At 57.9% G+C, this 112,886-nt stretch carries 114 protein-coding genes and 1 tRNA gene (2 of these 115 cut by a window edge); 50 read left to right on the plus strand and 65 right to left on the minus strand.

Features of this window, described 5'->3' with window-relative positions; genetic code table 11:
* On the minus strand, positions 1 to 356 hold the start of the coding sequence (locus ASF29_RS20245; RefSeq protein ID WP_062452479.1) for a glycosyltransferase family 2 protein. It extends 619 nt beyond the left edge of the window; 356 of the gene's 975 nt are visible here — the first part of the coding sequence; its start codon is at positions 354 to 356; its stop codon lies off the left edge, out of view.
* A 141-nt stretch (positions 357 to 497) separates the two neighbouring features.
* Between ASF29_RS20245 and ASF29_RS20250 the strand changes: the two genes are divergently transcribed.
* Positions 498 to 1,433: a lysylphosphatidylglycerol synthase domain-containing protein gene (locus ASF29_RS20250; protein ID WP_062452480.1), complete on the plus strand. Its 936-nt coding sequence runs from the start codon at positions 498 to 500 to the stop codon at positions 1,431 to 1,433.
* A 24-nt stretch (positions 1,434 to 1,457) separates the two neighbouring features.
* On the opposite strand, the gene amn is transcribed toward ASF29_RS20250, so the two are convergent.
* Positions 1,458 to 2,963, minus strand: coding sequence for an AMP nucleosidase (gene amn, locus ASF29_RS20255; RefSeq protein ID WP_062452481.1), 1,506 nt, complete (start codon positions 2,961 to 2,963; stop codon positions 1,458 to 1,460).
* Positions 2,964 to 3,136: 173 nt separating this feature from the next.
* Between amn and ASF29_RS20260 the strand changes: the two genes are divergently transcribed.
* Positions 3,137 to 3,514 carry a hypothetical protein gene (locus ASF29_RS20260; RefSeq protein WP_062452482.1) on the plus strand — a complete coding sequence of 126 codons (378 nt, stop codon included), beginning with the start codon at positions 3,137 to 3,139 and terminating at the stop codon, positions 3,512 to 3,514.
* Between the two features lie 50 nt (positions 3,515 to 3,564).
* On the opposite strand, the gene ASF29_RS20265 is transcribed toward ASF29_RS20260, so the two are convergent.
* The 3 genes from ASF29_RS20265 to ASF29_RS24535 all read right to left on the minus strand — a co-directional run bounded on the left by ASF29_RS20265 (position 3,565) and on the right by ASF29_RS24535 (position 4,347).
* The gene (locus ASF29_RS20265; RefSeq protein ID WP_062452483.1) at positions 3,565 to 3,915 is read right to left on the minus strand and encodes a hypothetical protein; all 351 of its coding nucleotides are present in this window, start codon (positions 3,913 to 3,915) and stop codon (positions 3,565 to 3,567) included.
* Positions 3,916 to 3,995: 80 nt separating this feature from the next.
* Positions 3,996 to 4,163, minus strand: a complete 168-nt coding sequence (locus ASF29_RS24750; protein WP_200925562.1) for a hypothetical protein — start codon at positions 4,161 to 4,163, stop codon at positions 3,996 to 3,998.
* 13 nt (positions 4,164 to 4,176) lie between these two features.
* Complete coding sequence (locus ASF29_RS24535) at positions 4,177 to 4,347, minus strand: hypothetical protein (protein ID WP_162237922.1); 171 nt, start codon at positions 4,345 to 4,347, stop codon at positions 4,177 to 4,179.
* 222 nt (positions 4,348 to 4,569) lie between these two features.
* On the opposite strand from ASF29_RS24535, the gene ASF29_RS20270 reads away from it, so the two are divergent.
* On the plus strand, positions 4,570 to 6,108 hold the full coding sequence (locus tag ASF29_RS20270; protein ID WP_082453642.1) for a DKNYY domain-containing protein: 1,539 nt from the start codon (positions 4,570 to 4,572) through the stop codon (positions 6,106 to 6,108).
* A gap of 106 nt (positions 6,109 to 6,214) precedes the next feature.
* Entirely contained in the window at positions 6,215 to 6,553 is a 339-nt protein-coding gene (locus ASF29_RS20275) for a hypothetical protein (protein ID WP_062452485.1), read from the plus strand.
* Positions 6,554 to 6,672: 119 nt separating this feature from the next.
* On the opposite strand, the gene ASF29_RS20280 is transcribed toward ASF29_RS20275, so the two are convergent.
* Positions 6,673 to 7,830 carry an esterase gene (locus tag ASF29_RS20280; protein WP_062452486.1) on the minus strand — a complete coding sequence of 386 codons (1,158 nt, stop codon included), beginning with the start codon at positions 7,828 to 7,830 and terminating at the stop codon, positions 6,673 to 6,675.
* Positions 7,831 to 8,075: 245 nt separating this feature from the next.
* On the opposite strand from ASF29_RS20280, the gene ASF29_RS20285 reads away from it, so the two are divergent.
* Positions 8,076 to 8,288: a hypothetical protein gene (locus tag ASF29_RS20285; protein WP_062452487.1), complete on the plus strand. Its 213-nt coding sequence runs from the start codon at positions 8,076 to 8,078 to the stop codon at positions 8,286 to 8,288.
* Between the two features lie 75 nt (positions 8,289 to 8,363).
* Here the strand turns inward: ASF29_RS20285 and ASF29_RS20290 are convergent, their stop codons facing one another.
* Positions 8,364 to 10,274 (minus strand): PhoX family phosphatase, encoded by a 1,911-nt coding sequence (locus ASF29_RS20290; protein WP_062452488.1) that lies wholly within the window; start codon positions 10,272 to 10,274, stop codon positions 8,364 to 8,366.
* A 193-nt stretch (positions 10,275 to 10,467) separates the two neighbouring features.
* On the opposite strand from ASF29_RS20290, the gene ASF29_RS20295 reads away from it, so the two are divergent.
* Positions 10,468 to 10,863: an ACT domain-containing protein gene (locus ASF29_RS20295; protein ID WP_062452489.1), complete on the plus strand. Its 396-nt coding sequence runs from the start codon at positions 10,468 to 10,470 to the stop codon at positions 10,861 to 10,863.
* Between the two features lie 69 nt (positions 10,864 to 10,932).
* Here the strand turns inward: ASF29_RS20295 and ASF29_RS20300 are convergent, their stop codons facing one another.
* Complete coding sequence (locus ASF29_RS20300) at positions 10,933 to 11,271, minus strand: DUF2147 domain-containing protein (protein WP_062452631.1); 339 nt, start codon at positions 11,269 to 11,271, stop codon at positions 10,933 to 10,935.
* A gap of 505 nt (positions 11,272 to 11,776) precedes the next feature.
* On the opposite strand from ASF29_RS20300, the gene ASF29_RS20305 reads away from it, so the two are divergent.
* Complete coding sequence (locus tag ASF29_RS20305) at positions 11,777 to 12,043, plus strand: sel1 repeat family protein (RefSeq protein ID WP_045231893.1); 267 nt, start codon at positions 11,777 to 11,779, stop codon at positions 12,041 to 12,043.
* A 213-nt stretch (positions 12,044 to 12,256) separates the two neighbouring features.
* Here the strand turns inward: ASF29_RS20305 and ASF29_RS20310 are convergent, their stop codons facing one another.
* Both ASF29_RS20310 and ASF29_RS20315 read right to left on the minus strand, forming a co-directional pair.
* Complete coding sequence (locus ASF29_RS20310) at positions 12,257 to 13,369, minus strand: pyridoxal phosphate-dependent aminotransferase (protein ID WP_062452490.1); 1,113 nt, start codon at positions 13,367 to 13,369, stop codon at positions 12,257 to 12,259.
* Positions 13,370 to 13,499: 130 nt separating this feature from the next.
* Positions 13,500 to 13,853, minus strand: a complete 354-nt coding sequence (locus ASF29_RS20315; RefSeq protein WP_062452491.1) for a hypothetical protein — start codon at positions 13,851 to 13,853, stop codon at positions 13,500 to 13,502.
* A gap of 281 nt (positions 13,854 to 14,134) precedes the next feature.
* Here ASF29_RS20315 and ASF29_RS20320 point away from each other — a divergent pair, with 281 nt between their 5' ends.
* A complete protein-coding gene (locus ASF29_RS20320; RefSeq protein WP_062452492.1) occupies positions 14,135 to 15,352 on the plus strand; it encodes an FAD-dependent oxidoreductase in 1,218 nt (405 codons plus the stop codon).
* Positions 15,353 to 15,363: 11 nt separating this feature from the next.
* Positions 15,364 to 16,158: an HpcH/HpaI aldolase/citrate lyase family protein gene (locus ASF29_RS20325; protein ID WP_062452493.1), complete on the plus strand. Its 795-nt coding sequence runs from the start codon at positions 15,364 to 15,366 to the stop codon at positions 16,156 to 16,158.
* Positions 16,159 to 16,164: 6 nt separating this feature from the next.
* Here ASF29_RS20325 and ASF29_RS24755 read toward each other — a convergent pair whose 3' ends face one another.
* Positions 16,165 to 16,341 carry a hypothetical protein gene (locus tag ASF29_RS24755; RefSeq protein ID WP_200925563.1) on the minus strand — a complete coding sequence of 59 codons (177 nt, stop codon included), beginning with the start codon at positions 16,339 to 16,341 and terminating at the stop codon, positions 16,165 to 16,167.
* A gap of 79 nt (positions 16,342 to 16,420) precedes the next feature.
* Complete coding sequence (locus ASF29_RS20330) at positions 16,421 to 16,771, minus strand: hypothetical protein (protein ID WP_062452494.1); 351 nt, start codon at positions 16,769 to 16,771, stop codon at positions 16,421 to 16,423.
* A 316-nt stretch (positions 16,772 to 17,087) separates the two neighbouring features.
* On the opposite strand from ASF29_RS20330, the gene ASF29_RS20335 reads away from it, so the two are divergent.
* The 6 genes from ASF29_RS20335 to ASF29_RS20360 all read left to right on the plus strand — a co-directional run bounded on the left by ASF29_RS20335 (position 17,088) and on the right by ASF29_RS20360 (position 24,199).
* Positions 17,088 to 18,878, plus strand: a complete 1,791-nt coding sequence (locus ASF29_RS20335; RefSeq protein WP_156462763.1) for an AIPR family protein — start codon at positions 17,088 to 17,090, stop codon at positions 18,876 to 18,878.
* A 240-nt stretch (positions 18,879 to 19,118) separates the two neighbouring features.
* Positions 19,119 to 20,846, plus strand: coding sequence for a hypothetical protein (locus ASF29_RS20340; RefSeq protein WP_244473614.1), 1,728 nt, complete (start codon positions 19,119 to 19,121; stop codon positions 20,844 to 20,846).
* Positions 20,847 to 21,083: 237 nt separating this feature from the next.
* Positions 21,084 to 21,356: a hypothetical protein gene (locus ASF29_RS20345; RefSeq protein WP_062452496.1), complete on the plus strand. Its 273-nt coding sequence runs from the start codon at positions 21,084 to 21,086 to the stop codon at positions 21,354 to 21,356.
* Between the two features lie 7 nt (positions 21,357 to 21,363).
* Positions 21,364 to 22,701, plus strand: a complete 1,338-nt coding sequence (locus ASF29_RS20350) for a hypothetical protein (RefSeq protein ID WP_062452497.1) — start codon at positions 21,364 to 21,366, stop codon at positions 22,699 to 22,701.
* 620 nt (positions 22,702 to 23,321) lie between these two features.
* Complete coding sequence (locus ASF29_RS20355) at positions 23,322 to 23,969, plus strand: hypothetical protein (protein ID WP_062452498.1); 648 nt, start codon at positions 23,322 to 23,324, stop codon at positions 23,967 to 23,969.
* Between the two features lie 11 nt (positions 23,970 to 23,980).
* On the plus strand, positions 23,981 to 24,199 hold the full coding sequence (locus ASF29_RS20360; protein WP_062452499.1) for a hypothetical protein: 219 nt from the start codon (positions 23,981 to 23,983) through the stop codon (positions 24,197 to 24,199).
* A gap of 444 nt (positions 24,200 to 24,643) precedes the next feature.
* On the opposite strand, the gene ASF29_RS20370 is transcribed toward ASF29_RS20360, so the two are convergent.
* The 3 genes from ASF29_RS20370 to ASF29_RS20380 form a co-directional block, all read right to left on the minus strand.
* Positions 24,644 to 24,877: a hypothetical protein gene (locus tag ASF29_RS20370; RefSeq protein ID WP_156462764.1), complete on the minus strand. Its 234-nt coding sequence runs from the start codon at positions 24,875 to 24,877 to the stop codon at positions 24,644 to 24,646.
* A gap of 381 nt (positions 24,878 to 25,258) precedes the next feature.
* On the minus strand, positions 25,259 to 26,884 hold the full coding sequence (locus tag ASF29_RS20375) for a site-specific integrase (RefSeq protein WP_062452502.1): 1,626 nt from the start codon (positions 26,882 to 26,884) through the stop codon (positions 25,259 to 25,261).
* A gap of 87 nt (positions 26,885 to 26,971) precedes the next feature.
* Positions 26,972 to 27,062 (minus strand) — tRNA-Ser (locus ASF29_RS20380).
* A 598-nt stretch (positions 27,063 to 27,660) separates the two neighbouring features.
* On the opposite strand from ASF29_RS20380, the gene ASF29_RS20385 reads away from it, so the two are divergent.
* Together ASF29_RS20385 and ASF29_RS20390 are read left to right on the plus strand one after the other, a co-directional pair.
* A complete protein-coding gene (locus ASF29_RS20385) occupies positions 27,661 to 28,695 on the plus strand; it encodes a porin (protein WP_062452503.1) in 1,035 nt (344 codons plus the stop codon).
* Positions 28,696 to 29,123: 428 nt separating this feature from the next.
* Positions 29,124 to 30,029 carry a porin gene (locus tag ASF29_RS20390; RefSeq protein WP_348271313.1) on the plus strand — a complete coding sequence of 302 codons (906 nt, stop codon included), beginning with the start codon at positions 29,124 to 29,126 and terminating at the stop codon, positions 30,027 to 30,029.
* 162 nt (positions 30,030 to 30,191) lie between these two features.
* Here ASF29_RS20390 and ASF29_RS20395 read toward each other — a convergent pair whose 3' ends face one another.
* On the minus strand, positions 30,192 to 32,267 hold the full coding sequence (locus ASF29_RS20395; protein WP_062452633.1) for a lytic transglycosylase domain-containing protein: 2,076 nt from the start codon (positions 32,265 to 32,267) through the stop codon (positions 30,192 to 30,194).
* 384 nt (positions 32,268 to 32,651) lie between these two features.
* On the opposite strand from ASF29_RS20395, the gene dapA reads away from it, so the two are divergent.
* Both dapA and smpB read left to right on the plus strand, forming a co-directional pair.
* Complete coding sequence (gene dapA, locus ASF29_RS20400; RefSeq protein WP_062452634.1) at positions 32,652 to 33,536, plus strand: 4-hydroxy-tetrahydrodipicolinate synthase; 885 nt, start codon at positions 32,652 to 32,654, stop codon at positions 33,534 to 33,536.
* Positions 33,537 to 33,645: 109 nt separating this feature from the next.
* Positions 33,646 to 34,128 carry an SsrA-binding protein SmpB gene (smpB, locus tag ASF29_RS20405; protein ID WP_062452504.1) on the plus strand — a complete coding sequence of 161 codons (483 nt, stop codon included), beginning with the start codon at positions 33,646 to 33,648 and terminating at the stop codon, positions 34,126 to 34,128.
* A 60-nt stretch (positions 34,129 to 34,188) separates the two neighbouring features.
* On the opposite strand, the gene ASF29_RS20410 is transcribed toward smpB, so the two are convergent.
* The 3 genes from ASF29_RS20410 to ASF29_RS20420 all read right to left on the minus strand — a co-directional run bounded on the left by ASF29_RS20410 (position 34,189) and on the right by ASF29_RS20420 (position 38,719).
* Positions 34,189 to 36,225, minus strand: a complete 2,037-nt coding sequence (locus ASF29_RS20410) for a GAF domain-containing protein (RefSeq protein WP_062452505.1) — start codon at positions 36,223 to 36,225, stop codon at positions 34,189 to 34,191.
* Positions 36,226 to 36,466: 241 nt separating this feature from the next.
* On the minus strand, positions 36,467 to 37,963 hold the full coding sequence (locus ASF29_RS20415; protein ID WP_062452506.1) for a globin-coupled sensor protein: 1,497 nt from the start codon (positions 37,961 to 37,963) through the stop codon (positions 36,467 to 36,469).
* Between the two features lie 183 nt (positions 37,964 to 38,146).
* Positions 38,147 to 38,719, minus strand: a complete 573-nt coding sequence (locus tag ASF29_RS20420) for an NYN domain-containing protein (protein WP_062452507.1) — start codon at positions 38,717 to 38,719, stop codon at positions 38,147 to 38,149.
* Positions 38,720 to 39,002: 283 nt separating this feature from the next.
* On the opposite strand from ASF29_RS20420, the gene rpoZ reads away from it, so the two are divergent.
* The 11 genes from rpoZ to recO all read left to right on the plus strand — a co-directional run bounded on the left by rpoZ (position 39,003) and on the right by recO (position 47,904).
* Positions 39,003 to 39,398, plus strand: a complete 396-nt coding sequence (gene rpoZ / locus ASF29_RS20425) for a DNA-directed RNA polymerase subunit omega (RefSeq protein ID WP_062452508.1) — start codon at positions 39,003 to 39,005, stop codon at positions 39,396 to 39,398.
* Between the two features lie 138 nt (positions 39,399 to 39,536).
* On the plus strand, positions 39,537 to 41,771 hold the full coding sequence (locus tag ASF29_RS20430) for a bifunctional (p)ppGpp synthetase/guanosine-3',5'-bis(diphosphate) 3'-pyrophosphohydrolase (RefSeq protein ID WP_062452635.1): 2,235 nt from the start codon (positions 39,537 to 39,539) through the stop codon (positions 41,769 to 41,771).
* A 190-nt stretch (positions 41,772 to 41,961) separates the two neighbouring features.
* Positions 41,962 to 42,108, plus strand: coding sequence for a DUF3563 domain-containing protein (locus ASF29_RS24190; RefSeq protein WP_077106133.1), 147 nt, complete (start codon positions 41,962 to 41,964; stop codon positions 42,106 to 42,108).
* Between the two features lie 186 nt (positions 42,109 to 42,294).
* Entirely contained in the window at positions 42,295 to 42,807 is a 513-nt protein-coding gene (locus tag ASF29_RS20435) for a DUF2062 domain-containing protein (protein WP_244473615.1), read from the plus strand.
* Positions 42,804 to 43,208 carry a holo-ACP synthase gene (gene acpS / locus ASF29_RS20440; RefSeq protein ID WP_062452510.1) on the plus strand — a complete coding sequence of 135 codons (405 nt, stop codon included), beginning with the start codon at positions 42,804 to 42,806 and terminating at the stop codon, positions 43,206 to 43,208. The genes ASF29_RS20435 and acpS overlap by 4 nt, the downstream gene beginning before the upstream one ends.
* Positions 43,209 to 43,330: 122 nt before the next feature.
* Positions 43,331 to 44,077, plus strand: coding sequence for a signal peptidase I (gene lepB / locus ASF29_RS20445; protein WP_062452511.1), 747 nt, complete (start codon positions 43,331 to 43,333; stop codon positions 44,075 to 44,077).
* Entirely contained in the window at positions 44,074 to 44,793 is a 720-nt protein-coding gene (gene rnc, locus ASF29_RS20450; protein ID WP_062452512.1) for a ribonuclease III, read from the plus strand. Before lepB ends, rnc begins: the two co-directional genes overlap by 4 nt.
* A 10-nt stretch (positions 44,794 to 44,803) precedes the next feature.
* Positions 44,804 to 45,763, plus strand: a complete 960-nt coding sequence (era, locus tag ASF29_RS20455) for a GTPase Era (RefSeq protein WP_062452513.1) — start codon at positions 44,804 to 44,806, stop codon at positions 45,761 to 45,763.
* A gap of 78 nt (positions 45,764 to 45,841) precedes the next feature.
* Entirely contained in the window at positions 45,842 to 46,594 is a 753-nt protein-coding gene (locus ASF29_RS20460; RefSeq protein ID WP_062452636.1) for a Crp/Fnr family transcriptional regulator, read from the plus strand.
* 146 nt (positions 46,595 to 46,740) lie between these two features.
* Positions 46,741 to 47,097: a response regulator gene (locus ASF29_RS20465; protein WP_062452514.1), complete on the plus strand. Its 357-nt coding sequence runs from the start codon at positions 46,741 to 46,743 to the stop codon at positions 47,095 to 47,097.
* A 66-nt stretch (positions 47,098 to 47,163) separates the two neighbouring features.
* Positions 47,164 to 47,904: a DNA repair protein RecO gene (recO, locus tag ASF29_RS20470; RefSeq protein ID WP_062452637.1), complete on the plus strand. Its 741-nt coding sequence runs from the start codon at positions 47,164 to 47,166 to the stop codon at positions 47,902 to 47,904.
* A 1-nt stretch (position 47,905) separates the two neighbouring features.
* On the opposite strand, the gene ASF29_RS20475 is transcribed toward recO, so the two are convergent.
* Positions 47,906 to 49,096: an MFS transporter gene (locus ASF29_RS20475; RefSeq protein WP_156462772.1), complete on the minus strand. Its 1,191-nt coding sequence runs from the start codon at positions 49,094 to 49,096 to the stop codon at positions 47,906 to 47,908.
* Between the two features lie 148 nt (positions 49,097 to 49,244).
* On the opposite strand from ASF29_RS20475, the gene ASF29_RS20480 reads away from it, so the two are divergent.
* Positions 49,245 to 49,979, plus strand: a complete 735-nt coding sequence (locus tag ASF29_RS20480) for a class I SAM-dependent methyltransferase (RefSeq protein WP_062452516.1) — start codon at positions 49,245 to 49,247, stop codon at positions 49,977 to 49,979.
* Here the strand turns inward: ASF29_RS20480 and ASF29_RS20485 are convergent, their stop codons facing one another.
* From ASF29_RS20485 to ASF29_RS20545, 13 genes are all read right to left on the minus strand, one after another.
* Positions 49,980 to 50,825 (minus strand): MOSC domain-containing protein, encoded by an 846-nt coding sequence (locus tag ASF29_RS20485; RefSeq protein ID WP_062452638.1) that lies wholly within the window; start codon positions 50,823 to 50,825, stop codon positions 49,980 to 49,982. It abuts the gene before it with no gap.
* Positions 50,826 to 50,833: 8 nt separating this feature from the next.
* Positions 50,834 to 51,475 carry an HD domain-containing protein gene (locus ASF29_RS20490; RefSeq protein WP_062452517.1) on the minus strand — a complete coding sequence of 214 codons (642 nt, stop codon included), beginning with the start codon at positions 51,473 to 51,475 and terminating at the stop codon, positions 50,834 to 50,836.
* A 56-nt stretch (positions 51,476 to 51,531) separates the two neighbouring features.
* The gene (locus ASF29_RS20495; RefSeq protein ID WP_062452518.1) at positions 51,532 to 54,309 is read right to left on the minus strand and encodes a DUF2339 domain-containing protein; all 2,778 of its coding nucleotides are present in this window, start codon (positions 54,307 to 54,309) and stop codon (positions 51,532 to 51,534) included.
* 45 nt (positions 54,310 to 54,354) lie between these two features.
* The gene (locus ASF29_RS20500) at positions 54,355 to 55,929 is read right to left on the minus strand and encodes a VOC family protein (protein WP_062452519.1); all 1,575 of its coding nucleotides are present in this window, start codon (positions 55,927 to 55,929) and stop codon (positions 54,355 to 54,357) included.
* Positions 55,930 to 56,062: 133 nt separating this feature from the next.
* Positions 56,063 to 56,893: a mechanosensitive ion channel domain-containing protein gene (locus ASF29_RS20505; protein ID WP_062452520.1), complete on the minus strand. Its 831-nt coding sequence runs from the start codon at positions 56,891 to 56,893 to the stop codon at positions 56,063 to 56,065.
* 186 nt (positions 56,894 to 57,079) lie between these two features.
* The gene (locus tag ASF29_RS20510; RefSeq protein WP_062452521.1) at positions 57,080 to 57,604 is read right to left on the minus strand and encodes a tyrosine phosphatase family protein; all 525 of its coding nucleotides are present in this window, start codon (positions 57,602 to 57,604) and stop codon (positions 57,080 to 57,082) included.
* Positions 57,601 to 58,176, minus strand: coding sequence for an HD family hydrolase (locus ASF29_RS20515; RefSeq protein ID WP_082453644.1), 576 nt, complete (start codon positions 58,174 to 58,176; stop codon positions 57,601 to 57,603). The genes ASF29_RS20510 and ASF29_RS20515 overlap by 4 nt, the downstream gene beginning before the upstream one ends.
* Before the next feature lie 38 nt (positions 58,177 to 58,214).
* Entirely contained in the window at positions 58,215 to 59,063 is an 849-nt protein-coding gene (locus ASF29_RS20520) for a folate-binding protein YgfZ (protein ID WP_062452523.1), read from the minus strand.
* Between the two features lie 89 nt (positions 59,064 to 59,152).
* Complete coding sequence (locus tag ASF29_RS20525) at positions 59,153 to 59,905, minus strand: hypothetical protein (protein ID WP_062452524.1); 753 nt, start codon at positions 59,903 to 59,905, stop codon at positions 59,153 to 59,155.
* 14 nt (positions 59,906 to 59,919) lie between these two features.
* Complete coding sequence (locus tag ASF29_RS20530; RefSeq protein WP_062452525.1) at positions 59,920 to 60,177, minus strand: hypothetical protein; 258 nt, start codon at positions 60,175 to 60,177, stop codon at positions 59,920 to 59,922.
* A gap of 104 nt (positions 60,178 to 60,281) precedes the next feature.
* Positions 60,282 to 60,710, minus strand: coding sequence for a TIGR02301 family protein (locus ASF29_RS20535; protein WP_062452639.1), 429 nt, complete (start codon positions 60,708 to 60,710; stop codon positions 60,282 to 60,284).
* A 58-nt stretch (positions 60,711 to 60,768) separates the two neighbouring features.
* Entirely contained in the window at positions 60,769 to 61,188 is a 420-nt protein-coding gene (locus tag ASF29_RS20540; protein ID WP_062452526.1) for an NUDIX domain-containing protein, read from the minus strand.
* Positions 61,189 to 61,226: 38 nt separating this feature from the next.
* Positions 61,227 to 61,907, minus strand: a complete 681-nt coding sequence (locus ASF29_RS20545; protein ID WP_062452527.1) for a glutathione S-transferase family protein — start codon at positions 61,905 to 61,907, stop codon at positions 61,227 to 61,229.
* A gap of 120 nt (positions 61,908 to 62,027) precedes the next feature.
* Here ASF29_RS20545 and ASF29_RS20550 point away from each other — a divergent pair, with 120 nt between their 5' ends.
* Both ASF29_RS20550 and ASF29_RS20555 read left to right on the plus strand, forming a co-directional pair.
* Complete coding sequence (locus ASF29_RS20550; protein WP_062452528.1) at positions 62,028 to 62,351, plus strand: YnfA family protein; 324 nt, start codon at positions 62,028 to 62,030, stop codon at positions 62,349 to 62,351.
* Positions 62,352 to 62,360: 9 nt separating this feature from the next.
* Positions 62,361 to 63,122: an SOS response-associated peptidase gene (locus ASF29_RS20555; RefSeq protein ID WP_062452529.1), complete on the plus strand. Its 762-nt coding sequence runs from the start codon at positions 62,361 to 62,363 to the stop codon at positions 63,120 to 63,122.
* A 72-nt stretch (positions 63,123 to 63,194) separates the two neighbouring features.
* Here ASF29_RS20555 and ASF29_RS25065 read toward each other — a convergent pair whose 3' ends face one another.
* The 5 genes from ASF29_RS25065 to ASF29_RS20575 all read right to left on the minus strand — a co-directional run bounded on the left by ASF29_RS25065 (position 63,195) and on the right by ASF29_RS20575 (position 69,405).
* Complete coding sequence (locus ASF29_RS25065; protein WP_280136433.1) at positions 63,195 to 63,329, minus strand: hypothetical protein; 135 nt, start codon at positions 63,327 to 63,329, stop codon at positions 63,195 to 63,197.
* A gap of 178 nt (positions 63,330 to 63,507) precedes the next feature.
* Positions 63,508 to 64,374, minus strand: a complete 867-nt coding sequence (locus ASF29_RS20560; RefSeq protein ID WP_062452530.1) for a phosphatidylcholine/phosphatidylserine synthase — start codon at positions 64,372 to 64,374, stop codon at positions 63,508 to 63,510.
* A gap of 22 nt (positions 64,375 to 64,396) precedes the next feature.
* Complete coding sequence (locus ASF29_RS20565) at positions 64,397 to 65,095, minus strand: phosphatidylserine decarboxylase (protein ID WP_062452531.1); 699 nt, start codon at positions 65,093 to 65,095, stop codon at positions 64,397 to 64,399.
* A 250-nt stretch (positions 65,096 to 65,345) separates the two neighbouring features.
* Positions 65,346 to 67,232, minus strand: a complete 1,887-nt coding sequence (locus ASF29_RS20570; protein WP_062452532.1) for an ABC transporter ATP-binding protein/permease — start codon at positions 67,230 to 67,232, stop codon at positions 65,346 to 65,348.
* A 118-nt stretch (positions 67,233 to 67,350) separates the two neighbouring features.
* The gene (locus tag ASF29_RS20575; RefSeq protein WP_062452533.1) at positions 67,351 to 69,405 is read right to left on the minus strand and encodes a LysM peptidoglycan-binding domain-containing protein; all 2,055 of its coding nucleotides are present in this window, start codon (positions 69,403 to 69,405) and stop codon (positions 67,351 to 67,353) included.
* A 154-nt stretch (positions 69,406 to 69,559) separates the two neighbouring features.
* On the opposite strand from ASF29_RS20575, the gene ASF29_RS20580 reads away from it, so the two are divergent.
* A complete protein-coding gene (locus ASF29_RS20580) occupies positions 69,560 to 70,180 on the plus strand; it encodes a TIGR00730 family Rossman fold protein (RefSeq protein ID WP_062452534.1) in 621 nt (206 codons plus the stop codon).
* 4 nt (positions 70,181 to 70,184) lie between these two features.
* Here ASF29_RS20580 and rarD read toward each other — a convergent pair whose 3' ends face one another.
* The 14 genes from rarD to alr all read right to left on the minus strand — a co-directional run bounded on the left by rarD (position 70,185) and on the right by alr (position 82,243).
* A complete protein-coding gene (gene rarD, locus ASF29_RS20585) occupies positions 70,185 to 71,099 on the minus strand; it encodes an EamA family transporter RarD (RefSeq protein WP_062452640.1) in 915 nt (304 codons plus the stop codon).
* 168 nt (positions 71,100 to 71,267) lie between these two features.
* Positions 71,268 to 72,224: a prolyl aminopeptidase gene (pip, locus tag ASF29_RS20590; RefSeq protein ID WP_062452535.1), complete on the minus strand. Its 957-nt coding sequence runs from the start codon at positions 72,222 to 72,224 to the stop codon at positions 71,268 to 71,270.
* A 1-nt stretch (position 72,225) separates the two neighbouring features.
* Positions 72,226 to 72,699: a GFA family protein gene (locus ASF29_RS20595; RefSeq protein ID WP_062452536.1), complete on the minus strand. Its 474-nt coding sequence runs from the start codon at positions 72,697 to 72,699 to the stop codon at positions 72,226 to 72,228.
* The gene (locus ASF29_RS20600; RefSeq protein ID WP_062452537.1) at positions 72,696 to 73,163 is read right to left on the minus strand and encodes a GFA family protein; all 468 of its coding nucleotides are present in this window, start codon (positions 73,161 to 73,163) and stop codon (positions 72,696 to 72,698) included. The genes ASF29_RS20595 and ASF29_RS20600 overlap by 4 nt, the downstream gene beginning before the upstream one ends.
* On the minus strand, positions 73,160 to 73,636 hold the full coding sequence (locus ASF29_RS20605; protein WP_062452538.1) for a GFA family protein: 477 nt from the start codon (positions 73,634 to 73,636) through the stop codon (positions 73,160 to 73,162). Before ASF29_RS20605 ends, ASF29_RS20600 begins: the two co-directional genes overlap by 4 nt.
* Entirely contained in the window at positions 73,633 to 74,001 is a 369-nt protein-coding gene (locus ASF29_RS20610) for a DUF559 domain-containing protein (protein WP_082453648.1), read from the minus strand. Before ASF29_RS20610 ends, ASF29_RS20605 begins: the two co-directional genes overlap by 4 nt.
* A gap of 299 nt (positions 74,002 to 74,300) precedes the next feature.
* Positions 74,301 to 75,686 (minus strand): cysteine--tRNA ligase, encoded by a 1,386-nt coding sequence (cysS, locus tag ASF29_RS20615; RefSeq protein ID WP_062452540.1) that lies wholly within the window; start codon positions 75,684 to 75,686, stop codon positions 74,301 to 74,303.
* Between the two features lie 199 nt (positions 75,687 to 75,885).
* Complete coding sequence (locus ASF29_RS20620; RefSeq protein WP_062452541.1) at positions 75,886 to 76,626, minus strand: SDR family NAD(P)-dependent oxidoreductase; 741 nt, start codon at positions 76,624 to 76,626, stop codon at positions 75,886 to 75,888.
* 74 nt (positions 76,627 to 76,700) lie between these two features.
* Positions 76,701 to 78,194, minus strand: a complete 1,494-nt coding sequence (gene purF / locus ASF29_RS20625) for an amidophosphoribosyltransferase (protein ID WP_062452542.1) — start codon at positions 78,192 to 78,194, stop codon at positions 76,701 to 76,703.
* Between the two features lie 137 nt (positions 78,195 to 78,331).
* Entirely contained in the window at positions 78,332 to 78,919 is a 588-nt protein-coding gene (locus ASF29_RS20630; protein ID WP_062452543.1) for a CvpA family protein, read from the minus strand.
* A gap of 95 nt (positions 78,920 to 79,014) precedes the next feature.
* Complete coding sequence (radA, locus tag ASF29_RS20635) at positions 79,015 to 80,415, minus strand: DNA repair protein RadA (RefSeq protein ID WP_062452544.1); 1,401 nt, start codon at positions 80,413 to 80,415, stop codon at positions 79,015 to 79,017.
* 5 nt (positions 80,416 to 80,420) lie between these two features.
* Entirely contained in the window at positions 80,421 to 80,732 is a 312-nt protein-coding gene (locus tag ASF29_RS20640) for a type II toxin-antitoxin system RelE/ParE family toxin (protein WP_062452545.1), read from the minus strand.
* A complete protein-coding gene (locus tag ASF29_RS20645) occupies positions 80,728 to 81,003 on the minus strand; it encodes a type II toxin-antitoxin system ParD family antitoxin (protein WP_062452641.1) in 276 nt (91 codons plus the stop codon). The genes ASF29_RS20640 and ASF29_RS20645 overlap by 5 nt, the downstream gene beginning before the upstream one ends.
* Positions 81,004 to 81,067: 64 nt before the next feature.
* Positions 81,068 to 82,243, minus strand: a complete 1,176-nt coding sequence (gene alr, locus ASF29_RS20650) for an alanine racemase (RefSeq protein ID WP_062452546.1) — start codon at positions 82,241 to 82,243, stop codon at positions 81,068 to 81,070.
* Between the two features lie 82 nt (positions 82,244 to 82,325).
* On the opposite strand from alr, the gene ASF29_RS20655 reads away from it, so the two are divergent.
* From ASF29_RS20655 to ASF29_RS20665, 3 genes are all read left to right on the plus strand, one after another.
* A complete protein-coding gene (locus ASF29_RS20655) occupies positions 82,326 to 83,183 on the plus strand; it encodes an AraC family transcriptional regulator (protein WP_062452547.1) in 858 nt (285 codons plus the stop codon).
* Between the two features lie 72 nt (positions 83,184 to 83,255).
* Complete coding sequence (locus ASF29_RS20660) at positions 83,256 to 83,966, plus strand: AzlC family ABC transporter permease (protein ID WP_062452548.1); 711 nt, start codon at positions 83,256 to 83,258, stop codon at positions 83,964 to 83,966.
* Positions 83,963 to 84,265 (plus strand): AzlD domain-containing protein, encoded by a 303-nt coding sequence (locus ASF29_RS20665; RefSeq protein WP_062452549.1) that lies wholly within the window; start codon positions 83,963 to 83,965, stop codon positions 84,263 to 84,265. The genes ASF29_RS20660 and ASF29_RS20665 overlap by 4 nt, the downstream gene beginning before the upstream one ends.
* A gap of 66 nt (positions 84,266 to 84,331) precedes the next feature.
* On the opposite strand, the gene ASF29_RS20670 is transcribed toward ASF29_RS20665, so the two are convergent.
* Complete coding sequence (locus ASF29_RS20670; protein WP_062452550.1) at positions 84,332 to 85,828, minus strand: replicative DNA helicase; 1,497 nt, start codon at positions 85,826 to 85,828, stop codon at positions 84,332 to 84,334.
* Positions 85,829 to 86,158: 330 nt separating this feature from the next.
* Between ASF29_RS20670 and ASF29_RS20675 the strand changes: the two genes are divergently transcribed.
* The 3 genes from ASF29_RS20675 to ASF29_RS20685 all read left to right on the plus strand — a co-directional run bounded on the left by ASF29_RS20675 (position 86,159) and on the right by ASF29_RS20685 (position 89,367).
* Positions 86,159 to 86,614, plus strand: coding sequence for a MarR family transcriptional regulator (locus ASF29_RS20675; RefSeq protein ID WP_062452551.1), 456 nt, complete (start codon positions 86,159 to 86,161; stop codon positions 86,612 to 86,614).
* Between the two features lie 152 nt (positions 86,615 to 86,766).
* Positions 86,767 to 88,281 carry an MFS transporter gene (locus tag ASF29_RS20680; protein WP_156462775.1) on the plus strand — a complete coding sequence of 505 codons (1,515 nt, stop codon included), beginning with the start codon at positions 86,767 to 86,769 and terminating at the stop codon, positions 88,279 to 88,281.
* Between the two features lie 18 nt (positions 88,282 to 88,299).
* The gene (locus ASF29_RS20685; protein ID WP_062452553.1) at positions 88,300 to 89,367 is read left to right on the plus strand and encodes an HlyD family secretion protein; all 1,068 of its coding nucleotides are present in this window, start codon (positions 88,300 to 88,302) and stop codon (positions 89,365 to 89,367) included.
* A gap of 40 nt (positions 89,368 to 89,407) precedes the next feature.
* On the opposite strand, the gene ASF29_RS20690 is transcribed toward ASF29_RS20685, so the two are convergent.
* Complete coding sequence (locus ASF29_RS20690) at positions 89,408 to 90,118, minus strand: helix-turn-helix transcriptional regulator (protein ID WP_200925564.1); 711 nt, start codon at positions 90,116 to 90,118, stop codon at positions 89,408 to 89,410.
* Between the two features lie 121 nt (positions 90,119 to 90,239).
* On the opposite strand from ASF29_RS20690, the gene ASF29_RS20695 reads away from it, so the two are divergent.
* Positions 90,240 to 91,151 carry an EamA family transporter gene (locus ASF29_RS20695; protein ID WP_062452554.1) on the plus strand — a complete coding sequence of 304 codons (912 nt, stop codon included), beginning with the start codon at positions 90,240 to 90,242 and terminating at the stop codon, positions 91,149 to 91,151.
* An 83-nt stretch (positions 91,152 to 91,234) separates the two neighbouring features.
* Here the strand turns inward: ASF29_RS20695 and rplI are convergent, their stop codons facing one another.
* The 4 genes from rplI to rpsF all read right to left on the minus strand — a co-directional run bounded on the left by rplI (position 91,235) and on the right by rpsF (position 93,721).
* A complete protein-coding gene (rplI, locus tag ASF29_RS20700) occupies positions 91,235 to 91,810 on the minus strand; it encodes a 50S ribosomal protein L9 (protein ID WP_062452555.1) in 576 nt (191 codons plus the stop codon).
* A 14-nt stretch (positions 91,811 to 91,824) separates the two neighbouring features.
* Positions 91,825 to 92,799 (minus strand): hypothetical protein, encoded by a 975-nt coding sequence (locus tag ASF29_RS20705; RefSeq protein ID WP_062452556.1) that lies wholly within the window; start codon positions 92,797 to 92,799, stop codon positions 91,825 to 91,827.
* Between the two features lie 190 nt (positions 92,800 to 92,989).
* Positions 92,990 to 93,238: a 30S ribosomal protein S18 gene (rpsR, locus tag ASF29_RS20710; RefSeq protein WP_042618600.1), complete on the minus strand. Its 249-nt coding sequence runs from the start codon at positions 93,236 to 93,238 to the stop codon at positions 92,990 to 92,992.
* A 12-nt stretch (positions 93,239 to 93,250) separates the two neighbouring features.
* Positions 93,251 to 93,721: a 30S ribosomal protein S6 gene (rpsF, locus tag ASF29_RS20715; protein WP_062452557.1), complete on the minus strand. Its 471-nt coding sequence runs from the start codon at positions 93,719 to 93,721 to the stop codon at positions 93,251 to 93,253.
* A gap of 796 nt (positions 93,722 to 94,517) precedes the next feature.
* Here rpsF and ASF29_RS20720 point away from each other — a divergent pair.
* Positions 94,518 to 95,645, plus strand: a complete 1,128-nt coding sequence (locus tag ASF29_RS20720; RefSeq protein ID WP_062452558.1) for a helix-turn-helix transcriptional regulator — start codon at positions 94,518 to 94,520, stop codon at positions 95,643 to 95,645.
* Positions 95,646 to 95,759: 114 nt separating this feature from the next.
* On the opposite strand, the gene ASF29_RS20725 is transcribed toward ASF29_RS20720, so the two are convergent.
* On the minus strand, positions 95,760 to 96,803 hold the full coding sequence (locus tag ASF29_RS20725; RefSeq protein ID WP_062452559.1) for an aldo/keto reductase: 1,044 nt from the start codon (positions 96,801 to 96,803) through the stop codon (positions 95,760 to 95,762).
* A 222-nt stretch (positions 96,804 to 97,025) separates the two neighbouring features.
* Between ASF29_RS20725 and fabD the strand changes: the two genes are divergently transcribed.
* The 7 genes from fabD (at position 97,026) to gmk (ending at position 103,851) form a co-directional block, all read left to right on the plus strand.
* The gene (gene fabD / locus ASF29_RS20730) at positions 97,026 to 97,970 is read left to right on the plus strand and encodes an ACP S-malonyltransferase (protein WP_062452560.1); all 945 of its coding nucleotides are present in this window, start codon (positions 97,026 to 97,028) and stop codon (positions 97,968 to 97,970) included.
* Between the two features lie 27 nt (positions 97,971 to 97,997).
* Positions 97,998 to 98,735, plus strand: a complete 738-nt coding sequence (gene fabG / locus ASF29_RS20735) for a 3-oxoacyl-[acyl-carrier-protein] reductase (protein WP_062452561.1) — start codon at positions 97,998 to 98,000, stop codon at positions 98,733 to 98,735.
* Positions 98,736 to 99,021: 286 nt separating this feature from the next.
* Entirely contained in the window at positions 99,022 to 99,258 is a 237-nt protein-coding gene (locus tag ASF29_RS20740) for an acyl carrier protein (RefSeq protein WP_006727438.1), read from the plus strand.
* Positions 99,259 to 99,496: 238 nt separating this feature from the next.
* On the plus strand, positions 99,497 to 100,759 hold the full coding sequence (gene fabF / locus ASF29_RS20750) for a beta-ketoacyl-ACP synthase II (protein ID WP_062452563.1): 1,263 nt from the start codon (positions 99,497 to 99,499) through the stop codon (positions 100,757 to 100,759).
* Positions 100,760 to 101,003: 244 nt separating this feature from the next.
* Positions 101,004 to 102,227 (plus strand): endolytic transglycosylase MltG, encoded by a 1,224-nt coding sequence (gene mltG, locus ASF29_RS20755; RefSeq protein ID WP_062452564.1) that lies wholly within the window; start codon positions 101,004 to 101,006, stop codon positions 102,225 to 102,227.
* A gap of 57 nt (positions 102,228 to 102,284) precedes the next feature.
* Positions 102,285 to 103,172: a YicC/YloC family endoribonuclease gene (locus ASF29_RS20760; RefSeq protein ID WP_062452565.1), complete on the plus strand. Its 888-nt coding sequence runs from the start codon at positions 102,285 to 102,287 to the stop codon at positions 103,170 to 103,172.
* A gap of 4 nt (positions 103,173 to 103,176) precedes the next feature.
* Complete coding sequence (gmk, locus tag ASF29_RS20765) at positions 103,177 to 103,851, plus strand: guanylate kinase (RefSeq protein WP_062452566.1); 675 nt, start codon at positions 103,177 to 103,179, stop codon at positions 103,849 to 103,851.
* A gap of 126 nt (positions 103,852 to 103,977) precedes the next feature.
* Here gmk and rsmA read toward each other — a convergent pair whose 3' ends face one another.
* From rsmA to lptF, 6 genes are all read right to left on the minus strand, one after another.
* Positions 103,978 to 104,823 carry a 16S rRNA (adenine(1518)-N(6)/adenine(1519)-N(6))-dimethyltransferase RsmA gene (gene rsmA, locus ASF29_RS20770; RefSeq protein ID WP_062452567.1) on the minus strand — a complete coding sequence of 282 codons (846 nt, stop codon included), beginning with the start codon at positions 104,821 to 104,823 and terminating at the stop codon, positions 103,978 to 103,980.
* The gene (gene pdxA, locus ASF29_RS20775; protein WP_062452568.1) at positions 104,823 to 105,842 is read right to left on the minus strand and encodes a 4-hydroxythreonine-4-phosphate dehydrogenase PdxA; all 1,020 of its coding nucleotides are present in this window, start codon (positions 105,840 to 105,842) and stop codon (positions 104,823 to 104,825) included. Before pdxA ends, rsmA begins: the two co-directional genes overlap by 1 nt.
* Before the next feature lie 11 nt (positions 105,843 to 105,853).
* Positions 105,854 to 106,798: a peptidylprolyl isomerase gene (locus ASF29_RS20780; protein ID WP_062452569.1), complete on the minus strand. Its 945-nt coding sequence runs from the start codon at positions 106,796 to 106,798 to the stop codon at positions 105,854 to 105,856.
* A 285-nt stretch (positions 106,799 to 107,083) separates the two neighbouring features.
* A complete protein-coding gene (locus ASF29_RS20785) occupies positions 107,084 to 109,456 on the minus strand; it encodes an LPS-assembly protein LptD (protein WP_062452570.1) in 2,373 nt (790 codons plus the stop codon).
* On the minus strand, positions 109,456 to 110,544 hold the full coding sequence (gene lptG, locus ASF29_RS20790) for an LPS export ABC transporter permease LptG (protein WP_062452571.1): 1,089 nt from the start codon (positions 110,542 to 110,544) through the stop codon (positions 109,456 to 109,458). The genes ASF29_RS20785 and lptG overlap by 1 nt, the downstream gene beginning before the upstream one ends.
* Positions 110,541 to 111,710, minus strand: coding sequence for an LPS export ABC transporter permease LptF (gene lptF / locus ASF29_RS20795; RefSeq protein ID WP_062452572.1), 1,170 nt, complete (start codon positions 111,708 to 111,710; stop codon positions 110,541 to 110,543). Before lptF ends, lptG begins: the two co-directional genes overlap by 4 nt.
* A gap of 274 nt (positions 111,711 to 111,984) precedes the next feature.
* Between lptF and ASF29_RS20800 the strand changes: the two genes are divergently transcribed.
* Positions 111,985 to 112,886, plus strand: the 5' portion of a protein-coding gene (locus tag ASF29_RS20800) for a leucyl aminopeptidase (RefSeq protein WP_062452643.1). Its footprint extends 589 nt past the window's final position; the window shows 902 of its 1,491 coding nt (coding positions 1-902); the start codon lies at positions 111,985 to 111,987; its stop codon lies beyond the right edge, outside the window.

The following is a 112,886-nucleotide window of genomic DNA, read 5'->3' on the forward strand; positions in this document are numbered from 1 at the left end:
AGTTCGCGACGCTCCAGTTCGGAGACGAGCATCGGAATGTCCTTGGGGTCGTTCTGCAGGTCGCCGTCAAGGGTCGCGATAAGCCGTCCGCGGGCGTTGTCGATACCCGCCTGCATGGCTGCGGTCTGGCCGAAGTTGCGCTGCAGGGCGACGATCTTCAGCGACAGACCCTCGCGGGACAGATAGGGTCGGGCATTGGCGATGGTCGCATCCGTGCTGCCGTCATCCACCAGAATGAGCTCCCAGCCCGCGCCATAGCCGGACATCGCCTCCACCACGCGCTCGATCAGCGGGCCAACGCTTTCTTGCTCGTTGAAAATCGGTACGACAAGCGATAGTTCGGGTATATCGTTCATCAGAACCTCGTTGCGAGGGGCAGTCGTTATCGGCACGGAGGCTCTCTCTCTTGAATGCATAGGAATATGCTATCAGCCGGATAGGACGCTAAAGGCATTTTGTCCAGATAAGGCCGCAGTTTGACAGGAAATCCAGGCACCATGAAACCGACGGCGTGGCTTGCCCGCAACGCGATGACCCTTGGCACCGTGCTGGTGATTGTCGCCTATGCCGTTTTCATCCAGTGGGTGTGGGGCTGGAATACGGTGCTGGAGCTCTGGCGCAATGCGGGATTGGGAGCCATGGCCTTTGCGCTGCTGCTGCTCGTCACCACCTATCTGCTGCGAACCTGGCGCATCTACGACTATTTCCCGGCAGAAACGAGCAGGCGTTTCGCGGCGCTGTTTCGTGTCGTGCAAATCCACAATCTTCTCAACATCATGCTTCCTTTTCGCTCGGGCGAGACCAGTTTTCCGCTGCTGATGAAGAAGGAATTCGGCGTGCGTCTCGTGCGTGGCACCTCGGCGCTGCTCGTCATGCGGCTTTTCGACCTTCACGCGCTTCTTGCAGCAGCCGGTGTCGGGCTTGCGATCGAGAAGGCGAGCGCGTGGATATGGCTGGGGTGGCTGGCGTTTCTGCTGTTGCCTGCGATTGCATTCTGGGCGCGGGCTATGCTTTTCGGCGCGGTGGGCCGGGTGTCTTCCCCAAAAATTTCAAAACTGGTGACGGACGTGCAAGAGGGATTGCCTGCCGACACCAGCGCTTTTCTAAGAGCCTGGGGCGTGACGCTCATCAACTGGTTCGTCAAGATCGCGGTGCTTGCCTGGGTGCTGATGCTGATGGGCAACATCGCGCTGCCGCCGAGCTTCGGCGGTGCGCTGGGCGGTGAACTCTCATCCGTCCTGCCCATCCACGCCCCGGGTGGCGTCGGTACCTATCCCGCAGGCATCACAGCAGGAGCGATCGGCTTCGGCGCGGCAAGCGGCGAGAGTGCGCTTTCGACATTGGCCCAAGCCGCCGTCAACGTCCACCTTCTGGTCATCATCTCATCCCTGATCGGCACGATGCTTGCGCTGTTCGTGCCGAAGCAGGGCTGATTGGAGGCTACAGACGGTGCAAGCCTACTGGAAGGCCGTCTCGTAAAAGCTGCGCAGCTTGCGGGAATGCAGGGTTTCCTTCTGCATGGCAGCCAGTTTCTGGACGGCGCGGATGCCGATCTGCAAATGCTGGGCGACCTGCGTGCGGTAGAACTCCGTGGCCATGCCGGGCAGTTTCAGCTCTCCATGCAACGGTTTGTCGGAGACGCACAGCAGCGTGCCGTAAGGTACGCGGAAGCGGAAACCGTTGGCGGCGATGGTGGCCGATTCCATGTCGAGTGCGATGGCACGCGATTGCGACAGGCGCTTGACCGGACCGGCCTGATCGCGAAGTTCCCAGTTGCGGTTATCGATGGTGGCGACGGTGCCGGTGCGCATGATGCGCTTCAGCTCGAAGCCTTCGTAACCGGTGACTTCGGCAACCGCACCTTCCAGCGCCATCTGCACTTCGGCCAGCGCCGGGATCGGCACCCAGACGGGTAGATCGTCGTCCAGAACGTGGTCTTCGCGCACATAGGCATGCGCCAGAACATAATCACCCAGACGCTGGCTGTTGCGAAGACCGGCGCAGTGGCCGACCATCAGCCAGGCATGCGGGCGAAGGACTGCGACGTGGTCGGTGATGGTTTTCGCATTCGACGGGCCGACGCCAATATTGATAAGCGTGATGCCCGCGTGCCCCTTCTTCTTCAGGTGGTAGGCAGGCATCTGCGGCAGTCGACCAAGCGCCATATCGGTGGTGGGCCGATCGGAACCCGCCGGGGTGACGATGTTGCCCGGCTCCACGAATTCCGTGTAGCCTTCGCCCCCGTCCGCCATCATCTTTTTCGCCCATGCGGAAAATTCGTCGATGTAGAACTGATAGTTGGTGAAGAGCACGAAGTTCTGGAAATGATTGGCGCTGGTGGCCGTGTAATGGCTAAGGCGGGCCAGCGAATAATCGATGCGCTGCGCGGTAAAGGGCGCCAGCGGCGCAGGCTCTCCCGGCACCTGATCATATTCGCCATTGGCAATCAGGTCATCGGTGTTGTTGAGATCCGGCGTGTCGAAGAGATCGCGCAGCGGTACATCCGACAGAGAGGAGGCCGCAGCCGCTTCCACATAAGCGCCTTCACCAAAAGCGAAGTGCAGCGGAATGGGCGTTGCCGACTCCGCCACGGTCACGTGGACACCATGGTTCCTGATCAGAAGGTCAAGCTGCTCCTTCAGGTAATGGCGGAACAATTGCGGCCTTGTGACCGTGGTCGTGTAGACGCCGGGCGAAGTGACGTGACCATAAGACAGGCGCGAATCGACATGGCCGAAGGTCGAGGTCTCGATGCTGACCTGCGGATAACACGCCCGGTACCGGCCCTCGATGGGCGCACCCTTCGCCAGATCGGTGAAGGATTTTATGAGGAAATTCGTGTTGCGTTCATAAAGCGCCGTCAACGCATCCACCGCCTCTTTCGGATCGGTAAATGTCTGCGGCGCAAAGGGCTCGGGCGTGATGAAGGAAAGGGGCGATACGGGGTGCTTTGCTATTGTCATGGCCTATTATAGAGAGCCAATTTCGACAGGCAAGCGACAGAAATATGAGCGATCGAAAAACTTGGCCTAACGCCCCTGTCACAGATGCGACGGCCTTTTCTTGCTTGGATCGAAGGAATGATCTTAAAATCATCTCCGGTTGTGAATGCGCGATAAGATAGAAGGATAAAAGATTGAAGCGTAAAGACCGTGTGAAGAAGATCACGATCTTGCAAGCGGCATTGAATCCCTATTATGCGGAAGCATTCGGGCTGATCTTCAAATTGTCCTATGCCCCGGAAGGCAAGAACACGCCGCGCCTTGAAGTCTTTGCGGACGGCGATCTGGCAAGAGAAAAAGACTGGAGAATTTACGGCGCAATTCCCGATCATGATCTGGATAACGTCGTGGAAATCAAGTTCCGGGCACCCGGCGAGAGTAAAGAGTTCAGTGTTGCCTCTCGCTTGTTTCGTGTGCAGTTCACTCGGGTCGACCGTCAAGAATTTACTTACGCCCATGGTTCGAACGAAGCCTTGCTTCTCTTCGAGTTCGAGGTGTCGAGTCTCGACTAGACGCGTGCGGTGAGGGGCTGTGGCTGGCTATTTACGATGTCCTCCAGTTGCTACAACTCAGCCCTTCGCCCCGCGCGCGCCGCGCGGAAAAGTTCGATGACGAGGAAAATCACCGCAAGAAGCGGCAGGAGGACAATCAAGATGGCGAATGCCAATATCGGGTGAATGAGGCCTCCACCATTGGCAATGGCTTCATAGATATTGAGGCCTTTGAGGATCGTAGGGCCGCATCCGATAATGAGGAGGAGTTCGGCACCAAACAACAGCAGCATACTACCATCATATTCCATGACGTAGATCGTGGTGGCGATGGCAAGGACGATACCGACCGCAATGCGCAGCGCCCTCAAGAGATGATGGCGGCGTGTGAGATGGCTGGCGGTATGCTTGGCGACTGTCATGGCCCACTATAGGCGGTCGATTTCGACAGGCAAGCGAGGGAAATATGAGCGATTGAAAAAGTCGCGGAAAACGCTGGAGCTTACCCGAGATTGCCGCGCTGAAGGCTCATCAACAGAACGAAGCCCGCACCATTCGATTGCTGCCGGGTCTCAGCCTTATAGATGGCCAACCCAGCAAACGGCCCCAGAAACATGGACGCCAAAATTGCCACGCGCAGGCCGGATAGGAGGGTGCTGGAAAAACGCATCGGCTTTGCTCGCTTACAAGGTCACGCGGCAGCCGAGAGAAAACTCATGCTGGCAGGTATAGGCGGCACCGACATTCACGCGCTGAAAACTGCGGTTGGGATTAACCACCAGCGCCGCAAACGACATTGCGAAAATCGCCATCAAAAGAACGATGATGCTGAAACGACGTATCAAGATTGCCATGTCCATTCCCCGCTGCATTGTCGTGTCCCTTACTCTGGACACGACAATGCCACGATTGGACTGAACCAACCCTGAGAGCCGGGTTCATGTAGGGTTCAGGGTGGTTAATGGGGGCGGGCGGGGCGCAATTCCCTGAATTTCCGGCTGATACGCATCGACTACAGACATTCGCCCGTAAAAGCTTACCCACGGCAATGTCGTCTTTTGGGCACTGCGGCGTTGATGATCGAAGCCATCTTTATTATAAATCCAGAGTTGCAACCAATCGCGCCTGACCCACGCAGTTTGTATTTTGCTGCCCAGAGACCGGAGAATGCCATGTCCTCAACCTTTGTCGTCCAGCAAGGGAAAGTCATGTTTATCGAGGAGGGCAGCGACGAGCCGGTGGAGGTTAAGGGTGGCGTCTGCGCCCAGGATTTTGCGGTGGTGAGCCTCTTTCGTCAGGGATATCTCTGGGGCGGATATCTGCGGGATCAAAAGGGCATCTGGTGGTATCATCAGCGCAACAAGAAAGCGAAGTTCGTTACGCCCGAGGCCGATGGGTTTCGTGTTCTGGATGATGACTATGGGCTCGGCAGCGCCCACGTGTATCTTGAAGATCGGGTTATTCCCGGTGCTGATCCGCGCAGTTTTTCACTCATGGAAAACACCAACTATTTCGCCAGGGATAAGCATCGCCTGTACGTCAAAACCGGCTCGCATTTTTTCCACGTCGATACACTCGATCCGACTACCCTGGTGGCAAACGGACCCTATGTCGGGGACAAGCACGATCTCTACCATCTGTACGATTCCCTGACGCTGAGTAATGGTTTGAAGCTTCATGAGACCGTGCGGAATTCGCTCTGCGAAGAGCACCATATGTTGTTGAAGGATTGGCTTGCCAAACACTACTCCGACATTGTCGGCTGGTGGCATCCCGCTTACCCGTTCAATGCAGATGGCGCAGAACAGATCGCGGATGATTGGTACAGGACCTCAAACGCCGTGTTCTTCAAAGAGACACTGACGACGATGCGGGCGTCCCAGGAGGTCTTCAATCTTGTGCGCGGCGCCGATCCGGCCAGTTTCGAGCCGCTGGATGCCTCTCATGCGCGCGACGCAAAAAACGTGTTCTGCCGGTCAAGGCGGATCGACAGTGTTGATCGAGAGTCTTTCCTGCCGATCGAGGGTCTTTTCGGGAAAGATAAAGCGGGTGTTTATTTCAACGGTTATCGTGTCGAGCATGCCGACCCGGCGAAGTTTCAGGTCCTCCGGTCAGTTGTTCCGCTGGCGAAGGATAACAAGCGGGTTTACGTCGCCGCCCATGCGCGCACGGCCTGGCCCTTCGGACACCCGGACGACATTCTCGTCACGCTGGATGAGGCCGATGCCGACAGTTTCCGGACATTCGGCGAGCGTGGCGTGTGGGCCGCGGACGCTGCCCGTGTCTATCTGCGCGGCGAGCATCAGAAGAAGCTGGATGCCGGCAGCTTCCGGTTTCTTTGTGAAACCAAGAGCAACTGCTGGGCGGCGGATGACAACGGACTTTACCGATCCAACGGTACGCTCACGGTTGCGGGCATCGATGGTCGTAGCTTCATCAAGCTGAACGACTTCTGGGGGAGTGACGGCAAGGCCGTGTTCTCCTTTGTTACCGGAGCCATCCAGAAGAGCATCGATGCTGAAAGCCTTGTCGTCACGGACGAGAATGGTGGAGCGAGGGATGCCGCGTTTCATTATAGGGTTGTTGACGGCAGAATTCGGAAAACCAAACTTTGAATAAATTTGCAGGCTATTGTGGTGTGCCATCATTGCTTGGATCAATGACCCATACGCCGCAAAACGGTGTCCCTGATTGCCAGTCGCTAATGCGAAAGGAGATAGGATGATCTGGAGTGGACAAGGTTATCTCGTTGCCGCAATTGTCTTCGGCGCGTCGTTAATGATGAATATGATTGTTGATGCACTGTATGGTGAAGGCGCATATTCCGCTCAACCGGTATGGTTTTCGATAGCCCTGCTGACCTCTGCACCGATCATCTGGTTACTGGGCACGGCCATCCAAAAGAGCCAGGATCGTGTCGTCATCGACAAGGAAACCGGCGAAGAACTAACGATCAATCAATCGAGCCACACTTTTCTATTCCTACCCATGAAATACTGGGCATTGATCGCCGCCGCAGCAGCCGTAGTGGTTCTCGCGAAAGCCGCACTCGGCCTTTGACACGTATGTGTAGACCAGATTTGCGTGGCTCTCACGAACCGACATCAGGGCGGTTGGTAAAGGTGATAAAATATCGCCGCCCTACCCAACGAGACAAGACGGCGATAGCGCTTTAGATTCTACTTCTTGAAAACCTTCTGCAAAAACGCCTCGAATGACGGACGCCAGACGTCCATCTCGTGGCCCAGGTCCTTGTATTCCACGTATTCGTGCTTGATCTTGTTGTCGTCGAGGATTTTCTTGAGGCCTGCGATGTCTTTGCCCGTTACCACGTCCTTGGTGCCGACGGTGACGGTGAAGTTGCGCAGCGCCTTGTTGATCTTGTCCGGCTCGTTCAGCGTGGCTTCCACGGTCTTGTTGGGGACGGTCGTGGTGGAGACGCCGCTGAAGTTGGCGATCCAGCCGAAAGTGTCGAGGTGGGTGAGGCCGGAGACGAGGGCCTGATAGCCGCCTTGCGACAGGCCTACGATGGCGCGGCTGTCTGCGTCGTCGCGCACGCGGTAATGCTGCTTCACGTAGGGGATGAGATCCTGCGTCAGTTCGCGGTCGATGGCATCGGCATTGATCGGGTAGAAGTTCTTGCGACGGTCGGCGCCGGGGAAGTTTTCAGCGATGGCTTCGGGAATATCGGCTTCGGTGTCGGGGATGACCACGATCATCGGCTCGATCTTCTTTTCAGCCAGCAGGTTGTCGAGAATCTCCGGCGCGCGTCCCTGGGCAACCCAGGAGGCAACCGTATCGCCAAAGCCATGGTAGAGATACATGACCGGCAGGGGCTCTGACGTGTCGCTGTAGCCCGGTGGCGTGTAGACATAGGTGGCGCGCTGGGATTTCAAGGCTTTGGACGGGATGGTGACGAGACGAAGTTCGCCGTGCGGGACATCACGCACATCCAGAATGCTGCCGGGCACGAGAATGAGGCTGGTGTTCACCTGTCGCTGCGGCTTGGGGTAATTGGTGCCGGTATCGATGCTGCGGAAGCCATCTATGTTGAAATAATATTCATAGAGATTGGGCTTTTGCACGTCGCTCTTGACGCTCCAGACGCCACTTTCTGCGCGCTTCATTTCCAGCGGCGCATTACTGCCGAGAGTGACGGATACGGCCTTGGCCGAGGGCGCGAAGAGGCGGAAGGTGATCGAGCCGTCTTTCTCGACCGCCGTGACGAATTCGTTCAGCGGCCTGTCTGCCGGTGGCGATGCGGGCGGTTCTGCAGCGAAAGCGGGTACGGTCATGATGCAACTGGCCAAAAGGATGCAAGGCAAAAGCATACGCATAAAAATATGTCCTCCAAATTACGTTACCCCCGGGCCGAAATTGACAGATGCCCCTTAGCTTTTCAACCGGGCATTGGCGCGGCGGGAATAAAGATGGGGCTGCTTGCTGAAACGGGCTTTCCCGGCTAGGACCGGGTCTGGCTCCTGCGACAGCGGCTCTCATGCGCATATATTGCGACAGAGCTGGCATGGGTCGACATTCATATGCGTAAGGAAATAGCGTGAAAATTATAAGAGTTCTGACGATGGTCGTGATCTTCGCCGTCGTGATCTTCGGTTACCGCTGGTATAGCTACGTCACCAACACCGAAAGCCCATACAATGAAGTCGGCATCGAGCTGAACAGCCGCATGCCAGCGCCGATTAGAGAATGGGGCTGTGACAAGCTGCACCAGACCTTCGCCAATGTCCTGCCGCCTTATGGCTGCCAGGCTGGTGACGGCACGCAGTGGCTCTGACGGGTCTTTAAAGTCCTGAAGCAGAATCAAAAAGGCGCCGCATGAACGGCGCCTTTCTTATGTCTGGCGTAGCAATCAGCCGATCATGGCGTTGTCGTCACGCTTGACGGCGACGAGGGCCGAGCGGGGCAGCTTGCCTTCGCCATCCGGGAAGGGGGCGTCAGGGTGCTGGATGCCGACGAAGTGGGTGCGCTTGTCCGCAGACCATGTCTGGCCTGTGACTTCCGCGCCCTTCGGTGCGGTCAGGAAGCGCTCGATGCGGCCTGTGACGGGGTCGCCTGCCAGCATCTGGTTGTTGCCCTGTCCGGCATACTGGCCGTCATTGCTGTCTTCACCGTCCGTCTGGATCCAGAGCAGACCGGTCGAATCGAACATCATGCCATCTGGCGAGTTGAACATGTTGCCGGAGTTGATGTTGGAGGAACCTGCATAGGCATCCTTGTGAACATCCGGGTTGCCAGCCATGCAGAACAGATCCCACTTGAACTTGGCATCCGCGTGGTCGTCGTTCTCAGGATACCAGCGGACGATCTGGCCGTATTCGTTCTTTTCGCGCGAGTTTGCGGCGTTTAGCGGCATGGCATCGCCACCGCCATTGGTGCGCAGCTTGCCGTCCTTCATTTCGCCACGGCGGCTGTTGTTGGTCAACGCGCAATAGGCTTCGATGGCAACGGGGTTGATGGCGACCCATTCCGGGCGGTCCATGGTGGTGGCGCCAACCTTGGAAGCGGCCTGACGGGTAAAGACGCAAATCTCGTCCATCTTCATGCCTGTCGATTCTGGCGTCAGCGCAACCCACTCGCCATTGCCGTCATCGGTGAACTTGGCAACGTAGAGCGTGCCTTCGTCCAGCAGCTTGGACGTATCGCCACCCGGCACGTAGATACCGTTGGAGATGTATTTGTAGAGGAACTCGCCACGCTCGTCGTCGCCCATATAGACGACCACGCGACCATCGCGCGCGATGACCACGGCGGCATTCTCATGCTTGATGCGGCCAAGCGCTGTGCGCTTGATCGGCGTGGAGGACGCGTTGGACGGGTCGATTTCCACGACATAACCGGCACGGCGCGGCTCGTTGGGGTGCTTGGACACATCGAAACGCTCATCGAACAGCTCGTAGCCGTAACGGGTTTCGGCAGCGATGCCATAGCGCTTGTAGTCGTCAGGCATCTTGAAGGCGGCATCGGTGGAGCCGAAATAGCCGTTGAAGTTCTCTTCGCAAGTGAGGTATGTGCCCCATGGCGTGCGGCCCGCGCCGCAATTGTTGAAGGTGCCGAGACAGTCGATACCGTTTGCATCGGTCTTGGTCTTGACCAGTTCGGAGCCAGCAGCAGGGCCGGACAGCTTCATCGGCGTGTTGTGGTGAATGCGGCGGTTGAACGGGCTGTCGACCACGATCTGCCAGCCATCCTTGCCTTCCGCAACTTCCATGACGGTCACGCCCTGCATGTGCTGGAGGATTTTGACCTCGTCCAGATTGGCAGGCATGCCCTTTTCACGGTGAGGCAGGTTGGTTTCGTTGTTCACATATTCATGGTTGACGGCAATCAGCTGATGGCTGCCGACAACGAAAAGCTCCATGCCATCGGTGTTTTCGCCGAAAACCTTGTCCGAGTTCTCAAGGCTGACACCCTTGACAGGATCAATGTCGGAAGCGGTCGAAAACAGTGGCTGGCCCCACTTGGCAACGGGCTTCCAGCTGTAACCTTCCGGCACGTGGATGGTGTTGTCGGTGGTGGCTGCAATAGGCTTGAAGGGGAAGCGCGATGCGGCTTCCTGCGCCTGTGCCGATGTGCTGGACGCGAGGTTGCCAAACGTGCCGAGCGCGGCAGCCGCAGAACCGAAGGCCAGAACACCACCGAGGAAACCGCGACGGGAAATGGCCGATTCCACTACGCGATCAAAATCAGTCACTGCTGGCGGCGGGTTCTGAAGTTCGTCCCACTCGTCCCAGCTCAGCTTGCTCGTGTCGACCTTGGTCATGGCTCTCTCCGTAAGTTCATAGATTGGAACAATTCCAGAAAGGGCAACTAAAGAGGGTTTATTACAGCGATGTGACGGAATAAATCTGCTAAAACAATCAATGCTTGTGCAGGTCGCGTCGGCGGCAAGTTTATTTTCTTATGTCGCTGATTTTGTTAGGCATGGTCCAACCGGGATTCGTGGAGCAGGGGCTATGGCCAAGTCGATCAAACTGAAAATTCTTCCGCAAGCCTATGCCGTTGCGCGTCTGGAACCTCAGGCAGCCATACCGGATTGGGCCGACGGCGCAGGCTTCGTCAGCATCAGCCGCACGGACGACGAACTGTCGATCGTCTGCCTCGAGGGCAGGGTGCCGCAGAGCGTTCGCAAGGATGCGGGCTGGACCTGCCTCAAACTTCTTGGCCCGTTCGAATTCGCAGAGACGGGTGTCATCCTGTCCGTCATCAGACCGCTATCGGAAAACGGTGTTGGGATCTTCGTCGTCTCGACCTTTGATGGAGATCATCTTCTGGTCAAAACCAGCGATCTGGAAAAGGCCGTAACGCTGCTCGTGCAAGCCGGGCACAGCCTGTCCGAGTCGGGCTGCTGAACCTTCAGGTCTGCAACTCATGTGGTGCGGTCGACCACATGAGGCTTTGTCGATGGAAAAGTCGGGTAATTAGAGACGTGTCCACGTCTGCGACTTGCACAGCACCTTCAGCACGCAGCCCTTCATGGCAAGCGAACTGCCGGATACGGTGCCGGTGCCTGCATAGGTCTTGTCATTTTCAGGATCGGTGATTTCGCCGGAATAGCTGTTACCTTTTCCGCTCAATTTGCCGATCTGCTTTCCAGCGTGTTTGCCTGTCTTCAGGGTCACGCAATAGGCCGAGCCACATTGGGTGATGGCCGCGGTCTCGCCGCTGGCGGTCTTCCAGTTGCCTTCGATGGCTTCCGCAGCAAAGACGCTGCTGCCCATCAAAAATGCGGCGGCCGCAAGTATCGTCATTCTCTTCATAGGGACCTCCCAATCCAGCTTCGCACGAACCTCGCAGACGCGTGAGGTTCGGCGCTCGCAACTCCTGATGCGATGGCGGTATTTATAGTTGACGTGAACGTAAAAGGAAATATGGCCCCAGCGAAATTTGCAGCTTTTCGGCGCGCTCGAGCGTCGAAAAAAGACGCGTGAAAAATTTGCAGTTTTCGACGTGGTTACGAAAGGGTTGAATTCCATCCGTAAACTTTTCGTAAAATTGCGCCGAAAGTCCTTAATTTCCGGGCCTTGCGATATTTAACAAAAACCCAACTTTACCAATCGTTTGGACTTTGTTTGTCCCCTATTAATCATGGATTTTAAGCGCCCGTTCAAGGCCGTTTGGCATAGTGGGGACATCGAAAGAGCAGGGAAAACCTGCCGACGGAAAAGGCCAGAACAAGCCGCAGAAGACGGTAAGGACTTGAAACCGGAAAGCTCCCGCAGAGGGGCGCAGACAAGACGCTAACGGGCAAACAGGATAGAGAAAATGGCACGCTTTGAAGTTCGCGATATCGAAATGGCCGTTGCAGGTGGACAGAGCCGGGCGGATGTATTTTGCAACCTCGGCCTGATCTATGCGACAGGCCGCGGCTGCCCGGTGAACCTCATTGCTGCTCACAAGTGGCTCAATATCGCCGCCATCAAGGGTTCGGAACGAGCCGTCTCATTGCGGGCCGATCTGGCTCGCAACATGAGCAAGGCAGACCTCGCAACGGCGCTCCGCGCCGCCCGCGACTGGATGACGTCGCACTAAGTCTACTTCGCGCTTCAAGATCAGATCAAAAAGACAGAGCGGTCACCAAGACCGCCAGCAATTCCAGCCGGTCTCTCCAGTCCCGGTTGACACAATAATAAGCCCAAATGGGCACCCGGCCAGATCCACGCCGACCTGATAAAACCGTGACCGGCAGAAACAAGGCCGGCACGGTTTTTTGTTTTGTCGGTATGAAGGGGGTGGGCTGACGCCTCAACCCAAACCCTTCAGCACCTTCGGCAACGCTTCGGCAAACAAATCCAACTTGTTGTCTGGCGCAGCACTCACCCGAATACAGCGGTTCAGCGGTTCGACGCCGGGCATACGGATGAAAACGCCGTGTTCCATCAGTCCATCGACGATGGCTTTTGCGTAGGCACCATCCCTGTGGCAATCGATGGTGACGAAGTTGGTGGCCGAGGCGAGTGGGGAAAGACCGTTCTGGCGCGCGATGGTGGAAATGCGTTCGCGGGCATTGGCAATGCGTTTCACCACATCACGCAGATAGGCTTGATCCTTGAGTGCGGCCAGCGCTGCCGCAATCGAGACACGCGGCATGCCGAAGTGATTGCGGATCTTGTCGAAGGCCTGCGCATTGCCAAGCGTTCCGATGGCATAACCCACGCGTGCGCCAGCCAGGGCATAAGCCTTGGAGAAGGTGCGCATGCGCAGCACATTCGGCATGCCGATCATGGCGCGGACGCTGGGAATGGCGCTTTCCGGCGCGGTTTCACAATAGGCTTCATCCAGCACCAGCAGACAGGTTTCCGGCAGGGCCTTTGCAAAGGTCAGCACTTCGCCTGCGTCCCACCAGCTACCCATGGGGTTGTCCGGGTTTGCAAAATAGACCAGCGGGGCATTCTCTTTCTTGACGATGTCGAGCAGGCCATCGAGATTCTCGTGATCATCCAGATAGGGCGTGGTTTCCAGACGACCGCCAAAGCCGTTCACATGATAGTTGAAGGTGGGGTAGCCACCAAACGACGTGACGACGGGCGTGCCGGGTTCTACCACCAGCCTGACGATTTCGCCCAGCAGACCATCCACCCCGTTGCCGATAGCGATATTATCGCGCGAAATGCCATGATGGATGGCAAGCGCCTCCCGCAGCTCATAGTTTTCCGGATCGGCATACATCCAGGTTTCCGTCGCAGCCTGTTTGATGGCTTCCAGAACCGAGGGTGCCGGGCCGAAGCCGCTTTCGTTGGCGCCGATCCGGGCTTTGACGGCGATCTTGCGATTGCGCTCTATCGCTTCGGGCCCGACAAAGGGAACGGAGGAAGGGAGCGAGGCGGCGAGCGACGTAAAGCGCGAAAATGCGGACATTTCAGAGACTTCCGTTATCCGTTGATCAAACGGCACCACCATAGAATCAAAATTGGCCCGCGCAAGGCAGGCCAATCGAAATGACGGCGTTTTGAGAGTTTTTCCCAAGCCGCGGGGAAACACGGTTACTTTATACTGCCGTCTCGAAACTCAGGCGACGAATATGGTGCAGGAACTCCGCGTCGATCAGCATGTTGAAGCCGACGGTTGCCTGCTCTCCTTCGCGCCGGATGAGCGTGCAGCCAATTTCATCCCGAATACCCAGAATCTCCAGATAGAAATTCGTTGGCATCTCCAGATGCGGGCTGACTTCCAGATCCGCGCCGTACAGCGATACATTACGGATGAGGCAGCGTATCGTGTTCTTCGCGCTCAGATGATGGCCGATGAAGGTGATCTTGCCGGGACGGTCGACCGGGTACTTCTCATAGAGTTCGTCGTGTGGAACGGCGTCGCTTGCGGTGATGTTTACGTTGAGCGCCATGACAACCTCCCGATTGCCTTTTGTTCTGTTTCAATCATAGGCCCGCTTCATTGCCAAATGCTGAACAAAAACGCTAAAAACAGAGCGTTTCTGGCACGTTATGCCACAGCGTCCGGGCATCCGCGAACCGGCTTCGGTCTGGAAACGTGTGTAGTCGAATTAGGTTGCGCAAAACTGTCCTGGCACCAGCCGCGGCATTTCGGCTGACGCGTGGGAAATGGTTGACGCGCTGCGTACGTGTCGTTACGCCTCTGGTATCTCATGGACTGATGGAGCAGCATATGGCAGGCACACTCGTCATCGTTGGTGCGGGCCAGGCCGCCTTTTCTCTGGCTGCGAAACTGCGCGCGCTGAAGGATGAAAGACCGATCACCATCATAGGCTCGGAAGATGTGCTGCCCTATCAGCGCCCGCCGCTTTCCAAAAAATACCTCATGGGAGACATGAGTTTCGATCGGCTGCTGTTTCGTGATTCGGACTGGTTTGCGGAAAACAATGTCGACATTCGCCTGTCCACCTGGGTGGAAGAGGTGGATCGGGCGGCCAAGACGGTGCGCATGCAGGATGGAAGCACGCTGGCCTATGACAAGCTGGCGCTTGCGACCGGCGCGTCCCCGCGAACCCTGCCGGCTGGCGTCGGGGGAGACCTCGAGGGCGTGCTGACCGTGCGCGACAAGCGCGATGCCGACCGCCTGATGCAGGACATGCAGCCGGGCCGCAGGTTGCTGGTGATCGGTGGCGGCTATATCGGTCTGGAAGCCGCTGCCGTTGCACGACATCTGGGGTTGACCGTGACGCTGATCGAAATGGCCGACCGGATATTGCAGCGGGTGGCCGCGCCCGAAACCGCCGCCATCATGCGCGACATCCATCGCGCCCATGGCGTGTCGATTCGCGAGAAGACGGGTCTCGTGCGCTTGATCGGCACGGACGGCCATGTGCGTGGTGCCGAGCTTTCGGACGGGACGGTGCTGGAGGTGGACTTCGTAATTGTCGGCATTGGCGTTTTGCCCAATGACCGGCTTGCGCGCGATTCGGGACTGGATATCGGCAACGGTATTCTGGTCGACGCGTTGACGCGCACGTCTGATCCGGACATTCATGCCGTGGGCGACTGTGCTCTTCTGCCGGTGGACGGCAAGCATGTGCGTCTTGAATCGGTACAAAACGCGGTCGATCAGGCAGAGGCTGCGGCGACCGTGCTTTGCGGCCAAGAGAAGCCGTATGAACCAAAGCCGTGGTTCTGGTCGGATCAATACGATGTGAAACTGCAGATCGCAGGCTTCAACCTCGGTTACGACGAAACGCTGCTGCGACCTGGCCAGCGCGAGGGCAGCCACTCCGTCTGGTATTTCCGCGAAGGCCGATTTATCGCCGTGGACGCGATCAATGATGCCAAGGCCTATGTCAGCGGCAAGAAGCTGCTGGATATGGGCCGACAGCCTGACCGCGCCGTTCTGGCCGACCATTCCGCCGATCTGAAACTGCTACTCGCCTGAAGGATTAACCGATGCGCGCCCAAGAAAACCGCTTCAAGACTGCCATTCGACAGGGCAAGCCGCAAATCGGCCTGTGGCTGGACATGGGTGAAGCCATCGCCGCCGAAATCGCCGTCACCGCCGGTTTCGACTGGCTGGTGATCGATGGAGAGCATGGTCCCAATGATCTGCGCAGCATCATAGAGCAGTTGCGCGCTCTGGCCACATCGCCCGCAGAGCCGGTGGTTCGCGTTCCCGTGGGCGAAAGCTGGATCATCAAACAGTTGCTGGATGCTGGGGCACGCACATTGCTGGTGCCCATGGTCGATTCGGCAGCGCAGGCCAAAGACCTTGTCGCGGCCATGCATTATCCACCACGGGGTATTCGCGGCATGGGCGCGGTCGTAGCCAGAGCGTCCGGCTTCAACTCCATCGAGGATTACAATCAGACGGCCTCTGATGGCGTTTGCCTGCTGGTTCAGGCCGAAACGCGCGCCGCCATTGCCGATCTCGACAATATTCTCGCGGTCGATGGTATCGATGGCGTCTTCATCGGGCCAGCGGATCTGGCAGCCGACATGGGTTATCTCGGGCGAATCGATGAGCCGGAAGTACAGGAAACAATCGAAGCTGCGATTCGCAAGATCGTGGCAGCCGGCAAGGCTGCGGGCATTCTCACCTTCAATGAGACCTATAATAAGCGGTATCTGGAACTCGGCGCATCTTTCGTGGCCGTTGGCGCAGATGTCACCGAATTTTCCACGGCCCTTCGCGCACTCAGTGCCCGATACAAAGGCGGCGCTGTAACCAAGGTATCGAGTTACTGACGACCGTCAGTCATCGTTGCTGGCGTTGAGCTTATCCGGGTGAATGCCTTCCTCGCCGGAAAACAGGAAGCCTTCCTTCACAAGCCACTCACGCAGAATGCGCTGGATGGCCTCGTCTCGACCGATGCTGGCCTCCTGCGCAAACGCTGCCAGAGCAGTTTCGATGTCCTCATTGAAATTCATTGCCGTTCTCTCCCTTTTGAATAGAAAAAAGGCAAGGAGACGCGTGCTCCTTGCCTTTTCATATCAAGATTACAGAGGCTTAGCGCCAGCGGTAGATGCTGCTGCTCTTCTGTTCTGCCGCTGCGTTGGCGACGCAGTAACCGAGAGCGAAACCAAGAGCTCCAACAACGGTCAAGAGCGACGTCGCTGTACCTGGATTTTCTTTTACGGCTTCAACCACATTGTGGCCCTGCGCCTTTACGGTCTGTGCGGCAGACTGTGCCACGCGCTGAACCCGACCGCGCGCTTCATCGACAAACTCGGATGCGTCATCCGTGAGCGTACCGGCGCGAGCCGAAACCGACTTGGACAGAGACGAAATCTGCGCACGCAGCTCCGCGATCTGATTTTCTACTGTATCTTCGACAACATTCAATTTGGTCTGAGCCATCTGAAATCACCTCTTGCTGTTTCCGAGGTGGTAACGCAGTAGGCAAACGAAATGTTCCGCAGTGCAGCGATTTGATCGATGGGGAATTTTTGAGGGATTGTCTTGATGGCGGAGAGGATGGGATCGCCCGCCAAGTTGACTGTAACCCATTGATTCACGATTCAAGCATTCGTCTTTCGGGTAAGACAATGGGTATTGATTTACTCTCTGATTGTCAACTATTGCAAAGTTAGACGGAGGATTGCAGTCAGCAGAACGGTTGGCGTTTCTCCACCTTCTGAAGTAGCAGATTTATTTTTGAGCTTAGGTAAAGTTGTTGGCAGCGCTGACTTGTTTTGTTACGTACCATCAACTCAATTCCTGCCGAGGTCGTCTGATGGACTCTGTTACTGAAGCTCTTGTAAAAGATTTTGTTGAAATCAACGCACTCACTGGCTTATCGCCAGATAAGCAGTTTGAGCATTTCGCGGCTTTCAGCGTTCTCTCATCACGCTCTTCGGAGGATTTTGAGACTGCCGATCTGGTCGCCGGGGATGGCCAGGATCTTAACGTCGACGCATTTGCTGTGAAGGTCAACGGACGTATTGCAACTGATGCCGACTTTATAGACGATGTTTTAGGGCTGAATGGATATCTGGAGGTCGAGTTCATTATCATTCAGGCAAAGTCATCTTCGAGCTTTGATGGTGCAGCCATCATTGCCTTGGGTGATAATCTCGTAAATGAGGTCTTCTCTTCAACTCAGAAGCTCCCTTTCAATAGCGACGTCAAACGGCTTATAGAGATCAAGGACCGAATTCTCAAAAACGCATCGCGTTTGAAAAACAATCCTGTCTGCCGTGTCTACTATGTCTGCACCGGAAATTGGACGGAAGACGCTTACCTCGTTGAGGCGATCAAGCGCAAACGATTAGACCTGCTTGCTACGAACCTTTTTTCTGAAGTTGTTTTTGAGCCTGTCGGTGCGCGACAGCTTCAGTCGTTATATCGCGCCACCAAAACCAGCATCTCTCGCGAAGTAAAATTTGAGAAACTCGTGACGTTGCCCACCATCGAGGGAGTGAGCGCCTCTTACCTCGGCATCCTGCCCGTAAAAGAGTTTCTCAAATTGCTGACGGACGAAAGTGGCAATATCATTAAGTCAGTTTTCATAGATAATGTTCGCGATTTCCAAGGCGATAATCCAGTGAATGCGGATATCGCCAAAACTATTACCGATGGCTTGTTCGATCAGTTCGTCCTTCGCAACAACGGTATTACCATCGTCGCGCGTAACATTAGGGTCACTTCAAGCCAGTACGTTCTTGAGGACTATCAGATTGTGAATGGTTGTCAGACCAGTCACGTTATTTTCGCACATCAAGACGATATTAAAGCCGATCTCTTTGTGCCGGTTAAACTCATTCATACGGTGAGTGAGGACGTCGCGCAAAGCATTGTAAAATCCACGAACAAACAAACCAACGTGGAAGAGAATGATTTGCTTGCGCTGACACAGTTTCAGCGTGACCTTGAGGACTATTACGCCGGCGTACAAGGCGATAAGAAGCTTTATTATGAACGCAGAGCAAAGCAATATGCCAAAGATGGCACAGTCGACAAAAGTCGAATTGTTACAATCGGGAGTCAGTTGAAATCCTTTGCTTCGGTTTTTTTGGAATCCGCAAATCAAGCCAGCCGATATCAAGGTACACTACTTAAAGGAGTGAAAGACCGCATCTTTCAAACAACGCATAAACCAGAGCCCTATTTCGTTTCTGCTTTGGCGGCATATCGGTTCGAAATTGCATTACGCAGATTAACTAACGATGAGCGTGATATTCGGCCATTCAAATACTTTCTCATGCTGGCTTTCCGGATCCGCTACGAACATTCGGAATATCCGGGTGCTGCAAACAAAAAAATAGCCGATTACTGCAAAAAGCTTGAGGACTATTTAGCAGACGCAACAAAATCTAAAGTGGTTTTTGACGAGGCGGTAATCATCGTCCGTGAAGCGCTGAGTAACTTGTCTTTGCCAGTTGCCCGTGACAGTGCAAAATCCCGGCCACTCGTTGATGAAGTAAAGCGGGTAGCTATCTCCCGACGCGTAATGGACGGTATTTGAGCTCCGAGGGGAGAAATAGGCTGTCTTTAATAACACCTGTCCCTCGGCTAATGTTTATAAATGCAAAGTGGCAGCTCAAATGCCGTAAGGTGATTGCGCGAGACTTGACGTAGACCCGTTATCGATCGACCATAGAAAAACCGCCATCAACGGGCTCGCAACCCTCCGGCGGTTTTTCACAAGGTGTTCCAGAATGTTGAACGACATCACTGACATTGTAAAGCCGCTGTTGACGGCAGTTTGAACCGGGGGGTCGGATATGACCCCTTCGACGTCGAGCCGAACTTTACCCTCCCAATCAAAAATGTTGACGAAGCCCCGCGTGGTCTGGGCAAACTCATCGCTGCTGCTGTCGATGCACTTGAGACGTCAGTCGCTAGACCGTCGCGCAAGACACACGACGACGTGATGGTGTCGAACACCGGCTGGGCCATGGACCCCGTGCGCTGGGCGCAGCGTCAGGCAGCGTCGGCGGAGCTTGAGCGGCAGACGGCGCGCATCGCCGACGCTCTGGCTGGGGCAGGAGTGAACGTCGTTCTCGACAGCGACGTCACGTTCGTCGGAGCAGTGACGGGCGTCGTTGAGAAGCAGCGCGTCTATCGCGCTTGCAGGTTCTTGCCGACCGTTGCCGCCCGCGACCGTCGCCCGACGGTGAACGGGTTGAAGCTTTTTATCAGCGGTCACAAGCATTCGAAATATTTTCGGTATGCCGTTATGACCTGCTCTGAGCCGGTTCCGTTCAGCGTGGCCCACAAGGGGGACATGCGCGCAGCGATCCAGGGACTGAACCGGCGCATTTCGAGGTGGGCCAGCAAGGCTCAGGAGAAGTGGGGCGTGAACGTTTTATATCGTGGCATCGAGTTCACGCGCGCGACGGCAGCGGAGCGTGACGCCGAAGCGCATGCTCGTGGACAGGCATCCGATTTGTCAGGACGATACAAGCCGCACACTGTACTCTACCATGTTCACGCCAATATTTTGTACTGGCCGACGCGTGTGATGAAGGACGAGGGCAAGAGTTGGACCGACTTCTTGCGCTCCACGCATAAAGCGACTGGTGCATGGTGGCGTGATAATGGCAAGATCGAAAAAGTCGAAGAACTGGTGAAATATTGTTCTAAGCCGAACGACACTCTGAAGTCGTCTGCGAAGGAACTGGTATGGCTGTACCAGGCCACTCAGCGGCTCAAGCTTTGCCAACCGCTCGGCGACTTCAAGGACTGGATGATGGCGCTTGAAGCGGCAGGCGAGAAGGTCGTGCGCGTCCATGTCGGACGCGGCGACGGCCGGCTGATGCGCGTGAAGAAGCGAAAGAAGGCGGACAAAGATTCGAACGACGAGAAGAAGAAAGATGGCGACGAATCCGACGGCGCGACCGACGTCAAGAAGAAGGCCCCGCCGTCAAACATGCTGCTCGGCATGACGCTGCCGCAATGGCGGCATACGCCATGGGCCGAGCCTCTCATCATGGTGCAGCGATACGATCCTTCGAAGACGTCCTTCGATAAGGTGAGCGGGGATATCGAGATTTGGAAGCGGGCTGCTCGTGAGATGTGGGATGAGAACTTCGGCCCAGAGCCGGAAGAAGCCTTGCGCGTGGCTCGAATGGCGCGTGAAGCCCAGATGTCGGAAGACGATATACGCGAAGCGGCGGAAGCCGCTGAAGCTTATATAGTCCACACATGTAGGCCAACTGTCCCGTCGGATGAGGAAATCGCGCTCGAAGATCTTGACGAGAACGTGGCGGACCTCGCCGCGCTCTTCGAAGGGGGTACGGTCGTCCGGCTGGGGTCTCGACCGCCCGCCGAGGACGACGAAATTCCGTTCGAAGCGCCCGCCGTCGTGGCGCGATGGACGAAAATGCGTGCGGACCTCGCCGCAAGCGAAGCCAGATGGGCTGAGTGGCGGGTATCTGCGGCCAATGTTCCGGGCCAGTGGTCGGAGCAAGGCTGCCGCATTGCGGCGTGACGTCGGTCAACCGTCGTCACCAAGGCATAACGCATCCCGCCGTTATGCCTCGTCGTCCGGGAGGACGGCGACAAGGCCCTGCCAGGCGCCGCGCGAGCGCCCCTCGGGAGAGGCTCCCGGCAGGGTCTCCCGGAAGGGCCGGTGCTAACGTCAGTTAGCAGTAGCCGGTTACTACCACTTGTCCCCCGTTCCGCCGGCGCTCACGATTCTTCCTCCAGCATTCACCGGGAGGATCACATGCGGGAACACATACGTCAGATACTCGTCTCCGTCACCGCGCTGCTGCCGACGAGCGAGACGCCCGCCACGCCGCTCGCCGTGACGTACGGCGGCAACCGCGTATACTGGAGCCCACAGGAGCTCGTGCTGGTCATGCCGGACATTGCGGGTGGCTCCGGGCAGTACGTCTATGCACTCGCGTCGGCGACGCCGCTCCCGGCTGACCTGTCCTTCGACAGCGCGACGGGGGCCATGACGACGGCGGTCGCCCGGATCATCGTGGTGAAGTGAGGGACGCATGGGCTATCAGTTCGTCCATCTCGAAAGCTTCTCCCGGAAGGGAGACGACAAGGGGCGCTCGGCAGCCTTCATATTCGCCGAGGCTCGCCGCGATCCTTTGGCGTCTTTTCACGTCGCGAATCCTGCGCCGCCGGTTGTCGTCTTCGGCGTCGGCGTCGCGGAGGTCGAAGCGCTTCACGATGCCGCCGCCGACGCCGCAAGGACCACGCCAAAGAAGGGCACGCCGCGCAAGCTTCGGCAAGACCACAAGACGCTCCATACGGTCATCGCCTCGCATCCATACACTATGGAGGAAGTCCGTGCGGACCCTGTGAAGCGGACTGAGGTCAAGGCGTGGGAAGCGCGAACAATCGGCTGGCTTCGTTCACAGTATGGCGTCGATCTCAAAAGCGTCGTCCGTCACGAGGACGAGTCCCACTATCATATCCACGCTTACGTCGTGCCGACCGACGATCCCGAGATGCGTGCCTTGCGACATCATCCAGGCGTCGTCGCGAAGCGTACGGCGATGGCCGCCGGTCCCAGCGACGGCGAGAATCCGAAAGCCCTCTCGAAGCGCGGCGACAGGGAGTACAAGGCAGCGATGCGCGCCTGGCAAGACGCCTACCACGAGACCGTCGGCGTTCCCTGCGGCCTCGCTCGTCTCGGTCCTCGGCGTCGGAATCTGCCGCGCGGCGAGTGGCAGCGGGAGACGGCCCAGGCCAAGGCGTTGCAAGCCGCTCTGGATCGCGCCGCTGCCGTGAACGAAAAAATAGAGGCGCACATCATTACGAAAAAGGCCGAGGTCGGGACACTGGTTTTGACGGCAACATCGGAAGCCGCTGCGCTGCGCGCCGAGGCCGACGCCGCGATGGCGGAAGCAGCTCAACGTCTCACAAAAGCAAAGACGGTTTCAGAGCACGCCAAGTCCGTGCATGACAAAGCCGTGGCTGAACAGCGAAAGGCGCGCTCCATGATGTCCCGCGCCCGCGCTGAAGCCGCCCGCGTCACGGCAGCAGCGGCTCGTCTCCAGCGCCTGCCCTCGATGCTGCGGACAGCAATCGACGGTTTCCTGCAGAGCCGTGTCGCTGACCGTATCCGCGCTGCCGTGGCCGTCGAGATGGATCGGCTGCGTAACCAAGCGTCGTCCGCCGACCGCCGTGCCGACGCCGCCGACAAGCAAGCCCGTGCCGCTGAGGCCGTCAGTAGGAAGGCAGAGGAGCGAGCCCGGACTTTTGAAAATGCACTCACGGAAACGGCTGCGCAGCGCGACGCCGCCCGTCGTGACGTGCAACGCCTCCGCCCGCCGAAGCCGGGGCCCGGTCTCGGCATGAGGCCGACGCCGGGGCACCGCTGAATTGCTGTATTGTCAACAATTACAGTCTATTAACCAGCGTCAACTTTCTTTCGAAACAGGGTAGAAATACCCTTGTGGAAATCACTGGAGGGCGTCATGGTGATCTCGTCAGCGCGACGGAAGACCTCTGCACACGCAGAGATATTCCTGACATGCTGGCCGTTCGTTCCCTCGTGGCACGTTCTCTGCAAACGCAGAGATGTACCGTTCTACATAGAGAATAGCGAATGCCTCTGCATACGCAGAGATTTCAGTCCACCGCCGTGTAGGCGGCTCTGAAGTATATGGATTGGGTCAATGGATTGATTTCCAGAGTTCCTAACTGTTAACCGCCGTGAAGGCGGATTGAAAGGGAGGCTCCGGCCTCCCTTTCTGCTTTCGACGCCGAGCGCGGCGTCTCTGGCTCCGGGACGCCCGGAGGCCGGAAACCTCCCGGAAACGTTGGATTCCAAAAATGAGGACGTCGGAAGTGGCCTTCTAAGCCCTTCGGCGAGACGTCGCCGTGTCCCAACCCATAGGAATCGGCGTTGAATCCTCCATCCGCCCACCGAGACGTTCGTTCGGATTTGCGTCGAATCCAGCCGGCGCGCATGCTTGTCGCAGGGGTTGGAGGCGTCGGCATGAGCATGGAATCGAAGGAACGGAAGCGACGTCGAACGTGCGTAGACGAACTGCGGCGCGATCTGGCTCGACGCCGCGAACGCCGAACTGACCCAGCGACGAAGACGCTTCTGCAACTTCTGACGCTGCTGTCTGCTGCGCTCGCTCTCATGCAGCCAGCCGAACCAGCGTTTGACATCGCTCCTCGTTCCCGACGCCGGACGCGGTATGACCCGCCGCAGGGATACGGGCTGGGCCGCGACGCCTGGGCTCGCGAGCGCGGGCTCGAACCGCAGCCGGACTCCGTACTCGCGACGTCGGAGACGCCCGTGGCACGCTTGCGGCCAGCTCTCAAGTCATGGCGGCGCCTAGTCCGCGAGCTAGACTCTCCATCGCCGCGGCGTCGCGAATCCGCTCGTGCTGCTCTCGAACATCGACTGCCGTCCCTTTGTCATGACTGGCTGCGCAGACAGGTCGCGAGCGAGGACCGCAGCCAACTGCGAATGCTCGGGGTTGGCGTGGGACCGGCGGAACTTGTGCAGCGCGCCATGATGGCGGCGCGTGTCGAGAGCGCCAATGAGCCGGAGGTGCTGCCGTCCCTGGCTCCCGCGATGGAGCTGGACGTCGAGGACGAAGACAACGCCGATCCGGGACTCGGCAAGCGATAGGAGATAACGTGATGATAGACGTAACGGAAAAAGAAACCGACGCCGGGGCGATTTTCGGTCATCTGACGTTGGGCCAGCGGCAACAACTCGCCGCGCTCGACGCCGCGTATGTCGATCTCTTGACGCCCGAGGTCGCCGACAAGAACGACATCGAGGCTCTGGCCGACGCCGTCGTCAAGCTCTACGACGAAATCGCCGGCGGGCGCCCGGCGCTCGAAAACCCGGACTGAAGGTCGAAATCCCAAAATGAGGACGCCGGAAACGGCCTTCTCGTGGCGTCTGGGCGACGTCACCGTATCCTAACCCGCCCAAATTCCGAGAAAATTACTCGTCACGAAAACCGGTTCGTACGAAGTTTGAGAGTATCACGGCCGCTTCGCATGAGAACGGAGCCTGATGGCCACGCTCTCTATTCTCTCTGGTAGATGCTGATGACGTAGTGATTTTCCTCTTCGTCGTGCTCTGCCCAGACGCTATCTTGGCACGCTCCGCAGCGGCTTTCGATATGCTCTTCTATCGCGTCTCTGAGTGATCCATGCTGCTCGTGATCCCAGTCCCTTAGCTCGCGTGTGAGCAGCCGAGGAATGACGCACGACTTGCACTTCGAACCGTGTGTCGACAGTGAGAAGATCGGATAGAGTATTTCAAGTTCGGTATGCATGCGATGTCTCCTGTTATGCTACCAGCCTGTCGAGTGCGCGGACGCCTAGCCGTTGGACGTCGCGTGCTATGGCCTTCCCGGCTCCGGGTAGGCGGGACCGGCGGGCAATCTTCTCGACGCCTGTCTTGCGCGACCGGACAGAGATCGTGGCGAGGTAAAAGAGGATGCCTCGCGCGTCTCTGTGCGTCGTCTCGGTAATGATGACGTCTACCGCCAGACCTTTGATCGTCGTCGTTGTTGTTTCCATGGAAATCCCCATAAATCATTGTTTTACAAAGTTTTTATAGCAGATTCCGACGGTTGAGCCCAGGATTACCCAAGCAGAGGACCAACGAAGATCTAACGACCGAAAGTCGGGCGTCTCGATGTGCGGCATCTCTCCTTGGCTCCGGGCGCGGCGGTAGGCGGGGGTTGACGTCAGCCGTGCGCGCATAGGCTCTTTCGAAGGGCATGTCCCGCAAGGGGGATGACCGCAGCCCCTCCGGGGCGTGAGAAGAGCGCGCACGTCGGACGTCACCGAGCGAGAAGGTTCCGCGACTATTCGGGAGTACCGGTCCGCGAAGCGGATCGACCAGAGACACGTGGCTCTGGTCGAAGGTGCGGAGAATCGTCGTGGAAAAGAGCGAGGCTACCCGCGCCGGGTCCCGGATTCGAGATACGGCGACAGGTCGAGGCCTTTGGGCAGTGGAAGGGCGGACAGTACCTCTATTTCGTCTGCGACGAGGACTTTCGAGCCGTAGTTCCTCGATACCGTCCCAAGCGCATGACCGATCTGAATATCATTCGTCCGGTCATCAACTCGTGCGAGTCGCATGATGTCTTTCGCTGTGTGTCGTGTGGAATGAAACACGACTTTTTGCGGTTCGTGAACACCGACTTTCTTGAGCATGTTGTTCATGCGCTTTGAAGCGGCGTCGGCTGGATCGGCGACACGTGTTTTTCCGTGATAGAAAGCGGCGGGAAATAGCCAGTCATCTGCTCTTCGGGACTGCGCATATTTTATGAACCCGACAGTCACGAAAATCTCGTGGATCGCGACCAGCCGCCGCGCGGCCCTGCTTTTTAGTTTCCGCTCGTCTGCCGTTCCATCTTCGTCGGTAATATCTGTGCGGAGATCGAGTATCCAATGTTTCGTGCCGCTATCGTCCTGCATCGGGTAAATATCTTTGCCTTGCAGGAAAATAAGTTCACCGATTCTGGCTCCGGTGATCGCTCCGAGCAGCGGCAGCCACCTCATCTCGGCGCGGCCTTGCGCCGCCGCATGCTTGAACCAACGGTTTAGTTCTTCGACCGTGAGCGGACGCCGTTCGGTAGACTCGCGCCCGGATATCGAAACCCTGGCGTCGGCCAGCGGCGAAGTGAAGTTGTGATGTGCCGCCATCTGTCGGAAGAAGATTTTCAAGGGGGAGAAATAATTCGTTTCGATTGTCGTCGCCGTCATCTTTTTGAACGGGATTTTTCGCTGGTCGTTGTAGTCGGCTGCCTGCTGGTGAGTCTTGCCCTTGAATTCCGGGCGCACACTTAAATTGGCTGGAACGCGGGTCAGCAGGCTGGACCATTTCTGAAATTCGAGAAAACCGTATTTGTTGATGGGCTTGTCGCCTGCAAACCGGATAAAATCGGAGATTCGATTGTAGTCTGTATCGACTTTCTTGCTGTCGATGTCGGTGTCCCTCCGTGCCTTCGTCCAGGTCTCAAGGCACTCGGATATGAGCGGTCGTGGCGGCCCGCCTTCGAGCGACATTTGCACTTTCTCCGCCAGTGCTGCCATTTGCGTCTGCATCAAGGTCAATGCATCGGCGGCGTCTTCCTGTCCCCTCTTCGGGAGGCTGCGCACTTTTTTCTCGATGGCCTGCATACCGTCCGCAAGCATCCCCAGTTGCGCACCGACCGGCTGTAGCAAGGTCATCGCGTCATTCTGTCCCGACAGCCGCGCCGACTGGACTTCGACGGCCAGCAACCGCTCCGATTTGTCTTGGTATTCTCGGAATTGCTCAAGCAGACCGTCAAGCTGCTGATGGAGTTCTGCGATGATCTCATCCCGGATGTCTGTCATGTCGCTGCCCCGCAATGCTCTTACGGTGATGAATAGCCTCTCGGCGTGACCGGAGAGTAAACGGGCTGCCCGCCGAGCGGACGATGCCGACATATTGCGGAGCGGAATTCGGATGGGCGTCCGTCCGATTCGCACTTGCAAGTCGGCTGGCACCGCGATCTGGAAACGAAAACCGGTCTTCCGGTGAGTGAGATACATCGATTCGCCGTCGTATTTTTGGGTATTCTCGTGGGTAGAGATTCCCGAAAAACGGCAAATTCTGAAGAAATATCAATGGGTTACATATGGCGGAGAGGATGGGATTCGAACCCACGATACGCTTTTGACGTATACTCCCTTAGCAGGGGAGCGCCTTCGACCACTCGGCCACCTCTCCGGTGCCGCCTGATTATTGCGTAAAAAAATCGAATGCAAGGCCTTTTCTATAAAGAGGCGAAAAAGAACCGTTTCCCCACCACCTTTTTCCAGGTCGCGTCATTTGTCTCAAAGGGAATCACCAAGCGTTTGGCTGCCACGTCGAAGAATCGCTTTGGCGCACCAGCGCGATTCTGTCGGGCACCCCGCGTCTTTTTCGCGGCGCTGCAGAATGGGACACGATTCTCGCTCTGCGCCGGAAGCCCGCAAACACCCCTATAAAGGCCTGTTTGCCACGATTCTGCCGCCTTGTGGCAAATCGGGCATCCTTCCGTTCCACCAATAAGTGACGGATTCCAAACCCTTTTTTTAACATCTCGTAAACCTTTTCAGACCCGCCGTGCCCAAATTGTGTTTTTTGAGCAACATGGTGAGGTGAAGCTCGTGTAGAAAGCCGTCATATTCATCATTGCCGATTGCAAGCACGTCAGCCTTTTGTATTTTCAGCAACGGAAGCGAGGCGGTGGATCGTCCGTTTTCGAGAACACGGGAATGGGGCAGGGAATGCTGTCCTTCAGCTTAAGAACCCAGACCCTTTTGAAACTTGACTGGAGGTCAACATGAACATCAAGAGCCTTTTGATCGGCTCCGCTGCAGCTCTCGCAGCAGTATCCGGCGCCCAGGCTGCTGACGCTATCGTCGCTGCTGAGCCTGAGCCCCTCGAATACGTTCGCGTTTGCGACGCTTTCGGCACTGGCACGTCTGACTGGGATTCCTTCACACGTACGCAGTTCAACATCGACACCAAGACCGACACCGAAGTTGGTGCAGTTCGCGGCTTCATCGAATTCCGTGGCGATGCTGACTACGACGGCGCTTCTGCCCTCAACATCCAGCAGGCATTCATCGAACTCGGCGGCCTGAAGGTCGGTAAGTTCTACAGCTGGTGGGACGACAGCCTTTCTGGTGAGACCGACTACCTCAACACTCAGGCTCTCTTCAACTCCATCCGTTACGTTTACGACGCAGGTTCTTTCTGGGCTGGCGTTTCGGTTGATGAGCTGGAAGGCTTCGGCGGCCTGACGCGCTCTGGCAACGTTCTCGTTGTTCCGACTGCGTTCCCAGGTTCTGAGCCAGAAAACAATGTTGGTATCGCTGCTGGCGTTGGTGCCAAGCTTGCTGGCGTTACTCTTCAGCTGATCGGCGGCTATGACGTTGACCGTGAAGAAGGCGCAGTTCGCCTCATCGGTACGGCTGACATCGGTCCTGGCACGCTTGGCTTGGCTGGTATCTACGCGTCTGGCGGTTCTGCATACTTCAACCGCTCTGAGTGGGTTGTTGCTGCTGAATACGCAATCAAGGCAACTGACAAGTTGACGATCACGCCAGCTGCTCAGTACTTCGGCAATGTTGCTGACGCTGCTCGCACAAACGGTCCTGCTCTTGCTATCACCAACGGTACGGCAATCTCCGCCAACTCGACGACTGTTCGTCGTGGTGACGAATGGTCGAGCCGCGATGCATGGACTGCCGGTGTAACGGTTGACTACAAAATCACCGACGGCCTTTCCACTAAGGTTACTGCAAACTACTACGACGAAGACGGACGTGGCGATCAGGTCACCGGTTTCGTTCGCCTGCAGCGTAACTTCTAATCATCTGACTTTTGTCAGTGATGGAAAACCCGGCTTTCGAGCCGGGTTTTTTTGTGTTGGCGTTGTGAGAAAAGTTTTGTTGCCTACGGTTCTCCTACGGGCTGGCATTAACAGTTGGGTAACACTCTCACGTTGCAAGCGCTAATTTGTAGCGAATTGGCAACAGCCCGGTATGAAGCAGCCTGCATTGTGACGAAATTGTTTCCTTCACGATTGCGCGAATCTCGCCTTTTCAGTTTAATCAATCACAGAGCAGCACAGCAATTTCTGCATTCCCACTGTTGCTTGAACCACTTTGACTGGAGGTCAACCATGAACATTAAGAGCCTTTTGATCGGCTCCGCTGCGGCTCTCGCAGCAGTATCCGGCGCCCAGGCTGCTGACGCTATCGTCGCTGCTGAGCCTGAGCCCCTCGAATACGTTCGCGTTTGCGACGCTTTCGGCACGGTCGCGACAAGTCCGGCACCTCTGACTGGAACTCGTTCACGCGTACGCAGTTCAACATTGACACCAAGACAGACACAGAACTCGGTGCAGTTCGTGGCTTCATCGAATTCCGTGGCGATGCTGACTACGACGGCGCTTCTGGTCTCAACATCCAGCAGTCGTTCATCGAGCTTGGCGGCCTGAAGGTTGGTAAGTTCTACAGCTGGTGGGATGACGATCTCTCGGGCGAAACTGACCTGCTTTCTTCGAACACGCTGTTCAACTCTGTTCGTTACACATACGATGCTGGTTCGTTCTGGGCTGGTATCTCGGTTGATGAACTTGAGAACAAAGACACTCAGCTCGTTCGCAGCAACGGCGGCGTATTCTCCCAGGAAACCGACAACAACGTCGGTATCACTGGCGGCGTTGGCGCAAAGTTCGGCGCAGCAACACTTCAGCTGATTGGTTCTTACGACGTCGATCAGGAAGAAGGCGCAATCCGTGCGTTGGTATTCGCTGATCTTGGACCAGGTACACTTGGTCTGTCTGGCGTTTGGGCTTCCGGTGGTAACGCATACTACGCTCTCTCTGAGTGGGCTGTTGCAGCCGAATACGCAATCAAGGCAACTGACAAGCTGACAATTACGCCTGCTGCTCAGTACCTCGGCAATGTTGCTGACGTAGTATCGTTGGCTGGTGTAGTTGACACGTCTTCTACAGCAATCACATCTGACGTGATCCGCCGTGGCGACAGCTGGTCGAACCGCGACGCTTGGACTGCCGGTGTAACGGTTGACTACAAGATCACACAGGGTCTGACCACAAAGGTAACAGCCAACTACTACGACGAAGACGATCGTGACGAGCAGTGGACTGGCTTCGTTCGCCTTCAGCGCGACTTCTAATCTGATTTGACCTCCGGTCAATGAGATGAGCCCGGCTTTCGAGCCGGGCTTTTTCGTTTCTGTGGCTTCGGGAAAATAGCTGTCTTTTTGAGCCTTACCGCGATGCAGAAATAAAAAAGCGCCGGTCTCTCGGCGCTTTTGGGTTCTTCGAAGGTGGACGGTCTATCCGGCTCGACCGTTTCGTAGGTCGGCGATGATATCTGCCTTTTCGCCGAGCCTTGTTTTGTAGACCTGGTAATTCTCCATCACCCTTTGCACATAGTTGCGGGTTTCTGGGAAGGGGATGCGTTCGATCCAGTCGACGACGTCATCGATGGGTTTGCCGCGCGGGTCGCCGTAGCGGCCGATCCATTCGGGGACGCGCTTGGGGCCAGCATTATAGGCGATAAAGGTCAGGATGTACGAGCCACCGAAACTGTCGATCTGTTCTCCGAGATAATGAGCGCCGAGTGTGGCGTTGTAGCCTGCGTCGGTCGTGAGTTTCGCCTGGGTGAAATCCATGCCGTGGCGGCTGGCGACGCCTTTGGCGGTGCCGGGTAGAAGTTGTAGCAGGCCACGCGCATTGGCGGGAGAGACGGCGGCGGGGTTGAAGGCGCTTTCCTGTCTGGCAATCGCATAGGCGAGCGCCTTGCCGGAGCCGGAAATATTTGCCGTGCCGGGTATGACGCCGATCGGATAGGCAAGAGCCGCCGCATCGATTCCACGGCTGAAGGCCGTCTTGCCGATCTGGAGCGAGACTTGGTGATTGTTGTTCTTTTCCGCACGTGCGGCGAGAATGGCAAGCTCGCCTGGGCTGTCCATCTGCTCGGCCAGAGCACGGTATAGGCTGTCGGCCCGCCAGCTGTAGCCTGCCGCTTCCAACCGTTCGATGGCGCGCACGGCTTCGCGTTCGGCAAAATGCTGACGGTCGTTGTCGCTCGGCGATGGGTAGGTCACGTTAATGGTCGTGGTGCCGATGCGCGCAGCAGCCAACTGGCCATAGAATGTGCCGGGATGGGCTGCGGCCTTGGTGAAGAACTCACGAGCGTTGCCCGGTCCACCGGCTTCTGCGGCGCGTCCCAGCCAGTAATAGGCGCGGGAGGCAGAAAGGGGACGATTCGAGGTTTCCAGCAGCAGATTGAAATGCTTGGCGGCATCGACGGGGTCTTGCAGCGCCCGCAGGGCGTACCAGCCAGCGTGGAACTCCGCATCGGCGATATCCACCGGCGATGTTGCCGAATGATCGGCGACGATGCGGTAGGCGTCCTTGAAATTCCCGAGGTCGGCAAGCCCGCGCGCAACGATGCGCCGCTCGTTCCACCATTCTCCGGGGTTGACGAGTTTGGCCTGCTCCTTGGGCGCTTGCGCCAGAAGCTTTGCCGCGTCGTCGTATTTTTGCTGATGGCGCAGGTTCTCGATGCGGGCGAAGAGGAAAGCCGGGTCGTTGCGGGCAGGGCCCGTGACGGCATTGAGCGCAGTTGCCGCATTCTTGGTGCGCTGAAGAACGGCGGCCCACGCGGTGTAGAGCGGCTGCGCGTTGCTGAGATCGCCGAAGCGTTTTGCCTGGCTGATGCGGCTGCGATACATCAGATAATCCATGCGCGCCTTGTGATCGGCGGCCGATAGGAAGCCGGGAAACTCATCGATGACCCGGTCTTCCAGCGCCGTGTCCAGGCCTTCGCTGACCCACAGCGTTTGAATGAGTTTGCGTGCCTGCGCCTCGTTACCGGTGGTCTGCTGCGCCTGTGCAAGGGCAATCGTGCCCTCCGGCGTTTCAGGCGCGCCGGTGGCGAAATAAGCAATCAGCTGTGCCGCAGGCGGACTTTCGCGCAGCATGGCGCGTTCCGCATTGGCACGGAAGGTGGCGGTACCCGGCCATCCCTTCAGCTCGCTCTGTGCTGTCGCGATTTCGCTGGAAGATACGTCTTTCTGCCCCGAAATAGCGATGGCCCAGGTGAGAATATGGCGGTCGAGATTGGTTGCGGGCAGAGAATTGCGAATGGCAATCGCCCGCAGCGCATCTCGGCTGGACAGCGCGTCGAGACCGGCCTTCAGGTCGGAAACGTCGAGCGGCGCATTGGGCCGGAGGATGGAGCCGGTCACCTCTGGTGTCGCTGGCATGAACGCGGGTATGGCGGGCGCGTCCGGCTTGGCAAAGGGCAGGGGTACGACGGAGCTTTCGGTCGCAGGGCCTGCCCATGCGCCCCACACCGTTGCGGCAAGACCCGCCATCGCCAAGCCTAAAGCTGCTTTCTTCATGCGTTCACTCGCGACGTTTGAACGGCCTTTTCGTGCCGCGACAGGTCGTCCTTCGCGCAGCACTTGAAAAAGGTTATCCGGTTTTGCGGCTCTTTGTGGTGCAGGTTTCATGCCCTCCATTAGCTGCTTTCAGCATTAACAGAACCTTAATCGCCCATGCCGCTGGTGATCAAATTTCGGTCAAAAAAGGCGTGATCGCACAACGGCATTGTCTTTTGCGGCCGTCGCCCTGTCGCTGTCATCGGCGGCGAAACAATTTGCGTTTCGCAGGCCAAAAGGCGTTGTTAACAGCTTGTCGGTAGCGTAGCCCCAATCTAATGTGACAAACGTTTTAACCATGGAATGCGGCTGAAGCATGAACTGGCTCGCCGCAAGGAGTTTTGCATGTTCAAGGGATCCATTCCCGCCCTCATTACGCCGTTCACCGCCGAAGGCGCTGTGGACGAAACGGCGTTTGCCGCCCATGTGGAGTGGCAGATAGCCGAAGGCAGCAGCGGCCTCGTGCCAGTCGGAACCACAGGGGAGTCTCCAACCCTGTCTCATGACGAGCATAAACGCGTCGTTGAACTGTGCGTGGAAACGGCGGGCAAACGGGTTCCGGTCATTGCCGGTGCTGGCTCCAACAACACCCGCGAAGCCATCGAGCTTGCTCTGCATGCGCAGGAAGTTGGTGCCGACGCGTTGCTGGTCGTCACGCCTTACTACAACAAGCCGACGCAGAAGGGTCTGTTTGCGCATTTCTCGGCCATTGCCGAGGCTGTCACGCTGCCCATCGTGATCTACAACATTCCGCCGCGTTCGGTCATCGACATGATGCCAGAAACGATGGGCGCGCTGGTCAAGGCGCATAAGAACATCGTCGGCGTGAAAGATGCGACCGGAAAGCTGGACCGTGTTTCGGAACAGCGCATCACCTGCGGACGTAATTTCGTCCAGCTCTCGGGCGAAGATGGCACGGCGCTTGGCTTCAACGCCCATGGCGGCGTCGGCTGCATTTCAGTCACCGCCAATGTCGCGCCGCGTCTGTGCGCAGAGTTTCAAGCTGCAATGCTGGCTGGAAACTATGCGCTGGCGCTGGATTATCAGGACCGCCTGATGCCTCTGCACAAGGCCATTTTCATGGAGCCCGGCGTTTGCGGCACCAAATATGCTCTGGCCCGCACCCGTAACGTCAACCGCACCGTCCGCTCGCCGCTGATGGATACGCTGGAGCCCGGTACGGAAGCCGCGATCGATGCGGCGCTGAAACATGCGGGCCTCATCAACTGAGACCGGTAAAGGTGCGCCGTGTCAGGCGCACCTTCACTTTTGGCAACTTTGTCACTACATAGATGCCGAGCCGCAGACAGTATGCGGGCGAATGAAAACGGATTGAGAAATGGCCCCCAAAGGCAGTCAGCGCGTGGTGAACAAGGTCGTTGCGGAAAACCGCAAGGCCCGCTTCAATTATGAAATCCTCGATACTTACGAGGCTGGCATCGTGTTGACCGGCACCGAGGTCAAATCCCTGCGCGACGGCAAGGCCAATATTGCCGAATCCTATGCGTCGGATGAGGGCAACGAAATCTGGTTGATCAATTCGCATCTGCCCGAATATCTACAGGCAAACCGGTTCAACCATGAGCCGCGCCGCCGCCGCAAACTGCTGTTGTCGAAGCGTGAAATCCACCGTATGCGCGTGGGCATCAACCGCGAAGGCATGACACTGGTGCCGCTGAAGATCTACTTCAACGACAAGGGCCGTGCGAAGCTGGAACTGGCGCTGGCCAAGGGCAAGAAACTGCACGACAAGCGCGAGACGGAAAAGGAACGCGACTGGAATCGCCAGAAATCGCGGATACTGAAGGGCGGCGCTGGCTAAGTCAGCACCGCGATACTCTGCTTGCGCAGCAAGCTGGCTATGCCGTTTTGCAGTCCAGCCTTATTCTCCCAGTTCCATGACCAGAGATAGCGGAGCGCGGAAGGTTGCGATCAGGCCCTTCGGCGTGAAGTTCTTCTCCACATCACCGGTCCCGGCAATGCCCATGCGGATCAGGCGAGAGCCAAATCCCCGGCGCTCTGGCTCATTGGCCGGTGGGCCGCCTTTTTCTTCCCACCTCAGGGTTAGAATAGGCTTTTCGGAATCGTCCGAAACGTGCCAACTGATATCGACCAACCCCGCTTCCGTGGACAGCGCGCCGTATTTGATGGCGTTCGTGCCCAGTTCATGCAGCAGAAGCGAAAGGGAGAGGCCCGCCTTGGGACCGAGCGGAACCTCCGGGCCGGACATGACCACCTTGCCGTCTCCCGCATGAAGATGCATCACCCTACCGATGACTTCCCGCAACCGTGCCGTCGACCATGATTGCTGCAGCAGAACGTCATGGGCTGAACTTAATGCGTGAAGACGACCGTTGAAGGCAGCCACGGCATCTTTCTCGGTCACGTTCCGCAGCGTCTGGGCCGCGATGGCCTGAACGATGGAAAGAGTGTTCTTGAGACGGTGGCTGAGTTCCTGATTGAGAACGCGTTGCTCGGACTCCGCGTTCAGCCTGGCGATGGCCGCATAGGCTCTGTCGGCCACGCCCCATGCGAAATCCAGTTCCAGCTTGCTCCAGAAACGGGGACGCGAATCGTGGGCGAAAAGAATGCCGACCAGCGCGCCCCGGTCGATGATGGGGACCTTGACGAAGGAGCGGACACCCATGGCCGCATAGGCTGCTGCATCGTCATCCAGCCAGCTGGCCGCATTGATGTTCGGCACGGCCAGCGTATCTCCGATTTCCAGACGCTTGATGGTCGCCTTGAATTCGTTGAGCGGCTGATGCCCTGCAATAGAGGTGGCACCGGGGGCCAGCCAGTTGAACTCGATGAACAGGCTGTCTGTCGCAATGTTCACCGAGGCGTAACCGGACCGGCTGACGCCGAGGCCTTCGGCCAGAATTTCGGAGGTGATGCGGGAAATGTCTTCGACCGTCTTTCCCACGCGCAATCTGTCGCCAAGCGTCAGAAGTGCGGCGATGCGGGCATCCTTGCGCTTGGAATCGGTGATGTCGATGACCACGCCGATCATCTTGACCGGCTTTCCGTTCTGATCCTCGACGAACTGGGCACGGCGTGCAACCCAACGGACACGCTGGTCGTTGCCGCGACGCACCCGGTACTCGACATTCAACTGGGCAGTCGCGCTGCCGCGTGTTGTCGTTTCGGAGGCGACCTTGCGATCTGCGTCGATGATGAGGTTCTGAAAGACCTGGGCTGTGTAGTTCGGCTGCTCCGGCACACCGAAGATGCGGCAAAACTCGTCCGAAACGATCATCTGATCGGTTTCGATGTCCACCTCGAATATTCCAATGCCACCAGCGTCATGCGCAGCTTTCGAGCGCGCATCGTCCAGCAGCAGCTTTTCGTTCTGGGCACCTACTTTCGTCGCGCGTATTTTTCTTTGAGCCGAAAGGCGACGTTCCAGAGCGAGGTCATAAGAGGCGGAATGCAGCGTGCGGCGCAACTCCAGCTGCGACATGACCTGACGGGAGAGTGCCTTCAAGGCGGATATCTGCGCCTGGCTCAACTCCTGCGGTTCATGGCCCAGCGCACAGACCGTGCCGATCGGAAAGCCGTCGTCGGACTTCAGCAAGGCGCCGGCATAAAACCGGATATGCGGCTCGCCGGTGACGAGGGGATTGCAGTTGAATCGCGGATCTTTCGTCGCATCGGGAACGACCATGACGTCGTGTTCGAGAATGGCGCGGGCGCAAAAGGAACTGTCCAGCGGCGTTTCCCGCACGCCCAGCCCGACCTCTGCCTTGAAAAACTGTCTGCCATCTCCGATCAGATTGACGACGGCAATGGGCGTGCCGCAGATCGTCGAAGCCAACTGTGCGATGTCATCGAAATCCTGCTCTCGCGGCGTATCCAGTACGTTATAGCTTTCAAGCGCGGCCAGGCGGCGCTCTTCTCTGGAATTTGAACCTTCCATGGGCCTTTTTAATCTGATGCTATGGTTGCCAGTTCGGCCCGAAGCAGCCGATCATTAGGAACATTTGATACAATATTTCCCAGCATTACCATAGAAAAAAGAAATGATTTGAAAAGCTTGGGAACAATTGCGTGACATGCTGCATCAGTTCGCGCAGAAAGCGAAAAGCGCCGCGAAACCGGTGTGGTTTGCAGCGCTTTTTGCGTATCTTTCCGTGAGGAAAAACCTGTTGGTCGGGACGTCAGGCTGCGCGATATGTCGGCTGACGGTAGCTCATGGATGTCTGGACGTTGAACCGGCTGACCAGCGTGGCAAGATTGCTGCTGATATCGCTGAGACCATGGGTCGCCGCGTTTGTTTCTTCGACCATGGCGGCGTTTTGCTGGGTCAATTGATCCATGCTGCTGATTGCAGAATTGATCTCCTGAATGCCCATCGCCTGTTCCTGCACGGCCTGTGTTATGGCGCCGATGTGATCCTGAATGTGATACACTTTACCGCCGATCGAATTCAAAGCTTCGCCGGTTCGGTTCACCAGTGACACGCCGTTTGCAACATCTTGCGATGACTTGTCGATCAGTCCGCGGATTTCCTTGGCGGCATTGGCAGAGCGTTGCGCCAGTTCGCGCACTTCCTGCGCCACAACGGCAAAGCCCTTACCGGCTTCACCCGCACGGGCCGCTTCGACGCCTGCATTCAAGGCCAGAAGGTTGGTCTGGAACGCGATTTCATCGATGACGCTGACGATCTGAGTGATTTTTTGCGAGGACTGCTCGATGGCACTCATGGCCTCCACCGCTTCGGTAACGATGTGGCGTGAGCGCTCGGCCTCGTCGGCTGAACTCTTGACGATGTCGTGAGCCTGCTCGGTGCGCTGGGCGGATTGTTTGGAGATCGTCGTGATCTGTTCGAGTGCTGCGGCTGTCTCTTCGAGGGATGCCGCCTGCTGCTCCGTGCGGCGAGCCATGTCGTCCGTGGACGCCGTCAGTTCACGCGTATTGGCGGAAATCTTTTGAGATTCTTCGATGATTTCGGAGAATGCGCCGGAGAGCTTGCTGACTGCCGTGTTGAAATTGGCTTTCAATCCATCGAACTCGGGGGCAAAGTCACCGTCCATCCGCGAGGACAAATCGCCCTGCGCCATGTGGTCCAGCGCGGTGTTGAGCAGAGAGAGAACCCGCTGCTGCTCCTGCTTCATGCGTTCCTGTTCCTGCTCGGATCTGGCGCGCTCTTCGGCAAGGGCTTCGAGATAGACGGAAATCGAATAATCGATATCGAGCAGGGCTGCCTTGACGGCGACGGTCATGTCCTTGGCAAGCTGCTTGCCTTTCTTTTCGACCATGAAGCCCTTCAGCTGCGAGCTGATGACGGCGTGGATGATGCCTTCCAGAATAAGAGCATAACCGCCGATATACCAGCGCGGCTCAAGCCCCAGTCGTGCATGGGTGCGACCGATGGCGGTGACGGCTGCCGTATAGTCACTGTCGAACGTCGCAGACGCGATGCGCGACCAGTGTTTGATCTGCATGCTCTTGGCATGCTGAATGTGCGCTTCGCTGCTAAAGAACTTGGCGGTATCTGGAACAGTGCGCGCTTTTTTATAAAACGTGTCCAACGATGCATCGAGGGAGGCCGTAATGGCGGGCTTCAAGGCGGCCAGACTGCGTTTTTGCTCGGGGCCAAGGCCGAGGAACTCGAGCCTTTCCGAAAGTTGATGGCCTGCCTGTTGTCCGCTCATTTTCAAAACCCCTGAAATTCCAGAACACGATCCCCATCGCGTCTTATCAAGGTGTAGAAAGCATTTTTATACTTAATTATTTACTAAAATTAGCCAACCGGATGTATAAATCCGAGAAATACATACAAAAACGCGAAGCTCTTTTGAGCTTCGCGCGGTGTATTTGGAGCGAGATGTAAACGTTTACTCGACCGATTCGGTATTTTCCACGACGCGGTGAGCGCGTTCGCTCGGATCGCGACCGATTTCCGCCTTCAAGGACAAGAGATCGATGAAGTGGTCCGCCTGGCGACGAAGGTCGTCGGCGATCATGGGTGGCTGCGTGGACATGGTCGAGATGACCGAGACCTTGCGGCCACGACGCTGCAGCGCATCGACCAGAGTGGTGAAATCGCCGTCGCCGGAGAATAGCACCAGATGGTCCACGGTTTCGGACTGCTCCATGGCATCGACTGCGAGCTCGATGTCCATGTTGCCCTTGATCTTGCGGCGGCCCATGGCGTCGGTGAATTCCTTGGCGGGCTTTGTCACAACCTTGTAACCATTATAGTCCAGCCAATCGATTAGCGGGCGGATCGAGGAATATTCCTGATCTTCGATCAACGCGGTGTAATAATAGGCGCGCAGCAGATATCCGCGCTTCTGGAAGGCCTTCAAAAGCTTGCGATAATCGATATCAAAGCCGAGGCTTTTTGAAGCAGCGTAGAGATTGGCCCCATCGATAAAGAGTGCAATTTTCTCACGTGGGTCGAACATAAAACCATATCCTTCCTAGGCGAACGGGCCGCCAATAATTTAATGAGTACGAGTTAGCGAATATGAGCGCTGTTTGCGGTACATTATTAAGCATTCATATAAGCGTCATGGTTCCGCAGTCCAGTCCCTTTCCTAGAATTATGTGCAAAGTTTAATCCAATTGACGGAATATGAGTTAAAACGTGCTTTGAACGTGGGCAGATCAGGAAAAACTTGAAATCTCTGGCCAATGCCTGTATCGGGACGGGTAATCCGCGACATATAAGACCGCAAAGGACAGGCAATGGCCCGTGTCACCGTAGAAGATTGCATTGATAAAGTAGACAACCGTTTCGAGCTTGTTCTGCTCGCCAGCCACCGTGCGCGCCAGATTTCTCAAGGGTCGCAGATTACGATCGATCGTGACAACGACAAGAATCCGGTCGTCGCCCTGCGCGAAATCGCCGACGAAACGCTGTCGCCTGACGACCTCAAGGAAGATCTGATCCACTCGCTGCAGAAGCATGTGGAAGTGGACGAGCCAGAGCCCGATCCGGTCTCGATTGCTGCCGCAGGTTCTTCCGCCGACGCAGAAGACGACGATGCGCCAGAAAGCATCAACTTCGACCAGATGTCAGAAGAAGATCTTCTGGCCGGTATCGAAGGCCTTGTGCCGCCGGAAAAGAACGACGATTATTGATTTATCGACATGCGACCGGGCAGGGTGCTGCCGGGTTACGCTCTGTAAAGCTTTGTCGTCATAATCTGAACCCAGATTATGCAGCAGTGTGCGCCGGTCTAACGATTGGCGCGCTTTCTTTTTCGGGGCATCCCATACATGATGCGACAGTACGAACTCGTCGAGCGGGTTCAAAAATACAAGCCTGAAGCCAACGAGGCCTTGCTGAACAAGGCCTACGTCTATGCCATGCAGAAACATGGCCAGCAGAAGCGCGCCAATGGCGACCCCTACATCTCGCATCCGCTGGAAGTCGCAGCCATTCTCACGGAAATGCATCTCGACGAATCGACCATCGCGGTCGCGTTGCTGCATGACACCATCGAAGACACCAGCGCCACGCGCGCGGAAATCGATGATCTCTTCGGAGAAGACATTGGTCGCCTTGTTGAAGGGCTGACCAAGCTCAAGAAGCTCGATCTCGTTACCAAGAAAGCCAAGCAGGCCGAAAACCTGCGCAAGCTGCTGCTGGCCATTTCCGATGACGTCCGCGTTCTCCTCGTCAAGCTGGCGGACCGCCTCCACAATATGCGCACCATGGAGCATATGCCGGAGGACAAGCGCAGCCGCATTTCCGAAGAGACGATGGAAATCTATGCGCCGCTGGCCGGCCGTATGGGCATGCAGGACATGCGCGACGAGCTGGAAGATCTGTCCTTCCGCTATCTGAACCCAGAAGCCTTCGCGACGGTCACAAAGCGTCTTCAGGATCTGGAAGAGCAGAATCAGGGCCTCGTCAAGAAGATCGAAGACGAGCTGCGCGAGCTGCTCGTCGCCAATGGCGTCGAGGGTGCTTACGTCAAGGGACGTCAAAAGAAGCCTCACTCCGTTTTCCGCAAGATGCAGTCGAAATCGCTGTCCTTCGAGCAGCTTTCCGATGTCTACGGCTTTCGCATTCTGGTGCAGGACCTGCCGTCCTGCTACAAGGCGCTCGGCATCGTCCACACACGCTGGCGCGTGGTGCCGGGTCGGTTCAAGGACTATATTTCCACGCCGAAGCAGAACGACTACCGCTCCATTCACACCACCATCGTCGGTCCGTCGCGCCAGCGAATCGAATTGCAGATCCGCACGCAGCGCATGCATGAGATCGCTGAGTTTGGTATCGCCGCGCATTCGCTCTACAAGGATGGTGAAATCGGTGATGGCGATGTGCTGTCGCCGGAATCCAACGCTTACTCCTGGCTGCGCCACACCATCGAGGCGCTGGCCGATGGAGACAGCCCGGAAGAGTTTCTGGAGCATACCAAGCTCGAACTGTTCCAGGACCAGGTCTTCTGCTTCACGCCCAAGGGCAAGCTGATCGCCCTGCCGCGCGGCGCAACGCCCATCGACTTTGCTTATGCCGTGCACACCAATATCGGTGACACGACCGTTGGCGCCAAGATCAACGGGCGGATCATGCCGCTGGTCACGCGCCTGAACAATGGCGACGAGGTCGAGATCATCCGCTCCGGCGTGCAGGTGCCGCCTGCCGCGTGGGAAGAGGTCGTGGTGACCGGCAAGGCGCGCTCCGCCATTCGCCGCGCCACGCGCATGGCCATTCGCAAGCAATATGCCGGTCTCGGCTACCGCATTCTGGAGCGCACCTTCGAGCGCGCTGGCAAGCCGTTCTCGCGGGAAGGGCTGAAGCCCGTGCTGCACCGGCTGGCGCAGAAGGACGTCGAGGACGCGATCGCCGCTGTCGGTCGCGGCGAGGTTTCCTCGCTCGACGTGCTGCGGGCCGTCTATCCCGATTATCAGGATGAACGCGTTACCGTGAAGATGACGGGCGACGATGGCTGGTTCAACATGCGCAGCGCATCCGGGATGGTCTTCAAGATACCCGGCAAATCGCGCTCGGTGCTGGAAGATGACGGTGCTGCCGAGGTGATCGATGGACCGGACCCGCTGCCGATCCGTGGTCTGTCCGATAATGTCGAGGTGCACTTCGGCGCCGCCGGTGCTGTGCCGGGTGACCGCATCGTCGGAATCATGGAGAAGGGCAAGGGGATTACCATCTACCCCATCCAGTCGCCTGCACTTCAACGCTTCGATGACGAGCCGGAACGCTGGATCGATGTGCGCTGGGATCTGGACGAGGCCAACAAGTCGCGGTTCATGGCGCGGGTGATGATCAATGCGCTGAACGAGCCGGGCACGCTGGCCTCGGTAGCGCAATCCATCGCCACGCTGGATGTGAACATTCGCGGCCTCAACATGGTGCGCATTGGAACGGATTTCTCCGAACTGGCGCTCGATATCGAAGTGTGGGATTTGCGGCAGCTGAACCAGCTACTGTCACAGCTCAAGGACCTCGACTGTGTCTCTACGGTCAAACGTGCCTTCGATTGAGGCAGTTTTGCCTATTTATTGAGTTCAAAGGCCGCTGTTATGCGCTGAACGCATAGCAGCGGCCTTGTCCTGTCTGTAGTCAGATGCGGCGTTGAGGACTATCTTCACTCCAGAAATCAAGAGCAAGCAAACGGCCAGCCGGACAAATGAACCGACGCTTTTGGCCTTTGACTTTGGAAAGGAAATGAAGATGTTTGGACCCCTTCGCAAGATCGCCCGTGCTGTTCGTGGCAAGACCACTCAGGAACGCGAATTCGACTACCTCAGCGACTCCGTTTCGCGCATCGACCTGGAATTCCGCCAGCGCGAAGTCGACCGCGGCATGTTCCGCAAGTAATACAAAAATGCATACCGGCCATGCCGGTGTTGCGTATGTTGAGCGCGTTGCGACGCGCTCTTGGATCTGAGGTGTGGTTTCGCCCTTGGCGTAATCGAAACGATGCAATAAGTTGCTCATATGCCGTTTCGCCGCCGTAAACCTGCTAGTCACCTCGAAAGATTGCGCGCCCTTGTGTGGCCGCGCATGGGCTTTCGCCGTTCGCTTCGTTATCTGAAGCTGAGGCTCGTGCGGCTGTCTGCATCTCCATATTCCGTGGCGGCGGGTGTGGCGGTTGGCGTGGCAGTCGCATGGACGCCTTTTCTCGGCGTTCATATCATCATAGCCATGGCGCTCGGTTTCGTCCTGCGGGCCAATCTGGTCGCCGCAGCACTCGGCACCACCTTTGCAAATCCCCTGACATTTCCGCTCATCTGGGCCTCTACCTGGGAACTGGGACACCTTATTCTGGGTCGCGGCGACAGGAACGTGTCGTCGCATGTGGATTTCGTCGAACTCTTCAGCCACATGAATTTTCTGCAGTTGTGGCGTCCCGTTCTGGAGCCGATGACCATCGGTGCGGTCATTCCGGCAGCATTGTCCGGCATCGTTGCCTACGTCAGCGTCTATGCCATCATCCGCAGTTTCAGGACGCAGAAGCTCCAATCGCTGGCGCAACATGCGGCCAATCGCAAATCCGTTCTGGGTGTGACTGAATGATCATAGGCATGGGCAGCGACCTCATCGACATCCGTCGCATCGAAACCTCCATCGAACGTTTTGGCGATCGCTTTACCAATCGCTGCTTTACGGAAATCGAGCAGAAGAAGTCGGATGGACGCAAAAATCGTGCGGCCTCCTACGCCAAGCGTTTTGCGGCCAAGGAAGCCTGTTCAAAGGCGCTGGGAACCGGACTGGCGCAGGGCGTTTTCTGGCGCGACATGGGCGTCGTCAACCTGCCGAGCGGCAAGCCGACCATGCTTCTGACCAATGGCGCGGCCGACCGTCTGGCCAAGCTTTTGCCAGCGGGACACGAAGCCGTCATTCACCTGACGATCACCGACGAGTTCCCCTATGCGCAGGCCTTCGTGATCATCGAAGCCCTGCCGGTAACCAAATAACGCTATATTCCGCTCGTTACGCCGGTTTCGCGCCGTTGCGCACGATGGAAACGCTTCCCTTTACCCTTGAAAGGTTCTAGAGAAGTCCCTCGAAAATGAAGAACGAGCAGGCAGGTCTTTAAGTGTCCGAAAAAGCTGAAAAGAAGCAGAGCGCCCTTTGGGAAAACGTCAAGGTCATCGTGCAGGCGTTGCTTCTGGCAATGGTTATCCGCACGGTGCTTTTCCAGCCTTTCACCATCCCGTCCGGCTCGATGATGCCGACGCTGCTGGTGGGCGATTACCTGTTCGTCAACAAGTTCTCCTACGGCTATTCGAAATACTCGTTGCCTTTCTCGCCGGACCTGTTTTCCGGTCGTATTCTTCAGTTCTCCGAGCCCAAGCGCGGTGACGTGGTGGTGTTCCGCCTGCCGCCGAACCCTGAGGTGGACTATATCAAACGCCTCGTTGGTTTGCCGGGAGATCGCATTCAGGTCACCAATGGCGTGCTGCTGATCAATGGTCAGCCCGTGCCCAAGCAGGCGGATGGCTTTTTCACCTCCGATTACCGCGCCGATCCCGGTGCCAACGTGCCAGTCTTCCGCGAAACGCTCGACAACGGCGTGACCTACGACACGCTGGACCAGTCCCCGGATTCGCGCGGCGATAACACCCGCGAATTCATCGTGCCCGAAGGCCATTACTTCATGATGGGCGACAATCGCGATAACTCGCTGGACAGCCGCTTCGACGTCGGTTTCGTGCCTGCCGAAAACCTGATTGGCCGCGCAAGCGTCATCTTCTTCTCTCTGGGCAACGATACGCCGTTCAGCCGTGTCTGGGACTGGCCGGCCAACATGCGTTGGGACCGTCTGTTCAAGGTCGTTCAATGAGCAAGACCAAGCCGCTTTCGATGGAGGAAATCGGTCGCCTGGAAGCCCTTATCGGATATGACTTCAAGGAAAAGGCCCGGCTCGACCGGGCCTTGACCCATGCAAGCGCCCGTTCCGCAAAGGCTGGCAATTACGAGCGACTGGAGTTTCTGGGAGATCGCGTTCTGGGTCTCTGCATTGCCGAACTGCTGTTCTCGACATTCCGATCGGCATCCGAGGGGGAGCTTTCGGTTCGCCTGAACCAGCTCGTCAGCGCCGATTCCTGCGCAGCGATTGCCGACGAGATGGGTTTGCACACCTTCATCCGCACCGGCTCCGATGTGAAAAAGCTGACGGGCAAGACCATGCTCAACGTGCGCGCCGACGTGGTGGAAAGTCTGATAGCGACGATCTATCTGGATGGCGGGCTGGAGGCTGCACGCAAGTTCATCCTGAAATACTGGCAGAAGCGTGCAACCAGCGTGGATGCCGGGCGGCGCGATGCCAAGACCGAACTGCAGGAATGGGCACACGCAAAATTCGCGACGACTCCTCATTACAGGATTGACGATCGCACCGGACCGGATCACGATCCCAGTTTCACGGTGACGGTGGAAGTACCCGGCGTTGCGCCGGAAACGGGCGTCGACCGCTCCAAGCGCGCCGCAGAGCAGGTGGCCGCGACCAGACTATTGGAACGCGAAGGCGTTTGGCAGAAATCCTCTGCCGCTAACTGATTGGATACCCATGACCGAGAATGAATTCGACGCCGCACCGGCCGACGACAATGGTGGCGACAATGCCGAGACCAGACCGACCCACTCGGGCTTCGTCGCGCTGATCGGCCCGACGAATGCCGGCAAGTCGACGCTGGTCAACCGCCTTGTCGGCGCCAAGGTTTCCATCGTCAGCCACAAGGTTCAGACGACGCGTGCGGTGATGCGTGGCATCGCCATTCACAACAACGCCCAGATCGTGTTCATGGACACGCCCGGTATTTTCAAGCCGCGCCGCAGGCTGGATCGCGCCATGGTGACATCCGCATGGGGTGGTGCCAAGGATGCCGACGTCATTCTGCTGCTGATCGACAGCGAGCGGGGTCTGAAAGGCGATGCACAGACGATTCTGGAAGGGCTGAAGGATGTTCGCCAGAAGAAAATCCTATGCTTGAACAAGATCGACCAGGTGAAGCGCGAGGACTTGCTGAAGCTGGCGGCTGCCGCAAATGAAGTCGTCACCTTTGATCGCACCTTCATGATCTCGGCGACCAACGGTTCCGGCTGCGACGACCTGATGGATTACCTGTCGGACGAACTGCCGCAGGGCCCATGGTATTACCCGGAAGACCAGATTTCCGATCTGCCAATGCGCCAGCTCGCAGCGGAAATCACCCGTGAGAAGCTGTTTCTGCGCCTGCATCAGGAGCTTCCCTACGCGTCTCACGTCGAGACCGAAAAATGGGAAGAGCGCAAGGATGGTTCGGTGCGCATCGAGCAGGTGATCTATGTGGAGCGCGACAGCCAGAAGAAAATTGCGCTTGGCAAGAATGGCGAGGCTATCAAGGCGATCTCGTCTTCCTCACGCAAGGAACTGTCCGAAATCCTCGAGCAGACCGTCCATCTCTTCCTGTTCGTCAAAGTGCGCGAAAACTGGGGTGACGATCCCGAGCGTTTCCGTGAAATGGGTCTGGAATTTCCACGGAACTGATGATCCACAACGGAACCGGGAACGGTATCCGGGTGACGCATGCAATAGCCTTCTCGATTTCGTTGTTTACGGATGATCATGTCGCCCAAGAAGCCGAATGGAACATCGACCACGCCCTGCGAGCAGTGTCCGCTGCATGGTCTCAAATATTTTCGCGATTTTTCGCCATTGGAACTGGATTTCGTCTCACGCTTCAAGACCGGTGAATTATCGGTGGAGCCGGGTGCCATCGTGCTCATGGAGGGCTCGCACAGCGCCCATCTCTACACGATTTTGCAGGGCTGGGGCTTTCGCTACAAGACGCTGGAAGACGGGCGTCGCCAAATCCTCAACTATCTGATGCCGGGCGATCTTGTCGGATTGCAGGGAACGGTCATGGGCGAGATGCAGCATTCCGTAGAAGCTCTGTCGCCCGTCACGCTCTGCGTTTTCGAGCGCGGTCGCCTCAACAGCCTGTTTAGCGATCACCCATCGCTCGCCTACGACATCACTTGGATTGCCGCCAGTGAAGAGCGCATGCTGGACAGCCATCTGCTCAGCATCGGGCGACGCACCGCGCTCGAGCGGGCGGCCTATCTGCTCGCCTTTCTCTACAACAAGGCGGTGCGGGTGGGACTTCTGGAGAAAGAGGGCGCCATTCCCGTGACGCAGCAGCATGTGGCCGACACGCTCGGCCTATCCATCGTGCACACCAACAAGACGTTGCGCAAACTGGCCGACAAGGGCCTGATTCGCTGGACGGACAAGGGCTGTATCGTGCTGGACTCAGCGGGACTGGAACAAAGTGCCAGTTGGGAGCCGGATTTGCGGGGTTCGCGGCCTTTTATTTAGAATTACATGATGTAATTCGGCACCCGTTTGGTATGTCTTTTTTAAATGACGCAATTCAACCGATCTGCGATGTCATAGGAATTGGTTCCGTGAACGGTCATGGATTTTGATGCTGCATTATTTTCGCAGCGAGAGAAAGATAAAGTATGTTGCCTCAACGGGTTCTCATCGTGGAGGACGAGTATCTGGTGGCCATGGATGTCGAGTCGTCTCTACAAGCCATGGGGGTCAAAACCATCGATATTGCGACCACGTTGCTTCAGGCCAAGGAATCGCTGCTGCGAGCCAAGCCTGATTGCGTTCTTCTGGACGTCAGCCTTTCCGACGGCATGAGCTACGAACTTGCGCGTCATTTGAGAGACTTCTCCATTCCCTTCGGTTTCGTCAGCGGTTACGGTGATACCAGTGGCTTTCCGCCCGACTTCGTCGATTCGCATCTTCTCGACAAACCCTTCGGTGAAACGGAACTGCGAGCCTTCGTCACGCGCATCATGGCGCTATGAAAAACAAGCATCCTTGCGCGGGATCGGCTATAATGGCCTCTCACCGGCGCAATGAGCGAACATTCCATGCAGTGGCAGGACGATGCAATTATTCTGGGCGTGAAGCGTCACGGCGAGGCGAGTGTCATCGCCGAACTGATGACGCGCACCCGCGGACGGCATCTCGGCCTCGTTCGTGCCGGACGCTCACGCAGCATGCAGCCGGTGCTCCAGCCGGGAAACCGGGTAGACGCGACATGGCGCGCACGCCTGCACGATCATCTGGGTGAATATCGCATTGAGCCACTGCGTCTTCGCGCCGCAGAGCTGATGGAAACGGCCACCGCCGTCTATGGCGTTCAGGCTATGGCGGCGCTGCTGCGGCTTTTGCCCGAGCGTGATCCCCATCCGCATCTGTTCGAAGCACTGGATGTCATTCTCGACAATCTTTCCGATCCGGCGGATGCGGGCGAATTGTTCGTGCGGTTCGAGCTGGCTGTTCTCAACGATCTGGGTTTCGGGCTCGATCTGGATGAATGTGCAGCGACAGGTCTTCGCAAAGACCTGATCTATGTTTCTCCAAAGACGGGCAGGGCAGTATCGCGAGGAGCTGGAGCGCCCTATGCGACGCGGATGCTGGCGCTGCCTGAGTTTTTGAGCAAGGAAAACTCGAAGGCGGCAGACAGCGAAAGCCTCGCTGCCGCGTTTCGCCTTACCGGCTATTTTCTCAACCGGCATGTCTATGAGCCGCGTGGTCTTAATGAAAATGCCACCCGCGACGGGTTCGTGCAGGCGGCATTGAAGGCCCTGAACAAGGTTTCGGTGTGAATCAGGCCGCTGCCGGTCGCATGATGGCGCGTTCCTCGATTGGCCAGTGCACGATGGCGGCAAAAATGCCCATGGCGACGCCCAGCCACCAGACCAGATCGTAAGAGCCGAGCTTGTCATAGAGAAAGCCGCCCAGCCACACGCCGAGGAACGAGCCGATCTGGTGCGACAGGAAGACCACGCCGCCGAGCATGCCGAGATGGCGCGTGCCGAACATGATGGCGACCAGCCCATTCGTCGGCGGGACGGTGGAGAGCCACAGAACGCCCATGACGGCAGCAAAGATGATCACCGAAAGGGGTGATTGCGGCAGAAGCAGGAATGCCGAGACGGCAATCGATCGCGCGATATAGATATAGGCGAGGAAGTACGGCTTCGAGTAACGCTGGGCGATGAGGCCGGCGGCGAGAGAGCCTGCAATGTTGAAAAAGCCGATCAGCGCCATGGCGATGACGGCATAGCGTTTATCGATGCCGATATCGCCCAGATAGGCCGGAAAATGCGCGGTGATGAAGGCCACCTGAAAACCGCAGACGAGAAAGCCGGTGGCAAGCAACAGATAGCTTTTGTGTCCAAGTGCCTCCCGCAATGCCTGTCCGGCTGTCTGCTGGAACTGTGCCTGAGATTGAGAGCCGGAGGTCGAGTTACCACGCAGAGGCCAAGCCAGAAGAGGCACGATCAACATCATCGCGCCCAGCCAGACAAGACTGTCCGACCATCCGAAAGTGGAGATCAGGCCTTGGCTGATGGGGGCGAAGACGAACATGCCAGCCGAGCCCGCTGCCGTGCCGATGCCGAAGGCCATGGTCCGCTGTTCGGGCGTGACATGCCGTGCGAAGGCCGAAAGAATGACGCTGAAGGACCCGGCAGCGACGCCAAGACCAACGAGAACACCGCCTCCAAGATGGAGCCAGAGAGGCGAGGTGCCGACCGACATGCACAGCAGGCCAGCGGCGTAGATAAAGCCCGAGAGGACGAGCACCCTGCCGGTGCCGTATTTATCCGCCAGAGCGCCGAACACGGGTTGGCCAAGACCCCAGAACAGGTTCTGCAACGCCATGGCAAGGCCGAATGTCGAGCGGTCCCAACCGGTATCGGCCAGCATAGGCAACTGAAAAAAGCCCATGGCCGAGCGTGGGCCGAAGGTGAGCACGGCAATCAGCGAGCCAGCGGCGATGATGAGCCACGGCATTGGGCGGCTGGTGGAAGGGGCGGCTTGGGGCACGGGGATGATCTCCAGACAGGAAATGAACATTACCTTTTGCCGAACTGTTTCGCCAACGACTTTTCTTGACGGGCATATCAAGGCTATTGATGAGAAATGGTGAGGAGACCGCGTGATGAAACAGAACATCTATGACGATCCGGATTTCTTTTCCGGTTACAGCGCCATGCCACGTTCCGTCGGCGGGTTGGAGCAGGCAGGAGAGTGGCATGAGCTGCGCGCGATGCTGCCGACATTCGCGAACCAGACTGTTCTGGATTTAGGCTGTGGCTTTGGCTGGCACTGCCGCTATGCCGAGACGCAGGGCGCACGCCGGGTCATCGGCATCGATCTGTCAGAGAAGATGCTGGCGCGCGCAGCGCAAATCAATGGTGGTGAGAATATCGAATACCGTCTCGGCGCCATAGAGGATATCGGCTTTCCGGCGCAGAGTTTCGATATCGTCCTCAGTTCGCTGGCGTTGCATTATGTTCGGGATCTGGATGCCACCTTCAAGATGGTCTTCGACGTGCTCAAACCTCAGGGTGCGTTTGTCTTCTCTATCGAACATCCCGTGTTCACCGCGCTGGAAAAGCAGGACTGGTACTATGGCAAGGACGGCAAAGTGCTGCACTGGCCGCTGGACAACTATCAACAGGAGGGCGAGCGTCACTCCAACTGGATGGCCGATGATGTCGTCAAATACCACCGAACGGTATCAAGTATCGTCAATGGTGTGATCGACGCCGGTTTCGCGATTGAACAGCTGGCCGAACCCAAGGCCGATGCAGCCTTGATTGCACAGCGACCGGACATGGCAAATGAAAATCGCCGCCCGATCTTTCTGATGGTGGCGGCCAGAAAGCCCTGATCAGCCGCGCGTCTTCAGGGCCCAGCCGTCCGCACGGTGTTCCACCACCTGCGCGACATCGCCCACTGCAATACGGCCTTCGCCCGTGGGCGTCAGGTTCCAGCCGAACAGGACACCGGGAACGCGCCGGTCGGCGGACATGCGCAGACGTCCCATCGCTTTCATCGGAGATGGACCATCGCGGGAGCCGGTTTGTTGGTCCTGAGTGGTCATGATGCAGCGCGTGCAGGGTTTGACGAGGTCGAAGCGGATGCCATTGATCTCAAGCGCCGCCCATCGATCTTCCACCCAGGCTTCGTCCGTGTCGAGTACGATATTGGGACGGAAACGCTCCATGCCGATCCGGCCTTCGCCATTGGCAGCCATGTTCTCGTTCAGCGCTGCGAGCGACGCTGTTGTTGTCAGCAGGATCTGATATCCGTCTGCAAAGGTTACGGGCGTTTCCGCACCTGCCCATTCCGGGCTGGCGATGCGGTGTGATTTTTCGTCGAACATCACCAGTTTCAACGTTCGTCCGAGCCAGCCGGACAATGTCTCGTTGACGTCCTCGTCAGCCACGGCAGCATCCACCACGGATTTCCAGACGGTGGCTTCGATACGCTGTTCGCACGGGCCAGCAAGGATATCGGCCTTGCCATCGATGGACAGGCGAAAGCCGGTTCCTTCGGCCTTGACGGTGATCTGTGCGATCTGCGGCAATTCACGCTGGGTGATGAAATGCCCGGAAGGGTCGACCAGCATGGCGCGCCGGTCTCCCGGCAGTCCTTCGGCTGAAATCGGGCTTTCAGATAAGGCGATGCCGCGGGCACTCTTGAGCGGGTAGATGTTGAGTTCGGTTATACGCATGTCGGGCCTCATATCTCATCCAGAAACAGGTCGAGAACCTGTTTCAATCGCTGGTGCCGCTCGGCGGCGATCTGCCGCCCGGTCTGCGTGTTGAACCCATCCGCGAGCTTGAAAAGCTTGTTTTCGAAATGATCGATGGCAAACGCCCGGTCGTCCAGCGGTCGGTTTTTCGCCAGCGGATCTTCGGAATCATACAATGCGGAACCCAGCCGTCCCGCGATATAGAAGCAGCGCGCCGCACCCACCATGCCGATCGCATCCAGACGATCTGCGTCCTGAAGGATTTTCGCCTCCAGCGTCTGCGGTTCGAGGTTGGCCGAGAAGCTGTGCGTGAGGATTGCATGGGAAACGGCGTCGATATCCGCATCGACCCAGCCAAGTGCTGCAAGGATAGCGGACGCTTTTTCCGCCGCAAGCCGGGAGGCCTGAGACCTCAACGGTGAGTTCTTCTCCACCGCGACGCAGTCATGCAGCAATACGCTGGCGGCAAGAACAGGTCCGTTTCCGCCTTCTATGGCGTGAATGCGCAGGCCATTGCGAAAGACGCGATGGATATGGGCCAGATCGTGCGAGCCGTCATCGCCTTCCGTCGCATGCGGTATCAATGTTTCGGCAAGCTGCTCAAACGGTGCGAAAGCCTCTGGCCGCATGTGATTCCCCTCTGTCGTCGAGAGTGTTGTTTAGAGGGTGGGGCAGGGGTGTGCAATCACCCCTGCGCTTCCTGCGGCTTGGGCCGGGCGGTGAGGATTTTCTGATAGAAAAGACCGATGCCGATCAGCACCACACCAAGACCGATGAAGGACAGGGCGCGCAGAACACCCTCCAGATTGCTCATGTCGATCAGGAAGGCCTTGGCAACTGCGAGAAACACAAGTGCCGCCGAGGCAAGACGCAGGCTCTTGGCATCGAAGCGGGAACCTAGCACCAGCAGCAGCACGCCGATGGCCAGCCAGACGACGGAGTAGCTATAGGTTTCGCCCTGAAGGAAGCCCTTCCAGTCGGCGATATTCTCGCCCTGCCAGAAGCGGCGGACCGACAGTGTCGCCCAGGCAAAGCCAAGCGCGGCACCACACAGCGCCAGAAGCGTCACATAGAGCTGAGGCCGTTTTCCGCGTGCGTACCAGGCAAGCCCACCATAGGCGAGGGCCGGCAGAAGATAGCCGATCAAAAGCAGGTTGATGACCGGCCAGGGGCCGGTGTTTTCGCCGGTGAAATAAGGGTTGAGACCGATGAAATGCGCAACAAGAACGTTGAACATGGCCACGATACCGGCCAGCATCGAACCGTACCGGAAAACCGGGCTCGGGCTTTTCAGATCGAGCGTCATCAGAACTCCCGACATCCCGATGGTGAGCAGCGTATAGATGGACTGTTCGCCAAGCGTCGGCACGGTTTCGGTCAAGACACCGCCATTCATGGCATGACGCACGAGGATGGCCACGGCAAGAAGCGCCATGAGGCTGGCGACGGCCTGCAGAAAATTCTTCACGCGAAGGCCCGGCCAGTCGCGCAGCAACCAAGCTGAGGCTACCGCGAGCAGGGCCGGAATACCGTAGCCTGGCAGAAGTGCGTTGAAGACGGGCGTGGTGCCGAGGTTCTGGGGACCGACGATGGTGGGCTCCCAGGCAATGCGGCCGAGGACGAAGATGCAGGCAATCGCCATCGTCCATGGCAACGCTGCCCAACGGCTTTGACGCGTGGCGAGCACATAGCCGAAGCCGATGACGGGAATGAGAATGGTAGTGGCAAGCCCCGATGTCAGCGTATGCACGAGGAAGGTGAAGGCGAGAAACGAACCGATGGTCATGATATTGATCGGCCATTCGAAGGCATCGTCACGCTTCAGGCTTAGCCTGTACGCGCTGCCGAGCAGAACGAGGCCGATGGAGAGACCATAAGCCGCGTGCAGCCAGTCCCGTCCCAGATTTCCGTATTCCACGAAGCTGATGATGCCGAGACCCAGGGGCACGGTTGAGGCTATGGCGGCCCACAGCGCACCGAAGGACGGATCATTGGCGCTTCTCCGGCGCACCGCTTCGGCACCGAACAGCAGGAACAGAATGCCCATGACGCGAATGACGGATGCCTGTATGCCGTTGTCGACGGGCGTGGCGGCCAAGGCCGTCACGCCGCCGCCGCCCAGCGCCGGAAGGAAATCGAGACCGATCTGCGCCATGAGGTTGGCGCAGCCGAGGGCTGCCAGTGCGGCGAAGATGGCGGGCCATACGGCGTGGTTGCGTCCTGCGCCATAGGCAGCCAGCCCAAGGATCAGCACCGCCATTGGAAATGCCGGATGCATGGTCAACGCCGTTTCGATGACGGAAAACCAGACGGCAGGCAGAACGATGGCCATCGCAAGCGTCAGGTTCAGGACGATCGGCGGGCGGCCCATGAGTTTGGCGACGACAGGGAAATAGCCGCCGGAGCGTGGGCCGTAGACGCTGAGTTCATTTGCATGCGTGGAATATTTTCCGGGCCAGATCCATATCGATCCGGCAATCATGGCCATGAGGCCGGCGATGACGGGTTCCGCCTTGATGATGTCGGTGAACGTCATGTAGCCGAGCGCCCAGAGGCCAAGCCCGATATTGGCAAGGGCCGGGACGATGTGCCAACGCTGACTGCGCCCGGCAAGGGCGGTCGCAAGCCAGGATATGGTGAGAAAGACGAAAAGCGCCCAGATATTGGGTGTCTCGGTCGAGATCAGTGCTGGCGTGATCATGGAGCCGAACAGGCCAAGCCCGGCCAGTGCCTGCCCGTGCAACAGCGACAGCGCAAGTGTTGCCAGAGCCACGACCGCAAGGATGACGAACGCTGTCGTCGGCCCGATATAGTCGTAAATTCCGTAGGCGGCATAGACCACGCCAAACAGCGTCAGCGACCCTGCCGCCGTCAGAATGCCGGGGATCATTGCGTTGGCATAGGCAGCCTCGATGCCGGGAACAGCCTTGCGGCGGATCGCTTCGCCTGCCGCCATGAGCAGAAGGCCGAAGATCGCGGCCATTGCCAGTCGCACGGCGGGGCTCAACAGGCCGCTTTCGATCGAATATTTGACGAGGAAGATACCACCGAGCGCCAGCGCCAGACCACCGGCCCACACCGCCCAGCGAGCACCGAGCCTGCTTTCGAAACTTTCCTTCTCGCGGCTGAAAACCGGCAGAACCAGCGTCTGCGTGGCGTCATCTTCAGGGGCTGGCTCCCGCGCCGCTGCCTGTGCGGCGATCGGCAGTTCCGTCTCTTTCGCTTCGGGCTTCGCATCTGCTTGTGGAACGGGCGCTTCGGCCTCCGCATCGCCCTCTTTCGAGAGGGTGGTTGCAGGCACTGCCTCGGCCACCGTCACGGTGCCAGTGGCGATCTGCGCCTTCAGCGCCGTCAGTTCCTTTTCGACTGCATCCAGTCGCCGCGAGTTCTTGATGCTTGCGTTGAGCGTGTAGAAGAAGGCAACGACGTAGCCGATGATCAGAAACAGCAGAAAAGATGTCATAAGGACCTCGAATATGATCCTGTTTTTTAAGCCTTTTTCCGCCGCTTATGCAAGGCCGGTTGTGGACAGCCCTTTTGCCCAGCGTTTGGCGAGCTCCACATCGTCAAGGCCGAGCTCGTGTCCATGATGCACGATCACGACATCCGCATCGGCGCGGTTGGCCAGAAGGTGCTCACGCAGCGTCGATGCCTTTTCCCTGCGCCTGTCGGTTTCGCCTGCTGCGAGAGTAAACCGCTTGCCGGAAAGATCGGCGTCCGGCCAATGGGTCAGCACCGGCATCGGGCGCAGCAGAAGCGCATCGGCCGCAAATTCCGGGTAGAGGGAAAGAGACGCGGCAAGAAAATTCGCGCCGTTGGAATGGCCGATAAAGCTGAGTTTGTCGCGGTCGAGGCGGTAGGCCTGAATTGCTTCCTCCATGAAGGCGGCAAAGGCTTCGGCTTCCGAGGCAATATCCTTTTCATCGAAGTGCAGGTCTGCGAAACGGCGAAACCACCGTGCAATATCTTCTTCCGTGCTGCGACCGCGCAAGCCAAGCAGCGTGGCGCGCGGATTTGCCTTGTGGGCAAGCGACATCAGGCTCGTCTCGCTACCGCCCGAGCCGTGTAGCAGAATGATGACGCTGCCATCTGGTTCTGCGGGGGTGTAGAACCGGTGCACGAAGGGGAGGTCGCGGTAAATCACCCGTTCCTCGCCGGGCATCGAAAACTGCGGCAGGGCCACACGCACATCCTCTTCGTCACGCATGAAAAGCGGCGGAATGAACAGGTCTTGTCCCAGTTTTTCCAGAGGTTCATCCACCGTCATGCCGGGTGCGTCCGTTGCCATCTCGATCAGGACGTCACCGGGTTCGCGAACGTAAAGCGATTCGAAATATTTTCGGTCATGGGCGTTGGTGGTGGAGGAGTTGAGCGATTTCAGTGCGGCCAGTGTCTGGTTGAGTTCGTCCATGTCTTTGGCGCGAAATGCAATATGATCGACCGTGCCGGTGCCGGGTGCGCTCGACCAGAAGCCCGCCGCATCCCGCACATCGATGATGTCGCCCGATGCGGACGCCATGCGGCGGGTGCTGCCGCTTTGATCGAGCCTGACGTAGCCGAAATGCGAGGCCAGAAAACTTTCGGTTTCTTCCGGTACTTCGCTCAACATGGTTGCGCCACGGATACGGCGAACCGCGTGTTCCAGCGGAATGCCCGGTGCCGCATGGGGCGCTGCGTCTGAAAACGCATGAGTGCCGACCAGCTTGACGATGATGCCGTCCGGGTCCTTGAGCCGAATGACAGGTTCGCCGAACTCATCCGTCGGTCCTTCCGTCCGCACACCCGCCTGCAGTGCGCGTGTCAGCCAGAAACCGATGCTCGCCGGATCGATGGCAAGCGAGACTTCCAGCGTCTGGCCGAAACCGACGCGTCCTTGTCCGCCGTCTTCCCAGACGAGGAATGTCAGGAGGGACCCCGGCGATCCCTGCTCGTCGCCATACAGGAGATGCAGTTGCATCGCGTCTTCGAAGCCCGCCGTTCGCTTGACGAGCCGCAGCCCCAGAAAGCCCGCATAGAAATCCACATTGGCCTGCACCTTGCGGGTGATCATCGTGATGTGGTGAATGCCAAGTGCGGATGTCATGCTTATCTCCCAGTCTCTGTCTTGCCTCTCTTATGTCTTTCTAAATGCCCCAAGGCGCAATCCCGCGATTTGCGAACGATGTGTTCCCAATGTGAACAATCGCGTGACATCGCAGGCCGTGCAGGGGTTGGCATCATGCGGTTTGCGCATTCTCGCTGGCGATGCGCGCTTCACGATCGTCGAAGGCAGCCTTCAGCGCTTTCGTCATGTCGCGTGTGGTGGCAAACCAGTTTTCGCTGCGCGCCCAGTAACGCAAGGTGACCGTGGCACTGTCGTTGCTGACGGAATCGACGAAGGTCGTGGGCGCTGGATCGAGAAGCACGCGGCTGTCTGAGCGGGCAAGATCGGTCAGTAATTCCTGCGCCGCAGCTGTGCTTTCACCCTTGGGAACGGTGATGCTGAGCTCGTGCCTGCGCGAGGGAAAACGGCTGTAATTGGTGATCGGCACGTTCCAGAGCGTCGAGTTCGGCGCAAGGCGATAAAGGCCATCGCTGGTCTTGAGCTCGGTGGCGAACAGTCCGATTTCAACGATCGTGCCGCTGACGGCACTGGTTTCGATATATTCGCCGACGCGGAAGGGCCGAAGAACCAGCAGCATGATGCCAGCGGCGATGTTTTGCAGCGTGCCTTGCAAGGCCAGACCCACAGCAAGACCCGCGGCGCCGAGGGCGGCGAGAATGGATGCAGTCTGCACACCGAACTGGCCCAGCACCATGACGAGTACGAGGATGAGGACGACGTAGCGGACGACACCCGAGAAGAAGCGGGCAAGCGTTTCATCGAAACCGCGAATGCGCGACAGACCTTCGAATGACCAGCGTTGGAGCAAGGTAGCGGCGATCCAGCCAATAATGAGCAGAACGAGCGCGCCCACGATCGAGAAGGAATATTGCACCATCAGCGCACTTGCCTGACGGAGTGCCGCCTGTGACGCGACGATGATATCGGTGGTCTGCTGCTCCATGGATCACAACCTCTTTTCGTTGACATGCGGAGTTGAAACGAAGGGTCACCCGTTTTGCTCCATCGAAAATGCCTCAAGGCGAATCTGTCGCCGCAAGGATTTCCTTCTTATCGCGTCGTATAACCATATTCCCGCAAGAATTTGAAAGGAGATGGTGACGCAGCACGCCAAACTAAAAAAGGGACTTCAAAGGGTGTCGCTAAGCGGCAGAACGAAAGGCACGTTGCCATCGGTATCAGCACCGCGTCCGATGGTCTTGATGGCGGCAATCAGTGCTCCACCGCGCCCCAGCAGGCGATCGCCTATCTCGATGATACGGGAATTGGGTGTGGAATAGGGTGATACGGCACGCAGTCGCGCGGCGAGGGTTGCGTCATCCTGCTGTGGCTGTACGGCAAGAACGGCGATGATAGCGGCAGCAGGGGAACGGGAAACACCCATCCAGCAGTGAACCAGAAGCGGTGCCGACTGGTCCCAGCCGCGGGCAAAATCGATCACCTGCTGAACATGGGCCTCGTCGGGTGCGATCAGCTTGTCCGTGCCCTTGAACGTTATGTCGTTCATCTGCAAGGTCAGATGTCGGTCGGCCGAAATCACCGCCGGGCGATGGAACGCCTGCTCCTTGGCGATGAGCGTGATCATCTCGCGGGATTTGTGGCGCACGGCCATCTCGGCGATGCGGGATAGCGGTGAAACGACGATGGCACTCATGGTCCAGTCTTCCGACGTGCTTCTATGGCATCGAAACGCTCCATGAAGCGGCTTTGCGCTTCGAGCGCCGGTGCAGGTTCGATGTCGATCATGTCTTTCGTGATGCCGCGTGGCAGGCCGAAAAACTTCTTCGCTTCCGCCATCGAAAACCCGGCAAGTTCGGTTGCTTCGAAATAGGCGGCAACCGTATCGGCTTTCTTGATCCGGTCTTTCAGGTCGCGATTGGCGTGGGGCGGCAGACCGAAACGCAGATGGACCGCCGCCTCAAGCCGCTTCTCAACCAGCTTGTAGCCGCCACCCACCACGGATTTGAACGGGGAAATCATGTCACCGATGACATATTCCGGCGCATCGTGCAGCAGGGCGAGCAGCATGTCATCTGGTGACGCGGCCGCATTCATGCGGCAGAAGACGTTCTCGACAATGAGGCTATGCTGGGCAACGGAAAAGGCATGGTCGCCACGTGTCTGGCCGTTCCAGCGCGCTACCCGTGCGAGGCCATGGGCAATATCCGACAGTTCGACGTCGAGGGGCGAAGGGTCCAGCAGGTCAAGCCGCCTGCCGGAGAGCATGCGTTGCCATGCGCGGGGTGTCTTTGGCGCGGGCACGATCAGTCGTCCGCTGCCGCTGTCGGGTCGACCGTGGGAAAGCTGATGCCGGTCCAGGCAGGAAGGGACACGGTCACAGCCACGCCCGCCGCCGTCATATCCGCGCCTGACGCCATCGCCTCCGCCGCACGATCCGTACGGATGATCGCAAGGCCATCGGCACCGAGCACCGTGCCGAGCGCGCCGATCGTCTTGCCGCCTGCCATGATTTCGGTGCCTGTCGCCGGCAGGTCACCCTTTGCGTGGACGATGACGACGCGCCGGCGGGCTGTGCCGCGATGTTTCATTCTCGAGACGACTTCCTGACCGACGAAACAGCCCTTTTTGAAAGAGACGCCATCATTGACATCCATCAACACATCATGCGGGAAGGCGTCGTTAAGGGCGTAGTCAGTGCCGGCCACGACAATGCCATGGGCAATACGAAGAGCCTCATAGGCACGAGCATCTCCGCTGGAGGACGGGCCAGGCAATCGAAAAAGATCGACGCCAGCCTTGGCAAAGCGGCTGTCTCTCACGGCCTGTGGCGGCGCGCTTTCGTCCCAGAAAACGCTGACGCCTTTGGTCTCGTCCGCGGCCAGATCGACGGGTGCGCGCAGCTTGTACATTGTCAATCGGCGAAGAAATGCGTCCTGCTGGTCAGCACCCGTCTCGATGACGTACGCCTCCTGCTTCCGCCAGATCAGGAATTCGAACATGATCTTGCCTTGCGGTGTGAGCAGGGCGCCTGCACGGGCCTCACCATCCGGAAGCGCGTCCAGATCGGGCGTGATCAGATTCTGAAGGAAATCCGTGGCTCCGGTACCGGAAACACGGATGAAGGCGCGGTCGGGAAGATAGGCGGAAGGCATGGGCGTTACCGTTCGGTTGGTTTATCTCGAACAGTTAGGGTTTTTGATCCGCTACGGCAAGCGTGGTGACCTCAGTCACCACGGTGACATTAGTCGCCCGCCGTGAAGAACTTCCACTGGCCGTCCGGCGAGATGCCGATGCGATAAAAGCTGTAATTGCCATATTCCTGCATATCGGCCAGATCGCCTGCCGTGATGATACGCAGCAACTCCACCTTCTCGGGCGGGGTCAGCGTCGTCAGGGATTTCCCGGCGAAATACGGAAAGACATACATTTCATCGGGCGTGCCTGCGTCGATATGGGCATAACCCGTCGACAGCAGATCGATGATGATGGCGAGAACCTCAAGGCCATCGGGATCGCCAGAAAAGCTTTTCAGGGCGGCGATCGGGTCGTCGCTGCCATCGCCATCCACACGGGCCTGATTGGGGCCGGGATTGACCAACGGGCGCAGCTTTTCGATGTTGCCGGTCGAGGCCGCATCGATGATGAGTTGCCGCAGGCGACGCACCGGCTCGGGAGCCTTGCTGATATCATGTTCGATCTGGGCGGAAATCTGCGGCGCTTCGCTCTGTTCCGGCTGAGCCTGTTGGCCGGACTGGCGGTTCACGAGAGGTTCCGGCATGGGCATGCCGTCCGAATCGCCTTCGACGGAATCCGGCTCGACGGGCTGCGGCTTCTCGGCAGGCTTTTCACTCTGATCACTGGCAGCGCCCGGTGCGGGCTTGAGTTCGGAAAGCGCGAACGCACCCTGAGGAATGCTGACAGCGGCAAGCGTCAGCGAAATCATCAATGAAAACGCGGCGGAAGACCGCAAAAGCCCCTTGCGAGAGCAAGACATGACTGAACTCCGGCTTATTGAATTATGCGATGCGGGGAAAACTCACCCTCGAGCATTCGTTGACGCAACGATTCCAGCATCGCTTCTGCGCCTGCTTCACCGTGCATACGGATGGTTTCGCGCATAGCCAGAGCAATGGCAGCGTCGGCGATGATCTCTGGCTCGATGCCATCGGCCATACCATCTGCCCATGCTTCGTTCTGATGTTCCAGAGCGACCTGCATCTTTTCATGCACGATCATGTCCTGGATTTCGTTACGGCTTGTTTGCATCTTTCATCCTCGACAGGCAGGCAACTCGTTACCACCCTGTTAACAACTCTAACAGTCTTTTATCAAAACGGCACGGCCTGCGGTCAAAAGAGGTTAATAAACCTCTAATTTCCGAACCTCGACGCAATTTCTTGTGCCAGTGTTGCCCCTTCGATACGGTATTTCTCTTCCGCTGCAATGGCAGCCGGTGTGCATGCCGTGTGAACGGCAGCGAATGTGCGATACCCGCGGTTGAATGCCGCCGTCATGCGCTGCTTGCGCTGCGGCTCGCTGGCTGTATCAGCAGCCAAGAGATCGCTCATGGATTTGCGCCATTCCTCCGACCCGGTGGCGGGGCAGAGAGTGCGCAGATATTGCACGGCGCCCAGAATTTCCGAGAGCCGGGCCATCTGATTGTCATAGGGTGCGGGCTTGCTCTGCTGCGCTGGTGCAGATGGCGACAGCACAGACGGCTGCGCAACGGTCTGCGACGCGAAAGGCATCATCAGACCAAGGCCAAGAAGCAGCGAAAGGCAAATTCGTCGTTTCATCAGTTTACGCATTACCCGACATGTCGTTTCAACAACGTCCTCTCAGTAGCCGCGATTCTCCTCAGCATTGCAACTGGCCCAGGACATGTTGTGCGCATTCCAGCACGCTTTCCGGCACCGGGAGAGCCCGGATTTCCTCCAGCGTGTACCATCCGGCATCGGCGGCATCATCCGCTGCCGCCGCAATCGTGCTGTCATCGGCCTCAACCGTAAAGACGGACAGGAAGAAGTGGCTGGTCAGGTGTCCATCCACATCATGGCTTTTCAGATCGTAGGTGGTGAAAAGCTGTGGATGGCGTCCAACGATGCCGGTTTCTTCCGTCAGTTCACGCAAAGCTGTCTCGCCTGGCGTTTCTCCCGGCTCGCCCCGCCCACCCGGAAACGCATACATATCCTGCGACGGTGGGTTGATCCGACGAACGAGGAGCAAACGCTCGCCGCGTCGCAGGATAGCGGAGGAGGCCGGTTGGGGAAGGGGCATGCATCGTCCTTTTAAGGTTCATGCCCTCCATTATGGCGTCAACCTTGCAGGAAACGTGGCGGCATCCTCTCCTTGAAGGGAAAATACTGGAAATAAGGGCGCGCTTCGGCAATCGTGCGCGCGATGGAGGGTCGTTCCATCAAACGTTCGAAATAGGCCGCCGTGTTGGGCATGTCTGGGCCGAATGGATGCAGGATCGATGCATAGAACAGGGCAGGAGAAGCAGCGCAATCCGACAGGGAGAAATGGTCGCCACTCGACCAAAGTCTCTGCGACATCTGCTTTTCGAGAATGGAGTAGGCCCTGTCCAATGTCGCATAGGCTTCGGCCACACCGTGCGGATCGAGATGATCCTGCGGACGCAGACGTTCCGCCACGATTCGTTGCATGGGCATATGGATATAGAGATCGAAGAAGCGGTCCCAGAGCCGCGTCTGCAACGCGTGCTCTGCGCCTTCCGGCAATAGCTTCGCGCTACCAGGATAGTGCCGATGCACATACTCGATGATGATGCTTGTTTCGGGAAGCGTTACGCCGTTCGCATCGTCCTGCAGGACCGGAATTTTCCCCATGGGCCAGAGATCAAGAAACGCCCGCCTTGAATCGGTATCCGAGAAGTTGACGATAACAGGTTCAAAAGGCGTTTCATTTTCATAAAGCGCAATCAGCACCTTGTGGCAGAATGAGGAGAGCGGATGGAGGTGGAGTTTGAGGGTCATGACACGATTTCCAATAAGAGGCACTCTTCGGGATGCGCGGCATTCAACATCGGTCTGCTTGCGCTATGATGCGCCAAAGGAATCGAAAACACCACCTGAATGGCAAGGCCAAGACCGCATATGAAACTCTACCTCATCTACGCCGCCGCCGCTTTGGCTGAAATTGCCGGGTGCTTCGCCTTCTGGGCCTGGTTGCGCATGGGTAAGTCCATGGCATGGCTGTTGCCGGGCGTGGCATCGCTGGCCGTGTTCGCCTGGCTTCTGACACTGGTTCCGACCGATGCGGCGGGGCGCGCCTATGCGGCCTATGGCGGTATTTATATCGCGGCGTCCCTCGTCTGGCTCTGGAGCGTGGAAGGGCAGGTACCGGATCGATGGGATGTGGCGGGCGGTGCGATCTGCCTCGCCGGTGCATCCATCATCCTGTTTGCCCCAAGAGCGTAAGGGACAGCCATGTGTGGACGGTTCAACCTGAATACGACGCCGGAAGAGGTGGCAGATCATTTCGGCATTATCGGCCTTGAGGATTTTCCAGCCCGCCTCAACATCGCGCCGACGCAGCCTATTCTCGTCATCGTCGAGGGTGAACGGCAAGAACCGGGCAGCAATCTGCCCAACCGACAGGCCATGCTGGTGCGCTGGGGTTTTCTGCCGGGATGGGTGAAGAACCCGAAGGAGTTTCCGCTTCTGATCAATGCGCGATCCGAGACCGCAATCGGCAAGGCTTCGTTCCGCGCAGCCATGCGCCATCGCCGCGTTCTCATTCCCGCCACCGGATTTTACGAATGGCGCAGACCGACCAAGGAAGAGGGCGGTAAGGCGCAGGCTTTCCACATCAAGCCGAAACGCGGCGGTATCGTCGCTTTCGCGGGTCTGATGGAAACGTGGTCTTCCGCGGACGGATCCGAAGTCGATACAGGTGCGATCCTCACCACCTCCGCCAACCGTTCTATAGGACGGATTCACGACCGTATGCCTGTGGTGATCGCACCCGAAGATTTCAGCCGTTGGCTGGACTGCAAAACGCAGGAACCGCGTGCGGTCAAGGATTTGATGAAGGCGGCTGACGAGGATTTTTTCGAGATGATTCCGGTGTCCGACAAGGTCAACAAGGTCGCCAATACCGGTGCGGATATTCTGGAGCCGGTCGCCGAGACCCTTGCTCCGGCTTCAAAGCCTGTTGCGAAGGACGATGGACAGATGTCTTTGTTTTGACGGAAGCAACGGCTTCCGATGCGTTATCCCGCTGCAAATGGCGGGATAACGAAGAAAACATGGGCTGAAAAGTCAGGCCGTCTTGGCTGTCTTCGGCTTTGGTGTCAGCATCATCGCTGCTGCCGCTACGGCCTTCAGACCAAGCGGTCTGTAGTGGCTGTTCAAGTCCGGTTTTGCCGGTGTTTCGATCTTGGTCGTGTCGCTCATGTCTGTCTCCGGAGTTCCCCTTGAAGCCATCGATTCGATGGTGTTCTTGATGATCTCTCTCGACAGGAATCGTGACGAATTCGAGGCAATTTTAATCAATTGAAAATTGCAGTCTGCGACATTTCGTGTACGGCCTGCGCCTTGCCCCTGCCACATTGAAGCCGGGGGTTGCTGCCGCTCAAATGCCGCGGTCCATGCCCATTCCATCGTGATGGTCGCCATGGGCATCTTCATCGATGGTCAGCGTGCCATAACGCTTGTGCCAGATGCGGGCGCTGAAGGGCAGGAAAACCAGATAGGCCAGAACCGTCAGGACCAGCACTTCCCAGGTGAAGCTCATCAACAGCGCGACATAGACAACGACGATGAGAATGGCTGGCATGACCAGATCGCGGCGAATGCGGCTTTCCGATTTGCCGGACCAGACCGGCAGGCGGCTGATCAGGAAGTAGCCGATCAGCACCGTATAGGCGGCGGCGATATAGGCGAAGGTTTTGCTGGGCTCCACGCCCAGGAAGCCGAGATAGACGGGCAGCAGCACCAGCATGGCGCCCATGGGCGCTGGCACGCCGACGAAGAATTCGTTCTGCCAAGGCGCCTTGACCTCGCGCTCGATCATGACGTTGAAGCGGGCGAGGCGAAGGCCCGCGGCAATGACGTAGATGAGAGCGGCAATCCAGCCGAAGGATCGGGCTTGATCGAGAAGGTAGGCATAGACCACGAGGGCAGGCGCGACGCCAAAATTGACGATATCGGCCAGCGAATCCATCTGCGCACCGAATTTCGATGTCGCTTTCATCATGCGTGCCAGGCGACCGTCGACACCATCGAGAAAGGCGGCCAGCAGAACCATGGCGACGGCGAGTTCGAAGCGGCCTTCGAAGGCAAGCCTGACACCGCTGAGGCCTGCGCAAATGGCAAGCACAGTGACGAGATTGGGGATGACGAGCCGCAACGGGATTTCCCGCAGGCGCGGTCCGCGACCGCTGTCATTGATCATCTCGGGCTTGTCGTTATTGCTCTGCGAAGGCGTTGGCGTGTCCATGGTGCTGCTTCCTATCGTGTGATCAACCGCGACGGCTGATGACCGGACCCTTGGCAGACCCGAATTCCGCAAGAACGGTTTCACCGGCAATGGCAGTCTGGCCGACCGATACGCGTGGCTGGAAACCTTCCGGCAGGAAGATGTCGAGGCGCGAACCGAAGCGGATCAGACCGAAGCGCTCACCGGCATCGACCGGCTCGTTCGGCTTGACCCAGCAGACGATGCGGCGGGCAACCATGCCGGCAATCTGCACGACGCCGACCTTGCCGTGTGCGGTTTCGATGACGAGACCGTTGCGCTCATTGTCTTCCGATGCCTTGTCGACCTCGGCGTTGAGGAAGAGGCCAGGGCGGTAGGCGACGTTGATGATGCGGCCACGAACAGGCGCACGGTTTACGTGGCAGTTGAACACGTTCATGAACACCGAGATGCGAACCATCGGCTCCTTGCCGAGTTCCAGTTCCAGCGGCGGAACCACGGTCATCACAGCCGAAACCTTGCCATCGGCCGGGCTGATGATCAGATCGTCATCCTGCGGGGTGACGCGTTCCGGGTCACGGAAGAAATAGGCACACCAGGCCGTCAACACGAGACCGACCCAGAAGAGCGGTTCGGCTATCCAGCCAAGCACCAGCGATGCGATGAAGAAGGCGGCAACGAAAACATAACCTTCCTTATGGATCGGCACGATGGTGTTGCGAATGGTGTCGAACAGGTTCATTGATCTTTCTTCTCCGAATTTATCCAAATCAGCCTGCCCCGGGGCATCGGCGCGATCTTACATCAGCGCCCGCCGCCAAGGCTTTGTTCCGGCCTCTCATATCACAACCGCGATGCGTTGCGTGAGTGACCGACATATAGTCATCCAGCGACGATATTCACGCCCTGTTGCGACAAAACACGCATAGGTGACTACAGGCAAACCGCGCGACGGGCAATGCGTTCCCGCTGCAAGCGCAGGGTTATACCTGTCAATGCGCGGGTTCGCCGCGGTCGACCACGCCCAGATCGTCTTTTTCGCGCACTTCCCGTAGCCGTTCTTCCGCCTGGATAGCTTCCCGCTGGCGGCTCCACATGGACGCGTAGAGGCCACCGGAGGCGATCAGCGACGCATGGGTGCCGCGTTCTGCAATGGTGCCGTCTTTCAGCACGATGATCTCATCCGCGCCGATGACGGTGGAAAGCCGGTGAGCGATGACGAGCGTGGTGCGGTTGCGCGAAACAACGTCCAGCGCGCTCTGAATTTCCTGTTCCGTATGCGTATCGAGTGCCGATGTCGCCTCGTCGAGAATGAGGATCGGCGGTGCTTTCAGGATGGTACGTGCAATGGCGACACGCTGTTTTTCGCCGCCGGACAATTTCAAGCCGCGTTCGCCGACCATGGTCAGGTAACCATGTGGCAGCTTGCTGATGAAACCGCTGATCTGGGCGGCATTGGCAGCAGCCATGACGTCGTCTTCTGTGGCGTCCGGCCGACCATAACGAATATTGTAGGCCAGCGTGTCGTTGAACAGCACAGTATCCTGCGGCACCATGCCGATCCGCGAACGCAGGCTCTTTTGCGTGACCTCGCGAATATCCTGCCCGTCGATGGTAATGGCACCGCTCTGAATGTCGTAGAAGCGATAGAGCAGACGCGACAGGGTGGATTTGCCCGCACCTGACGGTCCGACGATGGCGACGGTCTTGCCCGCCGGCACATCGAAGGAAATGCCTTTGAGGATAGGGCGTTCCTTATCATAGGCAAAATGCACATCGCGAAAACAGAGTGCGCCGGGGCCGACCTGAAGCTCTTTGGCATCGGGCGAGTCCACGACTTCCGCTTCGACCTCCAGAAGGTCGAACATCTCCTCGATGTCCGTCAGGCCCTGCCGGATTTCGCGATAGACGAAGCCGATGAAGTTGAGCGGTACGGAAAGCTGCAGCAGCAGAGCATTGATGAAGACGAAATCGCCGATCGTCTGTTCGCCGCGTTGAACCGCAAGCGCCGACATGACCATCATGATGGTCGAACCGATGCCGAAGATGACGCCCTGGCCGAAGTTGAGCCAACCCAGCGAGGTCCAGATGGCCGTCGCCGATTTCTCGTAGCGCGCCATGGACGCATCGAAGCGCGTCGCTTCCATCTGCTCGTTACCGAAATACTTGACCGTCTCGAAGTTGAGCAGAGAGTCGATCGCCTTGGTGTTGGCGTCGGTGTCGCTGTCGTTCATCGAGCGGCGGATGCCGATGCGCCAGTTGCTGGCTTTGACGGTAAACCAGATATAGGCCCAAACGGTAACGACGGTAACCGCCACATACCAGAAGCCGTAGGACAGCCAGAAAATGACAGCCGTCAGCAGAAACTCGATGAAGGTCGGTGCCGTGTTGAGGATGGTGAAGCGCACGATGGTTTCGATACCCTTCGTGCCGCGCTCGATGACGCGGGAGAGGCCGCCCGTCTTGCGCTCCAGATGGAAGCGCAGCGACAGCCGATGCATATGCACGAAGGTCTTGTAGGCCAGCTGGCGAACGGCGTGCTGGCCCACGCTGGCAAACAGCGCGTCGCGCAGCTGATTGAGCCCGATCTGAATGAGACGCGTCAGATTATAGGCGACGACCAGCACGACGGCACCCAGAAGGAACACGGGAACGATCCCGGCCATGTCCAGCTTGCCATTCAGCGCATCCGTCGCCCACTTGAAAAAATAGGGAACGGAAATGAGCACGAATTTTGCGACGATGAGAAAGAAAGTCGCCCAGACCACGCGCATCTTGAGGTCCGGCCTGCCTTTCGGCCACATGTAGGGCCACAGGTTGATGATGGTTTGCAGCGGATTGCCTGCATCCGCGGAAATCGTCTTTTGCTTGTCGCTCATGCTCTGCTCCGGTGGTCTGCCGGACTGCAGACAGCAAGACGGCGGCCCTCATCGAGCCGCCGTGTGATGATGAGATAAGGCTGATGCAACATCATTGCAATGCCTTTTGCCGCCGGGATTACCGGTTCAGCAGGCGCTTGCGATGCAGTTCTTCCGCATTCGGCAGGGCGTTTTCGGGAACGCCGAAAATCTGGCCGGGTTCGATCAGGTCTGGATTCTTGATCTGGTCCTGATTGGCGAGATAGATGGTGGTGTAGCGCACACCCTGACCGTAAACGCGGCGGGAAATCTGCCACAGCGTATCGCCGCGACGAATGATGACCGCGCCTTCGCTCTGTGCAAGAGGTGCCTGTTCGAAGGTCTTGGGGCCGGTTGCAGCCTGCGGCGCGGCCTCGGCAGGTTCCGCCGTGGCGGGCAGGGGAGCGTTGAGTTCCGCGAAGCGATCGGTCAATCCGGCAATCTGTTTGCCAATCGCGGCAACATCGTTGGGCAGACCGTCGATGACCGACAGCAGGGTGCGCGCCTTTGCCGAAATATCGGTGACGAATGCGGTAAAGGCTGCATCGGCTGTTGCGGCCGTGCGGAATTCCGCCAGCGACCGAAGCGCGATTGCCGTGGCCGATTTCGCCGCCGCAACCTCATCCGAGGCGGGCGTCTTGCCGTCCTTGTAAAGGCCGGAAAGAATGGCAAATGCCTTCGTGACGTCGACGCGGAGGGACTCGAACGCCGCGCGATCGCTGACAGCGGCGGGTGCCTGTGTGCCGTTGGCCGTGTCTTGGGTCTGAGCGGAGGAGGTCGGCGCAGATGGTTGAGCAGGCGTCTGCTGCATGGCAACGGTGGCCTGATCCATCTGGGGGCGCGCAAAAGGTACGCGCACACGAACGGTGACATTGCCCGCAGCGTCCAGTGCTTCAGCGGTCACGACGTGATCGCCGACAGACAGGTCGACATCGCCTTCAACGACGAAGCTGCCCGATGCTTCCGACTTGATGCTGCCGATGGCCTTGTCGTCCACCAGAACGCGAACCATGGTGTTGGCCGGAGCCGAGCCTGCAACGAAAATTTTCGTGCCCTCGAACTCCACGGCAACGACGCGGATCGTTGCGGCTTCCGCCTGGCTCTGTGGCGCGCTGGCGGCAGGAGCGGCAGTGGCAGGCGAAGGGTTCGCGTTGTTTTGAGGCGTGGTTGCCGGCGCTGTCGCCTGCGCCTGCAGATCTGACGGTGGCGCCTCCGGCATGGTCATCACGCGGCTTGCCTTGCCCGGTGTCGTCACCATGGCCAGAAGCTCACCATTTTTCTGCGACGGCACGGAGACAGTCGCGGTTTCCTTGGATTGCGCCGCCTTGCCGTCCTTGCCTGTGGCGCGAAGGATGATTTCGTGATCGCCAGGTGCAAGCGGATTATCGAGAACGGCGGCAAAATCACCGCTGCCTTCGACGGTCGTCTTTGCGATGACCTGACCGTTGTTGACGATTTCCAGGTTGGAGCCGGGCGCAGCCTTGCCAGCGATAACGGCCGAACCATCCGGCTCGACGCGCAGAACGTCGAAGGTCGGCAGTATTGCCGCGTCGCCTGTGGTGGGAGCCGGGGCCGTTGCAGGAGCAGGCGTCTGCGGGTTTGCAGGTTGAGCGGGAAAAGGCGCACCATCGTCGGTGCCTGCGAACACGCCGGGGAGGCGACGCACCTGAGCCGCTGCCGCTGCTGCATCCGATGGCAGCTCACGCAGGAAGGCGATGGTCCGTTCCGCCGCTGCACGCGCCGTCGTGATCAGGCGCGAGGTCGTCTCGTCGAGTGCTTCGGGTATCTCGATATTGTTCAGTTCCCTCAACGAGTTTTCCACCCGCTGGCGCGCAGCCGCGAATTCTTCGTTGGAGGGCACCTTGTTGTCGGCGAAGCGTCCTGTCATGTCCTTGATGGACTGGTTTGCCGATTCCGCCAGGCGTCCAACCTTGTCGGCGACGTTTTCCGTCTCCTTGGCAGCGTCCGACAGCAGGTCGCCCGCTTTTTCGCCACCCATCTCCACGCTGTTCTTGACGTCGTTTCCGGCCTGATTGATGGCATCGCCAATCGGCTTGTCGTCGGTCGACATGCGTGGGAGAACGAAGAAGACCATGAGCAGCGTCGCGACGCCAAGCACGATAAGCGCCAGCAGTCCGGCCCTTTTGTTGTTCATCATCAATCTCCGGGTAACTTTCCTGTCCTTGAGTTGCGATAGCTAGCGTCTAAGTCGTGTGCGCACAAGCGGGAGGCCTGCAAAACCGGTATTTCCGGGCAATCAGTCCCCAAATTTTCTTGACGGATCGGCTGCCCCATAGTTCCTTCGTCCCATGACTGAAGAAAATACACCGATTCGATCCATCTGCGTCTATTGCGGCTCCCAGCCCGGACGCGATCCAGCCTACATGGAAGCAGGCCGTGCGCTTGGAAAATCCATTGCCGAACACGGCATTCGCCTCGTTTATGGCGGGGGCACCAAAGGCATCATGGGTGCCGTCGCAAGCGGCGTTTTGTCCAATGGCGGAGAGGTGACCGGCATCATACCGGACTTTCTGGTCGACATGGAAGCGACCCGCCATTCCCTCGGTCAATTGAACGAACTGATTATTACCAAGGACATGCACGAGCGCAAGCACATGATGTTCGAACGGTCTGACGCTTTCGTGACTTTGCCCGGCGGCATTGGCACTTTGGAAGAGATCGTCGAGATCATGACATGGGCGCAGCTTGGCCGTCACGCCAAGCCGATGGTGTTCGCCAATATCAACGGTTTCTGGGACCCGATGCTGGAACTGATCCGCCACATGCGCGACCAGGGCTTCATCCACCGCGCCCACCTGCTGAACCCGCTGGTGATAGACCAGATCGAGAATGTCGTTCCGGCCATCATCGAACGTGCGGCAGCGCAGCAGAACCCGGAAGGCGATCCGTCGGTCATCTCTCAGCTTTGAGGGATCACGTTGCTTTCCGGCTGCCGATCAATCCCGGTACGGTATAGATCACCAGTGCCGACCAGATCATGATGAAGGCGATGAGGCGAACCGTGTCGAACGGTTCGTGGAAGATGAAGATCGCGATGACGAAGATCATCGATGGCGCGATATACTGCATGATGCCGATGGTGGAAAGCTTCAGCAGCTTGGCGCCGTTTCCGTAAAAGATGAGAGGCGTGGCCGTAACGAGGCCGCTGGCCACCAGAAGCCATGTATCTATCGGCACGCTGGCCATGAAGTGCGCCTGGCCTGTGCTCATGAGATAGACGATATAGGCAAGGGCTGGGGGCGTCAGCAGCAAGACTTCCAGCAGAAAACCCTGTGTCGGGCCGATCGGCAACGTCTTGCGAAAAAAGGCGTAGAACGCCCAGGAAACGGTCAGCGCCACGGAAACCCACGGCAGGCTTCCCGCGTGCCATGTGAGCAGGGCAACGGCGAGGCCAGCAAGGGCGATGGCGGCGATCTGGAACCGGCTGAGCTTTTCCTTCAACAGAACGGCGCCGAGGAAAATGCTGAACAACGGATTGATGAAGTAACCCAACGCCGCATCCAGCGCACGCCCGGACCCGATGGCCCAGATATAGACACCCCAATTCAAACTGATGAGCGCCGCCGTAAGGCAGGCCATGGCCAGCATGCGCGGCGTCGTCAGTGCTTTCCTGATTTCCGCCGTGCGACCAAGAATGATAAGCACGGCTGCGGCAATCGGCACGGACCAGATGACGCGATGGGCAATGACCTCGAATGGCGAGATATGCGCCACTGCCTTCATGTAGAAGGGCAGGAAGCCCCACAGGACATAGGCCGTGAAGGCATAAACGAAGCCACGCGCGCTATCGCCGGGTTGAGGGGCCGGAATGGTTTGGTCTATTGCCATGGGAGTGCTACCGATCGAAGCGTAAAGCACTGCCATATGCCTGTTTGCTATTATATTCCAATTCATTCGCGTGAAGCATGCGATGAAAAATTCTCAAACGCCGCGATGAAACGCGCCGCTTGAATCGGTCTCTCAGGCGGCGCGTTCAAGTCTTTGGGAAGATGTCGTTTATTTGCCCGCGAAGCGATCCGTCGCGCGGATGAGTTGATCGAGAATGCCGGGTTCGCTGAGCGCATGGCCCGCAGCTTCCACGATGTGCAGATCGGCCTTCGGCCACGCCTTGGAAAGTTGCCAGGCATATTTCAGCGGGCAGGGCATGTCGTAGCGACCATGCACGATAACGCCGGGGATGTCTTTCAGCTTATACGCATCGCGCAGCAACTGACCTTCCTCGAACCACCCCGCATTGACGAAATAGTGGGTTTCGATACGCGCGAAGGCGATGGCGTACTGATCCTCGCCGAATTCTTCCACGCGGTTTTTGTCCGTTACCAGCGAGATCGTGGCACCTTCCCACTGGCTCCACGCCTTGGCGCATTCCAGCTTTTTCGTCTCGTCGGTGCCGGTCAGATAGCGGTTATAGGCCACCATCGTCTCGTGGCGCTCGGCTTCGGGAATGGGTGCGATGAAGGTTTCCCAGCGGTCGGGATACATTTCGGACACGCCGAACTGGTAGTACCAGTCCAGCTCCGGCTTGGTCAGCGTGTAGATACCGCGCAGAACGAGTTCACTCACCCACTCAGGATGGGTTTCGGCATAAGCGAGCGCCAGTGTGGAGCCCCACGAGCCGCCAAAGACCTGCCAGCTTTCGAAACCGAATTTCTCCCGCAGCTTTTCCATATCCGCCACCAGATGCCATGTGGTGTTGGCGTCCAGATTGGCATGCGGCGTGGAGCGTCCGCAGCCGCGCTGATCAAACAGGACGACATCGTAGAGGGCAGGATCGAATACGCGGCGATGCGTAGGGGTCACTCCGCCGCCGGGGCCGCCATGGAGGAAGACGGCAGGTTTTGCGCCCTTTGTGCCAACGCGTTCCCAGTAGATCACATGGCCATTGCCCACATCCAGCATGCCGGTTTCGAAGGGCTCGATCTCTGGATAAAAGCTGCGCAATTCTTCATTCATGTCATTTTTCCTGTGGTGGCCAATGCGACGTATCGTGGTCGGGGTGCTGACGGTTCCTGATCGACTGCTCTACACCCTCGTCCGGCTCCTGCTCGACGGGCAGGGTATCGAGATGAGAAAACCAGTTCATCCTGTTGGAAAGATTCGATTGTGCCTCCGGCAGGATGCTCTGCGGATCGTCCAGCGACCCGAGCGTTACATTGATGAAATCCATGCCGGGGATATCGTAAAACAAGGGCGTCCCGCATGAGGCGCAAAAGCCGCGGCGCACATGGTCGGACGATTGAAACCAGTTCGGCGCTCCGCGGGTCAGCGTAAACCGGTCACGGTCGCTCGCCCCAAGCGGCAGGAAATAATTGCCCGATGCCTTCTGGCACATGCGGCAGTGGCAGACATGCGGATAGCGAATATCGCCATCGATCCGGTAACGGATTGAACCGCACTGGCAACCGCCGGAATACGTTGTCGCTGTCATGGGTTCACATTGTCTTCCGGTGGCCAGACGTGGGTATCGTGGTCCGGGTGTTGATAAGAGACCATGGTGCTTTCATCCAGACTTTGCTCCGCGGTGGGCTTGTCAAACAGCGCCTTGATCCACGGCATCTGTATATGGGCATTCACCTGCACCTGCGGCTCGATCTCCTGCGGATGATCGAAAGCGCCGATGGCGATCTCCACGCCGCCGGGATGATGATAGGTCAGCGGCGTGCCGCATTTGTTGCAGAAGCCGCGATGGATTTTTGCCGAGGAGCGGAAGAGGCTCGGCTGGCCGCGCGTCCATGTCAGATGCGCCTGATCCGCCGTGACCAGCGCGCCGAAGAAATTGCCGAAATGCTTCTGGCACATGCGGCAATGGCAGATCGAAGGGCGGCCCAGCTTGCCCGCATTAAACCGCACCGCGCCGCACTGGCAACCGCCGGAATAACCCGCATCACTCATGTGTTTCTCTCCTGTGGCCATGTCTGCGTATCGTGGTCGGGGTGCTGATAGGATGTGAGGTTGACCAGATAATCCACCGAGGTCAAATCATCTTCCGTGGGTACGGCAGGCAGGGTGTGAAGGCTATCCACGAAACCGATCTTGCGTTCGACACCCCATTGCACGGACGGTGGAAACGCCGAGGGATCATCAAACGCCCCGGCCGCAACCGCCATCCCATCCGGCGCCTCATAGGTCAGCGGCGTGCCGCACTCGCCGCAAAAGCTACGGCTTACTACACTGGAAGACCGAAAGCGCTTCGGCTCTCCCCGCGTCCAAGTAAAGGCTTTGCCCCGCACGGATACCAGCGGCGCATAATAGGCCCCGAACGCCTTCTGGCACATGCGGCAATGGCAGATGGAACTATCGTTGAGATCGCCCTCGACGCGAAAACGGATAGCGCCGCATTGGCACCCGCCGGTGTGGATCGTCATGGGGTGTTCTCCTTGATCTTTCTCAGGATGTGGAGACAGACGTTGTCGATATCGCTGAGGATGTCGTGGTTCCAGAAACGGATGACGGTCCAGCCATCTTTTTGAAGTCGGGCGGTTCTTTCATCATCATACACTATGTCAGCATTTTGCGTATGTTGAGAGCCGTCTATCTCGATAATGAGGCGGTGATCCGAACAGGCGAAATCGACAATATATCCCGCAATCGGCATTTGCTGCCGGAAACTCATCCCTTCCAAACGATGGGCCCGAATAGCATTCCAGAGTTTCAGCTCCGCATCGGTCATCGCTTTTCGCATCTGCCGTGCGTAAGCGCGATGCCGCGGTTTCACGTCTGCGTGGGGCATGGTTGGCTCGTCATCTGGTTTCGACCAGAGATTGGTCGAACGAGCCCGAAATCGCAAGTCGATTGTATTGTTGCTTGCGTCAGCTTTATTGGAGGTCGGAGGTTGCCGCTCACCCCCCTCTGTCCTGCCGGACATCTCCCCCACAAGGAGGGAGATCGGCTGGGCGCTCTGACACCACTTCACTCTCGACGCGAGAGATGGCCGAAAGGTCGCCGCGAGTCGATCTCCCCACCTGTGGGGGAGATGTCCGGCAGGACAGAGGGGGGCAGCCGCACCCTCCGACCCCTCGTGGAAACTACCTACCGCCTAATCTCCCAAGTCGTCACCCGCTCACCGCTGTCCTTATCCTTGCCATCCTTCAACTGAATGCCCTTCGCCGAAAGCTCGTCCCTAATCCGATCCGCCTCGGCGAAATTCTTCGCCTTCAGCATCTCCAGCCGCATGGCGACCAGTGAGTCGATGGCTTCGGCAATGGCTCCATCTACCTTCGCCTTTTTCGGCAAAACACCCAGCAACGCCGCGCTCGCCGCGAAGGCAGGTATTTTCTCCGGGTCGGCATTGGCGGCTTGCGCCAGCGCATGCAGGGCCTGCACGGCGGCGACGGTGTTGAGATCATCGGCCAGCGCATCCAGCACCGTCTGATCCGGTGCGGCATCACCAATGTCGGCGGCGGGCCATTTGGCCAGCAGACGTTCGGCTTCCTCCAGCCGCTTCACCGAAAAATCGATCGGCTCGCGGTAATGCGTCATCAGCATCGCCAGACGCAGCACGTCCCCCGGCCACTTCCGCCCGCCGAATTTCTCCGTATGCAGCAGCTCGTAAATCGTGATGAAGTTGCCATCCGACTTCGACATCTTGCGGCCTTCGACCTGCACGAAGCCGTTGTGCATCCACACATTGGCCATGACATGCGTGCCGTGGGCGCAGCGGGACTGGGCGATTTCGTTTTCGTGGTGGGGGAAGATCAGGTCCAGCCCGCCGCCATGAATATCGAAGGTCTCGCCGAGGTAGCGCTCGCTCATGGCCGAGCATTCGATATGCCAGCCGGGGCGGCCGCGTCCCCACGGGCTTTCCCAGCCGGGCTCGTTGTGGCTGGACAATTTCCACAGCACGAAATCGCCAGGGCTTTTCTTGTGGACTTCCACGGCAACACGCGCACCGGCCTGCTGCTCATCCAGCGGGCGCTTGGAAAGCTGGCCGTAATCCCCCATCGATTTGGTGTCGAACAGCACTTCACCGCTGGCGACATAGGCATGGCCGCGGGCGATCAGCTTTTCAATGATCTCGATCATCTGCGGGATGTTATCGGTGGCGCGGGGCTCGATGGTGGGTTCGAGGCAGCCGAGCATGGCCACGTCTTCATGAAACTGCAGCGCGGTCTTTTCCGTCACCGCGTGAATGGCGTCGTTGAGCGGCAGGTTGGGGTAATCGCGCAGGGCGCGTGCGTTGATCTTATCATCGACATCGGTGATGTTGCGCGCATAGGTGACGTGCGCATCTCCATAGATATGGCGCAGCAGCCGGTAGAGCACGTCAAAAACGATGACGGGGCGTGCGTTGCCGATATGGGCGAAATCATACACCGTGGGGCCGCAGACATACATGCGCACATTATCGGCATCAATGGGCTGGAACTCAGCCTTTTCGCGGGTCAGCGTATTGTGGAGTTTCAGGCGCAAGGACATACGGCACTTCCTCAAGGGCAATCAGTTTCCCCAGCCGGAACGTTTGTCTGCTTGTGACCTTTCGGGAGACGAAAACGATCTGGCCGGGCGTTAGACCAGCAAAATTTAACTCAGCAACAGCAGCAGATCGTTGTTTTCATGGCTTGCTTATGGCGCGCCCGGAAAAATTGGTCAAGAGCGCGCCCGTCACTGCACTGGATCATTCCGGCGCGCGGTAAGAAACGAATTTTTTGTCCCGGACGACATAAATCTTGCCTGTTTCCGTGACCGCCGGAGACGCCAGAGGCAGGATGGCCGCCGCGACTTCTGACGGATGGGGCAGGGTGTCGGGATCTTCGCCGGGCATGGCCTGCGCGCGCATGGCCGTGCGGGTGGCGCCGGGGTTGATGCTGTTGACGCGCAGAGCGGTCGCTTCAGTTTCCGCCGCCCATGTGCGGGCCAGTGCTTCCACTGCGGCCTTGGAGGTGGAGTAGGCACCCCAGAACGGGCGACAGGAATGCGGCGCACCGGAGGAGAGGATGAGGGCGCGGCCTGCATCGGATTTCAGCAGCAGCGGCTCTACCGAGCGGATCAACCGCCATGTCGCCGTGACGTTGATGGTCATGACCTTTTCGAAGACCTTCGCTTCTATGTGGCCGACAGGGGAGATTACGCCGAGAACGCCGGCATTGGCGACGAGAATATCCAGCTTGCCCCAACGCTCGTTGATGGAAGCACCGAGCGCGTCGATGGCGTTCATATCGGCCAGATCGAAAGGCACCAGCGTCGCGGTTCCGCCCGCAGCCTTGATCGCATCATCCAGGTCTTCAAGACCGCCGACCGTGCGGGCGCAGGCAATGACATGCGCGCCTGCCTTGGCCAGTTCCAGTGCCGTGAAATAGCCAATGCCACGCGATGCGCCGGTCACGAGCGCGATACGGCCTTTAAGGTCTGTCGTCATTGTCTCCCCCGAGAATGATGTGTTCGAGCCGCAGTCGGCCGAAAGCCCGCGCAGGACGCGCGGGCGAGGGTGGATCAGCCGTTGCTGGCCAGCATGGAAATTTTGTTGCCCATGGACTCGCCGTTCTTGTCCAGAAGGCGGGTCGGGTATTCACCGGTGAAATAATGGTCGGTGAACTGTGGACGGGCCGGGTTGCGGTCCACGCCGCCAACAGCCTGATACAGACCGTTGATGGACAGGAAGGCCAGCGAATCCACGCAGATGAATTTTGCCATATCTTCGACATTGGCATACTGGTTTGCCAGCAGCTTGTCGGCGTCCGGCGTGTCGATGCCGTAGAAATCCGGGTGGAAAATCATTGGGCTGGCAACGCGGATGTGAACTTCCTTGGCACCGGCTTCGCGGATCATCTGCACGATCTTGACCGAGGTGGTGCCACGCACGATAGAATCATCCACCAGAACGACGCGTTTGCCTTCGATCATCGCACGGTTGGCCGAATGCTTCAGCTTGACGCCGAGCGCGCGAATGGATTGCGTCGGCTCGATGAAAGTACGGCCGACATAGTGGTTGCGGATGATGCCGTATTCGAACGGAATGCCGCTTTCCTGCGCAAAGCCGAGCGCCGCAGGTGTTCCGCCATCCGGCACGGGCACGACGACGTCAGCTTCCAGCGGCGCTTCCTTGGCAAGGATGGCGCCCATGTTCTTGCGCGTCGTGTAAACGTTGCGACCGCCGACAACGGAGTCGGGACGGGCGAAATAGACATATTCGAACAGGCAAAGGCGCTCTGGCTGCGGCTTGACCGGCTTGCGGGCATCGATGGTGACAGAACCATCCGGCTGAATCTCGCAGATGATGACTTCGCCATTTTCGACGTCGCGAACGAACTTCGCGCCAATAATATCCAGCGCGCAGGTTTCCGAGCAGAAAATCGGCTTGCCATCCAGATCACCCATGACCAGCGGGCGGATACCCGTGGGGTCGCGGGCGGCAATCAGCTTGGTGCGCGTCATGGCCAGCATCGAATAGCCACCTTCCATCTGCCTGATAGCATCGATGAAGCGATCTGCCGTGGAGGAATGACGCGAGCGGGCGATGAGGTGCAGGACTACTTCGGTATCTGACGTAGACTGACAGATGGCGCCGGTGGCGATGATCTGGCGGCGCAACGTCAGGCCGTTGGTGAAATTGCCGTTATGGGCAACGGCAATGCCGCCTTCTTCCAACTCGGCAAACAGTGGCTGCACATTGCGCATAGCCACTTCGCCTGTTGTGGAATAGCGCGTGTGGCCGATGCAGATGGAGCCGGGCAGGCGGGCAAGGGTGGCCGGGTTGGTATAGTGATCACCAACGAGGCCCATATGACGTTCCTGGTAGAAACGCTTGCCATCGAAGGACACCATGCCTGCGGCTTCCTGGCCGCGATGCTGCAGGGCATGCAGGCCGAGAGCCGTCAGGGCCGCCGCATCCGGGTGACCCAGAACGCCGAACACGCCGCATTCTTCATGCAGCGTATCGCCATCGAGGATGTCGTTGAGGGTGGAATGCGAAAGCGGCTCATTCATCTGGCTTGCCTTTGCTGAGTGCCAAAAACAAAAACCGCTCCGGCGAGAGTGTCTGCCAGTTTGGTCTGTCTGCTGCCTATCTAGAATATCTAGCACAAATAGCGCGCCTTGCATATATTGCAAGACGCGCCATGATGTCAGTTTGCCGGTGCGGGCGTATTTGTTGCCGGTGCGTCGTCGGCTGGGGTCTGTTCCGTGGTGCCTTCGGCAGGCTTGCCCAGGATACGCGCCCGGATCTGCGGCTCGATATTATCAGGCAGAGCCGCTTCAAGCTTGGCGACGAGGCCATCCAGGAACGGCTTGGTTTTGGCCTGCGTGACCCAGGTCGGCTGCGTCTTCACATCCACCAGCCAGTTCCAGAAGGCAACGGCGACGACCAGCAGCAGAATGCCGCGTGCGGCACCGAACAGGAAGCCGAGCGTGCGGTCCAGCGCGCCGATGCGGCTGTCGATGATGAAATCGGCGATGCGCGAGGTGATGAAGGAAATAATGATCAGCGCCACGAGGAAGATGATGCCGGCAGACCCTGCAATGGCGATCTTGTCATCATCGGTGTAGTTGCGCGCATAGGGCAGCAGCACCGGATAGAGGTAATAAGCGGCTGCAACCGAGCCACCCCAGCTGGCGATGGACAGAATCTCGCGCGAAAATCCCCGCACCATGGCGAGAATAGCGGAGAAAAGAACAACGGCGATAACGATGCCGTCGAAAATCGTAATGGGCATTTACCAACTCCGGAGGTCGCGACACTGATGGAAGCGCCACTGTGCCAATTTGCGATCCTCATACACTAGCCGTTTAGCCAGCGAAAGGATCAATCTCAGTCTTCCTCAACCTGTCTGAACCGGTTGCCCGAACCCGCAATGCGCGCGACGAGATCCGGCAGGCTTTCTATCTCGGTCCAACGCCCCTTCGTGCCCTTCGGCAATTCAGCAGAAGCGGAAGGCAAAAATGCGGTTGAAAACCCCAGTTTCTCAGCCTCTTTCAACCGCTGTCCCGTTTGAGACACCGGCCTGACGGCCCCTGACAGGCTGACCTCGCCGAAATAGACGCAATCGGCAGGCAGGGCAAGACCGGCAAGCGAGGAAACCAGTGCAGAGGCGATCGCCATGTCTGCCGCCGGTTCGGAGATTCGGTACCCACCTGCAATGTTGAGATAGACATCGTGACTGCCGAGCTTCACGCCGCAATGGGCCTCCAGCACGGCAAGGATCATCGCAAGGCGCGACGAATCCCAGCCAACGACGGCGCGGCGCGGGGTGCCGAGCGATGTGGGCGCGACCAAAGCTTGCACCTCCACCAGCACGGGCCGCGTGCCTTCCATGCCCGCAAAGACGGCGGCACCCGGTGATTTCTCGTTGCGCTCACCCAGAAACAGCTCGGACGGGTTGGAGACTTCGCGCAAACCCTTGTCCGACATTTCGAACACGCCGATTTCATCCGTGGGGCCGAAACGGTTCTTCACCGTTCGCAGGATGCGGTAATGATGGCCGCGATCGCCTTCGAAATACAGCACCGCATCCACCATGTGTTCCACCACGCGCGGACCGGCAATCTGCCCATCCTTGGTGACGTGGCCGACGAGAACCATGGTGGCACCCGTCTGCTTGGCAAAGCGGATCATAGCCTGAACGCCGGTACGCACCTGCGTCACCGTGCCGGGCGCAGAATCGGCAGTATCGCTCCACAGCGTCTGGATCGAGTCGATGATGATGAGATCAGGCCGCTTACCCTCGGAAATCGTCGCCAGAATGTCCTCGACATTGGTTTCGGCTGCCAGCAGCACATCCGTATCGGCAGCGGCCAGACGCTGTGCACGCAGCCGCACCTGCGCCACGGCCTCTTCGCCCGAGACATAGACGATGCGATGACCGCGCCGAGACAACGCCGCTGCCGCCTGCATCAGCAGCGTCGATTTGCCGATGCCCGGATCGCCACCGATCAGCACCGCAGACCCACGCACGAAACCGCCGCCGGTCGCCCGGTCCAGTTCACTCATGCCGGTTGGAATGCGCGGCGCTTCCTCGATTTCACCTGACAGAGAGGTGAGGGTGACGGGTCGACCCTTCTTCGGCGTCTTGCCGGGGCCGGAGCCGATGCCACCCATCGGGTCTTCTTCAACGATGGTGTTCCACTCACCGCAGCCCTCGCATTTTCCCGCCCATCGTGTGTGGACCGTACCGCAGTTCTGGCAGATGAATTGTGTCTTGGCTTTGGCCATAAATGTCAGTTTTCTTCTTGTTTGAAATCTATTGCGCTGAGGTCCTGATGGCCGTGCAAAACGCGCAACACGATGAGTTCTTCTTCGGTCGCCTGAAACACAATTATGCGTTTTTGATATGTAAAACTTCGAAGGCTTGGCCCGAGTTCTTCGCGTTTGACGCCCGTAAGGCCCCCCTCTGCAAAAGCTCTAACCTTCGCTTCAAGATCGAAAACGAAACGATCAGCTGCCGCCGGGTTTTCAAGAGCGATGTAAATATGGTCGTCAAAAAGGTCTTCACGGGCAGCTGTCGTCCAGAAAGGTTTGCGCGCTTTAATTGGCCGTCCCCGTCTTTATATTCCGCTCTGCGGCCATACGCTTTATGTCCTTTAATAAATCCTCGCCGGATTCATAATAGTGTAGGCGCCCAGCCTCAACATCATCTAGCCCTTCCTGAACAAGCCGCCGAAGTTCAACAAGCTTGCCTTCTTTGCTACCCAATAGCCGCAATCCCGCGGCCACCACGTCGTCGGCGCTTTTATAAATGCCAGCACCGACCTGCTCATCAATAAACGCGCGATCCTGTTCGCTGAGATGGATTTCGGTCATTTCGATCTCCTTTTGTTCTCGTATAGCACAGGTCATTCCAGCTTTCCAAGAGGCAAGAAAAGCTTCAGTCTTCTTCGATCAGATATTGTCGCTCATAACGCAATCCAAGGCCGGTCAACATTTCGTAACCGATGGTGCCTGCCGCGCGTGCAACGTCATCCACGGGCACATTTGGGCCGAAGAGTTCGATGTAATCGCCAGCGCGGATGGCGTTTGTGGGTACGTCCGTCACGTCGAAAATCGTCAGGTCCATCGTCACGCGACCAGCCACCGGGACTTCGCAACCATTGATGAAGCCATAGGCGCCGCCATTGCCCATGTCGCGCAACGGAATGCCGGAGCCGGAGAGCGAGCGGTGATAGCCGTCTGCATAACCAACGGAGGCAATCGCCAGACGGCTGGCGCGTTTGAGGCGCAATGTGCCGCCATAGCTTACCGTCTGGCCTTCGCCAGCCTCGCGAATCTGGAGGATACGGGCCTCCGCCTTGGCGACGGGCCGCATCGGGTTTGCCATATCATTGATTGCTTCACCGCCGTAGAGGGCGATACCGGGGCGGGTGAGATCGAAGTGATAGTCTGCACCAAGGAAAATGCCTGCCGAGGCCGACAGGCTTGATTCGATGCCTTCGAAAGCGGCGCTAACCTGCCGGAATGATTCAAGCTGCGCCTTGTTCATCGGAGACGATGGCGTGTCGCCGCAGGCGAGGTGGGAGAGCACCAGCACGGGATCGAAGCTGGCGGGACGGGTCACGTCGTCGGCCAGAAACAGCGCATCGTCCAGCGGCAGACCGAGCCGGTTGAAGCCGGTGTCCACATGCAGCGCGAAGGGGTGGTCGCCGCGCTCTGCCAGAAGCCCCATCCAGAAGGAAAGCTGTTCTTCCGATGCGACGACGGGCACGAGATCATTATTGAAAACCTGGACTTCCTGCCCCGGCCAGATGCCGGAGAGAACGAAAATGCGCGCTTCCGGCGCATGCGGACGAAGCGTCACGCCTTCAGCGACAGTCGCTACAAAGAAATCCCGCGCACCGGCATGATAAAGAGTCGAGCCGCAATCCTCGATACCCATGCCATAAGCATCCGCCTTCACCACGGCACTGGTACGGGCCTTGCCGGAGCGCTTGGCCATATCGCGCCAGTTATCGGCCAGTGCGCCAAGGTCAATGGTGACGCGAAGCGGTGCGGTGTCGAAAGGATCATTCTCAATTTCGGAAAGGCTGTCGTCGAAGTCGTCTGTCATAATCTTGCACCGCTGGAAAAGATGGCCATGATCTATCACTTTTGTTCAAGACGGTCATGACGCAGTGGGCTAAACTTTGTCTATGCACAATGTTTCGCAGGAACAGGCCACCGAGTATATGCCGCTGTCGCGCGTCGAAATCACCCGTTTCTGGCGTGATCGGCGCTTCAAAGGTATGGAGTGCATGACGGCGACGTTTTTGACGCATGAGTTTTCGCCCCATGCGCATGACACCTTTTCCATCGGCGCCATCGAAAACGGCTCACAGATATCGACCATCAGAGGCACCACAGAACGAACCGGCCCGGGTCATCTCTATCTTATCGATCCTGGCCAGGTGCATGATGGAGCGCCGGGTGGTGATGGCTACCACTATCGCATGATCTATCCTGATATCGCGCTGTTATCGGAGGTCATCGAGGACGTGACGGGCCGCGCCTTCCACGGTACGCCGTCCTTCCCGCGTTTTTTGCCGCATGATCCGCAAATGGCGCTCGCCTTTCAAAACGCACATCGCAGGCTCGAAAGCGGGGCGGGGGCATTGGAAGCGGATGAAGGCATGTTTTCCGTTCTCGCCGAACTTTTCTCAAGGCACGGCAGCGCCATCATTCTACCTGTCGAGACACGGGAAAAGACGGCGGTCTATACCGCACGCGACTATCTGAACGACAACTTCGATACGGATGTCGGGCTGGAAGAGCTTGCGGTCATTGCCGGGTTGAGCCGCGCGCATCTCATCCGTGCTTTCCGCCGCGAGTTTCACATCACGCCACACGCCTATCTGACCGATGTCCGCATCCGCCGTGCACGCCATCTGCTGCGAATGGGGGATAGCCCAGCCTCGGTTGCCCTGGAATGCGGATTTGCCGATCAGGCACATTTTACACGGCATTTCAAATCACGGACCGGTATCACGCCCGGCCAGTTCAGGGCAGCCTGACCAGCGCGTCACTTTCGTTCAATACGGCGCGGCTGCCACCGCATAGAGGCATCTCCTGACAAGGAGAATGACATGCACTCGATATTACCCACACAGAAGCGGCGAGAATTTGCTTATGGCCTGAGAGCCGCATCCCCATTGCTGGTTGCCATGGTGCCGATTGGCGGCGTGTTTGGGGCCATTGCCGTCAGCAAGGGCCTGTCGCCACTGGAGGCGTGCCTCATGTCGGCCTTCGTTTTCGCCGGTGGTGCGCAATTCGTCGCTATGGACCTTTGGACACATCCGGCAAGCTGGACTGCCCTTGGCTTTTCTGCACTTCTCGTCAATCTTCGCCATATTCTGATGAGTGCATCCATTGCCGCCAAGATGGAAGGCTTCAAGACATGGCAGCGATGGCTTGCCATGCCGGTTTTGACCGATGAGTCATGGGCATTGGCCGAATTTAGAGGCATGAACAGAAGGCTTTCCCCGGCGTTCTTTGCCGCCGCTGCTTTATCGATTTACATCGTTTGGAATCTCTCGACTCTGGCGGGCGCTCTGCTTGGTGCGGTCATGGGTGACACCACGGTCATTGGCCTCGACTTCGCCTTTACAGCGGTCTTCATCGTGCTGCTGATGGGGTTCTGGAAGGGACGGGAGACCGGCTTCGTTCTCTTGGCAAGTGCTGCGGCTGCCTTCTTAACCCACAAATACATTCCGGGTGCATGGTACATTGCCGCTGGCGCATTGGCGGGACTGGCTGTTGCGGCGTTTGCGCAGGAAAATCTCGAGAAGCCCGTATGAGCGTCGACGTCGACACCCTTCTGGCCATCTTCGCCATGGCCATCGCAACGCTTGTAACACGTGTCGGCGGGTTGGTTCTCGTGCGCCATGTGCAGATGACGGAACGCGGAAAACGAGTGCTGAATGCCGTTCCGCCCGCCGTGCTGATGGCCGTCGTTGCCCCGACAGCTTTGGCCAGCGGCCTTGCAGAAACCATTGCCTGCGCCGCCACCGCCTTTGCCGCCACGCGCTTGTCGCTTCTGCCAGCCGCAACCATCGGCGTCGTGACCGTGGCGGCCCTGCGTGGAATCGGTTTCTGAGATGCCTGCTCTATCGCATTGAAAACAAATCGCCCCGCTTCGGATGAAGCGGGGCGGTCTGCGAAATCATTGCTCTTCGTATTGCGTGAACGATGGGTCGGCCAGATCTGCGAAGCGGGTGAATTCCGACTGGAACTGGAGCTTCACCGTGCCGGTCGGTCCGTGGCGCTGTTTGGCGATGATGACGTCGGCGGTGCCTTTGACGCGGTCGAAATGCGCTTCCCATTCGGCGTATTTCGGGTCGGACATTTCGCGCGGTTCCATGTTCTTGACGTAATATTCCTCACGGAACACGAACAGCACCACGTCGGCGTCCTGCTCGATGGAGCCCGATTCACGAAGGTCGGAGAGCTGCGGGCGCTTGTCTTCGCGGCTTTCCACCTGACGAGAGAGCTGGGAGAGGGCGATGATGGGGACGTTGAGTTCCTTGCCAAGGGCTTTCAGGCCCGTGGTGATCTGGGTGATTTCCTGCACGCGGTTTTCGCCGCCCTTGCCGGAGCCGGTCATCAGCTGGATATAGTCCACCACGAGGCAATCGAGGCCGCGCTGGCGCTTGAGGCGACGGGCGCGGGCAGACAACTGGGCGATGGAGATACCACCGGTCTGGTCGATATAGAGTGGCACCTTCTGCATCATCTGGCTGCAAGCAACCAGCTTTTCAAAATCTGCCTCGGTGATTTCACCACGCCGGATTTTCGAGGAGGAGACTTCGGTCTGCTCGGAAATGATACGCGTTGCCAGCTGTTCGGACGACATTTCGAGCGAGTAGAAGCCCACGACGCCGCCATTCTTGGCCTTGAACGAGCCATCCGGCTGGACTTCCTGCTCATAGGATGCCGCGATGTTGTAGGCGATGTTGGTGGCAAGCGAGGTCTTGCCCATGCCCGGACGTCCCGCAAGCACGATCAAGTCGGAGCGCTGCAAGCCACCCATGCGGCCATCCAGCGAGTGGATGCCGGTGGAGATGCCCGAAAGATTACCGTCGCGCTCGAAGGCGGCACCGGCCATGTCGATGGCGAGCGAGACCGCGTCGTTGAAGGACTGGAAGCCGCCGTCGTAACGACCGGTTTCGGCGAGCTCGAACAGACGGCGTTCGGTGTCTTCGATCTGCGTTTGCGGGGGCATGTCCAGCGGCGCGTCATAGGCAATGTTGACGACGTCTTCACCGATCTGGATGAGCGCACGGCGCAGCGCGAGGTCATAAATGGCGCGGCCATAGTCTTCCGCGTTGATGATGGAGACGGCGTCGGAGGCCAGGCGCGCAAGATACTGCGCAACCGTCATGTCGCCGATCTTGCCGTCTGCGGGCAGGAAGGTCTTGATGGTGACAGGGTTGGCAGTCTTGCCCATGCGGATGATATCGCCCGCGACCTCGAAAATCTTGCGGTGAAGCGGTTCGTACAGATGCACGGGCTTCAGGAAGTCGGACACGCGGTAATAGGCATCGTTGTTGACGAGGATGGCGCCCAAAAGCGCCTGTTCCGCTTCGATATTGTTTGGTGCTTCGCGATAGAGCGGTTCAGCAGCCGGGGCGGGGGTGATCTTCCTCACAGCGTCGTTCATGGTTTGTGTGATCTCCCTTGAGCCTTGTTACGGGCCTTCATTTTCTTGCAAGCCTGCCGGTTTGAAGTGTGACAGCGCGGCAGTCAATGACATTGCAGCAACAGTGACAGACAGGCTTGCCCGAATGGTGGCAGGCGGCATCACAATGCGTGTTGTTAACAGTAATCCACAGGGCAATCCGTGATCGGCGTCGGGGCGCTGCGAATCACTTTTCCCATGCCATGAGTTTACGTCATGGCTGCCATCGCGACAAAGCCTCTTGCATTTCAGTGTTGCCGAAAATAAATAGGCATGAAATAGATAGCGTGCTAATTATAAGGTGTAGGTACATTGTCGCGGGCGACTGAAAAAGAGCAGCTTTTCGATGAGATGGCGGCCTTCAACCGCAAGCTCAGATCTTTCTTCGATGCCAGAGTGGCGGAGCAGGGGCTTACGCTTGCGCGGGCAAGGGCGCTTTTCGCGCTTTCGCGTCGTGGACCGCTGACGCAGAAAGAGCTTGCCGAGGAGCTGGAAATCGAAACGCCGACGCTGGTGCGCGTGCTGGATGCCATGGAGAAACAAAATCTCATCGAACGGCGTTCTGACGAGGCAGATCGGCGGGCAAAGCGCATACATATGACGCCAGATGGTATAACGACATTCGAGGAGGTGCATATGCAGGCAAAATCCATGCGGGCCGACATCGCAGCCGATATTTCGACGGATGATATCAGCGCCGCATTGGAGGTGGTTCGCCGCCTGTCTGCAAACCTGCAAAACCTCGCTGGCGAAAAGGTGCAGTCGTGAGCAACGCCGTTTCAACCATTCAGGATGCACCGGACGAAGACGTCGAAGACGTGCCGGAAACACCTGTCGCCTCCGCTCCACCGCCTGAAAAATCCTTTTACGCGAAGCTGCTGTATATCTTCGCTGGCCTGTCGTTCTTCGTAACGCAGGGCATGGGCATGAACATCGTCATGGCCAATATCTACCAGTTGCAGGGTGAATTTTCGGCGACGATCGCGGAAGTCGCCTGGCTTTCGGCGGCCTATATGGCCCCTTATGCCACCTTCTCCATCGCGCTGTTCAAGGTGCGCCAGCAATATGGCCTGCGACCCTTTGCGGAAATCAGCATCATTTGCTTCGTGTTGGCATCCTGCCTCAATCTCTTCGTGACCGATTTGCATTCGGCAATCGTGGTGCGCTTTGTCAGCGGCATGGCGGCAGCACCGCTGTCTTCGCTCGGCTTTCTCTATATTCTCGAGGCCTTTCCCGTGCAGCGCAAGCTGACGTTGGGCCTCAGCATCGCGCTGACCGGCACTCTGTTGTCGTCGCCGCTCGCCCGCATCCTCTCGCCTGAATTGCTGGATATCGATGGCTGGCAGGCGCTTTATACGATGGAAGTCGGGCTTTCGCTCGCCGTGCTGCCCATCATCTATCTGCTGCCGCTGACACCACCGCCGCGCGCCAAGGTTATCGAGCGGGTGGATATCTTGAGCTATATGCTCTTCGCCGGTGGTCTCGGCTGTCTTGCCGTGTTCCTGACGCTGGGACGTTTTTACTGGTGGTTCGAGACATGGTGGCTGGGCGTTCTGCTGGCGACCTCCATCGGCCTGCTGGCTGTGATGACGATGATCGAGTTGCCGCGCAAAAATCCGATGCTGGATTTGCGCTGGATATTCTCCCGCACCAATCTTCACCTGATCGCGATTCTGCTGATCTATCGCGCCGTGTCGTCAGAGCAGTCCTCCACGGCGGTCAGCCTTTACCAGCAGCTTGGTATCCTCAACGAGCAGACGACCGGGCTTTATGCGCTCATCATCGTCGCGACGCTGCTGGGTGGTGCCCTGTGCGCGCTGTTGATGCTGACGAAATATGTCGATACCGCCCATGTCATTGCGCTGACGCTGATTGCGCTTGGTGCCTTCATGGATAGCGGTTTGACCAATCTCGTGCGGCCCGAGCAGATGTATCTGAGCCAGGCGATGATTGCCTTCGGTGCCGCCATGTTCCTGCCGCCCGTCATGGCCAAGGGCTTCGGTGCGGCGCTGGCCAAAGGCCCACCTTACCTCGTCAACTTCATCACCATCTTCCTGTTCACGCAGATCACCGGTTCGATGCTGACAACGGGGCTTCTCGGCTCCTTCGTGACGCTGCGGGAGAAATTCCACTCGAATATTCTGGTGGAAAGCATTCTGTTGCAGAACCCGCAGGTGGCGCAACGCGTCAGCCAGCTGTCTGCCGGCTACAGCCACGTCATTACCGATCCCGCGCTCTTAAAGGCAGAAGGTCTGTCACTGCTCGGGGCGCAGGTCACGCGCGAGGCTTACATCCTGGCCTATAACGACACGTTCCTGCTGATTTCGGTTTGCGCCGCTGCTGCTCTTGTCATGCTTTTGCTTCATCTTGCATGGTTACGTCTCAAGTCTTTGCTGAAAGGCGAAGACGAGATCGTGGCCGCACCTCAATCCTGATTGTCCAGAGATATAAAAATGCTGAAAAAAATATTCACGCCTCTTACTCTCATCGTTCTCCTGGGCGGCGTCGCCGGTGTGGCGCTGGTGCTTTACGCATGGCGGCTGCCACCCTTTTCCAGCTCCGTGGAAATGACCGACAACGCCTATGTGCGTGGCTATGTCACGACCATGAGCCCGCAGGTCAGCGGTTATATCGTCGATGTGCCGGTCAAGGATTATCAGGAGGTCAAGCAGGGCGATATTCTGGCCAAGGTGGATGACCGCATTTTCCGCCAGAAGGTGGCGCAGGCCGAGGCGTCGCTTGATAGCCAGAAAGCTGCCTTCGACAATTCCCGCCAGCAGGAAATCGCTGCCAAGGCCAACATCGCCTCGGGTGAAGCGGCAGTCGATAGCGCGCAGGCCTCGCTGAAACAGGCGCAGCTTGCCGCCGACCGTCAGGATAGTCTTTTGCGCAGCGGTGCAGGCACCTCCAGCGTGCAGGAAGAAGCTCAGGCCAATCTAGACAAGGCCCGTGCCGGTCTCTCACAGTCGAAGGCAGCCCTTGAGGTGGCCCGACAGGATTTGCAGACCATCATCATTAACAGAGGCTCCTTGCAGGCGGCTGTTGCCAATGCGGAAGCAGCCGTGGAACTGGCAAAGATCGATCTTCAAAACACCGAAATCCACGCGCCGAAAGACGGCAAGCTGGGCGAAGTCGGCGTCCGCGTCGGCCAGTATGTCGCTGCCGGAACGCAGTTGATGGCAGTCGTGCCGCATGACATCTGGGTTGTTGCCAACTTCAAGGAAACGCAGCTGGCCGGAATGGAAGCAGGGCAGGTAGTATCGATCTCCGTCGATGCCCTGCACCGCAGGAAACTGACCGGCAAGGTGGAGCGCTTTGCGCCCGCCGCTGGCTCCGAATTCGCCGTCATCAAGCCGGACAATGCCACGGGCAACTTCGTGAAGATTGCCCAGCGTCTGGGCGTGCGCATCTCCATCGATCCTGACCAGCCTCTGGCCACCGAGCTTTCGCCCGGCATGTCGGTGGTGGTGCGGGTGGATAAGGGCAAAGCGCCCGAAGGTGCCGAAACGGCTGCGAAGTAAAGATCAACCGTTGCGGGCAGGGCGCAGGCCTTGCCCGCGACTACATCGCGTTCCAGTCTGCCGGAAGGCAGAAGGTGTCGCGAAAGCCCCTGTCGCCGACGGGCGTGATACGCAAAGCCCGGCTGTCCGGGCGTCTGGTGATCCATCCCAATTCCAGTGTCCGGTCCAGAAGGGCTGCACCCACGCGCCCGGCAATGTGGTGTCGCCGTTCGCTCCAGTCCAGACATGTCTTGCACAGCGGACGCTTCGAGCGCGTGCCATCTTCCAGATCGATCCCGAAATCCTGCAGGAACGCCTTGCCATCGTCGGTCAAAAGCGCGCCTTCGTCTGACAAAATGATGCGCCCGCTTGTCGAAAGGCTATCGGCCATGGCGACCGCCAGTCTGCCCGCAATGTGGTCGTAGCAACTGCGGGCGATGCGCATGTCTTTTTCTTTCGGGCCCACGGGATGGTGTCGCTTCGGCCCATCGGCGGCGATATTCATCAAGGCATCAATGCCATGCGCCACCTGTGGAGAGGCCAGCCGATAGTAGCGATGCCGCCCCTGTTTGACGGTGGAAAGAAGATGGGCGTCCACCATTTTCGACAGATGGCCGCTGCCGGTCTGCGCGGTGACGCCCGCCTGCCGGGAAAGCTCGCCCGCGGTCAGCGCCTGTCCGCCCATCAATGCGCAGAGCATATTGGCGCGGGTCGTATCGCCGATAAGATTTGCGATGGCAGCGATTGTATTGGGTGACGCGATATTGTTCATTCCAGAAATCTAGCATCAAAGCAGGGGGCCGTCAGCGGGGCATTGTTCGGTGGTGACCGAAGCATCCAGCCTGCGGATGTCTCTATAAAATGAGCATATGCCTCATCTAAGGAAGAAATGAATGACTGGAAAATTCGGGCTGCTTCGGGAACTTGGTCTGCTGGTTCTCTTGGGGTGCCTGTGGGGCAGCTCCTACACCTTTATCAAAATCGGTATCGAGACAATACCGCCCGTTACGCTGATTGCAGCGCGCACTGCGATTGCCGGTGGCATTTTGATGGCCATCATAATTTGGCGCGGCCTGCGGCTGCCGAAAGATATGGAATTGTGGAAGCGGTTTGCCATACAGGCCATGCTGAACAGCGTGCTGCCCTTCACGCTGATCGCTTGGGCGGAACATTATATTGATGCCGGGCTTGCGGTTATCCTCAACTCGCTGACGCCGGTTTTCACATTCCTGCTGACGCTGCTCATCACGCGGCATGAGACGCTGAGTGGCCGCAAACTGTTCGGCGTCATGATCGGTCTGGTCGGTACGGTGGTGATGATCGGCATTCAGGCGTTGAATGGTTTGGGGAATGTCGTTCTAGCCCAGCTCGCCGTTATTCTGGCAACCGTGTTTTACGCAGGTGCGGCGATCTTCGGAAAAAACTTCAAGGGTATCGATTCGATGATCCCTGCTGCCGCCTCGCTGATTTGCGGCGCGGTCATCCTCATTCCGCTCAGCGCTATCGTGGACCGTCCATGGGAGCTTGCGCCATCGACCAGATCGATCATGGCGCTGCTGGGCCTGTCGGTGTTTTCCACAGCGCTCGCCTTCACCATTTACTTCCGGCTTGTGCATACGCTGGGGTCGCTGGGAACGACGGCGCAGGCTTATGTCAGAGTACCTGTGGGTGTTGCGATAGGCGTGGTGTTTCTGGGAGAGGAACTGCATGCCACGACAATGATCGGTTTGGTCTGCATTCTGGCCGGTGTCATCGCCATGACGCTACCGCCGCAGGCTTTTCGCCTGAAACGAAGAGCAGCTTAGGACACTCAACTGCCTTCGCCAAAAAGCGAAAACCCCGGATGTTGCCATCCGGGGTTTTCGTTTGAGCCCGAGGGCTGCAAATATTACTCGTCGTCGCCGTCCTGATCTGCATCTGGATCAAAGAAGTCTTCTGGGCGAAGAGCGTCTTCGTCAACGCCGTAGATGGCGTCAGCAGATGTGAGGCTTTCGCCCTTTGCCTGACGCTCGGCTTCTTCAGCAGAACGAGCAACGTTCAGTTCAACCTGAAGCTCGACTTCCGAGTGCAGGTGAAGCGTAACGTTGTGCAGACCGATGGTCTTGATCGGCGTGTTGAGTTCGACCTGGTTACGGCCGATGTTGAAGCCTTCAGCGCCGAGGATTTCAACGACGTCGCGTGCAGCAACAGAGCCGTACAGCTGGCCGGTTTCGCCAGCGGAACGAACAACGATGAAGCTCTTGCCAGACAGTGCGTCTGCAACTGTCTGTGCTTCGGACTTGCGCTCAAGGTTACGAGCTTCGAGCGTTGCGCGCTCGGATTCGAAACGGGTCTTGTTGGCAGCGTTGGCGCGAAGAGCCTTGCCCTGCGGCAGCAGGAAGTTACGTGCGTAGCCATCGCGAACCTTTACGGTTTCGCCCATCTGGCCAAGCTTGGCGATACGTTCGAGAAGAATGACTTCCATCTTCTTGATCCTTTCTAGTTTTCGGTTTCGTTTGTATTGTCGGTTTTCCGTACTGGAGTAAGAGAGATCGTGCTGCGCACGTCGCTCAGACCCAGTACGAGAATGATGAGCAGCGGAAAGACGAAGATCGCTGAAATATAGCTGAGAACCAGAACCGGCCAGCGCCAGTCCTTGCCCTTGGAACGGTGGTGCAGGGAGGCATAACCCGCCATCAGGAAGCCCGCGCCGAATGTGCCGCAGATGACGGCTCCAATCATGGCCACGGTGCCGCCGACGAAGGTCAGGACGATGCCGCCGAGGAAGATGAAGATTGCATTACGGTGCATGCGCAAGGCCGCCGCGATGTCTTCGCGCGGGCGCAGACCCTTGCCGAAGGAGCGGACCATGCGGCTTGCGAAATAATAGGCTGCAAACAGCATGATGACCCAAAGCCCGCCCTGGATCATCGGCAGCATCAGCACCAGCATCGACTTAGTCTGTGCTAGGGCAGCGGCATCCGGCTTGAAGGATGCTTCACTTGCCTGAACGGACGTCATCATTACGTCGACCAGCTGCGAGACGAGATCAGGGCCGTAGCCGATCATCGTGCCGAGGATGATGACGGAGAGGGTGATGAGGCCACACAGATGCAGCACAATGCCCGACAGCGGATACCAAGCCAGCAAATCATCCGGGCCACCGATTTCCGATGCGGGACGTGCCAGATTGGCAAGGTGAGACAGCCAACCGGCGGGAACGAGCGTAAAGATCGCAATCGTCACGGCAAAGATCGGTGACACGGCAAGCGCGCCAAGGAAGGCGGCGGAGAGAACGGCGACGATGGCCGCAGCATTTCCCCAACCGAGACCGGCCACAAGAATGGGCATCGCGGAGGCGGCATAAAGCAGGAATGACATGGACGACTGTGCCGTTGCACCAAGCGTCAGAAACGCGGCACATATGCCGGCGAGAACGCCGGAAATCAGCACTGTCTGGTTCAATCGTATCAACGTCGCTGTCCTGCCCAGAATTTGGTAGCAGTTAGAGGATGGCTTGGAGCCTGATCCCCAACATGGGTTTTGGTGTTTGGTCGATCCGCGCCCAACGCGGAAGGATTTGGAACCTACGACCTACTGCTTAGAAGACAGTTGCGCGTAGGAAAAACGAGGCCGCGCCAAAGCGCAGCCTCGCCATTGTCAATTAAGACAGAACGTAAGGCAGCAGGCCGAGGAAACGAGCGCGCTTGATCGCCTGAGCGAGTTCGCGCTGCTTCTTCTGCGAAACAGCTGTGATACGGGAAGGAACGATCTTGCCACGCTCGGAAATGTAGCGCTGCAGAAGACGTACGTCCTTGTAGTCGATCTTCGGAGCGTTAGCGCCGGAGAAAGGGCACGTCTTGCGACGGCGGTGGAACGGGCGGCGTGCCTGAGAAGAAGATGCGTCAGCCATTATATATGCTCCTTATGCACGGTCTTCGCGCGGACGGCGCGGACGGTCTTCACGGTCGCCGAAGCCACCTTCACGCGGCGGGCGAGGACCACGGTCGAAACCGCCTTCACGCGGGCCACGGTCAGGACGGTCGCCGTCACGGCGTGGACGGTCGTCGCGATCGCGCTTCTGCATCATTGCAGACGGACCTTCTTCGTGGGCTTCCACGGCGATGGTCATGTAACGAAGAACGTCTTCGTTGATGCGCATCTGACGCTCGATTTCGTGGATAGCCGGTGCCGGAGCATCGATGTCCATCAGAGCGTAGTGAGCCTTGCGGTTCTTCTTGATGCGGTATGTCAGGGACTTCAGACCCCAGTTTTCGACGCGTCCGACTTTACCGCCAAACGATTCGATAACGCCCTTGTATTGCTCGACAAGTGCGTCGACCTGCTGGGCAGTGATATCCTGCCGGGCAAGGAAGATGTGTTCGTAAAGAGCCATTTAAGCTTTGCCTTTCTTGCGTTTCATTCATCACCCGGCAACGGCGCTAAGCCTCAACGACTGCTCCTGTTTGGCAAAAGCCAAGGGCAAGAAAAGCGTTGTTCGAGACGGTCGAGAGCGGAGACACGGGAGGCCGGAAAAACCTTATGGTTCCTGCTGTTTCGTAAACGAAACCAGCCCTCCGTTCAGCCACCAGCCAATTGGACCGGGTGTTGTGAACAGCGCGCTTATACGGATTTCTCGTAAGAATGCAAGCGCGCTGTGTCTGTTAACGTATCGGATCAGCGTCCAATTTGGCAATATTTGCCAGTACATTCACGCCACTCAAGGCGCCCACGGCTTTTGGTGAATGACGATTTCGCGCCAGGTGCTATATTTCCGCCACATGAGAAATTCTGGCAAGAGCCTTGATCGCTCCATCTAACGCCGATCCATTCGTTGCATTGGTTTATCCAAAAATCTGTAATGCTGTTGCTTTGCCTATCTGCATATAGGCAGGTTGCGCTTGCTGCTACGGGCGCAAAAAACAACACCAGGAAGGTGTATGGTGCAAGTAACTTTATCATGTCGTTTTCCTGTAACAGAATATGCCTTCCATCTCCCGGATGGTCCTTTGAACCATAGCGTTTCCAAATTTTACCGCCTCACCCCTTGGGGTGAGGCGCGACAATTACTAAGAGTAACTTGAATTCTTGCCTTGCATGCAATTTGTATATTACTGCGGTTGAGGCATTTCGTTGAGAATTGAATTGATATTCTAGGATGTCGACATTGCATCCTGTGGGAAACGAAGGCGATGCAGACAGCTGACATCATCGACAGAATTTACGAAGCAGCGCTGGTTCCTGAAAAATGGGAAAGTGTTTTGGTCAGCATCAACGATATTGTCGGAACACGAGGAGGCGTGATTTTTGCCCAATCCGAGGTTGGCGCCACTTTCGTTGCAACGCCTGCGGCTATCGAGATATTCCAACGCTTTGCCGACGAGGGCTGGGACAGACATAACACACGTCGTGAACGCGCCGACCGTCTTGACCACGCCGGCTTTGTGACTGACCTCGACGTTTTCGAAGCGCATGAATTTCTTCATGAGCCTCTTTACCGCGACTTCCTCTATCCACTCGGCCTCGGTTGGTCGGTGGGAACGCACATCACCACGCCGGATGGCGATAGGATAGCAGCCAGCTTCGACGGGGATTTTGAAGCGGGGCCGATCTCTCGTGAAAAGACGGATTGGCTGGACTCCATTCGACCGCATCTGGCTCGGTCTCTCAGTATTTCGGGAAGATTGAAAATGGCCGAGGCCTCGAAAGTTGCAGATGGACTGGGCGTTTTTGGGTTGCCTGCCTGCGTGGTGAATTCGAGTGGGAAAATGCTTGCAGCCAATGCATTGATGCACCTGCTGATCCCGTCTGTGGTGATGGATGGGCGTGAGCGTGTAAAATTACGGCAAGCATCAAGCGACCGGCTGCTACAGAAAACCCTTGTTCAACTCAACGCAAAGCGATCTGAAGCAAGGGTCATGTCGATTCCGGTGCCGGCCTTTGGTGAAGGGGCCGCAAGTGTAGTCCATGTCGTTCCAGTCCGTGGGCATGGTCGAGATATTATGCCAGGCGGCCTCTTCGTTCTGGTGGTCAGCACGCTGGCATCCTCGACGGTTCCTGGCACGTCTCTTCTTCGGGGCCTGTTTGACCTCACTCCGTCTGAAGCAAAGGTCGCACGGTTAGCTGCAACCGGCGCTGCGCCAAAGGACATCAGTGTGCTGTGTGGTATTAGCCCCAACACCGTAAAAACGCATTTGAAATCCATCTATGCCAAAACTGGCACCGAGTATCACGGTGCCCTCGTTCGTCTTCTGTCAGGTGCAATGATGCCCTTATCTTTTGAAGGCGTTCACCAGTCAGGCGAAAAGTCCTTTGGATAACGGTACGTATCTATTGGCGTATCGAGCAACTGGGTAAATGAGGTTTTGACCACGCAAGGTCCGCCAGATGGCGGACCAGTTACCCTGCAATTGAAGCCGGTGGACAGCTTTTACTCAGATCGGCATCGGGTACTGTCGGTGAATATCCGCAATGCCTTTCAGCACTTCGTCCGAAAGCTTGACATCAGCCGCTGCGATATCCGTCTTCAACTGTTCCATGGTCGTCGCGCCAATAATGGAGGACGCCATGAAGGGACGTGCGAGCGTAAACGCGATGGCGAGTTGGGCCGGATCGATGCCGTGTTCGTAGGCGAGTTCGAGATATTCCTTTACTGGGGCTTCCTGCAACGGCTGTAAGCGACCGCCGATATCCTTGTTGATCGAACCGCGTGAGCCTTCCGGGCGGGCGCCGCTCTGGTATTTGCCGGTCAGAATGCCGCCAGCCAGTGGGGAATAGGCCAGAAGCCCGACATTCTCGTGGTGCGCGACTTCGGCCAGGTCGAGATCGAAGGAGCGATAGAGCAGGTTATATTCATTCTGAATGGAGGCGACGCGAGGCAGGCCGTTGGCTTCGGCGATGTCGATATATTTCTGCGTACCCCATGCGCTTTCATTGGAAAGGCCGATGGCGCGGATTTTGCCCGCCTTGACCAGTTCGCCCAGCGTTTCCAGCTTTTCGGTGATTTCGGACAGTGTCTTTTCGGTGTTCTGCGTCGAGGCGTCGAAACCCCACACGCCACGGAAATGATATGTACCGCGGTTGGGCCAATGGATCTGGTAAAGGTCGATATAGTCGGTTTTCAACCTGGTCAGGCTGCTGTCCACCGCTTCGCGAATGGATGCGGCGTCGATTTCGCGTCCGCCCCTGATGTAATCGCGACCGGAGCCTGCGACCTTGGTGGCGAGAACGACGTCTTTGCGTTTGCCGGTCTTCTGGAACCAAGTGCCGATATATTGCTCGGTGCGACCCTGCGTTTCGGCAGAGACGGGCGTGGTTGGATAAAGCTCTGCTGTATCGAAGAAATTCACCCCTTGCTCAACGGCGTAGTCCATTTGCTCATGGGCTTCGGCCTCGGTGTTCTGCGTACCCCACGTCATCGTGCCGAGGCAGATTTCGGACACGGAGATGCCCGTGCGACCCAACTTATTTTGTTTCATGAAAAATCTCGCTCACTTGGAAGGTGGGTTGAACGTAGTATCGAATTGCGGCAGCGCAAGAAAAAATATTCTCCTTCATCTCTGTGGATGAGGCCGCCGAAAAACCGTCCAAAATGCCTCTAAAAGGCGGAAAGCCTTGACTTCCGAGGCTGGAATGTGAATGGAAAACGCTAATTTGAAGGGAAGCCGGAGAAACCGGCCAAAAAAGAAAGACCATATCCCATGGCTATAGCATTCACTTTTCCGGGGCAGGGCAGCCAGTCCGTTGGCATGGGCAAGGAGCTTGCCGACAATTTCGCGGAGGCTCGTGCGGTCTTCGAAGAGGTTGACGACTCGCTCGGTCACAAGCTTTCCGACATCATGTGGAACGGCCCGGAAGAGACATTGACCCTGACGGCAAATGCCCAGCCTGCATTGATGGCCGTATCGGTAGCCGTCATGCGTGTTCTGGAAGCCCGTGGTTTGAAACTGGCAGACAAGGTTTCCTATGTCGCCGGCCATTCGCTCGGCGAATATTCCGCGCTGTGCGCCGCTGGAACCTTTTCGGTTTCCGATACTGCCCGCCTTTTGCGAATTCGCGGCAATGCCATGCAGGCTGCTGTTCCCGTGGGTGAGGGCGCCATGGCTGCTATCATCGGTCTGGAGCATTGCGATGTGGATGCGATCTGCAGCCAAGCCGCGACGGGTGGTGTGTGCCAGATTGCTAACGATAATGGCGGTGGTCAGATCGTCATCTCCGGATCGAAGGCTGCTGTGGAACAGGCTGCCGCACTGGCAACGGAGAAAGGTGCCAAGCGTGCCATCATGCTACCGGTTTCCGCACCCTTCCATTCCGCGTTGATGGTATCCGCCGCCGATGCGATGCGCGATGCGCTGGCGAGTGTACAAAAGCAGAGCCCCTGTGTGCCCCTGGTTGCCAATGTTCTCGCCGCGCCGGTTTCCGATGCGGACGAGATCGCCAAACTTCTTGTGGAGCAGGTGACGGGCCAGGTCCGCTGGCGCGAAACCGTCGAGTGGTTCGCAGCAAACAACGTGACCACGCTTTACGAAATCGGCTCCGGCAAGGTGCTGACCGGGCTTGCCCGCCGCATCGACAAGACGGTAAGCGGCATCTCCATCAATACACCTGCCGACATCGACGCTGCACTTCAAACGCTTCTCGGCTGATCCCTGAGACAAGAAAGGACGAACACGATGTTTGATCTGACCGGCCGCAAGGCTCTCATCACCGGCGCAACCGGCGGCATCGGCGAAGAAATCGCCCGCACGCTGCATGCGCAGGGCGCAACTGTGGGCCTGCACGGCACCCGCGTCGAAAAGCTCGAAGCGCTGGCGGCGGAACTCGGAGAGCGCGCCCATATCTTTCCGGCAAATCTGGCCGACCGCGCCGAGGTCAAGGCGCTGGGCGAAAAGGCGGAAGCCGAACTGGGTGGCGTCGATATTCTTGTCAACAACGCCGGTATCACCAAGGATGGTCTGTTCGTTCGCATGAGCGACGAGGACTGGGACAATGTCATCGAAGTCAACCTGACCTCGATGTTCCGTCTGACGCGAGAGCTGACGCATCCCATGATGCGCCGCCGTTTCGGTCGCATCATCAACATCACGTCCATCGTCGGCGTCACCGGCAATCCCGGTCAGGCCAACTACTGCGCCTCCAAGGCCGGAATGATCGGTTTTTCCAAGTCGCTGGCCCAGGAAATTGCCACCCGCAACGTGACCGTTAACTGCGTGGCTCCGGGTTTCATCGAAAGTGCCATGACGGGCAAGCTGAACGATAAGCAGAAAGACGCCATCATGGGTGCCATTCCCATGAAGCGCATGGGCACCGGCGCAGAAATTGCATCCGCTGTCTTGTATCTCGCATCGAGCGAAGCAAGCTACATGACGGGCCAGACTTTGCACGTCAACGGCGGCATGGCGATGATTTGACAATCGTCTTTCGCATGTCCGGACGAGAAAAATTGCCTGTAGAGCAAGATGGTTAGCACTATTTTAAGGCTTTTTTCTCCCTGGAAACCGTGTTAAGCGGGCGAAGACTGTGAACAGTCGTCCCGGAAACAAAAGCGACCGTTGCGATTTCGTAGCGTGATGTTTAGCTTGATCCGGGTTGAACGGGTTTGCCCACGGCGCGTCATTGAAAGGCGCTTGGGGGTTTTAACAGGGCAGGGTGTCTGAACAGGGCATTCCTTTCAAAGTAAAGGTCGAGGAAACCGACATGAGCGATATCGCAGAACGCGTAAAGAAAATTGTAGTTGATCATCTTGGCGTTGACGCCGAAAAAGTCGTTGAAGGCGCAAGCTTCATCGACGATCTGGGCGCTGACTCGCTCGACACCGTTGAACTGGTTATGGCGTTCGAAGAAGAATTCGGCGTTGAAATTCCAGACGACGCAGCTGACTCGATCCTCACTGTAGGCGACGCTGTCAAGTTCATCGAAAAGGCACAGGCCTGATCGTTTGATATGAAAAGGGAAGGCGTCAGCCTTCCCGATATGGCCCGGCTAGTCCGGGCCAATATTTTATCTTGCGACGTCTTGGCGTCGACCGGGCCGTTACGGGTCCTGAGCGCTCGCTTCGATCAAGGCGGTGTGCGTTCGAATAATGGAATACCCGCATTGCCCCTTGCGAAAATCGCTTCCGGTTTTAGGGTCGATGCGGTAGCGATGATAGGGTAAGGGCGGAGCATTGGCGATGAGACGTGTCGTTATCACCGGTACCGGCATGGTATCTCCTCTTGGCTGTGGAACGGAAATCACCTGGGAACGCCTGCTGGCTGGCCAGAATGGTGCACGGCTTGTCACTGAATTCGAGGTGGACGACCTCCCCGCAAAAATCGCCTGCCGCATTCCCGTCGGCGATGGTTCCAATGGAACCTTCAATGCCGATGACTGGATGGAGCCGAAAGAACAGCGTAAAGTCGATCCGTTCATCGTTTATGGCATGGCCGCCGCCGAAATGGCGTTGAACGACGCAGGCTGGCACCCCGAAACCGACGAAGACCAGATCATGACCGGCGTGCTGATCGGCTCGGGTATCGGCGGCCTCGAAGGTATCGTCGAGGCGGGCTATACGTTGCGCGACAAGGGTCCGCGTCGTATCTCGCCCTTCTTCATTCCCGGTCGTCTGATCAATCTTATTTCCGGCCAGGTTTCCATCCGCCACAAGCTGCGCGGACCGAACCATTCGGTCGTCACGGCCTGCTCCACCGGCGCACACGCCATTGGCGACGCGGCTCGCCTGATCATGCTCGGTGATGCCGACGTCATGGTTGCAGGTGGTGCGGAATCGCCCGTGTGCCGTATTTCGCTTGCCGGTTTTGCTGCGTGCAAGGCGCTCTCCACCCAACACAATGACGATCCGCAAAAAGCCTCGCGGCCCTATGACCGTGATCGTGACGGCTTCGTCATGGGTGAGGGTGCGGGTATCGTCGTTCTGGAAGAGCTGGAACATGCAAAGGCGCGCGGCGCGAAAATCTATGCAGAAGTCGTGGGCTACGGCCTGTCGGGCGATGCGTTTCACATCACGGCCCCGTCCGAAGATGGTGAAGGTGCTTATCGCTGCATGTCGATGGCGCTGAAGCGTGCCGGTCTGACCGCTGCCGATATCGACTATATCAACGCCCATGGCACCTCGACCATGGCGGACACCATCGAATTGGGTGCGGTCGAGAGGCTGGTAGGCGACGCGGCGTCGAAGATTTCCATGTCGTCCACCAAGTCGGCGACCGGCCATCTTCTCGGTGCGGCCGGTGCGATCGAAGCGATTTTCGCAACACTCGCCATCCGCGACAATATCGTGCCGCCAACTCTTAATCTCGACAATCCCGACGTCGAGACGGCCATCGATCTGGTGCCGCATACAGCGCGCAAGCGCCCCGTCAACGTGGCGCTGTCCAACTCATTCGGGTTTGGCGGCACCAATGCGTCGCTGGTGCTTCGCCGTTACGAAGCCTAAGTCGAACGGCCCTTGCCGTTTCGTCAGGAATCGCCGACAAGGTCTCATCCCGGTGTCATTGCCGGGATCGTCGTCTATGCTGCCCTTTTGGACAGTGTTTTACCGGAAGCGCCTGCTTTGTCCGTCGTGTGGACAGGCATGAAGTTTCCCTGTGTACCGAGTGCAGAATAGCCTGCCGAACCTGTTTTTGCCGCATTGCCTGCTCAAATAAGCCGCTGTAATGCCGAACTGAAAAGGACCGCCGGTGAGCGATACGAGAGAGAACAATCAGGCCCCCCAAGGACGTGAGAGCTCCGGTGAGAGCAAGGGCGGCCCGATCATTCCGAAATCTCCGACAGAGGCTTTGAGACCCGAGAGAGTTCCAGCCCCGCCGAAACGCTCCCGCAAGGCGCATAGCCAGGTCGTCATATTCCTCAATTTTCTCATGACGCTGATCGTTGCGGTCTGCGTCGTAGCGGTCGTTGGCTTCTACTACATGATCCACGCGTTTCATGAGCCAGGCCCGCTCGAAACCAACAAGACGATCACGGTTCGTAATGGTGCTGGCCTGGCGGAAATCGCCAGCAGCCTGGAGCGGGACGGCGCTATTTCCAATGCCCGTATCTTCCGCCTTATGGCTGATCGGTATCTGACCCCAGGGCAGACGCCAAAACCCGGTGAATATGAAATCAAGGCCCGCACCCCCATGAAGGATATTCTGGGGCTGCTGGAATCCGGTAAATCCATTCTCTATTCGGTTTCGATGCCGGAGGGGCTGACGGTGAAGCAGATGTTTGCCCGCCTGGCCGCAGACCCGGTTCTGGAAGGCGATCTGCCGGCCCAGTTGCCTGCCGAGGGAACCTTGCGTCCGGACACCTATCCTTTCACGCGCGGTACCAAGCGCGAAGAGGTCGTCAGCCAGATGCGTGCGGCGCAGGCAAGGCTCATCCAGTCGATCTGGGAACGCCGCGATCCTGATCTGCCGATCAAGACCATGGAGGAGTTCGTCACTCTGGCGTCCATTGTGGAAAAGGAAACCGGCAAGGACGACGAGCGCGGCCATGTCGCATCGGTGTTCTACAATCGCATGAAAAAGAACATGCGCCTGCAATCAGACCCGACGATCATCTACGGTCTGTTCGGAGGTGAGGGAAAGCCCGCTGACAGGCCTATCTACCAGTCCGATTTGCAGAAAGAGACACCGTTCAACACCTATATCATTCGCGGCTTGCCACCGCATCCGATCGCCAATCCGGGTCGCGCAGCGCTGGAAGCGACCGCCAATCCCTGGCGGACGGACGATCTGTATTTCGTGGCGGATGGCACAGGCGGTCATACCTTCGCCAAGACGTTGGACGAGCACAACGCCAATGTCCGTCGCTGGCGCAAGATCGAGGCCGAAAGAGCCGCATCCGGTGCGACACCGGAAGGTGTGGTGGACGGCCAGCCCGATGGTGCCCAGGCAGAGCGTCCATCGACGAGAAACTGATTTGATGAAATGCCGTCGCCCCATCGGGGCGACAGCTTTTTGTTTCGGGGGTATTTTATGACATTACAGTCCATGACGGGCTTTGCCCGTAGCGAAGGGTCATGTGGGCGCTATCGATGGGCCTGGGAACTCCGCTCCGTCAACGGCAAGGGTTTGGACCTTCGTCTTCGGCTTCCGCCAGGCATGGAAGCGCTAGAAACGGAACTGCGGGAGATCGCATCCAGAAGCCTGACGCGCGGCAATATTCAGGCGGGGCTTAGCCTGTCTGCCTCGGAAGCGAAGATGGAGGCGGTGGTCAACCGCGACGCGCTGGATGCGGTGCTGGCCTTGAAGCGCGATCTTGGCGACACGATCAGTGACGCGCCCCTCAGTTTCGATACACTGCTGTCCGTGCGTGGCCTTGTCGAATTCCGTGAGCCAGAAGAAAGCACGGATGCTCAGGACGTTCGCAACCGCGACATCGCCACAGGTTTTGCAACCGCCATCGATGCTCTGAAGGCCATGCGCGAACGCGAGGGTGCAGCCCTTTTTGCCGTTCTTTCCGGCCAAATCGACAAAATTGAACAGCTGACTGCGATCATTGAAGCGGATCCCTCGCGCCAGCCGGCGCAAGTGCGTACCCGCCTCGCTGCCCAGATTGCGCTGATCGCAGACGGTAATGCAGGACTTGATAGCGACCGACTGCATGCAGAAGCGGTTCTGTTGGCCACCAAGGCTGATTTGCGTGAAGAAATTGACCGCTTGAACGGACATGTCGCTGCAGCCAGAGAGCTGTTGAACAGCGGTGTGCCTGTAGGCCGCAAGCTCGATTTTCTTGCACAGGAATTTAACCGGGAGTCGAATACAATCTGTTCCAAATCCAACGCCGGTGCTGTAACGGCTGCTGGTATCGAATTGAAGGTCGTGATCGATCAATTCCGCGAACAGGTTCAAAATCTGGAGTAGACTCATGGTGTCGTCAAGCGACAGTACGGTTCAGATCGCTCGAAGGGGCTTGATGCTGGTGATTTCCTCGCCGTCCGGTGCGGGAAAATCCACCATTGCGCGGACGTTGCTGGATAGAGACAAGAACATTTCGCTTTCGGTGAGTGTGACGACCAGAGCCCGCCGCCAGAGTGAAATCGACGGCATTCACTACCATTTCATTTCCAAGCGGGAGTTCGAGCGTCTTCGTGAGACCGAATCCCTGCTGGAGTGGGCAGAAGTGCACGGAAACTTCTATGGTACGCCGCGTGAGCCCGTCGAGACCGCCATGGGCGAAGGCCGCGATATGTTGTTTGATATCGACTGGCAGGGCGCCGAACAGCTTCAGGACAAGATGAAGGCGGATGTCGTCTCGATCTTCATTCTGCCGCCCACCATGACGGAATTGCAATCGCGCCTGCACCGCCGGGCGGAAGATACCGAGGATGTCATTCAGACCCGCCTTCTGAACTCACGCTCGGAAATCGAACACTGGCGCGACTACGACTACGTCATTCTCAACGACGATCTGCAAGCCGCTTTCGACGCCGTGGAAGCCATCGTCAAAGCTGAACGCGTTCGCCGCGATCGCAGGCACGGCATGTTCGATTTCGTGAGGAGCTTGCTGCAGGAAGAGCCTTCGCTGCCAACACATCTCTAGCATTTCGCTCGCTCAAGTTCTGGAGGGGTGCGCGTCCGTTCCAGTCCGCAAATGACATGCGGTATCTGTAGCCTTGTCAGGACTTGTGCGGCTTCAGATGAACCCCGCAGTGGACCAGCCTCGGGATCAGGTGCCGGGCGCTTCCAGCGTATTTGCCAGTCTTACAAACTCTTCCACAGACAGCGTTTCTGCACGCCGTGTTGGGTCGATCCCGGCTTTTTCGAGCAGCGCTTCTCCACCAATGCTTTTGACGCTTTGGCGCAACATTTTGCGGCGCTGACCGAAGGCGGCCTCCGTTACTTTTTCAAGCGTTGAGACATCGCAGGCCAGAGGTTTGTCTTTCGGTAGCAGGTGCACCACCGTGGAGGTGACTTTCGGTGGCGGGCTGAATGCCTGTGGCGGAACATCGAACGCCATTTCCGGAACCGTGCGCCAGCCTGCCAGCACGCCAAGGCGGCCGTAGTGATTATCGCCTTCCTCTGCCACGATGCGTTGACCCACTTCCTTTTGAAACATCAGCGTGAGCGAAAGCCAGAAGGGGGGCCATGTCTTCGGCAGGAGCCAGTTAACCAGCAGCTGTGTTCCGACATTATAGGGCAGGTTGGCAATGATACGGACGGGTTCTCCCTTGGGAACAAGCGTGTCGAAATCAACCTTGAGCGCATCACCCTCGATGACCTCCAGACGTCCCGGATAGTGATCCGATATTTCTGCAAGCGCAGGCAGACAGCGGCTATCGCGCTCAACCGCAATCAACTTCTTCGCACCCAGCGACAGGATCGCGCGTGTAAGCCCGCCAGGCCCTGGGCCGACCTCCACAACGGTCACGCCTTCGAGCGGACCTGCGGTCCTTGCGATCTTCTGGGTCAGGTTGAGATCGAGCAGAAAATTCTGGCCGAGTGATTTCTTCGCATCCAGACCGTGACGTTGAATAACATCACGCAGAGGCGGAAGCCCGTCGATGGCTGCCATTATGCTTTTACCTGTCGTGCGGCGATTTGAACGGCCATTTTCAGTGCTGCAACAAGGCTCGACTCATTGGCAATGCCTTGTCCTGCGATACCGAACGCTGTGCCGTGGTCCGGCGATGTGCGAATGAAGGGTAGACCCAATGTTACATTGACGGAATCGTCGAAGCCGAGTGCTTTTGCGGGAATGAGAGCCTGATCGTGATACATGCAGATGGCGACATCGTAACGTCTGCGCGCTGAATCATGGAACATCGTATCCGCGGGCAGGGGACCGAAAGCATCGATGCCTTCCTTGCGCAGCTGGATCGTGGCCGGATGGATAAGATCGCGATCTTCGGTGCCGATGGCACCGTCTTCCCCGGCGTGGGGATTGAGGCCTGCCACGGCAAGACGCGGAGCTTCGATGCCGAATTTCTCAACAAGATCGGCAGCGACGATACGGCAGGTCCGCACGATCAGCTCCTCGGTCAATGCGCTGGGAACGTCCTTGACCGGAATATGTATCGTCACGGGCACGACACGCAGTTTCGGACCTGCGATCATCATCACGGGCGAGACCGTGGTGTCCGTGAGCTTCGCTGCAAGGTCCGCCAGAAACTCTGTGTGCCCGGGAAAACCGAAGCCAGCCTCGTACAGCACGGATTTGGCAATGGGATTGGTCACGACAGCGGACGCCCTTTTCTCCACCGTCAGCGATACGGCTGTCTCAATCGCCTTGATGGTGGCTAGGGCCGCACCGACATGCGGTTGACCCGCCTGAACCTCGAAACCGACAGGAATGGGAAGTACAGGCAGGGCATCGGCGAATGCCGAGGCCGCGTCTTCCGGTTCGCAGATGTGCAGGCTGACGTCGATCCCCAGGAGATTGGCCCGGCTGGCAATCACATCGGGGTCACCAAGCAGAATAAATGGCGGCAGGCCGAGCTCGCGACGTTTTGCCCAGGCAACAATGGTGACATCGGGGCCGATCCCGGCAGGATCACCTTGGGTGAGAGCAAGAGGCAAAGACGGCAGGGTCACGAAATGCGCTTTCAGGTGCTGGTAATCTGAGCTTTCTTGCGCAGTTCATCCAGATATTTCTTGTCGTTCGGGTTTTCACCCTTGTCAGCCTTCATTAGATCCTCTGCCCGGAACACGATTTCTGCGGCATAGTCGTCAGAAACCTGCTGTTTCTTGCATACTGCGAGATACTCGACGCCCTTCTCGGTAACGCGTGTGCCCGTCGTACCGCCTTCTGAAGTCTTCTCCACCAGAGGCTTCCAATCCGGCGGCAGTTCCGGCTCCAGCGTGCGACCGAGATCCTTGATCGACACATCCAGCATGGTGGCTGCAAAGGTTCTGGCCTGCTCGCAGCCGGGGTAGCGCTTGCGGGAAGCCTCGGCTTCGGACTTGCGTTTTCCGGTAATCGAATTGCGTTTCGATTCAGGGATAACGAAGATGATCTGCTGGAGGAAATATTCTGTTGTAACCGGCTTCTGGCCACGTTCCTTGAGGCGGGTAACGAAGTCCTGAGTAGACATCCTGTTACGGCCGCCATAGCGGGCATTGACGAGGCGCGGCCAGCTCATCTGGATAGCGATGAAGGATTTGAAGTGGTCGGCGCCAACGCCGGCCTGCGACAGGACCTTGGTCAGCTGATCGGTGGTCATCTTGTTCGTAGCAGCGAAACGGGCAAAGGACGCATCGACGTCGGAGGTGCTGACCGACATTTTGACCCGGGCGATTTCTTCACGCTTCAGGGCTTCATCGATAAGCTGCTCGCGTGCCTTCTCGGCAAGATTGCCGGACTGACGTTGCAGTTTCAAGAAGGCAACGCGCCGGGCAATGTCATCGCTGGTGATCGGTGTCTTGTTGACCACGACTTTGACGGCGCTGGCGGCATGCGCCTGATGTGCTGGTAGTGCAACAATCACGGGAACTGCAAAAATCGCGAAGGCGAATGCTACGCTGCGCAACGCCGTCTTACCGAGTTTCATGCTGTTCTCTCCCTGTCGACGCCGTTGGCCAGGCCTGCGGCTTTGTTTTTGGATTTTTTCGCTTATCGGATGAAGCGGATCGATCCGCTCGTCAACCAGCAAAGTCCATTTTGTTACAGTTTGTGTGTGAACGCGACCGTCTATACCACCGGATCGAAGGAAACGGCAATCGCGTGTGGGAAAAACACTGCAGTTATCTTACGGCAAAACGGTGGCAACGACTATGTCTTCGGATCACGACGGATAAACAAGAACGGCGGAGTTTTCACCCCGCCGCGATCTCGATTAGAAATTATTCGGCTTCCAACCGATATCGGCATCATCCCAGTCCGTGCTGGCCGAGCCTACGCTGATGTCGCCCAATGTACGGAATGCGAGGCGCGCATTGATCGACCAGTCATTCGCAGACTCGTTTACAGCGTTGATGCTGCCTTCGTCGGAATAGCTGACGGTGAAGATCGTGCACTCGTCCTGGTAAAGAATGCCGATGCGGCGTTCGCTGGAGAACTTGTTGTTGATATCGTAATTGATCGCACCAAAGAGAGACCAGTTGTCATCCACACGCAACTTGCCGGACGCCTGAACGATATCCCGCTTGCGGTCATATCCGTATTCAGGCTGTGCATCGACCTGCGTATAGCTGACTTTACCCGAAACGCGATTGTCGGTGTAGGTAACTGCCGTCTCGGAACGATTGACCTCCAAGCTATCCTTGTCAAATCTCAGGCTGGAAGACAGCGACAGGCCGATCGGCGCGTCGATGGCAGCCATGACGACGTAGTCGGACCGATCTGTTTCCAGGCCCGAGTTGGCGCCTGCATTGACGAGGTCGTTGGAAGCAAAAGAGTTTTCGCCGGCAATATGGAAGGACTGCCCCGCAATCGCGCGGATGCCATATCCATTGTCGAATGTACCGTTATAGCGAAAACCGAGATTTGCCCGCGTACCACCTTCGATACGGTCGAAGCCGGAGAACTTGTCGCGCTCGAACAGGTTGGTCGCATCGAACACGAAGGCCTGCGAATCCTCGTTGGGAAGTTCACCCGCGTAAGATTCGTTCGGACGAACGAAGATTTGCGCGATAGGCTCGATGACGTGGTTGCTGTGAAGGGCAGTGAAGAGGATCGGATAACGGGCTTCAAGACCGAATGTCGCCATGCCGCGCAAGGCAGCATCATCATTGATCGTGCCGTCATAATTCAAAGACGTGCCAAAGCTGTTTGCAGACATATCCGTCCACAATGCGTCTCCGCGTGCAGCCAGAAGAGGCGTCAGGAGCAAGCCGCTGTCAAAGGTAAAGGTCCGCTTCCACTCTGCCTCAGTTGACAGACGCGTGTAGCTGCCTTCGAGGCCGTTATAACGGATGGAATTACCGAGGTTGTAGGCATCCTGATTCTGCCGCGTCAGGCTGGTGAAGTTGGTCGTCAGCGAAAGCTCGCCGCCATAAACCGGGTCCGGCATGAAGTAACGGTAGTCGAGTGCAGGATGAACGATGGCCTGCTTGCGCTCTTCCGTTTCCGAATCGTCCTTGTCCTGAACGTTGAAGTAATAAGCGTTCAGATCGAAGTTGTTACGCTCGCCAAGGCCATTAAGATAAAGCTTGTTGGTCTGGACCGAGCTTTTATAATCCTTGATGCCATAGGTGCGCGAGAAGTTGTTGTCGGTCTGCACCATGGCATCCCAGCCGAAGGCCCAGCGGGGATTAATGTTGAATTCGCCCCTGGAAGCGATCATCGCACGCGTATCGTTCAGCGAGTCGCTCGTATTGGCATCGAAATCCTTCGAGTTCTGCTGGTTGATGCCGGCAGCTCGCAATGTATGCGTTCCCATTTCGAAACGCTGACGCAACTCACCCTCGAGCAGAAGACCCTGCGAGGTATAGTAGGTTGGCGTAATCGTCATGTCTGATGTGTCAGACAGGACCTGGAAATAAGGAACGCCGATGCCGAAGCCGAGATTGTCGGTGACGCTCATGCGCGGAAACAGGAAGCCAGATTTCCGTTTTACCGTGTTGTCGGGGACCGTAATGAAAGGCAGATAGGCAATGGACTTGCCGAACAGCTCGAAACGGGCCTTCTCCAGCCGCACAGTGTGTGTCTTTCCATCCTGAATGACGCGTTCGGCTTTTACCTGCCACAAAGGCGGCTTGTCCGGGCGCTCCGCGCAGGGAAGGCAGGCCGTGTAGACACCGTTGTTGAGAACCATCACGTCCTGGGAAAGACGTTCTGCGCTCTCGCCCGCGATGCGAGTGTTGTCTGTCGTTTCCACACGAAGCGTGTTGACGAAGCCCTGGCCAAAGTCATCTGTGACATCGAGTTCGTCGGCATAGATACGGTTGCCGCCTGGCTCGATCAGTTCGATGTTGCCGCGCGCAAGAACGCGACCGGTCGACTGATTGTATTCCACGCGCTGCGCCACCATGCGGTAGCCCGTATAGTGCATGCGCACCCCACCGGTTGCGATCACGCGCTTCGAGTCACGATTATACGTCAGTTGATTTGCTGTAAGCAGGAGTTTTGATTGGTCTTGTGGGTCGCCCACGATAACGCCGTCCTCAGCAAAAACGCTGGAAGCGGTCGCCACATATGCGCACACAGCAGCCCCAGTCAGAAGGGCTGTCGCAAGCCGTCTGATATTCCCGCGGTCAAATACCGCCACTAGCCGTCCTCCTGATGAAGCAGAATGGTTGCACCTAACGCCAACGCCACGACGACTGGAACCCAGACCGCGACGAAGGGAGGGACAACCCCGCTACTCCCGAATGCCCTTACGAGCACGGTTACTACATAAAGCACGAAGCCGGAAACGATTCCACCCAGAATCACTGAACGAGACTGTGCAAAACGGCTGAACTTTAATGAAACAGTCGCGGCGATCAAGGTCATCGCCACAAGCAGAAATGGCATGGAGAGCAGGAAGTGATACTGCGTCTCGAGCGCTTTTGAGGAAATTCCGAAAGACTGAGCGACCTCGATTTTGTGAGAAAGCTCAAAGAAAGCAACGGTTTCGGGCTGCGTCAAACGCTCCTGAACGAATTCCTGTCTCAGATTGGTACTGATTCGTGCCGTCGGTTCCCGCGTTGGCACATGGCCCGGTGTGATCTCTGCGACATCGTTAAGAAGCCAGTAACCATCTTCCAACTTAGCCGACTTCGCATCCTGCCGCTTGAGGATATTGCCGGCCTTGTCGAGGTGGATGAGCACCACATCCTTGAGCAGAGTGCCATTGTCCTCGAAGCTCTTGGCGCCGATGATCGTATCTTGGCCACCGCTACTCTGGCGCAGCCAGGGCAGAACCTGCTGCTGGCGTGAAGAACCGCCCTCGTTGCGCCAGCCCGACTCGACCGCCAGCGACTTCGTCTCGCCCCAGGCTGCGATCGGGTTGAGTATGGTGACGGCAAGGATGCCGAGGATGATTGCCCCGCCTACGAAAGGCAGGATGAACTGCCAGGCGGAAATGCCCGCTGCGCGCGTCACCACGAGTTCGTAGCGACGGTTGAGGGAAATCAGCGTCGTCATGCCGACAAAGAGCGCGATGAAGGGAACCGTCTGTTGCAGGATGAGTGGAAGGCGCAAGGCCGTGAGACCGAGTGCCGCCGGAACCGAGTATCCGGGCAGTCCCGACATGCGCCGGGCAGTCTCGCTGAAATCGGCCAGGAAGATGATTGCGGAAATGCCCAGCAGGAACCAGAAGGTCGTGATGGCATAACGCTTGAGGAAGTAACGGGCGAGGGTGCCGAAGATCATGCGCTTTGTCCTCCCGAACCCGTGGCTTTGGCCGGCGAGAGCCGCTTCTGAACCTTCTGGAGCGCATTGACCAGTGCACGCGGCATCAACAGCTTCTTGCCGGTTGCCAGCAGGAAGACGGCGATCCCGCCGCTGACCACCGGAACGGCATAGACGAAGGGAATGAACGCGGCGCTCTGCTTTACCTGATTGGTGAAATAAAAGCCGAGCCAGCGCAACATGAAGGCGGTGATGAGCGCAGCCACCATGGGATGCAGCCGCGCTTCTCGGTGCGAACGGGCATCAGCGGCCACGACAAGCGAAATCAGCGCAAAGACGATCGGGAACAGCCAGTCGGACAGGCGACGATGCAGTTCGGAGCGGAAGCCGCCAGGTGACTTCTTGTAGCTTTCCACGCTTTCATCGGGTGACAGCAAGAAGGACAGGCTTGCATCGCTGGAGGAAATCGAAGGCTCGTTGTCGGATTTTTCGGACATGGTCGACAAGTCGAATGCGTAGGACAGGAACTTGACGACAGAAACCTTGCCGTCAGGTGTTTTTTGCTGCACTTCGCCATCGCGCATCGTCAGTGACGCGCCGCCTTCATCGATCATGCCTTCCTTGGCATAATAAATAAGGTCGTAATTGGGGTCGCGACGGTCTGCGACGAACAATCCACGCAGAATACGGCCCTGACGTTCGCCAATCTGTACGTAAAGTCCATCCTGAATGGTGCGGAACGTTTTTTCCTCGATGACCGATGACAGCAGGTCGGCATAGGCGGCCGCAACCATCTGCCGGGCGGCGGTGCGGGCCGGGGGCTCGGCAAAATTGGTGATGCCGAAGGAGACGAGGCTCAGAACCGTACCAAGAATGAGGATAGGTTTGAAAATGACGGATCGCGGTGCACCGGATGCGTCAATGATTGCCAGCTCGGAATCGGTGTTCATCGCGGTCAATGTCTGCGTGATGGCGATAACCAGCGCAAAAGGCAGCACGACGGGAATGAGAGTCGGCAGTAGCATGGTTGCCAAGGTCACGAACGAACCCATGGACTGGCCGGTATCGGTGACGAGATTGATTCTCTGCAGAACCTGAATCGTCCAGATAATCGCCAGAACAGGCAGCAACGCGACCAGAAACATCTGCGTCGCACGTCGCAATATGTAGCGTTCAAGAAGCGTCATTCGGTCCCTGGTACGGTGTCTTCGTGCCTGTTCCCCCCGCGGGAACGGCTTCTATCTAGCGGCAACGATCGCGAATGGCTATTCCGCACCATGCACAATTCTGTTTTGTGCGGTCATTTTTCTGAGCTCTGTGTCTTTTTGTTGAAGATGATTTTCGACGCGCCATTCTGATTGGTTCACAAAATTGACATGGCAAGATCGGATTGCAGGGTTGCGCCGGGGCCGGAAAAGGCCATGATCCGGCACATCCCGAAATACAGCGATGAGCGAGAACATGTCCGCCAAATTCGATATCTCCTTTGCCAATTCCGCCAGCCTGGAAAACGCCAGCGCCTTTTTGTTGCAGGTCGCAGGCGATAACGCGCCCGCAGGTCAGGCGCAGGTCGATCCCGGCGGCGTTCTCCCCAAGGCCATGAAGGTGGCGGGCTATGCGGCAAAGTCGATGAGCGTTCTGGATGTGCTGGCCCCACAGGGATCGGATGCAGACCGAATCGTGGTCATCGGTCTGGGCAAGCCCGCGAAGCTGACTGCGCATGACTGGCTGCGTGCCGGAGGCACCGCCGCTGCCCACTTCAAAAAGGCCGATAAGGCCGTCATCTATCTCGATGCACTTGGCACTGTCGTCGATGGCAAGGCCGCTGCCGACTTCGCGCTCGGCCTTCTCCTGCGTGCATACAGTTTTGATACCTACAAGACGAAAAAGAAAACAGACGACGACAAGACGCCCAAAAGCGTGGACGTGACCATCGTCACTGCCGCTCACGTAGAGGCAAAGACGGCATTCGAGACAGCCGAGGCCGAAGCGCAGGGCGTCATACTGGCTCGCGATCTCGTCAATCTGCCACCGAATGTTTTGGGGCCAGTTGAGTTTGCGGAAAAGGCCGAGGAGTTGAAGAAACTCGGCGTCGATGTTGAAATCCTTGGTGAAAAGGAGATGAAAAAGCTCGGAATGGGCGCGCTGCTCGGCGTGGCGCAAGGCTCCGTCCGTCCTCCGCGACTCGCCATAATGCACTGGAAGGGCGGCTCCAAGAAGGACGAGCCGATTGCTTTCGTCGGCAAGGGTGTGGTCTTCGACACAGGCGGAATTTCGCTGAAGCCGGGCGCTGGCATGGAAGACATGAAGGGCGACATGGGTGGCGCTGCTGCCGTGACGGGCCTCATGCACACGCTGGCGGC

This window comes from Rhizobium sp. Leaf262 (assembly GCF_001422245.1).
GTDB lineage: Bacteria > Pseudomonadota > Alphaproteobacteria > Rhizobiales > Rhizobiaceae > Agrobacterium.

Bases quoted from the DNA above. Each gene is read 5' to 3' on its own strand.
- ASF29_RS20505 (WP_062452520.1), bottom strand. From the start codon at position 56,893: ATGGAGCAGCAGACCACCGATATCATCGTCGCGTCACAGGCGGCACTC.
- fabD (WP_062452560.1), top strand. From the start codon at position 97,026: ATGGCTATAGCATTCACTTTTCCGGGGCAGGGCAGCCAGTCCGTTGGC.
- ASF29_RS25065 (WP_280136433.1), bottom strand. From the start codon at position 63,329: ATGAGCGACACGACCAAGATCGAAACACCGGCAAAACCGGACTTGAAC.
- smpB (WP_062452504.1), top strand. From the start codon at position 33,646: ATGGCCCCCAAAGGCAGTCAGCGCGTGGTGAACAAGGTCGTTGCGGAA.
- ASF29_RS20250 (WP_062452480.1), top strand. From the start codon at position 498: ATGAAACCGACGGCGTGGCTTGCCCGCAACGCGATGACCCTTGGCACC.
- era (WP_062452513.1), top strand. From the start codon at position 44,804: ATGACCGAGAATGAATTCGACGCCGCACCGGCCGACGACAATGGTGGC.
- ASF29_RS20575 (WP_062452533.1), bottom strand. From the start codon at position 69,405: ATGAACAACAAAAGGGCCGGACTGCTGGCGCTTATCGTGCTTGGCGTC.
- ASF29_RS20540 (WP_062452526.1), bottom strand. From the start codon at position 61,188: ATGCCCCTTCCCCAACCGGCCTCCTCCGCTATCCTGCGACGCGGCGAG.
- ASF29_RS20435 (WP_244473615.1), top strand. From the start codon at position 42,295: ATGGGCTTTCGCCGTTCGCTTCGTTATCTGAAGCTGAGGCTCGTGCGG.
- ASF29_RS20665 (WP_062452549.1), top strand. From the start codon at position 83,963: ATGAGCGTCGACGTCGACACCCTTCTGGCCATCTTCGCCATGGCCATC.
- ASF29_RS20315 (WP_062452491.1), bottom strand. From the start codon at position 13,853: ATGGCGCTCAACGTAAACATCACCGCAAGCGACGCCGTTCCACACGAC.
- ASF29_RS20275 (WP_062452485.1), top strand. From the start codon at position 6,215: ATGATCTGGAGTGGACAAGGTTATCTCGTTGCCGCAATTGTCTTCGGC.
- ASF29_RS20660 (WP_062452548.1), top strand. From the start codon at position 83,256: ATGCACTCGATATTACCCACACAGAAGCGGCGAGAATTTGCTTATGGC.
- ASF29_RS20725 (WP_062452559.1), bottom strand. From the start codon at position 96,803: ATGAAACAAAATAAGTTGGGTCGCACGGGCATCTCCGTGTCCGAAATC.
- ASF29_RS20685 (WP_062452553.1), top strand. From the start codon at position 88,300: ATGCTGAAAAAAATATTCACGCCTCTTACTCTCATCGTTCTCCTGGGC.
- ASF29_RS20680 (WP_156462775.1), top strand. From the start codon at position 86,767: ATGGGCATGAACATCGTCATGGCCAATATCTACCAGTTGCAGGGTGAA.
- ASF29_RS20565 (WP_062452531.1), bottom strand. From the start codon at position 65,095: ATGAACCTGTTCGACACCATTCGCAACACCATCGTGCCGATCCATAAG.
- ASF29_RS20270 (WP_082453642.1), top strand. From the start codon at position 4,570: ATGATCGAAGCCATCTTTATTATAAATCCAGAGTTGCAACCAATCGCG.
- cysS (WP_062452540.1), bottom strand. From the start codon at position 75,686: ATGTCCTTGCGCCTGAAACTCCACAATACGCTGACCCGCGAAAAGGCT.
- ASF29_RS20495 (WP_062452518.1), bottom strand. From the start codon at position 54,309: ATGACATCTTTTCTGCTGTTTCTGATCATCGGCTACGTCGTTGCCTTC.
- ASF29_RS24190 (WP_077106133.1), top strand. From the start codon at position 41,962: ATGTTTGGACCCCTTCGCAAGATCGCCCGTGCTGTTCGTGGCAAGACC.
- rarD (WP_062452640.1), bottom strand. From the start codon at position 71,099: ATGGCAATAGACCAAACCATTCCGGCCCCTCAACCCGGCGATAGCGCG.
- ASF29_RS20465 (WP_062452514.1), top strand. From the start codon at position 46,741: ATGTTGCCTCAACGGGTTCTCATCGTGGAGGACGAGTATCTGGTGGCC.
- ASF29_RS24750 (WP_200925562.1), bottom strand. From the start codon at position 4,163: ATGCGTTTTTCCAGCACCCTCCTATCCGGCCTGCGCGTGGCAATTTTG.
- rplI (WP_062452555.1), bottom strand. From the start codon at position 91,810: ATGGAAGTCATTCTTCTCGAACGTATCGCCAAGCTTGGCCAGATGGGC.
- ASF29_RS20555 (WP_062452529.1), top strand. From the start codon at position 62,361: ATGTGTGGACGGTTCAACCTGAATACGACGCCGGAAGAGGTGGCAGAT.
- ASF29_RS20345 (WP_062452496.1), top strand. From the start codon at position 21,084: ATGCGGGAACACATACGTCAGATACTCGTCTCCGTCACCGCGCTGCTG.
- ASF29_RS20295 (WP_062452489.1), top strand. From the start codon at position 10,468: ATGGCCAAGTCGATCAAACTGAAAATTCTTCCGCAAGCCTATGCCGTT.
- ASF29_RS20645 (WP_062452641.1), bottom strand. From the start codon at position 81,003: ATGACCGAAATCCATCTCAGCGAACAGGATCGCGCGTTTATTGATGAG.
- rsmA (WP_062452567.1), bottom strand. From the start codon at position 104,823: ATGGCAGCCATCGACGGGCTTCCGCCTCTGCGTGATGTTATTCAACGT.
- gmk (WP_062452566.1), top strand. From the start codon at position 103,177: ATGGTGTCGTCAAGCGACAGTACGGTTCAGATCGCTCGAAGGGGCTTG.
- ASF29_RS20320 (WP_062452492.1), top strand. From the start codon at position 14,135: ATGGCAGGCACACTCGTCATCGTTGGTGCGGGCCAGGCCGCCTTTTCT.
- ASF29_RS20300 (WP_062452631.1), bottom strand. From the start codon at position 11,271: ATGAAGAGAATGACGATACTTGCGGCCGCCGCATTTTTGATGGGCAGC.
- ASF29_RS20490 (WP_062452517.1), bottom strand. From the start codon at position 51,475: ATGCGGCCAGAGGCTTTCGCACCGTTTGAGCAGCTTGCCGAAACATTG.
- ASF29_RS20720 (WP_062452558.1), top strand. From the start codon at position 94,518: ATGCAGACAGCTGACATCATCGACAGAATTTACGAAGCAGCGCTGGTT.
- rnc (WP_062452512.1), top strand. From the start codon at position 44,074: ATGAGCAAGACCAAGCCGCTTTCGATGGAGGAAATCGGTCGCCTGGAA.
- ASF29_RS20610 (WP_082453648.1), bottom strand. From the start codon at position 74,001: ATGCCCCACGCAGACGTGAAACCGCGGCATCGCGCTTACGCACGGCAG.
- ASF29_RS20570 (WP_062452532.1), bottom strand. From the start codon at position 67,232: ATGAGCGACAAGCAAAAGACGATTTCCGCGGATGCAGGCAATCCGCTG.
- recO (WP_062452637.1), top strand. From the start codon at position 47,164: ATGCAGTGGCAGGACGATGCAATTATTCTGGGCGTGAAGCGTCACGGC.
- ASF29_RS20560 (WP_062452530.1), bottom strand. From the start codon at position 64,374: ATGGACACGCCAACGCCTTCGCAGAGCAATAACGACAAGCCCGAGATG.
- ASF29_RS20530 (WP_062452525.1), bottom strand. From the start codon at position 60,177: ATGCAAACAAGCCGTAACGAAATCCAGGACATGATCGTGCATGAAAAG.
- ASF29_RS20285 (WP_062452487.1), top strand. From the start codon at position 8,076: ATGGTCGTGATCTTCGCCGTCGTGATCTTCGGTTACCGCTGGTATAGC.
- ASF29_RS20280 (WP_062452486.1), bottom strand. From the start codon at position 7,830: ATGCGTATGCTTTTGCCTTGCATCCTTTTGGCCAGTTGCATCATGACC.
- ASF29_RS20410 (WP_062452505.1), bottom strand. From the start codon at position 36,225: ATGGAAGGTTCAAATTCCAGAGAAGAGCGCCGCCTGGCCGCGCTTGAA.
- ASF29_RS20545 (WP_062452527.1), bottom strand. From the start codon at position 61,907: ATGACCCTCAAACTCCACCTCCATCCGCTCTCCTCATTCTGCCACAAG.
- ASF29_RS20520 (WP_062452523.1), bottom strand. From the start codon at position 59,063: ATGCCTTCCGCCTATCTTCCCGACCGCGCCTTCATCCGTGTTTCCGGT.
- alr (WP_062452546.1), bottom strand. From the start codon at position 82,243: ATGACAGACGACTTCGACGACAGCCTTTCCGAAATTGAGAATGATCCT.
- lptF (WP_062452572.1), bottom strand. From the start codon at position 111,710: ATGACGCTTCTTGAACGCTACATATTGCGACGTGCGACGCAGATGTTT.
- ASF29_RS20550 (WP_062452528.1), top strand. From the start codon at position 62,028: ATGAAACTCTACCTCATCTACGCCGCCGCCGCTTTGGCTGAAATTGCC.
- rpoZ (WP_062452508.1), top strand. From the start codon at position 39,003: ATGGCCCGTGTCACCGTAGAAGATTGCATTGATAAAGTAGACAACCGT.
- ASF29_RS20475 (WP_156462772.1), bottom strand. From the start codon at position 49,096: ATGCCGTGGCTCATCATCGCCGCTGGCTCGCTGATTGCCGTGCTCACC.
- ASF29_RS20290 (WP_062452488.1), bottom strand. From the start codon at position 10,274: ATGACCAAGGTCGACACGAGCAAGCTGAGCTGGGACGAGTGGGACGAA.
- ASF29_RS20655 (WP_062452547.1), top strand. From the start codon at position 82,326: ATGCACAATGTTTCGCAGGAACAGGCCACCGAGTATATGCCGCTGTCG.
- ASF29_RS20620 (WP_062452541.1), bottom strand. From the start codon at position 76,626: ATGACGACAGACCTTAAAGGCCGTATCGCGCTCGTGACCGGCGCATCG.
- ASF29_RS20580 (WP_062452534.1), top strand. From the start codon at position 69,560: ATGACTGAAGAAAATACACCGATTCGATCCATCTGCGTCTATTGCGGC.
- ASF29_RS20330 (WP_062452494.1), bottom strand. From the start codon at position 16,771: ATGGCTCAGACCAAATTGAATGTTGTCGAAGATACAGTAGAAAATCAG.
- fabG (WP_062452561.1), top strand. From the start codon at position 97,998: ATGTTTGATCTGACCGGCCGCAAGGCTCTCATCACCGGCGCAACCGGC.
- ASF29_RS20740 (WP_006727438.1), top strand. From the start codon at position 99,022: ATGAGCGATATCGCAGAACGCGTAAAGAAAATTGTAGTTGATCATCTT.
- ASF29_RS20480 (WP_062452516.1), top strand. From the start codon at position 49,245: ATGAAACAGAACATCTATGACGATCCGGATTTCTTTTCCGGTTACAGC.
- ASF29_RS20760 (WP_062452565.1), top strand. From the start codon at position 102,285: ATGACATTACAGTCCATGACGGGCTTTGCCCGTAGCGAAGGGTCATGT.
- ASF29_RS20420 (WP_062452507.1), bottom strand. From the start codon at position 38,719: ATGTTCGACCCACGTGAGAAAATTGCACTCTTTATCGATGGGGCCAAT.
- ASF29_RS20310 (WP_062452490.1), bottom strand. From the start codon at position 13,369: ATGTCCGCATTTTCGCGCTTTACGTCGCTCGCCGCCTCGCTCCCTTCC.
- ASF29_RS20370 (WP_156462764.1), bottom strand. From the start codon at position 24,877: ATGGAAACAACAACGACGACGATCAAAGGTCTGGCGGTAGACGTCATC.
- acpS (WP_062452510.1), top strand. From the start codon at position 42,804: ATGATCATAGGCATGGGCAGCGACCTCATCGACATCCGTCGCATCGAA.
- ASF29_RS20325 (WP_062452493.1), top strand. From the start codon at position 15,364: ATGCGCGCCCAAGAAAACCGCTTCAAGACTGCCATTCGACAGGGCAAG.
- rpsR (WP_042618600.1), bottom strand. From the start codon at position 93,238: ATGGCTGACGCATCTTCTTCTCAGGCACGCCGCCCGTTCCACCGCCGT.
- ASF29_RS20595 (WP_062452536.1), bottom strand. From the start codon at position 72,699: ATGACAGCGACAACGTATTCCGGCGGTTGCCAGTGCGGTTCAATCCGT.
- ASF29_RS20605 (WP_062452538.1), bottom strand. From the start codon at position 73,636: ATGACGATCCACACCGGCGGGTGCCAATGCGGCGCTATCCGTTTTCGC.
- amn (WP_062452481.1), bottom strand. From the start codon at position 2,963: ATGACAATAGCAAAGCACCCCGTATCGCCCCTTTCCTTCATCACGCCC.
- ASF29_RS20355 (WP_062452498.1), top strand. From the start codon at position 23,322: ATGAGCATGGAATCGAAGGAACGGAAGCGACGTCGAACGTGCGTAGAC.
- ASF29_RS20600 (WP_062452537.1), bottom strand. From the start codon at position 73,163: ATGAGTGATGCGGGTTATTCCGGCGGTTGCCAGTGCGGCGCGGTGCGG.
- ASF29_RS20395 (WP_062452633.1), bottom strand. From the start codon at position 32,267: ATGAAGAAAGCAGCTTTAGGCTTGGCGATGGCGGGTCTTGCCGCAACG.
- ASF29_RS20525 (WP_062452524.1), bottom strand. From the start codon at position 59,905: ATGTCTTGCTCTCGCAAGGGGCTTTTGCGGTCTTCCGCCGCGTTTTCA.
- ASF29_RS24535 (WP_162237922.1), bottom strand. From the start codon at position 4,347: ATGGCAATCTTGATACGTCGTTTCAGCATCATCGTTCTTTTGATGGCG.
- rpsF (WP_062452557.1), bottom strand. From the start codon at position 93,721: ATGGCTCTTTACGAACACATCTTCCTTGCCCGGCAGGATATCACTGCC.
- ASF29_RS20630 (WP_062452543.1), bottom strand. From the start codon at position 78,919: ATGCCCATTACGATTTTCGACGGCATCGTTATCGCCGTTGTTCTTTTC.
- ASF29_RS24755 (WP_200925563.1), bottom strand. From the start codon at position 16,341: ATGAATTTCAATGAGGACATCGAAACTGCTCTGGCAGCGTTTGCGCAG.
- ASF29_RS20375 (WP_062452502.1), bottom strand. From the start codon at position 26,884: ATGTATCTCACTCACCGGAAGACCGGTTTTCGTTTCCAGATCGCGGTG.
- radA (WP_062452544.1), bottom strand. From the start codon at position 80,415: ATGGCCAAAGCCAAGACACAATTCATCTGCCAGAACTGCGGTACGGTC.
- dapA (WP_062452634.1), top strand. From the start codon at position 32,652: ATGTTCAAGGGATCCATTCCCGCCCTCATTACGCCGTTCACCGCCGAA.
- pip (WP_062452535.1), bottom strand. From the start codon at position 72,224: ATGAATGAAGAATTGCGCAGCTTTTATCCAGAGATCGAGCCCTTCGAA.
- ASF29_RS20385 (WP_062452503.1), top strand. From the start codon at position 27,661: ATGAACATCAAGAGCCTTTTGATCGGCTCCGCTGCAGCTCTCGCAGCA.
- ASF29_RS20265 (WP_062452483.1), bottom strand. From the start codon at position 3,915: ATGACAGTCGCCAAGCATACCGCCAGCCATCTCACACGCCGCCATCAT.
- ASF29_RS20780 (WP_062452569.1), bottom strand. From the start codon at position 106,798: ATGAAACTCGGTAAGACGGCGTTGCGCAGCGTAGCATTCGCCTTCGCG.
- ASF29_RS20350 (WP_062452497.1), top strand. From the start codon at position 21,364: ATGGGCTATCAGTTCGTCCATCTCGAAAGCTTCTCCCGGAAGGGAGAC.
- ASF29_RS20500 (WP_062452519.1), bottom strand. From the start codon at position 55,929: ATGACATCCGCACTTGGCATTCACCACATCACGATGATCACCCGCAAG.
- ASF29_RS20690 (WP_200925564.1), bottom strand. From the start codon at position 90,118: ATGAACAATATCGCGTCACCCAATACAATCGCTGCCATCGCAAATCTT.
- ASF29_RS20415 (WP_062452506.1), bottom strand. From the start codon at position 37,963: ATGAGCGGACAACAGGCAGGCCATCAACTTTCGGAAAGGCTCGAGTTC.
- ASF29_RS20515 (WP_082453644.1), bottom strand. From the start codon at position 58,176: ATGCTCTCCGGCAGGCGGCTTGACCTGCTGGACCCTTCGCCCCTCGAC.
- fabF (WP_062452563.1), top strand. From the start codon at position 99,497: ATGAGACGTGTCGTTATCACCGGTACCGGCATGGTATCTCCTCTTGGC.
- purF (WP_062452542.1), bottom strand. From the start codon at position 78,194: ATGAATGAGCCGCTTTCGCATTCCACCCTCAACGACATCCTCGATGGC.
- ASF29_RS20430 (WP_062452635.1), top strand. From the start codon at position 39,537: ATGATGCGACAGTACGAACTCGTCGAGCGGGTTCAAAAATACAAGCCT.
- ASF29_RS20460 (WP_062452636.1), top strand. From the start codon at position 45,842: ATGTCGCCCAAGAAGCCGAATGGAACATCGACCACGCCCTGCGAGCAG.
- ASF29_RS20670 (WP_062452550.1), bottom strand. From the start codon at position 85,828: ATGAACGACGCTGTGAGGAAGATCACCCCCGCCCCGGCTGCTGAACCG.
- lptG (WP_062452571.1), bottom strand. From the start codon at position 110,544: ATGATCTTCGGCACCCTCGCCCGTTACTTCCTCAAGCGTTATGCCATC.
- ASF29_RS20305 (WP_045231893.1), top strand. From the start codon at position 11,777: ATGGCACGCTTTGAAGTTCGCGATATCGAAATGGCCGTTGCAGGTGGA.
- ASF29_RS20510 (WP_062452521.1), bottom strand. From the start codon at position 57,604: ATGAGTGCCATCGTCGTTTCACCGCTATCCCGCATCGCCGAGATGGCC.
- ASF29_RS20695 (WP_062452554.1), top strand. From the start codon at position 90,240: ATGACTGGAAAATTCGGGCTGCTTCGGGAACTTGGTCTGCTGGTTCTC.
- ASF29_RS20485 (WP_062452638.1), bottom strand. From the start codon at position 50,825: ATGCGTATAACCGAACTCAACATCTACCCGCTCAAGAGTGCCCGCGGC.
- ASF29_RS20360 (WP_062452499.1), top strand. From the start codon at position 23,981: ATGATAGACGTAACGGAAAAAGAAACCGACGCCGGGGCGATTTTCGGT.